This window comes from Brachyspira sp. SAP_772, from assembly GCF_009755885.1.
Classification (GTDB): domain Bacteria; phylum Spirochaetota; class Brachyspiria; order Brachyspirales; family Brachyspiraceae; genus Brachyspira.
On record NZ_VYIX01000002.1, the window covers coordinates 230,687 to 346,029 of the forward strand.

Annotated in this window: 104 protein-coding genes, 3 tRNA genes, 1 other RNA gene and 1 riboswitch (2 of these 109 running past the window's edge); of the genes, 63 read left to right on the forward strand and 45 right to left on the reverse strand. The window is 27.5% G+C overall.

The window, feature by feature from the left end; translation table 11 throughout:
* The 7 genes from GQX97_RS06235 to GQX97_RS06265 form a co-directional block, all read right to left on the reverse strand.
* Positions 1-605, reverse strand: partial view of a chemotaxis protein CheB gene (locus tag GQX97_RS06235; protein WP_157151096.1) — the 5' portion only. 529 nt of this gene lie to the left of the window's left edge; 605 of the gene's 1,134 nt are visible here — the first part of the coding sequence; it begins with the start codon at positions 603-605; its stop codon lies beyond the left edge, outside the window.
* A 12-nt stretch (positions 606-617) separates the two neighbouring features.
* Positions 618-2,654, reverse strand: coding sequence for an apolipoprotein N-acyltransferase (gene lnt / locus GQX97_RS06240; RefSeq protein WP_157151097.1), 2,037 nt, complete (start codon positions 2,652-2,654; stop codon positions 618-620).
* Between the two features lie 73 nt (positions 2,655-2,727).
* Positions 2,728-5,529 carry a methyl-accepting chemotaxis protein gene (locus tag GQX97_RS06245; protein ID WP_157151098.1) on the reverse strand — a complete coding sequence of 934 codons (2,802 nt, stop codon included), beginning with the start codon at positions 5,527-5,529 and terminating at the stop codon, positions 2,728-2,730.
* A 156-nt stretch (positions 5,530-5,685) separates the two neighbouring features.
* On the reverse strand, positions 5,686-7,599 hold the full coding sequence (gene flgK / locus GQX97_RS06250; RefSeq protein WP_157151099.1) for a flagellar hook-associated protein FlgK: 1,914 nt from the start codon (positions 7,597-7,599) through the stop codon (positions 5,686-5,688).
* A gap of 226 nt (positions 7,600-7,825) precedes the next feature.
* Positions 7,826-8,707, reverse strand: a complete 882-nt coding sequence (locus GQX97_RS06255; protein WP_157151100.1) for a cation diffusion facilitator family transporter — start codon at positions 8,705-8,707, stop codon at positions 7,826-7,828.
* 79 nt (positions 8,708-8,786) lie between these two features.
* Positions 8,787-9,431: a tRNA (guanosine(46)-N7)-methyltransferase TrmB gene (trmB, locus tag GQX97_RS06260; protein ID WP_157151101.1), complete on the reverse strand. Its 645-nt coding sequence runs from the start codon at positions 9,429-9,431 to the stop codon at positions 8,787-8,789.
* A 532-nt stretch (positions 9,432-9,963) separates the two neighbouring features.
* Complete coding sequence (locus GQX97_RS06265; protein WP_157151102.1) at positions 9,964-11,112, reverse strand: hypothetical protein; 1,149 nt, start codon at positions 11,110-11,112, stop codon at positions 9,964-9,966.
* A 114-nt stretch (positions 11,113-11,226) separates the two neighbouring features.
* Between GQX97_RS06265 and GQX97_RS06270 the strand changes: the two genes are divergently transcribed.
* The 3 genes from GQX97_RS06270 to GQX97_RS06280 all read left to right on the forward strand — a co-directional run bounded on the left by GQX97_RS06270 (position 11,227) and on the right by GQX97_RS06280 (position 13,265).
* A complete protein-coding gene (locus GQX97_RS06270; protein WP_157151103.1) occupies positions 11,227-12,195 on the forward strand; it encodes a viral A-type inclusion protein in 969 nt (322 codons plus the stop codon).
* A gap of 21 nt (positions 12,196-12,216) precedes the next feature.
* Positions 12,217-12,531 carry a cell division protein ZapA gene (locus GQX97_RS06275; protein WP_157151104.1) on the forward strand — a complete coding sequence of 105 codons (315 nt, stop codon included), beginning with the start codon at positions 12,217-12,219 and terminating at the stop codon, positions 12,529-12,531.
* A 107-nt stretch (positions 12,532-12,638) separates the two neighbouring features.
* Positions 12,639-13,265 carry a queuosine precursor transporter gene (locus GQX97_RS06280; protein ID WP_157151105.1) on the forward strand — a complete coding sequence of 209 codons (627 nt, stop codon included), beginning with the start codon at positions 12,639-12,641 and terminating at the stop codon, positions 13,263-13,265.
* 92 nt (positions 13,266-13,357) lie between these two features.
* Here GQX97_RS06280 and GQX97_RS06285 read toward each other — a convergent pair whose 3' ends face one another.
* Positions 13,358-14,218, reverse strand: a complete 861-nt coding sequence (locus GQX97_RS06285) for a flagellin (RefSeq protein ID WP_157151106.1) — start codon at positions 14,216-14,218, stop codon at positions 13,358-13,360.
* Between the two features lie 623 nt (positions 14,219-14,841).
* Between GQX97_RS06285 and GQX97_RS06290 the strand changes: the two genes are divergently transcribed.
* The 3 genes from GQX97_RS06290 to GQX97_RS06300 all read left to right on the forward strand — a co-directional run bounded on the left by GQX97_RS06290 (position 14,842) and on the right by GQX97_RS06300 (position 17,891).
* On the forward strand, positions 14,842-15,708 hold the full coding sequence (locus tag GQX97_RS06290; RefSeq protein WP_157151747.1) for a hypothetical protein: 867 nt from the start codon (positions 14,842-14,844) through the stop codon (positions 15,706-15,708).
* A 118-nt stretch (positions 15,709-15,826) separates the two neighbouring features.
* On the forward strand, positions 15,827-17,062 hold the full coding sequence (locus tag GQX97_RS06295; RefSeq protein WP_157151107.1) for a hypothetical protein: 1,236 nt from the start codon (positions 15,827-15,829) through the stop codon (positions 17,060-17,062).
* A 58-nt stretch (positions 17,063-17,120) separates the two neighbouring features.
* A complete protein-coding gene (locus GQX97_RS06300) occupies positions 17,121-17,891 on the forward strand; it encodes a hypothetical protein (protein ID WP_157151108.1) in 771 nt (256 codons plus the stop codon).
* On the opposite strand, the gene GQX97_RS06305 is transcribed toward GQX97_RS06300, so the two are convergent.
* The gene (locus tag GQX97_RS06305) at positions 17,888-18,799 is read right to left on the reverse strand and encodes a DUF4340 domain-containing protein (RefSeq protein WP_157151109.1); all 912 of its coding nucleotides are present in this window, start codon (positions 18,797-18,799) and stop codon (positions 17,888-17,890) included. The genes GQX97_RS06300 and GQX97_RS06305 overlap by 4 nt on opposite strands.
* 550 nt (positions 18,800-19,349) lie before the next feature.
* Between GQX97_RS06305 and fabD the strand changes: the two genes are divergently transcribed.
* Complete coding sequence (gene fabD, locus GQX97_RS06310; protein ID WP_157151110.1) at positions 19,350-20,258, forward strand: ACP S-malonyltransferase; 909 nt, start codon at positions 19,350-19,352, stop codon at positions 20,256-20,258.
* Positions 20,259-20,350: 92 nt separating this feature from the next.
* Here the strand turns inward: fabD and ahpC are convergent, their stop codons facing one another.
* Positions 20,351-20,914, reverse strand: a complete 564-nt coding sequence (gene ahpC, locus GQX97_RS06315) for an alkyl hydroperoxide reductase subunit C (protein WP_157151111.1) — start codon at positions 20,912-20,914, stop codon at positions 20,351-20,353.
* Between the two features lie 111 nt (positions 20,915-21,025).
* Positions 21,026-22,555: a bifunctional phosphoribosylaminoimidazolecarboxamide formyltransferase/IMP cyclohydrolase gene (purH, locus tag GQX97_RS06320; RefSeq protein ID WP_157151112.1), complete on the reverse strand. Its 1,530-nt coding sequence runs from the start codon at positions 22,553-22,555 to the stop codon at positions 21,026-21,028.
* A 148-nt stretch (positions 22,556-22,703) separates the two neighbouring features.
* Here purH and GQX97_RS06325 point away from each other — a divergent pair, with 148 nt between their 5' ends.
* Together GQX97_RS06325 and GQX97_RS06330 are read left to right on the forward strand one after the other, a co-directional pair.
* Positions 22,704-24,029, forward strand: a complete 1,326-nt coding sequence (locus GQX97_RS06325; RefSeq protein WP_157151113.1) for an ATP/GTP-binding protein — start codon at positions 22,704-22,706, stop codon at positions 24,027-24,029.
* A gap of 4 nt (positions 24,030-24,033) precedes the next feature.
* A complete protein-coding gene (locus GQX97_RS06330; RefSeq protein ID WP_157151114.1) occupies positions 24,034-24,624 on the forward strand; it encodes a hypothetical protein in 591 nt (196 codons plus the stop codon).
* 2 nt (positions 24,625-24,626) lie between these two features.
* On the opposite strand, the gene GQX97_RS06335 is transcribed toward GQX97_RS06330, so the two are convergent.
* A complete protein-coding gene (locus tag GQX97_RS06335) occupies positions 24,627-26,246 on the reverse strand; it encodes a YhjD/YihY/BrkB family envelope integrity protein (protein ID WP_157151115.1) in 1,620 nt (539 codons plus the stop codon).
* A 51-nt stretch (positions 26,247-26,297) separates the two neighbouring features.
* Between GQX97_RS06335 and GQX97_RS06340 the strand changes: the two genes are divergently transcribed.
* Positions 26,298-26,378 (forward strand) — tRNA-Leu (locus GQX97_RS06340).
* Between the two features lie 7 nt (positions 26,379-26,385).
* On the opposite strand, the gene GQX97_RS06345 is transcribed toward GQX97_RS06340, so the two are convergent.
* Both GQX97_RS06345 and GQX97_RS06350 read right to left on the reverse strand, forming a co-directional pair.
* On the reverse strand, positions 26,386-26,640 hold the full coding sequence (locus GQX97_RS06345) for a hypothetical protein (protein WP_157151116.1): 255 nt from the start codon (positions 26,638-26,640) through the stop codon (positions 26,386-26,388).
* Between the two features lie 56 nt (positions 26,641-26,696).
* Positions 26,697-27,422 carry a hypothetical protein gene (locus GQX97_RS06350; RefSeq protein WP_232473271.1) on the reverse strand — a complete coding sequence of 242 codons (726 nt, stop codon included), beginning with the start codon at positions 27,420-27,422 and terminating at the stop codon, positions 26,697-26,699.
* A 153-nt stretch (positions 27,423-27,575) separates the two neighbouring features.
* Here GQX97_RS06350 and GQX97_RS06355 point away from each other — a divergent pair, with 153 nt between their 5' ends.
* The 11 genes from GQX97_RS06355 (at position 27,576) to GQX97_RS06405 (ending at position 36,332) form a co-directional block, all read left to right on the forward strand.
* Positions 27,576-28,166 carry a TetR/AcrR family transcriptional regulator C-terminal domain-containing protein gene (locus tag GQX97_RS06355; RefSeq protein ID WP_157151117.1) on the forward strand — a complete coding sequence of 197 codons (591 nt, stop codon included), beginning with the start codon at positions 27,576-27,578 and terminating at the stop codon, positions 28,164-28,166.
* Positions 28,167-28,282: 116 nt separating this feature from the next.
* On the forward strand, positions 28,283-28,813 hold the full coding sequence (locus GQX97_RS06360) for a hypothetical protein (RefSeq protein WP_157151118.1): 531 nt from the start codon (positions 28,283-28,285) through the stop codon (positions 28,811-28,813).
* A gap of 12 nt (positions 28,814-28,825) precedes the next feature.
* Positions 28,826-29,347: a hypothetical protein gene (locus GQX97_RS06365; protein ID WP_157151119.1), complete on the forward strand. Its 522-nt coding sequence runs from the start codon at positions 28,826-28,828 to the stop codon at positions 29,345-29,347.
* An 86-nt stretch (positions 29,348-29,433) separates the two neighbouring features.
* The gene (locus tag GQX97_RS06370) at positions 29,434-30,627 is read left to right on the forward strand and encodes a PLP-dependent aminotransferase family protein (RefSeq protein ID WP_157151120.1); all 1,194 of its coding nucleotides are present in this window, start codon (positions 29,434-29,436) and stop codon (positions 30,625-30,627) included.
* Positions 30,628-31,595: 968 nt separating this feature from the next.
* Positions 31,596-32,189, forward strand: a complete 594-nt coding sequence (locus tag GQX97_RS06375) for a sugar O-acetyltransferase (protein ID WP_157151121.1) — start codon at positions 31,596-31,598, stop codon at positions 32,187-32,189.
* A gap of 498 nt (positions 32,190-32,687) precedes the next feature.
* Positions 32,688-33,116, forward strand: a complete 429-nt coding sequence (flgB, locus tag GQX97_RS06380) for a flagellar basal body rod protein FlgB (protein WP_157151122.1) — start codon at positions 32,688-32,690, stop codon at positions 33,114-33,116.
* Between the two features lie 30 nt (positions 33,117-33,146).
* A complete protein-coding gene (gene flgC, locus GQX97_RS06385) occupies positions 33,147-33,608 on the forward strand; it encodes a flagellar basal body rod protein FlgC (RefSeq protein WP_157151123.1) in 462 nt (153 codons plus the stop codon).
* Positions 33,609-33,640: 32 nt separating this feature from the next.
* Positions 33,641-34,000, forward strand: coding sequence for a flagellar hook-basal body complex protein FliE (gene fliE / locus GQX97_RS06390; protein WP_013244301.1), 360 nt, complete (start codon positions 33,641-33,643; stop codon positions 33,998-34,000).
* 20 nt (positions 34,001-34,020) lie between these two features.
* Complete coding sequence (locus GQX97_RS06395) at positions 34,021-34,791, forward strand: hypothetical protein (protein WP_157151124.1); 771 nt, start codon at positions 34,021-34,023, stop codon at positions 34,789-34,791.
* A gap of 15 nt (positions 34,792-34,806) precedes the next feature.
* Positions 34,807-35,343 (forward strand): ankyrin repeat domain-containing protein, encoded by a 537-nt coding sequence (locus GQX97_RS06400; protein ID WP_198391203.1) that lies wholly within the window; start codon positions 34,807-34,809, stop codon positions 35,341-35,343.
* A 95-nt stretch (positions 35,344-35,438) separates the two neighbouring features.
* A complete protein-coding gene (locus GQX97_RS06405) occupies positions 35,439-36,332 on the forward strand; it encodes a LysR family transcriptional regulator (protein WP_157151125.1) in 894 nt (297 codons plus the stop codon).
* A 521-nt stretch (positions 36,333-36,853) separates the two neighbouring features.
* Here the strand turns inward: GQX97_RS06405 and GQX97_RS06410 are convergent.
* Both GQX97_RS06410 and GQX97_RS06415 read right to left on the reverse strand, forming a co-directional pair.
* Positions 36,854-37,948, reverse strand: a complete 1,095-nt coding sequence (locus tag GQX97_RS06410) for an alpha/beta hydrolase (protein WP_157151126.1) — start codon at positions 37,946-37,948, stop codon at positions 36,854-36,856.
* A 33-nt stretch (positions 37,949-37,981) separates the two neighbouring features.
* Complete coding sequence (locus GQX97_RS06415) at positions 37,982-38,548, reverse strand: DapH/DapD/GlmU-related protein (protein ID WP_157151127.1); 567 nt, start codon at positions 38,546-38,548, stop codon at positions 37,982-37,984.
* Between the two features lie 453 nt (positions 38,549-39,001).
* Between GQX97_RS06415 and GQX97_RS06420 the strand changes: the two genes are divergently transcribed.
* The 8 genes from GQX97_RS06420 (at position 39,002) to GQX97_RS06455 (ending at position 48,739) form a co-directional block, all read left to right on the forward strand.
* Positions 39,002-39,802: a hypothetical protein gene (locus GQX97_RS06420; protein WP_157151128.1), complete on the forward strand. Its 801-nt coding sequence runs from the start codon at positions 39,002-39,004 to the stop codon at positions 39,800-39,802.
* A gap of 31 nt (positions 39,803-39,833) precedes the next feature.
* A complete protein-coding gene (locus GQX97_RS06425; RefSeq protein ID WP_157151129.1) occupies positions 39,834-40,421 on the forward strand; it encodes a hypothetical protein in 588 nt (195 codons plus the stop codon).
* A 21-nt stretch (positions 40,422-40,442) separates the two neighbouring features.
* Positions 40,443-42,254 (forward strand): tetratricopeptide repeat protein, encoded by a 1,812-nt coding sequence (locus tag GQX97_RS06430; protein ID WP_157151130.1) that lies wholly within the window; start codon positions 40,443-40,445, stop codon positions 42,252-42,254.
* A 122-nt stretch (positions 42,255-42,376) separates the two neighbouring features.
* Complete coding sequence (locus tag GQX97_RS06435; protein WP_198391204.1) at positions 42,377-43,465, forward strand: ankyrin repeat domain-containing protein; 1,089 nt, start codon at positions 42,377-42,379, stop codon at positions 43,463-43,465.
* Between the two features lie 188 nt (positions 43,466-43,653).
* On the forward strand, positions 43,654-45,009 hold the full coding sequence (locus GQX97_RS06440; protein ID WP_157151132.1) for a PhoH family protein: 1,356 nt from the start codon (positions 43,654-43,656) through the stop codon (positions 45,007-45,009).
* A gap of 346 nt (positions 45,010-45,355) precedes the next feature.
* Entirely contained in the window at positions 45,356-45,775 is a 420-nt protein-coding gene (locus GQX97_RS06445) for a nucleotidyltransferase substrate binding protein (RefSeq protein ID WP_157151133.1), read from the forward strand.
* Positions 45,775-46,065, forward strand: a complete 291-nt coding sequence (locus tag GQX97_RS06450) for a nucleotidyltransferase domain-containing protein (RefSeq protein ID WP_157151134.1) — start codon at positions 45,775-45,777, stop codon at positions 46,063-46,065. The genes GQX97_RS06445 and GQX97_RS06450 overlap by 1 nt, the downstream gene beginning before the upstream one ends.
* 85 nt (positions 46,066-46,150) lie before the next feature.
* Complete coding sequence (locus GQX97_RS06455) at positions 46,151-48,739, forward strand: tetratricopeptide repeat protein (protein ID WP_157151135.1); 2,589 nt, start codon at positions 46,151-46,153, stop codon at positions 48,737-48,739.
* Positions 48,740-49,076: 337 nt separating this feature from the next.
* Here the strand turns inward: GQX97_RS06455 and aroD are convergent, their stop codons facing one another.
* From aroD to GQX97_RS06470, 3 genes are read right to left on the reverse strand one after another with little or no spacing between them, the layout of a single operon-like run.
* Positions 49,077-49,808 (reverse strand): type I 3-dehydroquinate dehydratase, encoded by a 732-nt coding sequence (aroD, locus tag GQX97_RS06460; RefSeq protein ID WP_157151136.1) that lies wholly within the window; start codon positions 49,806-49,808, stop codon positions 49,077-49,079.
* Between the two features lie 20 nt (positions 49,809-49,828).
* Positions 49,829-50,680 carry a shikimate dehydrogenase gene (gene aroE / locus GQX97_RS06465; protein WP_157151137.1) on the reverse strand — a complete coding sequence of 284 codons (852 nt, stop codon included), beginning with the start codon at positions 50,678-50,680 and terminating at the stop codon, positions 49,829-49,831.
* A gap of 7 nt (positions 50,681-50,687) precedes the next feature.
* Positions 50,688-52,151: a nucleoside-diphosphate sugar epimerase/dehydratase gene (locus GQX97_RS06470; RefSeq protein ID WP_255447337.1), complete on the reverse strand. Its 1,464-nt coding sequence runs from the start codon at positions 52,149-52,151 to the stop codon at positions 50,688-50,690.
* 596 nt (positions 52,152-52,747) lie between these two features.
* Between GQX97_RS06470 and GQX97_RS06475 the strand changes: the two genes are divergently transcribed.
* Positions 52,748-53,359, forward strand: a complete 612-nt coding sequence (locus tag GQX97_RS06475; RefSeq protein WP_157151139.1) for an HAD family phosphatase — start codon at positions 52,748-52,750, stop codon at positions 53,357-53,359.
* Positions 53,346-55,115, forward strand: a complete 1,770-nt coding sequence (locus tag GQX97_RS06480) for an ATP-binding protein (protein ID WP_157151140.1) — start codon at positions 53,346-53,348, stop codon at positions 55,113-55,115. Before GQX97_RS06475 ends, GQX97_RS06480 begins: the two co-directional genes overlap by 14 nt.
* A gap of 4 nt (positions 55,116-55,119) precedes the next feature.
* Here the strand turns inward: GQX97_RS06480 and GQX97_RS06485 are convergent, their stop codons facing one another.
* Positions 55,120-55,476, reverse strand: a complete 357-nt coding sequence (locus tag GQX97_RS06485; protein ID WP_157151141.1) for a response regulator — start codon at positions 55,474-55,476, stop codon at positions 55,120-55,122.
* 27 nt (positions 55,477-55,503) lie between these two features.
* Positions 55,504-55,587 (reverse strand) — tRNA-Leu (locus GQX97_RS06490).
* A 223-nt stretch (positions 55,588-55,810) separates the two neighbouring features.
* On the opposite strand from GQX97_RS06490, the gene GQX97_RS06495 reads away from it, so the two are divergent.
* The 4 genes from GQX97_RS06495 to GQX97_RS06510 all read left to right on the forward strand — a co-directional run bounded on the left by GQX97_RS06495 (position 55,811) and on the right by GQX97_RS06510 (position 59,663).
* Positions 55,811-57,298 (forward strand): sodium-dependent transporter, encoded by a 1,488-nt coding sequence (locus GQX97_RS06495; protein ID WP_157151142.1) that lies wholly within the window; start codon positions 55,811-55,813, stop codon positions 57,296-57,298.
* A gap of 14 nt (positions 57,299-57,312) precedes the next feature.
* Positions 57,313-57,408 (forward strand): MetS family NSS transporter small subunit, encoded by a 96-nt coding sequence (locus GQX97_RS06500; RefSeq protein ID WP_145997119.1) that lies wholly within the window; start codon positions 57,313-57,315, stop codon positions 57,406-57,408.
* Positions 57,409-57,866: 458 nt separating this feature from the next.
* Positions 57,867-59,093, forward strand: coding sequence for an ATP-binding protein (locus GQX97_RS06505; RefSeq protein WP_157151143.1), 1,227 nt, complete (start codon positions 57,867-57,869; stop codon positions 59,091-59,093).
* Between the two features lie 12 nt (positions 59,094-59,105).
* Positions 59,106-59,663, forward strand: a complete 558-nt coding sequence (locus GQX97_RS06510; RefSeq protein WP_157151144.1) for a DNA-binding protein — start codon at positions 59,106-59,108, stop codon at positions 59,661-59,663.
* Between the two features lie 29 nt (positions 59,664-59,692).
* On the opposite strand, the gene GQX97_RS06515 is transcribed toward GQX97_RS06510, so the two are convergent.
* Complete coding sequence (locus GQX97_RS06515) at positions 59,693-60,067, reverse strand: ATP-binding protein (protein WP_157151145.1); 375 nt, start codon at positions 60,065-60,067, stop codon at positions 59,693-59,695.
* Between the two features lie 92 nt (positions 60,068-60,159).
* Positions 60,160-60,894, reverse strand: coding sequence for a serine/threonine protein phosphatase (locus GQX97_RS06520; protein WP_157151146.1), 735 nt, complete (start codon positions 60,892-60,894; stop codon positions 60,160-60,162).
* Between the two features lie 234 nt (positions 60,895-61,128).
* Between GQX97_RS06520 and GQX97_RS06525 the strand changes: the two genes are divergently transcribed.
* From GQX97_RS06525 to GQX97_RS06545, 5 genes are all read left to right on the forward strand, one after another.
* Positions 61,129-62,718: a glycoside hydrolase family 57 protein gene (locus GQX97_RS06525; protein WP_157151147.1), complete on the forward strand. Its 1,590-nt coding sequence runs from the start codon at positions 61,129-61,131 to the stop codon at positions 62,716-62,718.
* Between the two features lie 561 nt (positions 62,719-63,279).
* A tRNA-Leu gene (locus GQX97_RS06530) sits at positions 63,280-63,364 on the forward strand.
* Positions 63,365-63,402: 38 nt separating this feature from the next.
* A complete protein-coding gene (locus GQX97_RS06535; RefSeq protein ID WP_157151148.1) occupies positions 63,403-63,603 on the forward strand; it encodes a hypothetical protein in 201 nt (66 codons plus the stop codon).
* 184 nt (positions 63,604-63,787) lie between these two features.
* The gene (locus GQX97_RS06540; protein ID WP_232473272.1) at positions 63,788-64,657 is read left to right on the forward strand and encodes a VWA domain-containing protein; all 870 of its coding nucleotides are present in this window, start codon (positions 63,788-63,790) and stop codon (positions 64,655-64,657) included.
* Positions 64,657-65,079 carry a DUF2752 domain-containing protein gene (locus GQX97_RS06545; protein WP_157151150.1) on the forward strand — a complete coding sequence of 141 codons (423 nt, stop codon included), beginning with the start codon at positions 64,657-64,659 and terminating at the stop codon, positions 65,077-65,079. The genes GQX97_RS06540 and GQX97_RS06545 overlap by 1 nt, the downstream gene beginning before the upstream one ends.
* Positions 65,080-65,367: 288 nt before the next feature.
* Here the strand turns inward: GQX97_RS06545 and GQX97_RS06550 are convergent, their stop codons facing one another.
* Both GQX97_RS06550 and GQX97_RS06555 read right to left on the reverse strand, forming a co-directional pair.
* Positions 65,368-66,366: a DUF2157 domain-containing protein gene (locus tag GQX97_RS06550; RefSeq protein ID WP_157151151.1), complete on the reverse strand. Its 999-nt coding sequence runs from the start codon at positions 66,364-66,366 to the stop codon at positions 65,368-65,370.
* A gap of 90 nt (positions 66,367-66,456) precedes the next feature.
* Positions 66,457-66,891: an EamA family transporter gene (locus GQX97_RS06555; RefSeq protein WP_157151152.1), complete on the reverse strand. Its 435-nt coding sequence runs from the start codon at positions 66,889-66,891 to the stop codon at positions 66,457-66,459.
* Positions 66,892-67,000: 109 nt separating this feature from the next.
* Here GQX97_RS06555 and GQX97_RS06560 point away from each other — a divergent pair, with 109 nt between their 5' ends.
* Complete coding sequence (locus GQX97_RS06560) at positions 67,001-68,176, forward strand: dicarboxylate/amino acid:cation symporter (RefSeq protein ID WP_157151153.1); 1,176 nt, start codon at positions 67,001-67,003, stop codon at positions 68,174-68,176.
* A 612-nt stretch (positions 68,177-68,788) separates the two neighbouring features.
* Here the strand turns inward: GQX97_RS06560 and GQX97_RS06565 are convergent.
* From GQX97_RS06565 to GQX97_RS06580, 4 genes are all read right to left on the reverse strand, one after another.
* Positions 68,789-69,973, reverse strand: a complete 1,185-nt coding sequence (locus GQX97_RS06565; protein WP_157151154.1) for a cation:dicarboxylate symporter family transporter — start codon at positions 69,971-69,973, stop codon at positions 68,789-68,791.
* Positions 69,974-70,186: 213 nt separating this feature from the next.
* Entirely contained in the window at positions 70,187-72,298 is a 2,112-nt protein-coding gene (gene ftsH, locus GQX97_RS06570) for an ATP-dependent zinc metalloprotease FtsH (protein ID WP_157151155.1), read from the reverse strand.
* Between the two features lie 30 nt (positions 72,299-72,328).
* On the reverse strand, positions 72,329-73,012 hold the full coding sequence (locus tag GQX97_RS06575; protein ID WP_157151156.1) for an NlpC/P60 family protein: 684 nt from the start codon (positions 73,010-73,012) through the stop codon (positions 72,329-72,331).
* A 124-nt stretch (positions 73,013-73,136) separates the two neighbouring features.
* The gene (locus GQX97_RS06580; protein ID WP_157151157.1) at positions 73,137-73,694 is read right to left on the reverse strand and encodes a DUF4390 domain-containing protein; all 558 of its coding nucleotides are present in this window, start codon (positions 73,692-73,694) and stop codon (positions 73,137-73,139) included.
* Between the two features lie 101 nt (positions 73,695-73,795).
* On the opposite strand from GQX97_RS06580, the gene ssrA reads away from it, so the two are divergent.
* Positions 73,796-74,148: a transfer-messenger RNA gene (ssrA, locus tag GQX97_RS06585) on the forward strand.
* 17 nt (positions 74,149-74,165) lie between these two features.
* Here ssrA and GQX97_RS06590 read toward each other — a convergent pair.
* From GQX97_RS06590 to GQX97_RS06600, 3 genes are all read right to left on the reverse strand, one after another.
* The gene (locus GQX97_RS06590) at positions 74,166-74,657 is read right to left on the reverse strand and encodes a GNAT family N-acetyltransferase (RefSeq protein WP_157151158.1); all 492 of its coding nucleotides are present in this window, start codon (positions 74,655-74,657) and stop codon (positions 74,166-74,168) included.
* A gap of 459 nt (positions 74,658-75,116) precedes the next feature.
* Positions 75,117-76,418, reverse strand: a complete 1,302-nt coding sequence (locus GQX97_RS06595; RefSeq protein WP_157151750.1) for a replication-associated recombination protein A — start codon at positions 76,416-76,418, stop codon at positions 75,117-75,119.
* Positions 76,411-77,418: a hypothetical protein gene (locus GQX97_RS06600; protein WP_157151159.1), complete on the reverse strand. Its 1,008-nt coding sequence runs from the start codon at positions 77,416-77,418 to the stop codon at positions 76,411-76,413. The genes GQX97_RS06595 and GQX97_RS06600 overlap by 8 nt, the downstream gene beginning before the upstream one ends.
* 138 nt (positions 77,419-77,556) lie before the next feature.
* On the opposite strand from GQX97_RS06600, the gene trmD reads away from it, so the two are divergent.
* Both trmD and GQX97_RS06610 read left to right on the forward strand, forming a co-directional pair.
* On the forward strand, positions 77,557-78,297 hold the full coding sequence (gene trmD / locus GQX97_RS06605) for a tRNA (guanosine(37)-N1)-methyltransferase TrmD (protein ID WP_157151160.1): 741 nt from the start codon (positions 77,557-77,559) through the stop codon (positions 78,295-78,297).
* Positions 78,298-78,397: 100 nt separating this feature from the next.
* Entirely contained in the window at positions 78,398-79,135 is a 738-nt protein-coding gene (locus tag GQX97_RS06610) for a site-2 protease family protein (protein ID WP_157151161.1), read from the forward strand.
* A gap of 685 nt (positions 79,136-79,820) precedes the next feature.
* Here the strand turns inward: GQX97_RS06610 and GQX97_RS06615 are convergent.
* The 6 genes from GQX97_RS06615 to GQX97_RS06640 all read right to left on the reverse strand — a co-directional run bounded on the left by GQX97_RS06615 (position 79,821) and on the right by GQX97_RS06640 (position 83,552).
* Positions 79,821-80,729 (reverse strand): hypothetical protein, encoded by a 909-nt coding sequence (locus GQX97_RS06615; protein ID WP_157151162.1) that lies wholly within the window; start codon positions 80,727-80,729, stop codon positions 79,821-79,823.
* Positions 80,730-80,741: 12 nt separating this feature from the next.
* Positions 80,742-81,788, reverse strand: coding sequence for a peptidylprolyl isomerase (locus GQX97_RS06620; RefSeq protein ID WP_157151163.1), 1,047 nt, complete (start codon positions 81,786-81,788; stop codon positions 80,742-80,744).
* A gap of 19 nt (positions 81,789-81,807) precedes the next feature.
* On the reverse strand, positions 81,808-82,200 hold the full coding sequence (locus GQX97_RS06625) for a DUF948 domain-containing protein (RefSeq protein ID WP_157151164.1): 393 nt from the start codon (positions 82,198-82,200) through the stop codon (positions 81,808-81,810).
* A gap of 24 nt (positions 82,201-82,224) precedes the next feature.
* Positions 82,225-82,503, reverse strand: a complete 279-nt coding sequence (locus tag GQX97_RS06630; protein ID WP_157151165.1) for a YtxH domain-containing protein — start codon at positions 82,501-82,503, stop codon at positions 82,225-82,227.
* Between the two features lie 83 nt (positions 82,504-82,586).
* The gene (locus GQX97_RS06635; protein ID WP_157151166.1) at positions 82,587-83,018 is read right to left on the reverse strand and encodes a hypothetical protein; all 432 of its coding nucleotides are present in this window, start codon (positions 83,016-83,018) and stop codon (positions 82,587-82,589) included.
* A gap of 9 nt (positions 83,019-83,027) precedes the next feature.
* Positions 83,028-83,552, reverse strand: coding sequence for a hypothetical protein (locus GQX97_RS06640; RefSeq protein WP_157151167.1), 525 nt, complete (start codon positions 83,550-83,552; stop codon positions 83,028-83,030).
* A 144-nt stretch (positions 83,553-83,696) separates the two neighbouring features.
* On the opposite strand from GQX97_RS06640, the gene GQX97_RS06645 reads away from it, so the two are divergent.
* Positions 83,697-84,815, forward strand: a complete 1,119-nt coding sequence (locus GQX97_RS06645) for a DegT/DnrJ/EryC1/StrS aminotransferase family protein (protein ID WP_157151168.1) — start codon at positions 83,697-83,699, stop codon at positions 84,813-84,815.
* A gap of 18 nt (positions 84,816-84,833) precedes the next feature.
* A complete protein-coding gene (locus GQX97_RS06650; RefSeq protein ID WP_157151169.1) occupies positions 84,834-85,307 on the forward strand; it encodes a hypothetical protein in 474 nt (157 codons plus the stop codon).
* 123 nt (positions 85,308-85,430) lie between these two features.
* Here the strand turns inward: GQX97_RS06650 and ispE are convergent, their stop codons facing one another.
* Complete coding sequence (gene ispE / locus GQX97_RS06655; protein ID WP_157151170.1) at positions 85,431-86,288, reverse strand: 4-(cytidine 5'-diphospho)-2-C-methyl-D-erythritol kinase; 858 nt, start codon at positions 86,286-86,288, stop codon at positions 85,431-85,433.
* Positions 86,289-86,466: 178 nt separating this feature from the next.
* On the opposite strand from ispE, the gene GQX97_RS06660 reads away from it, so the two are divergent.
* Together GQX97_RS06660 and GQX97_RS06665 are read left to right on the forward strand one after the other, a co-directional pair.
* Positions 86,467-87,855, forward strand: coding sequence for a sodium-dependent transporter (locus GQX97_RS06660; protein ID WP_157151171.1), 1,389 nt, complete (start codon positions 86,467-86,469; stop codon positions 87,853-87,855).
* Positions 87,856-87,866: 11 nt separating this feature from the next.
* Positions 87,867-88,307, forward strand: a complete 441-nt coding sequence (locus GQX97_RS06665; protein ID WP_157151172.1) for a MarR family winged helix-turn-helix transcriptional regulator — start codon at positions 87,867-87,869, stop codon at positions 88,305-88,307.
* 506 nt (positions 88,308-88,813) lie between these two features.
* Here GQX97_RS06665 and GQX97_RS06670 read toward each other — a convergent pair.
* Positions 88,814-89,449, reverse strand: coding sequence for a hypothetical protein (locus tag GQX97_RS06670; RefSeq protein WP_157151173.1), 636 nt, complete (start codon positions 89,447-89,449; stop codon positions 88,814-88,816).
* A gap of 613 nt (positions 89,450-90,062) precedes the next feature.
* Here GQX97_RS06670 and GQX97_RS06675 point away from each other — a divergent pair.
* The 10 genes from GQX97_RS06675 to GQX97_RS06720 all read left to right on the forward strand — a co-directional run bounded on the left by GQX97_RS06675 (position 90,063) and on the right by GQX97_RS06720 (position 101,708).
* Positions 90,063-90,503 carry a YkgJ family cysteine cluster protein gene (locus tag GQX97_RS06675; RefSeq protein WP_013244352.1) on the forward strand — a complete coding sequence of 147 codons (441 nt, stop codon included), beginning with the start codon at positions 90,063-90,065 and terminating at the stop codon, positions 90,501-90,503.
* A 29-nt stretch (positions 90,504-90,532) separates the two neighbouring features.
* The gene (locus GQX97_RS06680; protein WP_157151174.1) at positions 90,533-91,993 is read left to right on the forward strand and encodes a radical SAM protein; all 1,461 of its coding nucleotides are present in this window, start codon (positions 90,533-90,535) and stop codon (positions 91,991-91,993) included.
* Positions 91,994-92,011: 18 nt separating this feature from the next.
* Entirely contained in the window at positions 92,012-92,506 is a 495-nt protein-coding gene (locus GQX97_RS06685) for an NUDIX domain-containing protein (protein ID WP_157151175.1), read from the forward strand.
* A gap of 91 nt (positions 92,507-92,597) precedes the next feature.
* A complete protein-coding gene (gene scpB, locus GQX97_RS06690) occupies positions 92,598-93,230 on the forward strand; it encodes an SMC-Scp complex subunit ScpB (protein WP_157151176.1) in 633 nt (210 codons plus the stop codon).
* Between the two features lie 951 nt (positions 93,231-94,181).
* Positions 94,182-95,687, forward strand: coding sequence for a xylulokinase (xylB, locus tag GQX97_RS06695; RefSeq protein ID WP_157151177.1), 1,506 nt, complete (start codon positions 94,182-94,184; stop codon positions 95,685-95,687).
* 125 nt (positions 95,688-95,812) lie between these two features.
* Positions 95,813-95,950: riboswitch (FMN riboswitch) on the forward strand.
* 135 nt (positions 95,951-96,085) lie between these two features.
* Positions 96,086-97,183, forward strand: a complete 1,098-nt coding sequence (ribD, locus tag GQX97_RS06700) for a bifunctional diaminohydroxyphosphoribosylaminopyrimidine deaminase/5-amino-6-(5-phosphoribosylamino)uracil reductase RibD (RefSeq protein WP_157151178.1) — start codon at positions 96,086-96,088, stop codon at positions 97,181-97,183.
* 150 nt (positions 97,184-97,333) lie between these two features.
* Complete coding sequence (locus GQX97_RS06705) at positions 97,334-97,972, forward strand: riboflavin synthase (RefSeq protein WP_157151179.1); 639 nt, start codon at positions 97,334-97,336, stop codon at positions 97,970-97,972.
* A gap of 280 nt (positions 97,973-98,252) precedes the next feature.
* Positions 98,253-99,452, forward strand: a complete 1,200-nt coding sequence (locus GQX97_RS06710) for a bifunctional 3,4-dihydroxy-2-butanone-4-phosphate synthase/GTP cyclohydrolase II (RefSeq protein WP_157151180.1) — start codon at positions 98,253-98,255, stop codon at positions 99,450-99,452.
* A gap of 320 nt (positions 99,453-99,772) precedes the next feature.
* The gene (gene ribE / locus GQX97_RS06715; RefSeq protein ID WP_157151181.1) at positions 99,773-100,243 is read left to right on the forward strand and encodes a 6,7-dimethyl-8-ribityllumazine synthase; all 471 of its coding nucleotides are present in this window, start codon (positions 99,773-99,775) and stop codon (positions 100,241-100,243) included.
* A 172-nt stretch (positions 100,244-100,415) separates the two neighbouring features.
* Positions 100,416-101,708 carry a dicarboxylate/amino acid:cation symporter gene (locus GQX97_RS06720; protein WP_157151182.1) on the forward strand — a complete coding sequence of 431 codons (1,293 nt, stop codon included), beginning with the start codon at positions 100,416-100,418 and terminating at the stop codon, positions 101,706-101,708.
* A gap of 97 nt (positions 101,709-101,805) precedes the next feature.
* Here the strand turns inward: GQX97_RS06720 and GQX97_RS06725 are convergent, their stop codons facing one another.
* Entirely contained in the window at positions 101,806-103,230 is a 1,425-nt protein-coding gene (locus GQX97_RS06725) for a 6-phospho-beta-glucosidase (RefSeq protein WP_157151183.1), read from the reverse strand.
* A 173-nt stretch (positions 103,231-103,403) separates the two neighbouring features.
* On the opposite strand from GQX97_RS06725, the gene celB reads away from it, so the two are divergent.
* Entirely contained in the window at positions 103,404-104,744 is a 1,341-nt protein-coding gene (celB, locus tag GQX97_RS06730; protein ID WP_157151184.1) for a PTS cellobiose transporter subunit IIC, read from the forward strand.
* 46 nt (positions 104,745-104,790) lie between these two features.
* Here the strand turns inward: celB and GQX97_RS06735 are convergent, their stop codons facing one another.
* Complete coding sequence (locus GQX97_RS06735) at positions 104,791-106,944, reverse strand: U32 family peptidase (protein WP_157151751.1); 2,154 nt, start codon at positions 106,942-106,944, stop codon at positions 104,791-104,793.
* Positions 106,945-107,308: 364 nt separating this feature from the next.
* Here GQX97_RS06735 and GQX97_RS06740 point away from each other — a divergent pair, with 364 nt between their 5' ends.
* Positions 107,309-108,319 (forward strand): Ldh family oxidoreductase, encoded by a 1,011-nt coding sequence (locus GQX97_RS06740; RefSeq protein ID WP_157151185.1) that lies wholly within the window; start codon positions 107,309-107,311, stop codon positions 108,317-108,319.
* Positions 108,320-108,351: 32 nt separating this feature from the next.
* On the opposite strand, the gene GQX97_RS06745 is transcribed toward GQX97_RS06740, so the two are convergent.
* Together GQX97_RS06745 and GQX97_RS06750 are read right to left on the reverse strand one after the other, a co-directional pair.
* Positions 108,352-108,516 (reverse strand): zinc ribbon domain-containing protein, encoded by a 165-nt coding sequence (locus GQX97_RS06745; RefSeq protein ID WP_157151186.1) that lies wholly within the window; start codon positions 108,514-108,516, stop codon positions 108,352-108,354.
* Between the two features lie 23 nt (positions 108,517-108,539).
* Complete coding sequence (locus GQX97_RS06750) at positions 108,540-110,597, reverse strand: DUF262 domain-containing protein (protein WP_157151187.1); 2,058 nt, start codon at positions 110,595-110,597, stop codon at positions 108,540-108,542.
* 156 nt (positions 110,598-110,753) lie between these two features.
* Here GQX97_RS06750 and GQX97_RS06755 point away from each other — a divergent pair, with 156 nt between their 5' ends.
* From GQX97_RS06755 to GQX97_RS06765, 3 genes are all read left to right on the forward strand, one after another.
* Positions 110,754-111,014 carry a hypothetical protein gene (locus GQX97_RS06755; protein WP_157151188.1) on the forward strand — a complete coding sequence of 87 codons (261 nt, stop codon included), beginning with the start codon at positions 110,754-110,756 and terminating at the stop codon, positions 111,012-111,014.
* Positions 111,015-111,326: 312 nt separating this feature from the next.
* Positions 111,327-112,172, forward strand: a complete 846-nt coding sequence (gene licT / locus GQX97_RS06760; protein ID WP_157151189.1) for a BglG family transcription antiterminator LicT — start codon at positions 111,327-111,329, stop codon at positions 112,170-112,172.
* A 104-nt stretch (positions 112,173-112,276) separates the two neighbouring features.
* Positions 112,277-114,211: a beta-glucoside-specific PTS transporter subunit IIABC gene (locus GQX97_RS06765; RefSeq protein ID WP_157151190.1), complete on the forward strand. Its 1,935-nt coding sequence runs from the start codon at positions 112,277-112,279 to the stop codon at positions 114,209-114,211.
* Positions 114,212-114,554: 343 nt separating this feature from the next.
* On the opposite strand, the gene GQX97_RS06770 is transcribed toward GQX97_RS06765, so the two are convergent.
* On the reverse strand, positions 114,555-115,343 hold the 3' portion of the coding sequence (locus tag GQX97_RS06770; protein ID WP_157151191.1) for a leucine-rich repeat domain-containing protein. Its footprint extends 366 nt past the window's final position; 789 of the gene's 1,155 nt are visible here — the last part of the coding sequence; its start codon lies beyond the right edge, outside the window; it ends in the stop codon at positions 114,555-114,557.

Here is a 115,343-nt window from a genome sequence, read left to right on the forward strand (position 1 = left end):
GGTATTAATATTCTTAAGGCTTTTGGACCTCCTGTAGATATTCCTATTGCTAAAAGTTTTGGATTTTTAAAATCAGAATAATTTATTTTATTTATTGTATCATTAAGCCTATTTATATGATATGGAAAAGTGTTTATTGTATTTTTGGGCATAACAATTTTTTTTAATAAATGTTCTTTTATAAGTTCATCTATTTTTATTTCATTTATTTCTTCTTGTTTGTTTTTTTTATTTGTTATGGTATTTAATATTTCTTTTTCTATATATTCTATATTTATATTTTTATTTATAATTTTAAATGCACCTAAGTTGATTAATCTATTATTGAAATCATCGTTTTTATCTGTAGTTGATAATACTATTATTTTAGTATTTATATTATCTTTTTTTAATAGCCTAAGAATCTCAGATGCACTCATAAGCGGTAAATTAAACTCAATGAATGCAAAATCTATTTTATTATTTATTATAGTTTTGTATGCATCTATGCCGTTATTTACAATATTTATTATTTTTACAGTAGGATTTTTTAGAAGTATTTTTTTTATATTATCAGAAATTTCTTTGGAATCTTCTGCTATTAATACATTGATAAATAATCCCATAATACACCAAAATTATTTATTATTTTTTTCATCTTCCTCTATAATTTCATTTAAAGTATTATATATTTCTGAAGTACTTTGATCGAATATGCTTTGAGTGTTTTCTTCTTTTTTATTTATATCGTAAATATGTTTTTCATTGTCTATTGTATATTTAATATCTTTTTTATTGTTTTTTAGTTTAGTTTTTTTAATTTGGTTGTATATTTTATCTTTTATTTTTTTATAAATATTTTTGATAACATTGCTTAACTTTATGATAAATAAAGCAATAATTCCAATAAAACATAATACAACAAACCATTCACCAAATCTAGTGTATATTGTAATATTATCATTTAAAGCAACATTAGCAATCATATAATCAGGTTTCCAAAAAGGAAGAGTAGATATCACCTTTCCGCTGCTTGATATATGACCAGTTACGCCAGAGTTTCCATTATGTACTATATCTCTTCTGTTTTCTATTGCTCTAAATACAGACATATAAAAGTGCTGAAGTAACGAATTATCGCTATAAGACCAAGCATCTTCTGTAATAACGGCTATAGTTTCTGCTCCATAATATGCAAACTGTCTTACAAAATCACCAAAAGCACTTTCATAACATATTATACCAGAGAATCTATAACCATTTGGATGTTCAAATACAGATATTTTATCACCTATCTCCCATCTGCTTGCACCTGCTTTATCAAACTGCTCATATATAAGAGCTATAATATTTTTAAATGGGAAAGTGTTTAAAAGAAACTTATTATTTTGAAAAGGATAAGCCTCTCCTCCGGGAACAAGTTTTATTTTTTTGTAATCATCAACAATATTTCCTTGCTCATTTATAAATGCTATTCCATTATAGTATTTATAAGGATTGTATGCATTTTTATTAGTATTTTCTTCTATAATTGTTGTACCAAGTAAATGATGAGTTTGCGTATCTCTTATTGTACTATATAAAAGATATGTATTATAAATTGCAGGATATGTAGAGTTAGAAGCCATACCATATCTGAACATCTCTTCATAACGTGATAAATAATAGTTGTATGAATCCATTGTTACAGATTCAGGGTATACTATTAGAGAAGGTTTTGACAATGCTGCGTCGGTTGCTAATTTGCATATTCTCTTTACAGATATAGTGCTGTTTTGAGTATATCCGTCTGGTTTCTCTTCACTTTGGAATTTTTCTGATTTTAATAAAAACCTTTCAGCAAGTCCCTGTATACCGGGAGAGTTTCTTTTATAAGGCTCTCCTGTGTATATGCTGTTCCAAGGAATATTAGGGTCAAAAGATTTTTGTATGAGAGCCATTTTTGTTTTAGGCATAGAAACTCTTTTTGCTTCTACATAATTTACTTTTATAAAACCGTATATTAAAACAATAAAAAATACTGCTGCAGTTGCTATGGCTGGTATAAAAATCTTTTTGTTAGATATTTTTTTATTATTTTTCACACTCTCAGATTTTTCTACGTACAATATTAAATAATGAGTAATAACAGCATTAGATAAATAAATCAAAAAACTTATGCCAAGCACACCTATAGTATCAGCTATTTGTATAAATGGAATAAAGTTCCACTGAGAATATCCTATAATACCCCAAGGAAAACCTAAATATCCAACATTTCTCATATATTCCATAACAGTAAAAACAGCAGGCACTATTAAAAATCTTATATTAGGAAAAGCTTTTGAAAGATAACCACTTACTATCATAGCAGGGAAATAAAAGAGCAGTGTAAGTAAAAATAATATTGTAAATAAAGCTAAAAAAGAAACAGCAGCCTCTGTCTCTTTAAGCATAAATGCTGCTACCCAAACAAGCAAATAACCAAAAAACACTATTACAAATAAAAAAGAAGATAATACATAATATCTAATTTTATCTGCTTTGTATATAATAATATTTAAAGGAAATAGAGCTATAAATGCCACAGGGAAAAAATTAAGAGGCGGAAAAGCCAAAGTTAAAAGCATGGCAGCCGAAATGCTCAATATAATTATTCCATAAGTATACGAATTGCTTTTATTAGTCACTTTCATAATTTCCTAATTTTTTTGTATATATTATATTGTATAATGCTAAAAATATCAAAATATTTATAAGATTTAATATTTACCATTTCAAAACAAACTCAGTATAAAGCTCTCCGTCTTTAATAGATTTAGTTATCTTTAAAGAAGATTTAACGTGTGTAATAGAGCCTAATAGCAAAGAAGACCAAGCCATTAAAGATAGTTCTAATATTTCAGGGTTTCCTGTGAAGTTTTTCATATGAACTACCAATAATCTTTTTCTACTTTTAATAACTTCAAGTTTAACAGGGTCATGTATCTCTTTAAATACTACCTCAGCTACATAACGTAAAATATAATATCTAGGCACAAATAATAATATTACATTGAAGTATTTCGGTACAAGTCTATGATAATGGTATTCAGCAATATCTCTTATACCAGCATTATCACCATCATAAAATAAATCACATACAAGTTTATGAGGGTTATGGAAACCAGCCATAAAAGGATACCATTCTTTTGCTGATATATCATTTTTAAATATTAATGAAGAAGAAGGCTCCATAGCAGTAATCCATCTTTGATAACCATCCTCTCCAAATTTCTCTCTTACAAAATCTTTTAATATTATTAAAGACACTCCTCTTACTCTTTGTGTTGTTGCTCCTGAAGAAGCTTTTGTATTTATAGTATATTTTGATATTTCATTATCCAAATCTGTTAATATTTTATTGTTATCATTTGCAAATTTGTTCATTGTATTGGCATAAATAGAAAGCTCATTAGAGTTAGAATATATTTTATCAATATCTTCGTATATAGCATTTGATGTAGTTCTAAGCTTAGTCATAGACTTAGAAGCACTAACAGATAAAGTATTTAAAGTGTTAATATTGTTTTTTATATCGCCCAATTTGCTTGCTACGTTAATGTATTGCTTTTTAATATTTTCACTTGAACTAGATATTGTAGTAATTGAATTAACAATTTCATTAATGGCTTTTAATTGTTCAACAGAAGAGTTGTGTACGCTTCCCATTATCTCTGTAACTTCTTGTACATCTCTAGCCAAAGTATCAAATTGTGCGGTAGATTCTGTTAAATCATTACTTGTTACTATAATTTTTTCTTCTATTGTTTGTAATACTTTATTTGCATTATCAGCCTGCTCATTTGAAACTTCTGATAATTTTCTTATCTCTTCAGCAACTACTGCAAAACCAGAACTATATTTACCAGCATGTGCTGCTTCAATGGCAGCATTCATAGCAAGTAAGTTTGTTTGATGTGCTATGTTTCTTATAGAACTTACGAAATTCGATATAAAACCTAAAGCATTTCTTAAATCGCTTGTTGCTGTTGATGTAGCTTGCATTTTCTCTTTACTTTTCATAGAAGCTATATGTAAGTCTTTTGCCTTATTAGAAGCATTAAATATAATATTATCTATGCCTTCTATTGTTTTAGACATTTGTTCTACAGATACTGATATTTGCTCTATACTATCTCCTTCTTTTATTATTTTTTCTTGAAGGTCTTTTGTATCTCTGTCTATTTCATCTATATTGTTGGAGTTAATACCTATGTATTCCAAAATATTTTTATTGCTGTTTTCTACTATCTCTAAATTGTTTAATTCTTCATTAATATTGGTTTTTATGTTTTCTATAGAGTCATTTATATTATTTATTATATCTGCATTTGAAGATATTTGATTGGTAAATCTGTCACTTTGTTTTTTTGATATAGATATAATTTTTTTTATGTTTGCTATAGTAGCTTGGAAATTCCCATTTAATATGCCCATCCATCTTGTAATCTCAGATACTTCATCTCCTCCAGAAAGCTCTGGTATTTCAACAGATAAATCTTTATTATCAATAGAGTCTCCTACTACATCAGATATTCTAGTTAATGATGAGAATATTAATTTTATGAAAAATCCTATTATAATAGCAGATATAACAAATACCATAATAATAGTATAAACTATAGATCTGTTCATATAACTTATCTGCGAATCATAATAAGAATTAGGTATAATCATAACAACATTTAAAGCATTAGATATACTTTTTATATAAACTCTATACTCTCTTCCAGATATATTTATATTTTCTGTTACAATTTCATCTTTAGCTAAATTTGAATTAAATAATTGATAATAAACAGGATAAATTATATCTAATTTACTTTTATTTAATCTACTATCTCTAGAATTAATAATAGTTAAATCATTTTTATCAATAACTAATAATTCAGATGAATTTATATCAAATATATTGTTTATTTCACTGCTGTTAGTATAATCAAAAAATAAGGCCACATTTGCAACACCAATAGTAGTATCATTTTCAACAATAGTTTTAGATATATTAAATAATGTTGTATTAAACATAGAAGATAAAAAAGTTTTATAATACGTGTCTGTAGGAGAGTATGTATTTAGATTGCTCCATATTCCATTTACATCATTAGTAATAATTGTAAAATTGCTTGTTTTTGTATCAATGTTGTATGATTTAGGAAGTTCATTAAATGCTAGAGTATAATTTGGTATAAACAAAATGCTTAATACTCTATTAATATATGGATTTGATTCGTTAACATTTTCAATTAAAAAGTTGGAGGCATTATCATTTAAGTATGTATCAGTTCTTTTATCTGCTGTATTGAATGTTAGGGCTGATCTGTAGGATAATTTATTGACTTCTTCTTGGGCTGCGTAGAACTTATTTTCAAAATTATTAGCTATTATTTTGAAATTATTATTCATATTATCATCTATTACTTTGTAGAAAGTTTCTATATTAAGGTTGCTGCTTAAGAAATTAGAACTAATAGCAACAAAAGCCATTACAGCAAATATCATTAAAGTGATACGAAGTCTTATACTCATTTTTTAAAATGCTCCTACTATATTACTATTAATGTCGGAATAACTAAATGTATTTTTTAGCATTATACAATATTTAATTATACAATACTTAAATTAAAAAAGCGATATCCATAAATATGAATACCGCTTTGTTTATTGTATTTTTAAAAAAATGTTTTATACACCCATTCTATTTATTACCACATCTAGAAGCTGATCCATCACACTTACAACCCTCGCAGAAGCATTATATCCATGCTGATACATTGCCATTTGTGCTACTTCTTCATCTAAGTTAACCCCAGAAACAGATTGTCTTAACTTTTCAAGATATTCCATAACAATAGTTTGTTTTTCGCTTTCGGAATTTGCTGTTTCTGTTCTTGAAGCTATTTGAGCAATACTTCCAGTGTAGAAATCATTAAATGTAGATTTACTGTCTACCATTATTTCTTTATTTTTCAAATTAGCTATAGCCAAAGCATTAGAGCCATCACCAATTCCGTTCCATTTATCATTGAAACCATTACCAGTAGTGTCTATACCTTTTGAAGCTGCTATATAATTAATATCATTTCTTATTATATCGTTTACACTAATTGCAGCTGCAGGGTGTTTTTCTGGTGTTACAGTAAAGTTTCTAAAATCTCCAGCCAATTGATTAACCTGATTTGTAGCCTGCCAATTATAAGCACCATTAGCTCCGGATTGATTTAATACACCAGATATACCAACCAAAAAATCTCCAGAATCTTCTATATGCTTAATAAAGTATGAAGGCTTAATATAATCATCAAAACCCTTAGCTTTTAATACAAGTCTGTTATTATCATCTAAATAAGCTGATACATTAGCATCACTTGAGTTTATTTTGTCTATTAATTCTCCAACTTTCATTTGTGCAGTATAATCTATAGCAACATCAGCACCCTCTCTTGTTTTGCTTCCAAACACCAATGTTCCAGAGCTTCCTATACTATCATTAACATTAACGCTGTTTACACCGCTTACCTTAAACATTATAGTAGAATCTTCTGTGCCGTCATTATTTAAATCATAGTTTCCTATTACAGAAGGAGTTTGTTTAGTCATAGTAAAGAAATCAATTCCTGTTTCCTGATTTAAACCAAAACCGCTTCTATGTATTTCGTTTACTCCGTCAGCTAAATTCATAGCTAAAGTATCTAAATCATTTATAGCATCAACAGTGTCTATATCTCTAAGCTCTAATAAAGCCTTTAATTCTCCGCCTTCCAAATTAAGCTGTACATGGTCATTTTCCCAATAAACATCAAACATACCCTCATTGAGAGCACTTCTCTCTAAAGTTAATTTGTTTACAACATTTCCCTGTATTAATGAGCGACTTCCTATATAAATCATAGTCTCATCAGGGTCAATAGATTTTATATCAACGTTAGCCAAAGAAGATAATTCATCTAATAATAAATCTCTTTTGTCTAATAAATCATTAGGGCTTTGTCCCAATGCTTCTTGTTTTACTATAGCAGTATTTAAACTTCTAATAGAGTTAGCTATGTCATTAATTCTATTAACTTTGCTTTCTACAAGAGAGTTTAAATTGTTTCTCATAGAATCCATTTGATTATACATCTGATTAAATGAGTTATTTATTCTGTCAGCCCTCTCTACCAAAGTCATTCTTGTTCCTCTTTCGGTAGGGTTGATACTCATCTCCTGCCAAGCATCCCAGAATGCATCCAAATCATTTCTCAAATTATATTCACCGGGCTCATTATATATTGCCTCTAATTGCTGTAAATAATTATTTTTTGTCTTCCAATAACCATCGCTTCCAAGTTCTACCATTATTTTTGAATCTATAAATTTATCTCTTAATCTTTCTATTGTAGCTATTTCAGCACCTTGACCTATTTGTCCTGCACGTTCTGCTCTATTTAAACTAGGCTCTTCTAAAGGTTTATCGAATGTACGCATTACTACTCTTTGTCTGCTGTATCCTTTAGTGGCTACATTATTTATATTATGTCCTGTTACTTCTAAAGCTGTTTTGAAGTTTTGAAGGGATCTTTTACCTAATTCTATGCCAAAAAATGAGCTTGTTGACATTATTATGCTCCTTAATAAATAGTTTACTGCTAATACTTTATTTATCGTAAGTTTTTAATTTTTAATTAGTTTTTTTTGTCGTTATTGTAACGCAAGGTAACATAATAATTATATATTATGTTAAATAGATGAGCTTAAAATGTGTTTCAAATATGGTATTTAGAAATTTATAAATGTTTGTTTTTAATAAAAAATAATAATGCTAAAAATAATTATATTAATGTATTTAATTCTTGTAGCATTCTATATGTATAGTTGATTCCATATTCATTTTATCTCTTATGTATTTTTCTAAAAGACTTACTTTGTTGTGGGCCTCTTCTACAGTCATATCTTTTGGAAAACGCATGTGAAAAGTTATTTCTGTATGGTCTCCGTATGTGTGTATATGAAAATGATGAAGATTTGAATTATCATTATTTATATTAAGTTCATTAGCAATACTGTTAATATCTTTGATAATATCTTCTGAAGGGTATTCTCCTATTAAAGGCTCTATGCTTGATTTTATAACATCGAAAGCAGCATAAAAAATTACAAGTGAAACTAGTATACTTAAAACACTGTCCATCCACCATAAATTCTTTCCTACTAATATACCAACCAATATAATTATAGAAGTAATACTGTCGCTTCTATGATGCCAAGCGTCTGCATACAATGACTTTGAACCAGATTTTCTATATCCCCAAAGTGAATACTGTGCTAGTAGCTCTTTTACTACAATAGAAATAATCATTGCAATAATAGCCATTATTGTAAAAGATGCAGTTTTTTTGTTTAGAATGTTTTTTATAGCTTCAGAAAAGAAACTATATCCTATAAATACAAGCATAATACCAACAATAAAACTAGTTATAAGCTCTATTCTTCCATGACCGAAGGGGTGTTCTTTGTCTGCTGGTTTTTTAGAGAATAGTCCTCCTATAATAACTATAATACTGCTTATGCAATCGCTTAATGAATGCCATGCATCTGCTATTATAGAAAGTGAACCTGTAAGCATTCCAACTATATACTTAAATGCAAATAATAATACATTTATAATTACAGATACTATACCTTCAATTATCATATATTTAGATTTTTTTTCATTGCTTATATTCATTGTTTTTTACCTTCATTCATTTTTTAAACTATTTTAAATATAGTGAATTTATTAAAAATATCAATAATAAAATTACATGTTAAGATTTTTTATGTGCGAAAAAATATATATTATGCCCAATAGCCCTCATTTTCTCTTCATAAAGTGTAACGCCGTATCCTTCCAAACTATGAACATAATCTTCTTCTAAAATATTTTTGAAACTATTATCCTCTTTATATATAGGGTTCATTATTTCAAGTGCATAATTGTCATCATCTGTAACAGAATAAAATATACCATCATCTTTTAAGAGTGGATGCATTTTACTTAAAAACTCTTTATTAAATATTCTTCTATGAGCATGTTTTTTCTTTGGCCAAGGGTCTGGGAAATTTAAGTATATTTTATCAAAATAGTATTTGTTTTTTATGTAATTATCTATTACATTATTAGCTTCACCAAATATAATAACGAGGTTTTTTATATCTCTTTTATAAGCTTTAGATATAGCTTTTTTAGCAGCCTTAAAAGAATATTCTATGCCTACAAAATATTTATCTTTATTATTCATGGCAAGTTCTACTATAAATTTTCCATTTCCGCTTCCTATCTCAAGTTCTAAGTTTTTATTATTGGATAGTCTTTTTTTTAGTTCTTCTACTATAATATTTTTATCTTCTGTATTAAAATCATCTATCATATAAAAATTAAGTATTTCTTGATTTAGGTTTAAACTTCTCAAACTAACAAACTCCTCATAATTTTCTTTGAATGATATATTAATTAATCTTTATGTCAATATATAAAGAGTTGAATAAATAATTATAACGCACGGTAAGCGAAGTTTATTATTTAATAAATTTTGCATGTTAATCAATTTAGCAATAAAATTTTGTTCAACGTGAGGTTAATATGCTGTAAATTTAAAAAACGCTAGGGTGGGTATTTATAGTTACAGTATAAATAAAAAAGAAAAGTAATACAAAATAGCAGATAATTTAAAAAGCCTAGAGGGTGGGGAATGTGAATAAAATTTAAAACTTTACTTACGTACCCCGCCCTTTATTTTTTATATAATATTTTGAAATTTTAATTTAAATTATTTTTATTGATTAATTAGAAATGTTAACACCCGCCCATGTTATTATTAGATTGTGAATCTATTTAACGCACGGTGAGCAAGTTTTGTTATTTAATAAATTTTGCATTGTTAATTAATTTAGAGATAAAATTTCATTTATCGTGCGGGGGAGAATTTTTTATTAATTTATAAATTAGAATAAAGCTTTCATTGCTATATAATATCTTCCGTCTGTAGAGCCTTGAAAACCAAAATAAACAGGGTCAAATTTTACATAAGCACTATATTCTAAACAAAATAAATCTTTATTGTTATTAAGTCTATTTCTTTCATCATCGTGTTTAACAGGTATATAAAACAAAGGACGTATAGCAATATTAAGCATTTTCCATTCAAGCCCTAATTCAAACCTTAAATAATGAGCATCATTGTCTCTCCAAGTATACTCCCCAAGCATATTAAGCCAAAGTTCATTATTCAAGAAAGGTACTCTTCCCATAGCATAAAGCTGTATTATATGATGAGTATAATTGTTTTCTAAACTGTAATTAATATTGTCAAAAGCTTCTGGAGAGAGGGAAGATTTTTTATTGTACTGATATAAAAATTGTAATTTAAAATAATCAGCATTGATTTTAAAAACTGCAGCCAAAGGAGAAGAGTTTTCAGTAAAACCTTGTGAATAAGAAAGCTCATAATAATGACCAATAATACCAGTTCTAAACCCCATAGCATTGTTTATTCTTGGTAAATACCAATGAGGAACATCTTCAAAACTTTCTGTAGAGCTATCAACCACAGAAGGCAAAAGCATAAAAGTAGATTCATTAATATCATTAACAGCCCTCATTCTAAATGATAATAAAAGCCTTGTTAATGTTACAGTTTCTATACCAGCATCATAAACCTCTATGTTTCCATTAGCTTTCACTTTTCCATTTTCACTAAATACATTTAATTTGCTTGAAAGTGTTACAAAAGGAGTTGCTGAAAATATCCAATCATAATGAAAACTTTTACCCACAGAAAGATACATGTTAGGCATAGAAAAATAACCGTTTTTTAAATTAGCTTGTATAACTGTGTTCATATGAATCTCTATAGTTGATAGTTCATATAATAATCTAGAAGAGAAAATTCTAGGGTCTGGATTATCTCTCTTATAGCTTTCATGTATATAGTCATAAGGTATATATGATGTAGTAGGTCTAATAGGCTCTAAACCTATATATGGCCAAACATTTATTATGCCTTTTAATAATTCCTGCTCTTTTTCAGAATATGGAGATTGTGCGTAGAGTGCTAAACAATTAAGAATGAGAATAAATATTAGTTTTTTCATTATATATGTTTTAGTAATTTTTATTTTATTTGTTCAATTCTATCATATAAATAAAAAATTGACAATTGCATTATATGTGATATAATTTTTACATTATGTTATGGGGGGCTGAAAGTGAAAGAATTTAGTGTATTGGAAAACAAAGTAAAAGAATTATTAGAAGAGTGGAAGATTCTTTCTGCAGAAAAAAGTGCTTTACATAAAAATATCAAAGAGCTTCTTTTAGAAAAAGAAAATCTTCAAAATAATATAAATGAATTACAAACACAATTGCAATCAATAAGAGAAGATAAAACTATATTAGAAACAGATAAAAGAAATATCAATGATAATTATAATTCTCTAAAAGAAGAAAGAGATAATATATTAAGAGAAAAAGAAAATCTATTAAAAGAATTAGAAGTTACAAAAATAGAAAGAGATAGCCTTAAAACAAATATAGAAAGGTTTGAAAAAGATTGTTTAACTCTTATGGAAGAAAATGATAATCTTAAAAAAGAACTTCAAACTATAAGCAATAATATAGATAATATCAAAAAAGAAAATGAAGAAGTTCAAAGCAGTGTATTTAGTTTAATCAGTAAAATAGATAAGGCTATGATAGATGATAATATATCTAGTAAATTAAATGCAGATAATAATATCACTGATTTGGATATTAAAAAAATTAAAGAAAGCATAGAACAGAGCTATACTTCAGAAAATAGCATAGAAGATAAAGAAGAGGAATTAGAAGAATTAAAATCAAATATTGTTGAAGAAAGTTTAACTAGTGAAGTAGAAGAGAATATTCAATCAGCTAATACTCAAAAAGAAGAGTCTAATAATTATAATAATGTTCATAGTGTTGCTAATGTGAAAGTTAATGAAGATGAGGATCCTTTTTCTAGTGCTTATGATGCAAGTTGGGATTCAGATATAGAAAATAATAATGATAAAACAGAAATTATTGAAGAGGAATATAAAGAAGTAAGTCATCAAGATAATAATTCTTCTTATGATTTTGATGTTAATGAAGAAGATCAATATATGTTTGGTGATGATGATGAGGAAGATTTCTTCTTTGATGATGATTCTAAATAATAACAATAATTAGGAAGTATTATGGGAAGCAATTTAGAAGTTAATATATTTGGAAGAAGTTTAAATATAAAATATAATGAAGAGAATGTTGAATATTTAAAAGAATTAGCCTCATTTGTTAATGAAAGTATGCAAGAGATATCAGAGATTTATGGGGATAAGCAGCCAAGAGATGTTATAGCTATACTTGCTTGCCTTAATATTGCTGATGCTTTTAAAAGAGAATCAAAAAACACTAAAGCTGGAGAGGATACTTTATCGGCTTTTAAAGAGAGCATAGCATCAAGGTCTAATGAACTTATTAGACTTATAAATGAAGTAACATTAAAAGAATAAATAAAAAAATTAATAAAAAATCATAATTATAATATATTTTATCTTTTCAAATTCTATGAAAAATATATAATGAAATCCATTTTATTATAATAAAAAAAGGAAAATTTATGGAAAAAAACTACGAATACAAACTTTCATTTATTAGTATAATCATTATAGGCTCTTATATAGCTTGTCAGATGATATCAAATATAGCAAGCGTAAAGATAGCAAATGTATTAAACTTAGCAGTAGACGGCGGTACTTTTCTCTATCCATTAGCTTTTACAATAAGAGATATGGCTCATAAAACAATAGGCAAAAAAAATACACAAAAGCTTATATTAGTATCAGCTATTATAAATATATTTAGCCCAATTTATTTTTATATAGTATCGAATATACCAGCAGACAGCAGCTGGCAATTTAATGAAGCTTTTCAATTAACGTTAAGCCCAGTGCTTAGAATAGCAATAGCATCAATAGTAGGCTCTACAATAGCAGAATTAGTTGATACTGAGATATATCATTTCTTTGTAACAAAAATAACTAAAAGATATCAATGGCTTAGAGTGTTAATTAGTAATGCTTTTAGTATACCAGTTGATAACTTGTTGTTTGTAGTGATAGCATTTTATGGGGCATTGCCTTTTGAAGCTTTAGTTGGAATATTCGTATTTAACTTCTTTGTAAAATATGCAGTAACTATTGTAAGCGTACCTATGATATATTTGGTAAAAGAAAATAAAGAGTAAATAAAAAATTATTTAAAAATTATATGGCAATAAAAAAGCTGCTCTCATTTTGAGAACAGCTTTTTCTTTTTTCAATCAATCAATAAAAATCATCATTGAACTAAGCGTAATACACCTTGAGTCATAGTGTTAGCCTGAGCAAGCATAGCTAAGTTAGTTTGACTAAGTATTTGATCTTTAGCAAATTTAACAGAAGCTTCAGCCATATCAGTATCTCTTATTCTGCTTTCAGAAGCCATAGTGTTTTCATAACCTATCATTAAACCTTGAGCAGTAAGTTCAAGTCTGTTTTGATAAGCACCAAGATTAGATCTTTGTTTAGAAACTTTCATTAAAGCTTCGTCTAATAAACCTATAGCAGTATTAGCACTATCAATAGAAGAAATAGAAAGGCTAGTACCATCATTAGCATTTTGTAAACCTAAAGCAGCAGCAGTCATAGTACCTATATAAACTCTTCTTCTTTCGTCCATATTAGCTCCCATGTGAAACCACATACTTGCAGCAGGGTTTCCGCCGGCATTAGGATCAGCAAATCTACCAGTAAGCATATTAAGAGTGTTGAATTGAGCTTGACTAGCAATACGATTAACTTCATCTACTAATTGAGAAACTTCAACTTGAATGAGCATTCTGTCATCATCGGTGTAAATACCATTAGCAGATTGTACAGCCAATTCACGAATTCTTTGTAATATGTCTTGACTTTCTTGAAGGTAGCCTTCAGTAGTTTGAATAAAAGAGATACCGTCTTGAGTATTTCTTTCAGCTTGACGTAAACCGCGAATTTGTGTACGCATTTTTTCTGATACTGCTAAACCAGAAGCATCATCTCCAGCTCTGTTAATTCTTAAACCAGAAGATAAAGAAGCCATATCTTTAGCAAGATCTACATTCCTGAATTTTAAAGTACGTTGTGCATTTACTGCACTGATATTATTATTGATGATCATTGTCATCCTCCCTGATATATTTATTCAAAAAGGCATCCGTGCCTAATTGTCAAAAAAATATTAAAGAGAATTTATGACTTTCCGAGATTTTAAACAAATTAAGGTTTTTTGGTAAGTCATAAACTCTCAAGGCATTTTTATCTGCAAATAAAAATACCTAAATATGGTTTATCAACTAATAATAAAAACGAAAGGTTCGAGACCGCCAAATCTTTGGACCTTCGTTTTTCTATATATTAATTCTCGGCACTATCGGCATAAACTTAAATTAGGTTTAGCATTTTTTTTATTTTTTTAAATTTTTTTATTATAAGTAAATAATTCACCGCACGCTGTGTAAAACAAAGTATATTAATAAGATTAGAATAGAAATTTTATTATGTTTTTTAATTTGTTTAACGTGCGGTTAGTAAGTTTTTAAAATTTAAAAAAGCTTGGGCGGGCAGCTTATAATTCTTAGTTATCTGATAATAAAATAGAGGCTATATTTTTATTTTAGGCAATCAACATAAAGGGCGGGGTGTGTAATAAAAAGTGCTAGCTTTTTTGCTATTATATTGTATAATATAGGAACAATATAAGAAGTTATTGTAAAAATAATTTACTAAAAAGGATATAAAATGATAAAAAAATTACAATATGTGCTGATTTGTATTAGCGTTTTTACTATAGTGGCTTGTAGTTCAAAGAATAATGACATAACAAATCCTATTAATAATGATAATAATTCAAAAACTCTTACTACATCTTATACAATTAACGGTATAGATGAAAAATATAGTGGAACTTGGAAATTTTTTAATGCTGATGACACAGGCAATGTAGCTGTTGATGTTAATGTAATAGAAGGAGGAGTAAGCGGTTTAGTTATATCAAATAGTAAAGCAAAGAATAATACAGTAAATTTTACAAAAAACAATATTTACAGCAAACCAAAAAAAGAGGATAATCAATATTATGATAGATATTTTGGTTATATAATAAGTGATGGTACTTGGGTTGGCGAGATACATTTCCCTATATATGATGATGAAACAGTAGGGTATGTTTATGTAACAAATAAAAAAACTTCAGATATAATAATTGGAATGATAGATAAAGCACCTGCTGACAAAGAAGGTATTGAAGTATCTTTTCAAGGTACATTCAATGCTGATAATAATAGAAGTGTAAATATAACAAAAGACTTTGTAGTATACTTAGAAAATGGAGTTGCAAAGGCAAAAATACCTTCATCTTTTCTTGAACTATCAAGAGATGATAAAAATAATTTAGGTTATGCAGTATTTTATGGACCTTTATATAGCGGAGTTTTTATTAATACATCTAATAATAAAATTAGTGATCCTGTAAATCAATTAATTTTTGTTTATATAGATTATAATAATAAATTAGAAATAACATTAAAAGAAGATGGGACTCCTATTTCTGCTAAATACAATAAGAAAACAACTACTATATCACCTGATAATTTGACATATACTAAGTAATAATCACTAATGCCATATACAACAAGAATGCTTTAAGTAAAAGTTTTTTATTTAAAGCATTCTTGTTTTTAAACGACAATAAAAAAGATAGAGTAAATTAAAAATTGGCGTAAGATAAATGAAAAAAATAATTATAATACTTTTTATTACCATTAATTCACTATTTGCTAATAATTTTAAGGTGATATCAAGACAAGGGGAGGCTTCTGTTATTGTAAACAAGGAGCATTCTGATATAGATATAAAAAAAAGTTTTCCTGAAGATTATTTTTCAATATCAACAAAAGAATCTTCATATATGGTAATAGATAATGGCGAGAAATCTATAATATTAATGCCAGAATCTAAATTAACATTTCAAGACAATCAATTTACACTTCATTTTGGATATATATATATAAAAAGCAAACATAATGATGAAGTAAAAATAACATTAACTAAAGATGATAAAGCATATAGTTTCAAAGGAAAATCATTTGCTATAATTTCTTATGATAATGATATGACAATATTAAGCCATAATAATGCGGTAAAAATAGAGCCAGTTCAATCTTTAGGTATATCATACTATTTAGAGCCTTTTAACAAAACTTTAATAAACTCATCTATGAATGGACCATATAATATCAATGAGAATGAAAGGACTTTATTAGAGAATGTATCAAGACAATTAGAAATAGAGATGAATGACCATTTAAATGAGGGTATAGAAAGATATAACTTTACTATATTAGAAGGCAGTAAAAATGAAACTACAATATATAGAATAGTGCATCCGAAAAAAGGACCTAATGTATTTTTAATAGTCCCTCATGGAAGTGAAAGAGTGGGTACTGATGTGGCAATAGAGAGACTTAATATGCCTATAAAAAAGGGAAGTTTAACCATAGTACCTATAGCAGTTCCTGAAGCTTATAGATTAAATACCCGTGCAATAGAGGGGCAAGACATTAATAATAGATTTTTTGATAAGAAAATTAACAGAACAGACACAGATAAATTAGCACAAAAATATATGGACATGCTTGATGAATATGATATAGATGTTGTACTTACGCTTCATGAAGGTAATGGTTTTAAAGAGTTTTTTGGAGACTCTATTATATATGACACAAGAAAGCTAGATGATAATGTAAAAAAAGTGCTTGATAATATTAACTCAAGAATAGAGCCTATGAAGTTTAAATTCAAGCAAATGTATTATCCAATGCCTACAACAATAACCTATTATGCTACAGAAAAAGGAATAGATGCATATGGTATAGAGCTTACTCGTAATTTGGATTATGATAAAAAAAGAATAATAATGCATACCATATTAAGTGAGTTTTTTAAAATATATGGCTTAGAATAAAAATTGTATTTAATTTGTTATAATATATAATGTAGTATCATTTTATTTAAGGATTATTATGCTGTCATTAAGAAAGGCATTAGAAAAAAGAGATTTTGAAGTAGTAGATTTATTTACTTTAGCATTTTCACTTTTTAGACATAATTTTATTAATTTTTTGTTGGTTGGTTTTTTATGTGCAATGCCAACAATAATCACAACTATATATTTTCCTCCAGTTATGTTTGACCCTACAAAAATAGAAACAGTTAAAGATCTTGTTGATTGGTTTCAAAATGAGGTTAATGAAGGTTTTTATATTAATTTATTTTTATCTTGGTTTTTGGATATTATTTCTGCAGTATCAATTGCATTATTAGTAGAAGGCTTAATTTATGATAAGATTAGAACAGCATCCTATGCAATAGTTAAAACTTTTCAAATGATAATTCCAATATTAGCAACTTCTATTATTACAATGATTATATATTTCTTTGGGCTTTCTTTCTTTATATTTCCGGGCATAATACTTATGATTTTATTTATGTTCACTACAAACATATGTGCTTTAAGACATACTTGGGGTATAGATGCTATTAGATATTCTTTTTCTTTGGTGAAGCCTAAGTTTTTTAAATCATTATCTATGCTTGCTTTTATAGTATTATTTCAAAATGTACTTGTAATTACTTTCCCATCTGCACCAATGGATACAAGAGAGGGAGTATTATATTATATTTTATCTATGATAATACTATACTTCTTTGACACTTATTTTAAAATATTAATATCATTATATTTCTTAAACAGAGATTTTGTTACTAGTGCAACATTAGATGATGATATTTAATTTTGTATTATATTATTTATTTTTGTTTCTAAGTCTTGAAAACTAGACTCTAATAAATAATATCTAGTATCATCATTTACTAATTCTATCTCATAATTATCTGTTTTAGCATATATATTATAATTTACAGTTGTACCATCTGATAAATATATCTCTACTTTATATAATAAATTAGCTCTTTGAATATTATCTTTTATAAGGCCATCTGCCCTAAGATTTACAATAAAATATAGAGAAGTATATATATCATCTTGATTAATATTTTGATTATTCCAAGTTTTAGTCCAATTAGTAGAATCAGTTTTTTCTAAGGTGTATGAATTGTTATTATATGATATAGTTATTTTATTTATATCATCAATTCTTACAGATGATATAGTTTTATTTATCAAGTCATCTTCAGTTTTATCAAATATATCTTTGGGGTTAATGGGAGTATTTCCAATCAAATAAACATTTTTATCATTATTAATTTGACCGTATACTAAGTTTCCAAAATTAGCCTTCATACCAAATTTTATATTTCTTACTTCTTTAGATGAAGTATCTTTTGCTTTTACAATAAGAGCTTCATTATCTGTGAGGCTGTATTTATCTAATATTTCAGTGTTTCCTCTAGATAATAATTCAACTGGCTGTATATTATTAAATGCATTAGTGATTGATTCTATTGCTTTAGTATCAGCATTATATTTATCATTTACTGTCCATTTATTATCATTAAATTTTATTGTAATAGTTTCATTACCATTTCTTGTAATAGTGATTTCACTTAATTGAGTGTTAATAGCTTTTAGTTGAGGCAGAGAATAGCCTTTATTTTTTAATGTAACTGTGAGTATTAAAATTACTGCTAGAACTACCACTATAGAAGAGAGTATTATATATTTCTTTTGAATGTTTGCCATCAAATGATTCTCCATTTTTAAATTTAAAATTTATTATACAAAAATAAACAAAATTGTAAAGCGTTTAGAAATAAAACATATATTTGAATATATAGTAAATATTTTAAGTTATCAATTTTTTGTTGTTCTTTTCCCGCGTACGAGCTGTACCACCTTGCCGCACGGTAATGCGATGCTTTAATTATAACTTCTTAGTTGTGCGGGGGAGTGCATTTTAATGTACAATTAAATTATAAAATTTATAATAAAAATGCAGTTCTTTTATACCAATACCGAAGGCACTTCCTACGGTCGTACCGAGTAGGTGCCTATCGGCAAAAAAACTTTGGCTTTACCATTCGGATACGCTTCGCAAAAGTGCAAATAAAAAAACAATACCAAACCATAGAATTATGATTTATATATACATTACAAATTTAAGATAAAATATAAATGTAATATAGTTATAAAAAGTTACTTGATAAAAGTGTAATTTATTGTTAATATTTTGAATATAGTTAATATAACTTATAAAATATATAAAGTTAAAAAACGAAGGAGAATAATACTTATGTCAATAGCTTTTTTATTTCCGGGACAAGGCTCTCAAACTGTTGGAATGGGTAAATCTTTATACGACAATGTAGCAGAGTCTAAGGCTATATTTGATAAAGCTGCTAATATATTAGATGATGTAGATATTAAGGCATTATGTTTTGAAGGAAGTGAAGAGGATTTAAAGAAAACAGAAAATACTCAGCCTGCTTTAGTTACTGTTGGTATGGCTGTTTATGAGGCTTTAAAAGCTAAAGGAATAAAGGGAAATTATTTTGCAGGACACAGTTTAGGAGAAATTACTGCACTTTCTGCTGCTGGATATATTTCTTTTGAAGATGCTGTAAAAATTGCTAGAACTAGAGGGCTACTTATGGCAAAAGCTGGTTCTGATGCTCCTTATGGTATGGCTGCTGTACTTGGTTTGGATTATGACACTGTTTCTAAGTGCATGCCTGAAAGCAAAGAAGTAGTTGCTGCTAATTATAACTTAAAAGACCAAATTGTTATATCTGGTTTACTTAGTTCTATAGAAGCTGTTACTCCTAAACTTCAAGAGGCTGGTGCTAAGAGGGTTATGCCTTTAAAAGTTTCTGGTGCTTTTCACTCGCCATTTATGAAACCTGCCGCAGATGAACTTAAAAAATTCTTGGATAATGTTCAATTTACTAATAGCGGTAATAAGGTTTTATCTAATGTTACGGCAGATGTGCATAACTTTGATGATATAAAAGAAAACCTTTACAAACAAATGTTCTCTACTGTAAGATGGTATGACAGTATGATTAATCTTCAAAGCAAATGCGTTAATAAAATATATGAATGCGGACCGGGTAAGGTTTTAGTTGGTATGTCTAAAAAGATAGCTCCAGAAATAGAAGCTGTTTGCGTATTTGATAACGACTCACTAAACTCAGTACAATAAACTTTTTAAAAATAATTTTTTAAGTTTTTATAAAAATAAAAAGGAGGCTTGAGAAAGCCTCCTTTTTTACTATATTTTAAAGGTTTAAATAATTAGATTTTTCCAACCAAATCAATTCCTGGTTTCAAAGTTTTAGCACCTGGTTTCCATTTAGCAGGACAAACTTCGCCGCCATGTTCAGCTACATATTGAGCAGCTTGTACTTTACGAACTAATTCATTAGCATCTCTACCTATGCCCATATCATGTACTTCGTAAGCTTTAATTTCGCCTTCAGGGTTTACAATAAAGCTTCCGCGTAAATCTTGTCCAACTTCTTCTACAAATACTTCAAAGAATCTTCCCAATATTCCTGTTGGGTCTCCAAGCATAGTGTATTTTAAGTTTTTGATAGTTGGTGAAGCGTCTGCCCAAGCTTTATGTACAAAATGTGTATCTGCAGATACTGAATAAACTTCACAGTTAATTTTTTTAAGTTCATCATAAACAGTACCTAAATCTTCTAATTCTGTAGGACATACAAAAGTAAAGTCTGCAGGATAAAAGAAGAATACACTCCATTTACCTAATACATCTTTTGTAGTAACTTCTTTAAACTCTCCATTTTGATAAGCGTCAACTTTGAAATCTATAAGTTTTTTATTTATTAAACTCATTATAAACTCCTTTTATTTATGTTTGTATGTTCTAACAATACATTAAATAATAAATTTTGTCAAGTAAAAAAATGTACAAATTAGTAAAAATTCCTAAAAAATACATATTTTTTAATGTTTGAAATGCCTTATGCCAGTGAACACCATAGCAATGCCATGTTCATTACAAGCATCTATTGACTCTTGGTCTCTCATTGAACCGCCGGGCTGAATTATAGCCTTAATATTATACTTAGCACAAGCGTCCACTACATCTCTAAATGGGAAGAAAGCATCAGATGCCATTACAACCCCGTCTCCTGCTCTCTCTAAAGCATCTTCACAAGCCCAAATTCTATTTGTCTGTCCGCTTCCTATACCCTTAGCCATAAAATCTTTTATAACCACTATAGCATTAGACTTAGCATATTTTACAACCTTCATTCCAAATATTAAGTTTTTCATCTCTTCTTCTGTAGGTTTTTTCTCTGTTACAACCTTATAATCTTCTATTAAAGTAGTGTCTTCATCTTGTACAAGTAATCCTCCGTCTACTTTAACAAGATTGATTTTATCATTAGTATTAGTTTTATATTTTATAACTCTTAAATTCTTTTTAGTTTTCAATACTTCCAAAGCTTCAGGTGTAAAGTCTTTAGCTATAACAATTTCTAAGAATATTTTTATAAGTTCTTTTGCAGTAGCTTCATCTACAGTGCTGTTAAAAGCCACTATTCCACCAAATATAGAAGTAGGGTCGCAATTATAAGTTCTATTATAAGCCTCTAATACGCTACCACCTAAAGCAGCACCGCAAGGAGTAGAGTGTTTTATAGCAGAGCATGCATACTCTTTTTTAGATTCATCAAACTCCAACACTATTTTTAAAGCTATATCCATATCTCTAATATTGTTAAATGAAAGCTCTTTTCCGTTTAACTGTTCATAATCTTTCATAGAGCCTTTATCTGTAGTTGATACATAATAGCTTGCTCCTTGATGAGGATTCTCTCCATATCTTAATTTTTCTTGTAAAGCATAAGACATATTCAAATAATTAAGTTTTTTATCTTCCTTATTTTCTAATGAATTAAACATAAACTCAGACACTGCAGCATCATAAGCAGAAGTTAAATTAAATACTTTAGAAGCTAAATATTTTTTTGTTTCAAAACTCACTTCACCATTTTCCATTTCACTTTTTACCAAATCATAATCTTTAACATCGCTTATAACCACAACATCTTTGAAAGACTTAGCAGCAGAACGAAGCATAGTAGGTCCGCCTATATCAATAAACTCTATCTTCTCTTCAAATTTCAAATTATCATCTTGTACTTTTTCAAAGAAAGGATAAAGATTAACTACCACCATATCTATAGGAGTTATTCCTCTTTCTTTAATAGTTTCCATATGAACAGGATTATCTCTTATAGCAAGTATTGCACCATGTATTTTTGGGTCTAAAGTTTTTACTCTTCCGTCAAGCATCTCTTTAGCCCCTGTAACTTCAGCAACCTCTATTACAGATATGTTATTTTCTTTTAAATATTTATAGGTTCCGCCTGTAGAAACAATTTCCACATTCTTTGAAGTTAGAAACTTAGCAAAATCTAATATTCCGTCTTTGTAAAATACAGATATTAACGCCCTTTTAATCATAAACAATCTCCATAAAAAATATAGTTTTTAATGAAGACATTATAATATAAAAGTCGCTATTGTAAAGAGTAATAATTATTTTTAGTTGATTTTTAGTAAATTTATGATAAAATGTAATAAAAATTAAAAAAATAAAGGTAAAATTAGAATGTTTACTTATGTAAGACTTAAAAATTATAAATCATTAGTTGATTTTGAAGTAGATTTAACATCATCAAAAAATAATCCTAAAAAAATGATTATAATTTATGGCGAAAATGGAGCTGGTAAAACCAATTTTATAAATGCATTTTTTACTTTATTTGAAACATTAAATACTAAAATATATAAAACAGCTATAGATAAATTTATGCTAGAAAATTCTGATGATAAAAAAAATAAAAAAGAATTGGAATTCTTTTTTAATAAAGTATTAAAAGATAATTTTAAAAATTTGGATACTATAATAGAAAAAAGTAAAACAATAGGTTCTAAAGATAATATGGTTTTAGAATTTGGTTTTAAATTAAATGGTAAAAATGGAGTATATTATATTGAAACTGATAATGAAAATATTGTAAAAGAAAAATTAGAATATGTTTTAGATAAAAATAAAACAAAGTACTTTGAATTATCAAATAAAGAAATATATATAAATAAATCTTTGTTTAAATCTGATAAATATTTTAATGAAATAAAAGATCTAATAGATAAATTTTGGGGTAAACATTCATTTTTATCTATTCTATTATTTGAACAGCATGATAAAACAAAAAAATATATATCAAAAAATATAAATAATAATATATTTGATGTTATTAAATATTTTTTATCAATGTCTATTTATATAAAAAATGAAAGTAATATAGAAAAAGGAAAAATAAGTGTAGATAAAAACATTATTTCTATTATGGATAATAGTTACATAAAAATAAAAGAAGAAGAAAAACTTAATCATACAGAAAAAATATTAAATAACTTTTTTACATCTATATATAGTGATATAAAAAAAGTATACTATAAAAAAGAAATAAAAGATGATAAGCTTCATTATAATTTATTTATAAAAAAACAAATATATGGAAAAATTATAGATATAGATTTTAAATTAGAGGCAACAGGCACACAAAAATTACTCAGATTATTTCCATTAATATTATCATCTATGAAAAAAAATAATATAGTAGCAATAGATGAATTAGACAGCGGTATACATGATATTTTAACAGCATCAATATTAAAATCATTATTTTGTGATATTAAAGGACAATTTATATTAACAACTCATAATACAACTATTTTAGAATCAGATATAAAAAAAGAATGTATATATATATTTAATATAGACAGCGAAGGAAAAAAAATACTAGTTCCTATAACAGAATATGATAAAGAACATCCAAATATAAACTTTAGAAAAAGATATTTGAAAGGAATATATTATGGTATTCCAATTGTTTCTGATATAGATTTTAAAGATATATTGGAGGAATAACTATATGTACTATAAAGGAAATTATCTTAAAGCTATAGTTATTGTTCATGGTAAATCTGAATTACAAATGTGTGATTTTATAAAAAAGAATTTAAGATTGAAAATTGATATTATATCTAAAAATAAAGGGAAAAATTCTATACAAATATCAAGTGTAATGAAAAGATTAGAGGGGAAAGATATTAATCCTTCAAGTAATTTTATAAATACATATAAGGATGATTTGGAAATTAAAGATAATAAAATAAATAATGATTTCAAAATATTTATAATAATGGATACAGATGACTGTAAAAATGATGAAGAAAAAAATAATTTCATATATAAAAATATGTTCAAAAATCATTGGGCTTATAATTATATAGTTCCAATATATAATAATGATAACTTAGAATGCGTATTAAATAAAGCTAAAATAAAAGTAGAAAAGAAAAAAGACTATATAAAAATATTTCCTACTGACAAAAAATATATAAAAAGTGATACCATTCAAATAGAAGAATTTTACCAAAAACTTTTAAAAGTTAAAAATATTTCAAATATGCATATCTTTATCAAATTTTGTTTAGATAATAAATTAATAATTCATAAATAATATTATTTTCTTTTATTTTCAACTAAAGCCAAAAGCGTTGTATTATAATCTTTAGCAGATATTGCTTTATTTTGATATATGATATTTTTGTATTTATCATTACGGTTAAAATGTTTAGCTCTGAAACCGCCTGTCATTTTTAGTTTATATAAAATATCTCCAACAGTTATATGTTCTGGAGGGCATGCTAATGTGTATGAAGTAGTTGTGCCTTCTACTATTTTTACTATGTAGTTAGCTTGTTCCAAAGAATCTGCTATGTCGTTTAATACAGAAGGTGCAACTTTTAAATCTCTTGCCAAATCATACATAGACATGCATTTTTTATTATTTACAAATCTATAAGCTATTGTATGCATAAACTCTAAAGCTATCATCTCTTTTTCTGCAAAAGATAATTTTATATTTGTTACATCCACTCCATAAGACCTGAAATATTGAAGCGAGTAAGTTAACTCTGCACCAAATAAAATGATTATCCATACAATATAAAGTAAGAGCAAAAGTACTGGTATTTGTGCAAAGGCACTTGCTGATGATAACTCTGCAGGCTCTATGCTCGTTAGAAGAGAGTTTTCACTTGTAATTGTTACTATGTCATCTAATTGAAAATTATATTTTCTCACCTGCTCATATATGTTAGGAGAGAAGTTTGTAAATAACAAATTATTACTAGATATCATTTCTCTTTCATATGTAGCAGCAGATATTCCTGTGCCTTCATCTTCTATTATTCTATAACTTATTCTATCTAATTTTATGTCTACTAATTCATTTTTATTATTTAGTAGGTTTACCTCTCTTACAATATATTCTGTTTTATATTTATCACTGTCAAATATCTGTTTATAATTTTTTACGTTAATATTTAATTTAAAATATACACTAAATAAAGTAATAATAGCAATAGCTACAAGCACAGAAGATATTAAAGCATTAGACCAATTAACTTTAGTTTGCGGTACCAATACATAAGAAAACAATATAAGCATGCTCATAGCAATAACAGGAGTTACCCAAGATATTAATATTCTTAAAATAGCAGGCAAATAATATAAAGCTATAGAAGAATAAGTTATTAAAGTAAAAGATATACCAATAGAAACAGGAATCAATATTAGAAGTGCAATATAGTTTACAGCAACTCTTGGTATAGAAGTTCTAATTTTTACACGCCAAATTTTAATAAGTGATTTTTGAATATTATGAAGTATTAAACTAGCACTCACTAAAGTAGATATTACACCTATAATACCAAAACTTGCTAAATCAGTATTATCAGCAATATTTAAAATCTGCCTTACCATAGGTTCATAGAAAGGTGCATTTTTTTCCATCCAATCGAATATTAAAATAAATATGTTTTGATAAATATTAAATATTCTAAGCACAAACAAACCAACTATTAATGCTGGTATAAAAGAAAGTGTAACAAGATAAGTAAGAGAAGCTGCTCTTATAGTACAGTCATCTTTAAAAAAGTCTGTTATTGCAAAGGTTATTACTCTATATAGGTTGATTAAAAATCTATAAAAACGGTTTACATTAGCAGTATCTATAGAATAAATTTCTTTTTGAAAAAAACTTTTGATTTTGTTTGTAAAAATTTTGAATTTCGTCATAAAACACTTCTTGCAAAAAATATTTTTTAATGTATAATTAATGATACAAAAGCGAGGGTGGCGGAACTGGCAGACGCACTAGACTTAGGATCTAGCGCCCTAGGCATGAGGGTTCGATTCCCTCCTCTCGCAAATATCCTTATTTTTCTTCTTTATCTTCTACTTCTATAGAAAATTTACACTTATTACATACCTTTTTATATCCATTATATGTCTTTATTATCCTCATAGAGTTCTTAGTATTACAAAAAGGACAATCCTCATGATTTCTAAATACTATAGAAGATATAAAATCAACTATCTTACCAATACCAGATACAAAAAATAGTATCCCAAACATAGAAATAAATATTATTAATATAATAATAATAAATACAATAAATATAATATTCACAATAATCCCTTTTACAAAATTATAACCTAAAACACTTTTTTTTGAAAGGATAATTTTTATTTTATAGCATCCTCTGGAAATATAGTATAAATTTCTGATAATTTCTGTAATACCTTTTGAACTTCTGTTGTACTATAAACAGCAAACACAGGTATATCTCCATTTATTAAATCAGAAATAGCTAAAAAAGAAGAAGTAAAAAATATTCTATAATCTCTTCTTGAAGAGCCCGGACCATTTCCTATATTATGATCATTTAATATATAAGCCTTATAACCAACATCTGTTTTATAATACCCAACTCTCACAGTTCTTGGTATATAATCACCATAGTTTGGAAAATAAGCTCTATATTCATTTAATAATTCTCTGTAATATTCACCATTTTGTGGTATTAAAGAGTCATATATATTTAAAGCATAATCTTCTTCTTTAAACAAAGTAGGAGGATTATAAGTTCCATTTGTGTAATTATTATAATCATTATAATCTATAGTATCAGATATTTTATTTGCTTCAAAAGTTTCTTTTTTTTGATTATCTTGATATATGTTTATAATAATTTTTTCTTCACTTACATCAAAAGTTATTGTAGCATTATATATTTTAGCTTCGTTTGATGTAGTATTAACTCCAAGCTCATAGCATAATATATTGCCATTATTTAAATATATCTTTCCATATTTGCTTGAATATGTTCCTTTATAGTTTGGACTATTTGGAGAAGAACAAGATATTATTAGACAAAATATTAATACATGTATTATTTTTTTTATAAACATTATTTATCCTAATAATTTTTATAATATAAAAAATTATATAAATAAAATATATTATAATTAAAATAAAATATATATATTTTTTAATTTAAAAGTTTACATTATTTAATTTATATATATAATATAGTAAAAATAATTTATATTTTGGATAAATCTATGAAAACTTCGAATAATAAATCTACTCTCAAGGTGAATAAGACAAAAAAAACATTAGAAGACGCTTTAGGTGCTCTACTTGAAGAAAAACCGTTTGAAGAAATTAGAGTAATAGATATATGTTCAAAAGCTAATATGCATAGAAGTACTTTTTATACTTATTTTAATGATAAATACGAACTTTTAAAATCAAAGTTAGATGAATATGAGGCAAAGTTTTTAGAAGATTTGCAGAGATATAAAATAGAAGATAAATTAAAAGATTTTCATATAGATATAATGATAAAGATATTACAGTTCTTTTACTTAAACAGAAAATACTTAAAAATAATCTTTCAAAATGATAGAGATAATAGCATCATAAAAATCTTACAAAAATATTTAGAAGATTATGTTATAGAAGGTGTAAAGGATATGAAGCTTGCGAAGCCTGATAAGCCTTATTTCTTTAATGTGATAGCTGCTTTTTATTCTGGAGCTTTTATTACTGTTATTAGCGAGTGGATTTTAAATGATTGCAATATTAAACCTGAGGAACTTGCTGAGTGCATATCTGATATTATCATGCAAAGAATATTTGTATATGAATAAATTCTATATTTTTTAAGAAATAAGCAAATAATTTACGATAATATTTACATAATATTTTTACTTTTACTAATTTTATTTATTTTTAATTAGTATGAGTATATTATGGAGTATGTATTATGAGAAAAGTATTATTTTGTTTATTGTTCTCTATTAGTTTTTTTGGTTTATTGAATGCCCAGAATATCACAAAAGATAGTGATTATTCTAAGAATTGGGCAAGTTTTATTAACAGAAAAACTATAGATATGCAAGGGGCTTTATACGAAGGAATACCGGGAGGTAATTTAGTATTAGTTTCTGGAAGGACTCCTTTTTTATTGATAAAAGAATATCATTTTTTGGGTGCTAGATCAGATACTCAAGTTTATTATACACATCAAGTTCCTTTAAGTTATTTCTATCAAAGTGCTCCTAGTCTTGGAGTGGTATTAGTTGAAGGATATGCTTTAAATGGTTCTAAATTAACTAGATATATTAATTATATAGATAGTTATAAAGCAAAATTAAAAAATTGGGAAGATAATAATATTGTATTAAGCAATGATATGAAGGTTGCAAAGCCAGATGCTAAGTGGACAGACTATCCTATACCTCAGCCTGAAGATGTTAACTGGGCTGAAGGTGCTTATGCGGGAGAATTGTATTAAGGTTTTAGCATAGTGCAATATGTATTTATTATAGCTGTAATAGTTGCTGTTACTACAGTTTTATTTTTTATTACTAACAATAGAGTTATATCTTATGATAGAGATTGGATTAAAACAATTAAAAAGAGAGTTGTAAATGGTGATAAAAAATATGTGTTTGAAGAGAATGGTGATATTGTTATAGATAATAAAAAAAAACTTACCATAATAAAAGCTAAAAATAATAAGATGGCTGTTTATAGCAATAGCGATTTTATTAATAAGTTCATGCTTGTATTTTCTGCTTACACTTCTGTAAAAGTTACATTTATGGAAGGGTATATTGTAGATAATAATAAGCTTTATTATACTTATGCTTATAAGGCTTCATATTATAAAAAACTTAATAATTGGATGAAGAATAACGGAGTTTTTGAATCTAAAGAAGTTTGGGTGGCGAATAAAAAAGTTAATTGGAAAACATTTCCTGCTCCGAGAGAAAATGATATAAATTGGGAGAAAAAAGTTTTAATAGGGGATATTGTTAAAATATAAAAAAAATAAAACTTTTTTATTATATTGCTATAGCATTATTGTTAATAGTATTGTATAATAGTAAAAAATTATTTATGGATTTGTATATGAAATTAAGATTATCTAAAAGAGCATTGCAAGAAGATTTTCAAGGCGATTTTGTTAAGATGATGTTAGAGGTTGCTGCGAAGGGTAATTTAATATCATTTGCAGGAGGACTTCCTAACCCTTCATCATTTCCAGTGGAAGCTGTGAAAGAGGCTTGTATTAAAGTATTATCAAACAATGGAACTGCTGCTTTACAGTATAACAGTGTTGATGGTTATTTGCCTTTAAGAGAGTTTATAGCCAACAGGTATAAGAAGAGCGGAGTTAATGTTGAGGCTAGTGATATTGTTATTACAAATGGTTCTCAGCAGGCATTAGATATTATATCTTCAGTATTAGTAGATGCGGGTGATAATATTATGCTTGAAGACCCTTCATATTTGGCAGCGTTGCAAACTTTCCACTTATATAACGCAAATATTCAAACAGTAAATCTTAGAGAAGATGGTGCTGATGTTGAAGAGGTTAAAAATGTAATAGAGAAATATAACCCTAAATTCTTCTATTCTATTTCTACTTTCCAAAATCCAACAGGTATAACATATACTAATGAAGTTAGAGAAAAAATAGCTAATGTAGTAAAGAATAGCGATACTTTTTTAATAGAAGATAACCCTTATGGAGAATTGAGATTTAAGGGTGAACATCAAAATTCTTTTGGTAAATTATTGGGTGAACAGGCTATACTTCTTGGCACTTTCTCTAAAACAGTTGCTCCGGGTTTAAGATTAGGCTGGATTGCTTCAACTGTAAAAGAGCTTGTTACAAAGATGAAAGAGTATAAACAGCTTGTTGACATGCATACTAATATATTTTCTCAGATGGTTGTTGCTGAATATTTAAAAGATAATGATTATGATGAGCATATAAAAACAATTATAGATTTATATGGCAAGCAATGTAATTGTATGCTTGAGTGTTTAGATAAATATATGCCTAAAGATGTACATTGGACACACCCTGAAGGCGGTATGTTTATATGGGCTACTTTACCTAAAGGTTTGGATGCAATAGAGTTGGGTAAGAGAGCAGCAGCGGCAGGAGTTGCAGTTACACCGGGAGAGCCTTTCTATGAGAGAAAGAGAGGAGAAGGTACTTTTAGATTAAACTATACTAACTCTTCTTTTGAGAATATAGACAAAGGTATATCAATACTTGGTAAAGTAATAGAAGATATGAAACAATCTCAATAATTTTCCTTATTATTATAATATATTTTAAGGGCGGCTGTGAAGCCGCCTGTTTTGCTTTGACACTCATAGTTTTTTATTTATATAAAAGAATCAAAAGAACTTTATTTATTTAGCCTAAAATACAAGTATTATTTTATATTAATACATATTCCAACATATAAAGTGCACTTTTCGCGAAGCGTACCCGGAGGGTAAAAACTTTTTGCGGCGGGAAAAAGTTGAATAAAAATCATATAACAAAATATAGTTATTTTAGAATATTTAAGTTTTTATTTGTGGGGACTAGTCCCCACGCCCCTACTTCTTTTGCCGATAGGCACCTACTCGGTATTGGTATAAAAGAAGCAAAAGAACTGCATTTAATAAAATATAGCTTTTATGCATAGACGAAGACATAGATATTATTTTATATATTCCAAAGCTATAAAGCTAAAACATTTGCACTTTTTGCAACTTTTTGCGGCGGGAAAAAGTTGAATAAAAAAAATCATATAACAAAATAAGTTATTTTAGAATACATTGATTTTAGTTGGTCAGAAAATATTTTTTAAGTTTTTTATTCTCGAGGGCTAGCCCCCGTACCCCCACTTCTTTTGGTGGCCCAAAGAAGCAAAAGGACTGCATTTTTTTAGCCTAAAATATATATATTATATTTTATTCATACATATTCAAAATATGCAAAGCTAAAACACTTGCGTTTTTTGCAACTTTTTGACGAAGTCCGCACCGCGAGAGCGACAAAAAAGTTGATAGAAACTATTTTAATAAATACTAAAAATTTTTAACTCCTTTATTTTAGTTATTTTCATGGCTTTGCCATTAACGAAGTCCGTACTGCGACTATAAGAAGTGCATATGTGTTAGAGTTATATAGAAAGTTGAAAAGCAGTTAAAAGTTATATATAATTTATTAATAAAATAGTTTTATAAAATATATACAAATATAATATTAAATAGGAATTAATAAAATGAATGAATTCGAAAAAATGATTAATGGACTTGAATATAAAAGTAGTGAAAAAGATTTGGAGGAGATGAGAAATAAGGCTAAAGATTTATGTTTGGATTATAATTTATTAAAGTCTAATCAATTAAAAGAAAAAGAAAATATTATTAAAAAATTATTTGGAAAAATAGGTGAAAATTTTGGAATTACTGCTCCGTTTTATTGTGATTATGGATTTAATATAGAGGCTGGGGATAATATTTATATTAATTATAACTGTGTAATATTAGATTGTGCTAAGGTTAAATTTGGCAATAATGTATTTATAGCTCCAAACTGCGGTTTTTATACAGCTGGGCACCCTGTAGATATAGAGAGAAGAAATAGTTATATAGAATATGCTTATCCTATATCAATAGGCAATGATGTATGGATTGGTGCTAATACAATAGTTTTAGGCGGAGTAAAAATAGGCAATGGTTGTGTTATTGGTGCTGGAAGCGTTGTTGTAAAAGATATACCTGATAATGTTATTGCTTTTGGAAATCCTTGCAAAGTTATTAGAGATATAACCGATGAAGATAAAAAGAAATGTTTAGATTGGAATAGAAAATAATTGTTTTACTATGTACTAAAAATTTTTAAATCTGTCAAAAATATTTTTATGTTTTTTTATTCTCGGGGGCTAGCCCCCGCACCCCAGTTCTTTTGCCGATAGGCACCTACTCGGTATTGGTATAAAAGAAGCAAAATAACTGCATTTTTATTATAAATGCTATAATTTAATTGTACATTAAAATGCACTCCCCCGCACGACTAAGAAGTTATAATTAAAGCATAGCATTATCGTGCAGAAAACTCATATGGCGAACACTTCAAAGAAAAAAATAATTGTGAATAAAAAAGCACTCCTCCGCACGCGTAGAAGGTTATGATTAAAACAGAGTATTGTCGTGCGGCAAGCCACCGACCGTAGGGAGTGCACAGCTAGGCTAGTAGTGGTACAGCTCGTACGCGGGAAAAAGAACAACAAAAAAAGTCCTAAAAAATTGCTAAAGCCTTTTTTTATTAAACCGACACTTAACATAAGTATTATTTTATTAGGATTATAATTATGAGCATGTTTGCAGATACAACTTATGCCAAAACTATGACTATCGCAAAAAAGCTATTAAATGTTTATGGGCTTAGAGCAGAAGTGATAGCAGACAATATAGCTAATGTTTCTACACCAAATTTCAAAAGAAGCGATGTTACTTTTGAATATCAATTAGCAAGAGCTTTGGATAGTGAGAAATATGACGGCATGGAAGCAAAAAGAACAGACCCAAGACATTTTCCTTTTAATATGCCTATGGATTATAAAGAAGTATCTCCTACTATTACAGTAGATTATGATACCAACTACAGAAACGATAAAAATAATGTTGATATAGATAAAGAAATGGCTGAGGAAGCTAAAAACACTTTACGCTATCAAATGTTTTCACAAATAGTAAATGCTCAATATAGAGACATTAGAAGAATGATAGGCAATGCTTAAAAATTGTTAATCATTTGAAGGAGTGAGTAAATGGGAATATTTTCAATAATTAATACATCTGGAAGCGGATTAACTGCTCAAAGAACAAGACTTGATGTAATAGCAGACAACATAGCTAATGTTAATACAACACGCACTACAGAGGGCGGAGCTTTTAGAAGAAGCAGAGTAGTATTTAAGCCAAGAGATGACGGCAACAAATATAGAACTCCTTTTTTACCTGATGCTTTACAGCCTAATGTTGGTACTGGGGTGAGAGTATTCAGCATAGAAAAAGATATGGAAACTGCAACAAGATTTGTTTATGACCCTTCACACCCTGATGCTATTAAATATGGAGAGAAGGCTGGATATGTAGAGATGCCTAATGTTAATCCTGTTACAGAGATGGTTGATATGATGGAAGCTTCTAGGGCTTATGAGGCTAACTCTACTATGATTCAATCGGCTAAAACTATGTTTGGAAGTGCTTTGAATATTATTAGATATTAATTATTAAATATATATTTGTTAAGGATATTTTTATGGATATTAACAGTGTAATGAGTGCTTATTCTAAAACAGGTAATGTTGGTGATAATTATGGATTTGTATTAAAGACTACAGACCCTCGTCATTATGGACCAGCTCAAATGTTGAGAAGAAGTTCTAACAATGATTTGATAAGCAATTTTGGTACTATGCTTAGCGATGCAATAGAATCTGTTAATCAGAAGCAAGTTGATAAGGATAATATTATAGTTCAAGCTGGAATTAGACCTGATCAGGTTGATGTTTCTGATGTAATGAACGCTATTGCTGAGGCTGAATTATCACTCAGTTTTACTAAGGCAGTAGTTGATAGAGCTGTAAGAGCTTATCAGGAAGTAACTTCATATAGATAATTTTTTTAATTAAACAAATAATGGAAAAAAAGTTCTCCTTCAAAAAAGAGTTATTAAGGGCAAGCGTTTATGGTTTAATCGCCATAGCGTTTGCCAACTTAATATTCTTATCTATTTATAACAACAATAAAATATATATCACTATAATTTTAATAGCATTAGAAATAATAACAATAATTTTTGCTTATTTAAATATATCAAACATCAACAAAAGATATTTAAACTTTATTAGATACAATTCAATATTAGAACATAATTTAAAAACAACAGTTACAAAAGAGCATATCATAGAAAGACTTAAATATTTTGGCTATAGTATGTATTCTATAAACTCTTCTAGGGTTTTTATTAATATAGATGTTGTAAAAAATAAAAAGTCTATAACAATATATGCCTATTATTTTTTGCTTTTGGATATAGATAAAGATACAGAAGCAGTGCTTACAACTGTAAAAAATGAATTAAATGAAATATTGGATTTATATATAGATGACAATCAAAAACTATTTAAAACAGAAAATGAAAAACAAAAAATATTAAAAGCAAAACTCTATAATCATGCTGTATTTATTTTCTTTGGAGATAATGTTTCTGAGAGAATAATTAATATATCTAAAGAAGGCTACACTAAAGAAAAACTTCTTAATTCTAATGCACAAATATTTTCAGTTTCTTATATACCTTCAGAAAATAAATTGTATTATGCAGAGAAAGTAGAAGATGTTGTAACAATTCAAAAGTTTCCAAAGCAGGATTTTGTTTATATAATAAAAGATATATTTTCTTTATAATATTTGGATAATATAATGAAAAATAAAAAGAGAGTTAAACGAAATAAAAAAACATATTATTATATAGGCACTATAATTTTAATAGCTGTGTTATGTTATTTACTATTTATGTTTTATAATTTAAAAAACTCTTCTTTCGATATAAACAAAAAAGATAATGGGGGTCTTACTATTTTGATGCATCTTTTATCTGATAATAATTCAAACAAAAACGAAATAAAAAAGATAATATTAGACAACAGAAAAAAAATTGATTATACATTAAAAGATAATAACGGCAGAAATATTTTGATGTATGCTGTGTTTTATGGGGATACTGACATTATAAAAGACATTGCAAACAAAATTGATAATATAAACGATATAGACAATGACGGAAGAACAGCTTTGCATTTAGCAGCACAATATGGAAAGTATGAAGCTGTAGTATCGCTTGTAGAGTTAGGGGCAGACATTAATATTAAAGACAATCTTTCATTAACCTCAATAGACATAGCAGAGTTTGAAGGTTTTGAAGATATATACAATTATTTACAAAGCAAAGCAAATTAGTTTTATTATTCTTAATTATTAAAAATTAAATATATAATTATTTACAAAAACTTATATAATCTATAATAAAAAATTATTTCTCAAGGTTTTAAATTATGGAAATTAGGGTATTAAAATATTTTTTAACAACTATAAGAGAAGGCAACATCACTAAAGCTGCAAAATATCTTAATCTCACTCAGCCTAATTTATCCAGACAGATAAACATGCTTGAAAGGGATATTGGTCATAAACTTTTTGAAAGAAAGCATAACAATATAATTCTCACCCCTGAGGGTATTTTATTAAAAAAGAGAGCTGAAGAAATAATAAACATGGTAGATAAAACAAGAGCTGAGTTTAATTTTACTGATAAAGTTATAGCGGGAGATATATTTATTGGTGCGGGGGAGACTTGGGCTATGAGTTTGGTTGCTTCAGTGATGAAAGATGTGCAGAAAGATTACCCTCATATAAAATATAATATTTACAGCGGCAATTTTCAAGACATTACAGAAAAGCTTGATAAGGGGCTACTCGATTTTGGTTTATTAATTGACCCTGCTGATTTATCTAAATATGATTATTTAAAAATGCCTGTAAAAGATACTTGGGGGCTAGCGATGAGAAAAGATTCGCCTCTTTCAAATAAAAAAAATATAACAAAGAAAGATTTATTAAATATTCCTTTAATAATTTCAAGGCAGGTAATGGAAACAGAAATGCAGGATAATGATTTTTCAAGGTGGTTTGCGGACACTTTTGACAATCTTAATATAACAGCAACCTATAACCTAATTTACAATGCATTAATTATGGTAACTGAAGGCATGGGGTATGCTTTATGTTTAGACAAGTTAATAGACAATATGGAGCATCAAAATATTTGTTTTATACCTTTAAAGCCAAAATTAGAATCTGGTATTAATATAGTTTGGAAGAAGAATCAGGAGTTTTCAAGGGCTTCTAAAATATTTTTGGACAGGCTTACAAATAAATTTAAGATTTGATTTATAACGCACGTTAATATAAATAAAAAACATAAATTTATTGCTATTTTTTATATAGTCATCAAATTAAAACTGTTAAAACGTGCGGTGTATATATAACAAATTAAAAAAATGCTTGGGTGGGTGTTTAAAATTCTAATTAAAACAAAAAATATAAAATAATTTCTAATGCAAAATAAAATTATAAAATCTCGAGGGTGGGGAGAGAGAAAAAAATTTTTAACTTTATTTACGCTTGCCCGCCCTTTATACCTTATTGTTTGAATAGTTAATTTTATTTTTTTAATTTTTTAGAGCTTAAACTGAAAATTAAAGCCCACCCAAGTTTTATTTAATTTTAAAATAATTCCACCACACGGTGAGTAGAATTATAAAAAATAAATTAATTAATAATTATAATTTTTATTATAAATAAGAGTCTGTTTACCGTGCGTTATTTGCTGATAATTACAAATAAAAATCCAAGCATTATAAAATAACACTTGGATTTAAAGAGAAAATTAGTTATAAAGGTATATTAATTATTTTAAATTTTCAGTAAAAAACTGTGATAATTTTTCAAAAGGAATTTTATCCATATTGTCATATAAATCAACATGGTCAGCATCTTCTACTATTACTAACTCTTTTGGCTCTAATGCTTCTTTATAAACATCTTCAGAGTAGTATCTTGAATGAGCTCTATCACCAGCTACTAAAAGTATAGGAGTAGGTGAAACATCTTTAATATTAGACATTAAAGGAAAGTTCCAGAATGATACAGGCATTGTAGCAGTCCAAGAAGTAACAAAGTTTATAGCACGAGGATGATAAGCTCTTTTAGCATAATAGTTGTAAAATGCAGCAAATACAGGGTCAGCATTTTCTGGGAGCTCTTCTGGTACAACCATTGCAGAAGCTTGTATATTATTATTGGCATCAAAAGTAGGTTCATGATTTCCTAAAGCATAAGTTTTGTTTTCTGCATCTTTCCAACGCTGTTCGCTTAAATATTCCCTTATTATTCTTCTTTGCTCAGGTGTGTAATAATCTTGATGACCTCTGCTCATATCTCTTGACATATCATACATTGAAAGAGTTGCAACAGCTTTTATTCTAGTGTCGGTTCCTGCAGCAGTAATAGCCATGCCAGAAAGTCCGCAAATACCTATTGCACCAATGCGGTTTCTATCTACATAATCAAGTAAACCCAAATAATCTACAGCAGCACTATAATCTTCAGTAAATATATCAGGTGAAGAAGTGTTTCTTACATCGCCTCCGCTCTCACCTGTAAAAGATGGATCAAATGCTAAAGCAACAAAACCATAAGTAGCCATCTCTTGAGCATATAATCCTGAAGCTTGTTCTTTAACAGCCCCAAATGGTCCAGATACAACTATAGCCGGATTTTTTTTATTTGTGTAATTTTCTGGTAAATATAAATTTCCTGCTATTTCTATTCCATAACGATTTTTGAATCTTACTTTTTTCATTTCTATGTTTGTGTAAATTTTAAAAACTCTTGTATCCATTTCATCTCCTCCTTTAGATTGATTATTTTGGTTGTTTTGTGATTGATTACAAGACATTAAAAAAGTTAGTATTAAAATTGTTGCTAATATTATTTTTTTCATTTAACGCTCCTTATCATTAATTTTTTATTTTTATTATAAATTTTTTATAATTTTAGCAGGCACTCCTCCAACTATTACATTAGAAGGCACATCTTTATTAACCAAAGCACCAGCAGCTATTATTGAGTTGTCCCCTATAGTTACACCGCCTAGTATATTTGCCCCCGAGCCTATCCAAACATTATTTCCTATCACCACTTTTGACGGATATGTTGTGCTTCTATGCTCTAAATCAAAACCATGATTTAAAGTTGATATAGTAACATTCATTCCAAGAAATACATTGTCTCCGATAGTTATTCCTCCTCTGTCTTGAAATGAGCATCCGCAGTTAAAAAATACATTCTTTCCAATTTTAATGTTTCTTCCAAAGTCACTGTAAAATGGCGGGAAGCATGTAAAACTTTCATCTATATTTTCACCCGTTAGCTTTTCAAATAATTTTCTCACTTCATCTGGAGTGTGATAACTATTATTAATTTCCATAGTTGTCTTTATTGCATTTTGTGCACATTCATGCAAAAATGGTGAAAGCTCTTTATCAACACTTGATACAGGGTTTCCATCTTTGCAGTATTTTATAAACTCTTCGATATTCATTTGTTATTCCTTATTTTTATTAACTAAGTTGTATTTTACAAAGAAAATAAATTATATCAAATATTTATGTGTTATAACTTTGTATGCCTAAAAGGTATAGTTTAGTTATTTGAATAATCTATCAACTAAATACAAAAATTATTATGAAAGATTGACAAATAGGTATGAAAAGTATATAATTATTAACATAATATTAGTAGTGTAAGGTTTGGTTATGTTGTTTAATCGCATCGCATCGCATCGCATCGCATCGCATCGCATCGCATCGCATCGCATCGCATCGCATCGCATCGCATCGCATCGCATCGCATCGCATCGCATCTAGCATTATATTAAACTTTATAATTTCTCAAATCATAACAAAAAAATTATTCCAGTCTTTGGAAATACTTAAATATATTAATGCCTTTTCTTTCGGCATTGCAATAAAAAATAAAATAGGAGATATAAAAAATGAGAAAAATATTATTTTTACTGACTATTTTAGTGTTTTTAATTGTTTCTTGTAATAAAAGAGATAGTATAGAAGAACACTTAGGAAGTATATATTATGATATAAATGATGAAACAAAAGAAACTAATTATTTATATTTAGATAAAAGTGGAACTATTATTTATGAAGATATTTTAAATATAACTGATTTTAATGTGTTATATTATAAATATGATTCAAATAATATATATGTTTTTGAAAATGGAGAATTAGCTTATTATGGAGGTGAGCCTACAGCATTCTTTTTGAATAAAGACGGATTAACAATTATAGAAAGTTTTTATGAAGTAAAACCAATAAAAACATATGAATTATTAGATAAAAATTTAGATGAAAATAGGGAATATTATTCAATTGCTAATGAGTATGATAAACAAAGGAATATATCATATAATAAAAGTAATTTTATTAATGGTAAAGAGCCTTATGAAAAAAGAGAATATGAAAGTTCAGAATATGAAAATACAAAAATAGAAACAAAATCACTATTACCAGATTTTAGAACTATGAATGATAAAGAAATACAAAATATTATATTTCAGATAGAACAAATGCAAAGCAAAAATACTTATGAGGTTACAGCTTATGGTTATTTTTTGATGGCTTTTGATGATGTTATACGAAAATACGGAGCTAACTCTCAAAGAGTAAAAAATTATATAAATAGGGTTAAGAATTATAATAGCTATACTGATTGGTATAATGATTTAATAAATTTTAATAGCGAATATGAAGACGGTCCTGAATCAGATATTTATTAAATAATAATAAAAATTTTTTAAGGAGAATACAATGAAAAAAATTTTTATATTGTTTTTAATGTTTAGCTTTTTACTTTATCCATTTACAAAATCAGAACAATCATATATAGATAAAAGTAAAATAACTAAAACTTCTTTACCAGATGATATGATTAATACTACAGGAGACACATCTTATATAATTACTTCTATAGCAATAGCATATTATGATTTTAATAAGAAAATGATAGATTATGAAGAACCAAATGAACTTGTTGATAACTATAAATTATATATAAAATATGCAAAAAAAAGTGATGTTAACGAATATGTTCCATATGCACAATTCACTGAAAAAGGTAATACATATAATTTAATTTTCATGGATCATCAAGCACCTATAAAAAATTCATATGAAAAAAATTTTTTATTAAATAATGTCAGAGATTTCGTAAGTGCGAATTCTGTTTCATATTATTCTGGTAAAAGTATGAACTGGAGATTATCATATCAAACTGATAATGAGATACTAGTATTATCTACCGTTGGATTGTATGCTGAATATGATAATATGGAATATAAAGGTAAAAAAGTTTCAGCTATTGAGTATGTATATGTTTTTAGAAAAATAATTGAATGATGATTCATTTAGGATTTATTTATGAAAAAAATTATAATTATATTGTTTATTTTTACAAGTATATTATTCTCTTATGAAAATTATGATAAGGTTGATAGATATTTAAAAGAATATTCCAAAGAACTATCTTTGATTACTGATAATATTTGGGGATATAACTATATTATTTATGGTCAGAAGAATGAAGTTATTCCTAGGTACAATATGGCATTTGTAAAACTTACAAATCAAAATGGTATAATAAGATTATATATGATAAAATTTTGTGCTAATGAAAAACATTTAGTTGATGAAACAGATGATTATGTATATGATACAAAAAATATAAATGAATTTTATTATCAAGTGTATATAGCTACTGATATAAAATATAATACAACTTTTGATATTGAATTTACAAGTATGTATAAAATAACAAAAGATAATAGGTATTTATCAAAAGCTGTTAGGAGGGGTAATGGTGCTTATATATTAAATAAATTACCTCTAATAAGTGATAGTCAAAAAAATGACTCTTTTTATATGGAACTTGGACATGCATATGTTAATGAAAAAGTACAATATCTTAAAACAGGCATGTTAACTTACTATTATGTAGATTATGAATTTGAAGATTTTGATTTGTTAAATGATATAATATATAATGGAGCTTTTATCTCTATGACAAGACCTTCTAAAGCATTTTTAAATAATAGGAAAAATCTTTTAATAAGAAATGGAGAAGCCATAAAAAAGGAAATAGAAGATTTTGAAAGAAAAGAGGCAGAAGAAGCCAAGAGAAAGGAAATGGAAAAAATTAATCAGGCAAAAGAAAAAGAAAATTTAGCTGAAAAATATTACAATGAAGGAAATTATTATGAAGCTATAAATTTGTTAAATGAAGCTATAAATTTAAATACTAAGTCTGAAAAAAGTTATTTTTTATTGGGAAAATCACATTTAGCTAGGAAAGAGTATGAAGCAGCTGCTGATAATTTTTATCAAGTATTATCATACAATAAAAATGATATAACAACTTGGTATTTATTGGGAAAAACATATTTTGAAGCAGAAGATTATACTAGGTGTTTAAATGCCTTATCTAAAGTAGAAGAATTAGATCCTAAAAATAAAGAAAATTTATTTATGATAGCAGCAGCCAATTATAATTATGGATATGTAGATGAGGCAATAGAATATTTTAAAAAATATATAGAACTTGATAATAAAAATGATACTGTTTGGTATTGGCTTGGAAAATCATATGAAAGTATAAAAAATAATGAAGAAGCTGAGAATGCTTATTTATCAGGATTAAAAGTAAATCCAAAAAATTCTGATATTTTATATGCTTTAGGGGAATTGAATAAAAATACAGGAAATGTTAAAGAGGCTAAAAAATATTATGAGGAAGCTTTAGAAGCAAATCCTAATAACAATTCTTCTAAGAATAAATTAGAGCTTATAAATAGAGCTGAAAATATACAAAAGTTAAATAGAAGTTTAAATACTGCTAAAATTTTTAGAACTACTGGAGGAGTATTAATGTTAGGAGGTGCTTTAACAGTTGTTAGTCCTTTTGTTATTCAGTATGTTAATACAAAGAGTATAAATAATATGAATTTTGACTTTTTAAACTCTTCTAAAACTGATAAAGATTCTAAACTTCAACGTACTTTATTTTATACAGGGATTGGGATATTTGGAGCAGGATTAATTACAACTATTATATCATCATTTACAATTAGTAATTTGGAAAGACAAATATCTTACGCTTTTGTTCCTATTATTAATAAAAATGAATATGGTATTATGGATTATGGGTATGCATTTAATTTTAGTTATAAATTTTAGCTTATAAAGCGAACGATAAAAATATATTATTATCAATTTTATTAAGGATATTATATAGATTATTTAGAAAAGCTTAAAAATGAATATTTAAAAGAGTTAAATAAAAAATAATGGAGTCATATATGAAAAAGATATTATTAATATTTATAATACTACTGTTTAATATAGCTCATATATATTCTAAAACTATAGAAGAAGATTTTTTATCCTATGTGTTAATAGGAGATGCTAAGAAAGTTTTATATTATATAAATAAGGAAAAGGTTGATATAAATTTAAAAAATGAATATGGATTAACTCCTTTAATATTGTCTATAATAGCTAATCAAAATGAAATAACAGAAATACTTATAAGAAAAGGTGCTAATTTCGATTTAAAAGATAATGAAGGTAAGACAGCTTTATTATGGGCTATTTCTAAAGATAATATAGAAGCACTAAAAATGCTTATGGATGCAGGAGTTAATTTTGATATTGCATATGAAATTAGAAATGAAGACAATTTTTTTAAAAATCTTACACCTTTATTATGGGCATCTATAAATAATAATATTGAAGCTTTAAAAATACTTATTAATGCGGGTGCTAATATAAACATTACATGTGAAATTAGAAATGAAGACGATTTTATTAAAAATTTTACGCCTCTAATCTGGGTTAGTGGCGAAGGTAATATCGAAGCTTTAAAAATACTTATTAATGCAGGTGCTGATCTTGATATCAAATTTGAATATAGAGAAGGTGGAAGGCATTTAAAAAATATGACAGCTTTAAATTTTGCTGCTATGATTCATAATACAGAAGTTTTAAGAATACTTATTAATGCAGGTGCTAATCTTGATATTAAATCTGAATATAGAGAAGATGAAATGTATTTAAAAAATGCTACAGCTTTAATATTGGCTCTTCCTAGATATGATTCTCCTTATTCTGATTACGAAAATATAAAAATGCTCATTGATGCTGGGGCTGATATTGATATGAAATTTGAAATGCAAACTAATGAGGGATATTTTAAAAATGCTACAGCTTTAATACTGGCTATCACTGACGATTATACTGCAATATATTTAAAAGTGCTTATTGATGCTGGTGCTGATATTAATGCTATTGTACAATTAGATAATATTGATTATAGTGCATTAGATTTAGCCAAAAAAATTGGAAATGAGGTTATTATAAATATGCTTGTTTCTGCAGGTGCCAAATAATTTTTATACATATTAAAAGACAGGAGTTTTAATAAAAAAGCTCTTGTCTTTTTATTTTTTTATATAAAAATTTTTCACTAAATACATTTTTCTAAAAATTTGATTTTTTATCTCTTTTGTATAATACTTATTATATAGCGTTTATTATATTCAAATATAATAAATTATCTTAAAAATAAGGATTTGCGATGATAGAAAATTTTATACCTAATAAAAAAGTATTCGTTTTTGATACAAATGTTATACTGCATGATTTTAAATCAATATTTTCTTTTGAAGAAACTAATATTGTTATACCTATTACGGTTTTGGAGGAAGTTGATAAGTTCAAAAAAGGAAGCGATACAATTAATTTTAATGCAAGAGAGTTTATAAGGGAGCTTGACGCTATAGTTGAAAAAAATGAAAAAACTGAAGGGGTAAAAGACATATTCAAAAAAGGTGCTTTGCTTGATAATAAAAGTAAAGTATTTGTTGATGTTAATAACGAAGAGAAAGAAGATTTTAAAAAGATATTTGCAGGAAACATCCCTGATCATAAGATACTTTCTTGTGCTTATAATTTGAAATCTGAAAATTATAGAGTAGTTCTCATTACAAAAGATATTAATATGAGGATGAAGGCAAGAAGTTTAGGTATAGATACTCAGGATTATAACACTGATAAAATAGATAAATTATCTTCATTATTTACAGGTATAGAAAGTATCTCTGGAGATAATGCACGCATTTATATAAAAGAGCTTCAAGAAAGTAAAGAGATAGGAGTTAAAGAAGAGCATTCAATTTATCCTAATACATATTTTTGTTATAGAGTAAATGAAGAAGATGATGCCGTAATAGGTAAATATAAAGATGATACTAATACAATAGTTTATGTTGATAGTGATATTAATGCTTATGGTATAAGTCCAAGAAACGAAGAGCAGGCTATGGCTTTGGATGTTTTGCTTGATAACAACATACCTTTAGTTACAATAATGGGTAAGGCAGGAACAGGTAAAACACTTTTAGCTCTTGCTGCTGCTTTAGAAAAAAGAAGGGAGTATAGGCAAATACTTTTAGCTCGTCCGATTGTTGCACTTTCTAATAAAGATTTAGGTTTTTTACCGGGCGATGTTAATAGTAAATTAGACCCTTATATGCAGCCTTTATTTGACAACCTCTCAGTAATACAGCATATTCATTCTGATGACAGCGATGAAAGTAAGAATATAAAGAAAATGCTTGAAAATGAAAAGATAGTAATTTCTCCGCTTGCGTATATTAGAGGAAGAAGCTTAAATAGAATATATTTTATAGTAGATGAAGCACAGAACTTAACTCCTCATGAAATAAAAACCATCATAACAAGGGCAGGCGAAGGCACAAAAATAGTATTTACAGGAGATATTCACCAGATAGATACTCCTTATTTGGATGAAAGAAACAATGGACTTACTTATTTAATAGACAGAACCAAAGGAGAAATTTTAAGCGGTACTGTAACACTTGAGAAAGGAGAGCGTTCAAAACTTGCCGAGCTTGCTGCGAACGTGTTATAAAATTATTAAATAATAGTAAAGCATAGAGAGTGAAGCCCACCCTTTATGCTTTTTATTTACTTTTTCGCTGTAATCCTATATATTTTTTAATTTAATGCTAAAAATATAAATTAGTGCTTTTGCAACTTTGACGAAGTCCGCACCGCGACCGAAGGAAGTGCCTGTGGGTGCGACTGAAAGGAGTGCCTGCGACCGAAGGGAGTCCTTCAGGGCGACTGTAGGAAGTACCTTTAGGTATGGGTGCGAGCCACTGGAAAAGTTGATAAAAAATAATATATTAAAAAATAAAACTTGATAAATATTATCTAAATTATATAATTCAATTAAAAATTGTTGGAAATATTTTATGGAAGAAAATATTCGTTGGAAACAGAGATTTAATCATTTTGAAAAAGCATTTAATTTATTAAAAAGTGTATTTGAAGAAAAAGATATAAACGAATTATCATTATTAGAAAAAGAAGGTGTTGTTCAGAGATTTGAATATACTTATGAATTAGCTTGTAAAACTTTAAAAGATTATTTGGAATATAATGGAAGTTTAAACAATATAGATATATCTCCAAGAAACATTTTTAAAGAAGCATACTCTGCAAAAATTATTAAAAATGAAAATGTATTTATAGATATGATGTTAAGCCGTAATTTGCTTTCACATACTTATGATTTTGTTAAGTTTACAGAGATTTTTAAAAGAATAGAAAATGATTATTTAAAAGTATTAAATGAATTATATAATTTCTTTTTGGAGAGGATAAACTCTTAATGCTTGATGAAAAAATTATAAAAGAAATTCAAAATATTTGCCTTAAATATCAAAATATAGAAAAGGTTATACTGTTTGGCTCGAGGGCAATAGACAAAGAAAAATATAATTCTGATATAGATTTAGCTATTGTTGGAAAATTTGATTTTTTATTTTGTGAGAGATTAAAAGAAGAGTTTGAAAATATACCAACACTTTTAAAATTTGATATTGTGGATTATAATAATATTACTAATGGTGAATTAATAAACGATATAAACAAATACGGCAAAGTTATTTATAGTAAATAATATAAAAATTAGTTATTATATTTTTGTATAAAGTTAATTTTTGTATTGTGTTGTTTTATATTAAATATTCAAGGAAGTAAAATATATGGATATTTTAAATTATATTGATAAAGGAGCTACTTTATCAAAGTTAGGCAGATATGAAGAGGCTATAGAATGTTATAATAAGTTATTAAAATTGGATGATAAAAATATTCATGCTTATAATAAGAAAGGAGTTGCTTTATCAAAGTTAGGCAGATATGAAGAGGCTATAGAATGTTATAATAAGTTATTAAAATTGGATGATAAAAATATTAATGCTTATAATAATAAAGGAAATGCTTTATCAGAGTTAGGCAAATATGAAGAAGCTATAGAATGCTACAATAAAGCATTAGAATTAGATGATAAAAATATTCTTGCTTATAATAATAAAGGAGCTACTTTATCAGAGTTAGGCAAATATGAAGAAGCTATAGAATGTTACAATAGAGTTATTAATATTGACAGTAAAAATAGTAAGGCTCACCATTACAAAGCAAGGTCTTTATTACAATTAAATAAGCATAGAGAAGCATTGGTTAATTTCAATAATGTTAATGATGACTATTTATCTTCATTTGATAAAGAAAAAACATTAATTTTTTATTCACAAAAATTAAGATGTTTAGCTTATTCTAATAATTATAAAGACACTATATATTGCTGTGATAAAATATTAGAATTAGATGATAGAAATATTGTTGCTTATAATAATAAAGGAAATGCTTTATTAGATTTAGGCAGATGCGAAGAGGCTATAAAATGTTTTGATAAAGTATTAGAATTAGATGATAAAGATATTGATGCTTATAATAATAAAGGAGTTGCTTTATCAGAGTTAGGCAGATATGAAGAAGCTATAAAATGTTTTGATAAAGTATTAGAATTAGATGATAAAAATATTTTTGCTTATAATTTTAAAGGAAATGCTTTATTAGAGTTAGGCAGATATGAAGAAGCTATAAAATGTTTTGATAAAGTATTAGAATTAGATGATAAAAGTATTTATGCTTATAATTTTAAAGGAAATGTTTTATCAAAGTTAGGCAGATATGAAGAGGCTATAGAATGTTATAATAAGTTATTAAAATTGGATGATAAAAATATTGCTATTTATAATAATAAAGGAGAGGCTTTATTAGAGTTAGGCAGATATGAAGAAGCTATAGAATGTTACAATAGAGTTATTAATATTGACAGTAAAAATAGTATGGCTCACCATTACAAAGCAATGTCTTTATTACAATTAAATAAGCATAGAGAAGCATTGGTTAATTTCAATAATGTTAATGATGACTATTTATCTTCATTTGATAAAGAAAAAACATTAATTTTTTATTCACAAAAATTAGAATGTTTAAATTATTCTAATAATTATAAAGACACTATATATTGCTGTGATAAAATATTAGAATTAGATGATAAAGATATTGATGCTTATAATAATAAAGGAAATGCTTTATCAGATTTAGGCAGATATGAAGAGGCTATAGAATGTTATAATAAGTCATTAAAATTAGATGATAAAAGTATTGATGCTTATAATGGTCAAGGAGAGGCTTTATCAGAGTTAGGCAGATATGAAGAGGCTATAGAATGTTATAATAAGTCATTAAAATTAGATGATAAAGATATTGTAGCTTATAATAATAAAGGAAATGCTTTATTAGATTTAGGCAGATATGAAGAGGCTATAGAATGTTATAATAAGTTATTAAAATTAGATGATAAAGATATTGATGCTTATAATAATAAAGGAAATGCTTTATCAGATTTAGGCAGATATGAAGAGGCTATAGAATGTTATAATAAGTCATTAAAATTAGATGATAAAAGTATTGATGCTTATAATGGTCAAGGAGTTGCTTTATCAGAGTTAGGCAGATATGAAGAAGCTATAGAATGTTTTGATAAAGTATTAGAATTAGATGATAAAAATATTATTGCTTATAATAATAAAGGAGAGGCTTTATCACATTTAGGCAGATATGAGGAAGCTATAGGATGTTTTAATAAAGCATTAAAATTAGATAATAAAGATATTGATTTATTAAAAAACAAATTGGAATGTTTGGAAAGATTAAATAATTATAAAAATATTATAAGCTGTATAGATGACATATTAAAAATACATGATTTATTTGAAAGTGATTATATAAAAGAATTGAAATTAAAAAAAGCTGATTATCTTTTCTCTTTGGAAGATTATAAAAGGGCGTTAAAATCCTATGAAGAATTAAAAACTGAAGAATTAAAAACTGATGATTATGAAATAAAAAAGAAAATAATTATTTGTTTTATAAAATTAAATAATTTTCAGAAGGCTCAAAAATATATTTCTAAATTAATAACAAATAATAAAAATGATGAGCTTTATTATTACAGAGGCATTTGTTTGTTTAATAATAATAAATATCAGGAATGTATAAAAGATTTTGATTCTGCTATAGATTATGAAGATTCAAAGTTTTATAAAGGATTGTCTTTGCATTATCTTGGAAGAGATTTTGAGGCTTCAATATTAATTACAGAATATAAGAATATAAATGAAGAAGACTATAGTAAAAAATATAATCAATTTAAAGAAGTGATAGATAAAATATTTGTTCAAGATGATAAATCCGATTTGGCAGAAAAAACAGATAATTAATTAAACAATTATTTTAAAACCCCGCCCTTTATATTTGTTGTTTTATATAGAAATATTAACGTTATTTATTTTTTAGTTTAAATCAGAAATTAAAGCCCCCGCCCAAGCGATTATTAAATTTAAAATCTCTTTAACGCATGGTTAATTAATTTTATAATATTATATAATTTAAATTTCAAATAAAACTATATTTTTAGATTAATTCTACGTGCGGTAGATACCCAACAAAATTAAAAAAATCTTGGGTGGGCAGCTAAAATAACTGTTAAAATTTTTAGAGAAAATAACATAAAAATACCAGAAAAATATAAAAAATATAGAGGGTGGGCATTTGGAGTTAAATTTTATAAATGCTGTCTATCATATATTTTAATTTTGTGGCTTCTATTTGTCCGGGTGCTGATGCTCTTTTGGCTGAAGCAAATGTAATTGCAGAATAAAATAGTCTTGTTATGACGCCTTCTTCTCCCATGGATATTGCTATGAGCGGTATATTGTTTATTTCATTATGAAGCTCTAATATTGTTAATACATCTTTTTGTTTTTTTGGAGTGTAGGCTACTTTTGCTATATCAGCTTTTAATTTTATCATTTTTTTTATTCTGTGAATTATTTCCATTTTGTTTGGAGTTTTACTAAAGTCATGATTAGAGATTATTGTTTTTATGTTTTCTTCTTTTGATAGTTTTATTAATTCTTTTATATCATTTTCTTTTAGAGTTAATAATTCTATGTCTATAATAGAAAAAAGTTTTTTATCTATTATAGTTTTATAAATATCAATCATACTGTCATATGTATTAGGTTTTATATTTAGATTTCCGCCTTCTTTAACGCTTCTTAAAGTAAATATTATAGGTTTAGTTGTGCATTTTTTTATCTCTTTAGAAATCTCTTCTATATTGTTGTCGCTGTCTTCATAAAAGTCTGCACGCCATTCTATTAAATCTATTGGAAGTTTATCTATTTCTTTTATATATTTTAAAACATCCTTTTTATGTTTTTCTATAACAGGAATACATATCTTAGGAACACCATCACCAATATTAACATTTTTTACTTTAATCATAATAACTCCGCTAATAGTTTTTAATTAAATATAATATTTTTTATATAATCTACAGGCATCTCTTTAGAAGTCCACATCTCAAAAGCTAATGCCCCCTGATATAAAAGCATACCCATTCCATTAATTATTTTGCAATTTTCTTTTTCTGCTATTTGTAACAATTTTGTTTTTGCTGGGCTATATATACAATCGGCAACAATTAAATCATCTCTAAAAAATGTTTTATCTTCTATAATTGAAGCATCATCTTTCATACCAACACTTGTAGCATTAATTAATAATTTACTTTTGTCTATTTGTTTTTTTAATTCTTTTTTATTATCCAAAGTATAAAGCTCTATTTTGCAATTAGTTTTATCTTGAACATTGTCTATTATTTTTTTTTGCTCAGCCCAATTATTATCTCTTTTAAAAACAGATATTTCTTTTACACCGTAAAGAGCAAACTCAGTAATAATAGATATAGAAGCACCTCCAATACCAAGTATTGTAACATTGCTATTCTTTATATTAATATTTTCTTCTTCAAGTGATTTTATAAAGCCCTTTCCATCTGTAGAATGTCCTGTTAAAACTCCATTATCATTAACTATAGTGTTTACGCTTTGAGAGAGTCTTGCAGATTCTGAAATATTATCCAAATACTGTATAACTTCTTTTTTGTTTGGCATAGATAAGTTAACGCCTCTCATATTAAGAGTTTTTATAGAGGCTACAGCTTCTTTTAAATTATTTTTATCTACCTCAAAAGCCAAATACACATAATCTAATGATAATTTTTCAAAAGATTTATTATGCATGATTGGAGATAAACTATGTCTGCAAGGTGAAGCAAAGAGTGCTGTTAATGTTGTTTTTGCTGTTATATTCATTTTTTAATTATCCTGTATATTCTTCTATATATTTTTTCATCAGCAGTTTTATTGTATCTTTATCGGCATCGAGTGAGGCTATGTCGAATGCATCAATCATTATTTTGCGTTCTTCTGGAGTTAAACATTGTACAGGGTCTTTTGCTATAAATAATTTTTTGTATTGTGAAGGTATTAATGTTTCATCATCCATTAGAATTTCTTCGTATAGTTTTTCACCTTCTCTTATGCCTGTAAATATAATTGGAATATCTTTCTCTGTAAGACCGTATATCTTAAGCATGTTTTTTGCCAAATCTAATATTTTTACAGGTTTACCCATGTCCAAAGTAAATATAACTCCGTCATTAAGTGTGCAAGCTTTTATCACAAGTCTTGCGGCCTCTCTTATAGACATGAAAAATCTAACCATCTCAGGATGAGTAACTGTTAGAGGTTTTCCTTCTCTAATCTGTCTTTCAAAAACAGGTATTACGCTGCCGCTGCTTCCTAATACATTGCCGAATCTTGTTATTTTAAATTTAGTGATGTTTTGTTCATGCGAGAGAGACATTATCATTCTTTCGCATATTCTTTTGCTTGCCCCCATAAGCGATGTTGGACGTACGGCTTTATCTGTTGATATAAATATAAAGTTCTTGATATTGTTTTTTATTGCTAATGTAGCTATGTTTTCTGTTGCGAGTATATTATTTTTAATAGCTTCTTCTGGATATTCTTCCATAAATGGCAAATGTTTATGTGCTGCTGCATGAAATATTATATCTGGATTTTCTTGTTTTAATATTTTATCTACTTTCACATAATCTCTAACATTAGATATAATATATTTAAACTTATGTTTGTTCTTTTCATTTTTTCTATCGTTCAAAGACATTATAAGGCTATGTATAGCACTTTCAGAATTGTCTAAAGCCATTACTTTTTTTACAGGGAGTGTAACTAATTGTCTTACAAGTTCACTTCCAATAGAGCCTCCGCCTCCTGTAACAAGTATTGTTTTATCTTTATAATAGTCTGATATCTCTTTTTCATCAAAGCCTATCTCTTCTCTTCCAAGCAAATCTGAAGGTTCTATATTTCTAATATCTTTAATAGAAGCATTTCCTTTTATAATCTCAAAAAATCCCGGAAGTATTTTATATCTTATTGATGTAGGATATATTATATCTAATATTTCAAGAAGTTCTTTTTGTTTTAATGTAGGTATTGCTATAATGATTTCTTCTATTTTTATATTATTATTTTTATATTTATTTATGATTTTTTCTATATCTTTAACTTTGCCTTCAACTTTTATAATATGATTATCAATATTAATTTCTTTTTTGTTTTCATCGTCATCTAAAAAGCAAAGTATATTATATTCATTACTATCATCAGAAGCTAATATTTCATAAGCGAGAGTTTCTCCTGCATTGCCAGCCCCGATAATAACAATATTTTTTTTATCCATTAAATATCCTAAAATTATTTTTTGATAATTAATTATAGTATAAATTTTTTATTATACAAGTTTTTTAATATATTTACCGCACGGTGAGTAATTTTTTATTTATTATTGAAGTTTTGTTTTAATTTAGCTTATATTTTATGTTGATTTACCGTGCGTTGTATAAGCAAACGAATTTAAAAAAATCTAGGGCGGGTGCTAATATTAGAGTTTAAAACAAAAAATGAATATGAATAAAGAATAACAGTAAATGCCAAAAAACTTGAGGGCGGGGATTGTGATTTAAATTTTAAAACTATTTACAAACCCCACCCTATAGGCTTATTGTTTAGCTTTAAAATATAGCAGTTTTTTTTCATTTAGCTTAAATTAGTAATAGCACTGCCCACCCAGAGTTTTTATTATAAATGTTATATCTTTTACCGCACGATAAGCGATTTTTTATTTATTATTTAAGTTGTATTTTAATTTGTCTTATACTTTATGTTGATTTATCGTGCGTAGAGTTTATGCGGTATTTTATTGTTCATAAAATATTCTAATTTAAAGCATCGTAAAACTTGACAAATAGAAGTATAAAAATATAATGATTGTATTATATTAAAGGACTTTAAATGATAAAAAATATTATATCCGATATAGGAAATGTTTTATTGAAATTTGATATGGCTTCTTATCTTTGTAAACATAGTGATAATGTAGATGTAGATGAGTTTTTAAGTAAAACGGTAGGAGATAAAAATTGGAGCTTAATGGATAAAGGCGATTTGTCATTTAATGATGCTAAAAATTATTTTTTATCATCTTGTCCTAAATATAAATTTGTATTAAAACAAATATTTGATTCCTATTTAGGTGATGTGTTATCTATACATCATAATATAGAAATATTAAAAGAGTATAAATTGAAAGGTTATAATATATATTATTTATCTAATATGCCAGTAGAGACTTTTAATGTTATAAGAAAAAAAACAGACTTTTTTGATGCAACTTGTTTAGGTGGTATAATTTCTGCAGATGTAAAGCTTATTAAACCAAGCAGAGCTATATATGAATTATTGCTTAAAAAATATAAATTAAATGTAAAAGAATGTTTATTTATAGATGATAATTTGGATAATGTTTTATCAGCTGAAAAAATAGGAATAAAGTCTATACATCTGAAAAATATAGATGATTTATCTTTGGAATTAAAAAATATAGAGTGTTATGAAAATAATTAAAGAGTTTTTTTTAAAAATAAAAAATCGTTATGGCGGTTTATATTTATCAATAGTTTCTATATTTATATTGTTAGATTTAATTGCTTCTATCTATATAAGCAGTTTTGTATATGAGCCTAATACTAGTAATTTGCTATATATGTTTTTAACTCTATTTTTACCATCATCAAGTATTATAGTTGGTATATTAACTATTATTAAATTTGTATTGGAAGCTCTCAAAAAGAAAGAAGGCTCTCACCTAAAGCTAGCTATAGTGTCAATAATGGCTTTTATGACAGTTTTTACAAGTTTAGTTATTAGTAAGATGTCATATTATATTATAGAGTCTAACCTAAACCTATTTACAGATAAAAGTATTAATGACTCTCTTTCATATATAATAGAAGTCTCTAATGATGATATAATTAATAAGCAAAATAGTATATTAAATAGTATATCAAATGTATCTATAAGTTATTTAAATAATATAGATTTATCTAGTGCCTCTAAAATAAGTAATACAATATATAGAGATAATATTTTTACTAATATCATTTTTGTTTCTAATTCATATTATGGCTATAGTACAATATTGTTTAATTCTCAAGATTATGTTCCTCTTGATATTAATTATAGGTTTTCTCTAGATAAAATTACATTTGCAAATAGTGAATATAATGGCTTATTTTATATTAATGCTATAGTGCCATTAAGGGATATAAATCATTATGCTATTATTTTTGACAGCATGCCTAGTAATTATATAAATGTTAGAAATAATGCTTTAAATGCTTTTAGAATATACAACTCTATTAACATGTTTACTGGAGAGTTCTCTATAGTTCTAAAACTTTTATATGTATTTATATTGGGTATATCTACTTTTATATCAATTATTTTTGGTATTATATTTTCTAGTTTTATAACAAGGCCTATAAGTTTGCTTCTTAATGCTACGAATTCTATTATTAATTCAGATTTTGATGTTGAAATGAAGTTTTCTGGTGTTCATGATCTTAGAAAATTAATATATAGATTTAATGTTATGGCTAGGGCTTTGAAATACCATAGAGATAAAGAAAAAATAAGAGTATCATTAGAAACTTGGAAAGAAGCTGCTATTAAGGTTGCACATGAAATAAAAAATCCGCTTATGCCTATTATGATGAATGCAGAACTAATAGAAAAGAGATTAAAAAATAATATGTCTGATGATGATTTAGATAAAATAAAAAAATATATTAATACTATTATTAAAAATTCAAATAGTATTTTGTCCTTAGTTAAATCCTTTTCAGAGTTTTCTTTTAATATTAAACTTTCAGATGAAAAAGAGTCTATTAATAGTGTTCTTATTGAGGTTTTTGATTCTTTTAAAAATATGCAAAATATTAAGTTTCAAACATCATTTTCTAAAATAGATTGTTTTATTAATATGGATAGAGATAAGCTAATTATTGCCTTTAGAAATTTAATCAAAAATGCTGTAGAGGCTATGGATAATAATACTAAAGAGTCATTAATATATTTATCTAGTTATCATGAAGTAATTGATAGTCAAGAGTTTTTCACTGTTAGTGTTACTGATACAGGTAATGGTATAGAAGAAAAAGATTTAAAAAGAATTTTTGAGCCATATTTTACTTCTAAAGATAAAGGTACAGGTATAGGTCTTGCTATAGTAGAAAAGATTATTAATGAACATAATGGCAGAATAGATGTAGATTCAATAATTGGAGAGGGTACTACATTTTTTGTGAGATTTGAAGTTTAGATTTTTATTTATTTAAATATTGTACGATCTTATTGATATTTGAATTATTATTAATATATTCTACATTTAATTTTTTTGCTTCTTCTTTTAGATTTTTATCTATATTTTCTGATATAAAGAATATTTTGAAATCTAATTCATTATTTACTTTTTTCAATTCAGTAATGAACTCTATAACATTAATCCATACTAAATTAGGATTAAATATTAAAGTTTCTATATTATATTTATAGATTTTACTCATAAGTTCATACAAGTTTTCTGCAGTTAATACTTTTATTGAAGAACTTTCGAGTAAAGCTTTGATTTTATTTAGGCTAATACCATCATCATCTACTAGTATAACAGTATTTTCTTTCATAAATAATCCAAAGAATTAAGTTACATGTACCGAGAGAGGGAATCGAACCCTCACTGAGTTGCCCCAATCAGATTTTGAGTCTGACGTGTCTACCAATTTCACCATCTCGGCTTAAAAAACACTTATATTATACTATATAATCATATAAAAATCAAGTATCTTTTTATATTAAGAAGTTAGTTTATTTCTATGTATATATTAATGTGATAAACAACACAATAATTTATTATTTATATGAGTGTAATATTTAAAAAAATTCTACAACAAGTATTGCTATTTATAGGAAAATTATATATTATAATTAATTTTATATTAAAAAATTAAGGAGTCGATTATGAGTCATCAACACAGAGGGCAGTGGGGTACTCGTGCAGGATTTATATTAGCTGCTATAGGTTCTGCGGTTGGTTTGGGTAATATATGGCGTTTCCCATATATGGTAGCATCTAATGGCGGCGGAGCTTTTATGATAGTATTCCTCATCGCTATGCTTACTGCTGGTATACCTATTATGATATTGGAGTTTTCTATTGGTCATAAAACACATAGGAGTGCACCCGGAGCTTTAAAATTCCTCAATTCTAAATGGGAATGGTTAGGCTGGCTTCAAGTATTTACTTGTTTTGCTATAGTTGTTTATTACTCTGTTATTATAGCTTGGTCATTATCTTATGGTTTATTTTCTCTTCAAGGCTTAAAATGGGGAACTGATACTGCTGCTTTTTTCACTGGTGAATATTTAAAATTAGAAAGCGGTTTTTCTCTTGGAAATTTTAATTTGGGAGTAGCTATTCCTTTAATTATAGTTTGGATAATAATATTAGTTTCTGTTATAGGCGGGGTTAAAGATGGTATAGAAAAAGCTAACAAGATTTTTATGCCTTTACTTGCTATACTTGTAGTAATTATACTTATCAGAGGTATCACTTTACCCGGTGCTTTAGCTGGACTTGATTATATGTTTAAGCCTGATTTCTCTAAATTGCTTAACCCTCAAGTATGGATTGCTGCTTATGGTCAAGTATTTTATAGTATGTCTGTAGCTTTTGGTATAATGATTACATATTCTAGTTATTTGCCTGATGATTCTGATATTGCTAATAATGCATTTATGACTGGTTTTGCTGATACTAGCTTTAGTTTATTTGCTGGTTTAACTGTATTTAGCATAATGGGTTATATGGCTTATTCTCAAGGTAAAGAAGTGGCTGAAGTTGCAGGAAACGGCGGTATAGGTTTGGCTTTTATGGTATTCCCTGAGGCTATTAATGCTTTACCCGGTTTAAACGGAATATTTGGTTTAGTATTCTTCTTGGTGCTTGCTTTTGCAGGACTTACTTCTGCTATATCACTTGCTGAGGTTGTTATATCTTCTTTTATAGATAAGTTCCATTTTAATAGAAAAAAAGTTTCTGTTGTTGTTATATTGATACAGGGTTTAATTTCTATGGTTTATGCTACAGGAAGCGGATTAAACATACTTGATATAGTGGATGCTTTCCTCAACAACTATAACATAGTAGTAAGCGGTCTTATAGAGATAGTATTAATAGCTTGGGTATATAAATTGGGCGATTTCAAAGAGCTTATTAATAAAGTGAGTGAGTTTAGAGTTGGATTATGGTGGGATTTCTGTTTGAAGTTTTTAACTCCTATATTCTTAGCTGTAATGTTGGCTTTAAAACTTATAAGCGATTTCCAAAAACCTTATGGAAACTATCCGCAAGCTGCTTTAGTAATATTAGGCTGGTCTATGCCGATTTTAGGTTTTGTAGTTGGTATAGTACTTGCTAAACTTAAAGACAGAACTTTAAATAGTTAATAGGAGGGATGAATATGAGTGTAGATTCTGCAATATTTATGGCACTTAGCCTTATAGTAATATGGGGCGGCTTTATCTTTTTTGTAAGCATAGGTGCTAGAAAGAAATAAAAACAAATAATTAAAAATAATAGGGGGAGACAAAATCCCCCTTTTTTATTTATTAATATTTTCATTACACTAACATTATATTTTTAATTAGTATTTAATTCATCTAAGTATTTAAAAGCATATGGAAAATCTGAATATTTTTTATGCTTTTTTTTGTGGTGGCTTTGCCCCCACACCCCTAGTTCTTTTATTGATATAAAAGAACCAAAAGAACTGCATTTTAAGCTAAAAATATGCATTATGAAATATTTGCACTTTTTGCAACTTTTTGCGGCGGGAAAAAGTTGAATAAAAAAGTTTGATAAAATTTTATATAGGGGGAACAAAATCCCCCTTTTTTATTAAATAAAATATTTATTATACAATTAACCTTATTGACATTTTATTTATATTGTTTAGAATTTATAAAATATTACGAATATGTTTATTATAGTATTCAATTTGTGGATAAAATTATAATGGCTAAAATAACTTTCAATAATAACGTAATAAATAACATAAAAATATCTAATTTCACAGTTTTTAAAAACGCTGAAATAAATTTTTCAAAAGGTTTAAATATTTTTATAGGCAGAAATGGAACAGGTAAAACTCATTTGCTAAAACTTATAAATTGTTTAGATAAAAAATTATATAACTCAAATGAGAAATTAGAACTTAAAAAAATTGCTAATCTAAAGGAGATAAGTAAAGAACAAATAAATAATATGAAAAAATCTGATGAAAAATTTTTTAATGATATAGATGAGAATTCTTATCCATTTGATATTGATATAAATAAAGTATTCAGCAGATTTGGTGATCTTGATAAAATAAAAAAAGCATTTTCAGAATATCGTTCTAGCTTAAAAAATAAGGATAAATTTAAAGAAATATTAGAAGATACATTCAATAAACCTAAAGAATGTAATATTATATTTAATGAAAATATTAATTTAGAATTGATGCATAAAGGTTTTAATATTACAGATGATTGGATTCCAACTTTTGATTTTCTTTTATCATATAAAAATAGTTATTCATTAAAAAATAAAAATTTTACTTTTATTCCTTGTAAAGATATACTTACCTCTTCAAACGGATTTACAGCTCTTTATGATAAAAGAGATATTCATTTCGAGTCAGTATATTATAATATAATAAAGAAAACAGAACTTCCAAAGTTAAGAGAATTAGATAAAGATTTATTTGAAATAGCTAAAAAAATAGAAGATGCCATAGGCGGAAAGACTATTTATAAAAATAATAATTTTTTTATAGACTATAAAAATATAGGTGAAGTTTCTTTTGATATGGTAGCTGAAGGTCATAAAAAATTAGCACTTATATACATTTTAATAATGAATGGTGAAATAGATAAAAATACTATACTGCTTTTAGATGAGCCTGAATCAAATTTAAACCCTAGTCTTACAGATTTACTAGTTAATATACTTTTGAGTTTATCTAAATTAGGTGTTCAAATATTTATAGCCACACATAATAGTTTTATACTTGATGATATAGAATTACAAAGAACTGATAAAGATTCTATTATGTATCATTCTTTTTATTTTGATGAAAATGATTTTAATAGCGGTGTGAAAATAGAAACTAAAGAAAGTTTGTCAGATTTGGAAAATAATCCTATAAATGAAAAAATAATAAAACAACATAATGAATATATTGACGATATGATTAAATAATCGGATATCTATATGAAAACTATTGAAAGAGATAATTTTAAAATACATTATAGAAATAATTTTGAAATTATAGATATTGAAGAAAAAGATGAAAATAATAAAGAAAAAAGAAATCAATATTCACATTGCATGAGTAATGTTGATTTTATGATAAAAGCAAATGATAAAATAATATTTATAGAATTAAAAAATTTCAAAATAAAAGATAAAAATCAATTAGAAGATAAAATAAAAAGTTTAAAAATAGAAGAACCTTTAAATAAAGATTCTATCATTTATGAATTAATACAAAAAGGAAGAGGTACATTTATTAAAGAATATAGCTCTGGATATATTAATAATAATATAGATATTTATTATTTTATAATATTCTATTTTCCATTTAAAATAAGAAATATGAAATTTAAATCAAATATAAATAAGTATTTGAATAAAAATTTACCAATAATAAAAAATGATTCTGTATATAAAAAATCTTTTATAAAAACTATTTTATTTATAACTATAGATGAATGGAATGAGATATCAAAAGAAATGGATATTGAAAATATAATATTTGAGCCTATCTAATATATTTAAGTAAAAAATATGACCATTTATTAACTTAGGTACTTGTTCATTACTATTTTTCGGCCGTAGTCTTCAAAGTGAAAACTGTCTGTGTAGAGTGATATTAAAAGTATGCCACGTCCGTTTTTTTTGTAAATGTCATCATCGTTGGTTTTTATTGATTTGTAATTAAAGCCCATGCCTTCATCTTTTATGCTGATTTCAAGCATGTTTTCTTTTATATTAAATGATATATTTACATTTTTATTAGAATCATTATTATTGCCGTGAACTATAGCATTTGTTAAAGCCTCTTCAAAAGCTATTTGCATGGCATCGGCGTCTTTTATGTCATGTGCACGCAAATACTGAATAAAGATTTCAGATATATATGGTATCAACGTTTTTTTACTTGGTATTTCCATAGTCAGCATATTATTGTATGTAGTATTTTTTATAACTTATAATAAAGTATAGTTAAATAATATGCATTGTCAAGATTTTTACATATAAATTATTAAATAGTGTAAAGATTTTTTAAGCCAAGTGCTGTTATATTTTCATTACTATTAATAGTTTTTAATTTGTTTATAGCCTCTTCTGTTGTTAAATTCATTATATTGTAAACGCCCTCTTCTAATGAGCTGTAATTAGATGCTATAGCCTCACACATAGAATTAGTAGCAATAAAATAGTTGTGAGTTTTGTTTCTTCTAGAGCCTTCTATTGTAATGTAGTGTCCGCCGCCTGCACAAGCACAGTTTTCAAGAGCATATCCATTAATATGGTCTCTTGTTATTTGAGTAGCCTTGTTTTTGTCTATGCAAAACACTTTAGCGTCTCCTGCATGAAACACAAATACACCAGCAAATTTATGATACAATACCCCAGCAATAGAGGCACCTGCCATAGATTTTTGAACATCGTCAGCAGATTCTCTAGCAGCATTAACCTCTAATTTAATGAAATTGTGCATTATCCAGTTTATTGCTTCCTGTTCGCCTACAAGTTCCACCAAGTCTAAAAAGTTTTCGTTGTAAACATCAGCAGCAAGTTTTGAAGCAAAAGTGTCCCCCAAACCATCGGCAACTAATGATATACAAGTGCCTTCTATTGAGTTTATAAAATGACTGTAATTGTTTTGTTCATTTATTATTAATGGTCTTCCTAGTATCGCTTCGCTATTAAAAAGTATAGTGTCAGTATTTGTTTTATTATTGTTAGATTTATTAGTAAAAGAGAAAATATCCATAATTGTTTTAAATTCCTTAGTTTTTTAATTTATATTGTATAGGTAAAAATATTTTTTTCAAGTTTATTAATATAATAGATTTTAAAGTTGTATTTTTTAAAAAAAATCATTATTTTATAAATAGTTATTTTGTATGAAAATTTGATGTTTTTAATATAATTATAGTCTTGATTTTAAGAATATAATTTTATATAATATTATTATAAAAAAAATAAAATATATAAGGAATGTTTTATGTCAAAAGGCTATTTAGCTTTAGTGCTTCATGCTCATCTCCCTTATGTTAGACACCCAGAGCATGAGAACTTTTTAGAGGAAGAATGGTTATACGAGGCCATCACAGAAACATATATACCTCTTCTTGATGCTTATGATAGAATGGTTAATGATGGAGTAAATTTCAAAATCACCATGAGCGTAACGCCTCCTCTTATGAATATGCTTGCAAATGAGCTTCTTCAAAATAGATACGTTAATTATATAGAAAAATTAATAAGATTAGCAGAGATGGAAGTTGAAAGAACTTCATTAGACCCTAATTTTCATCATACTGCTGAGTTTTATAGAGATAAGTTCAGAAAGATAAGAGATATATTTGTTTATAAGTATAATAAGAATATATTAAATGGTTTTAGATATTTTTTGGAGAGAGGAAATTTAGAGATAATTACTTGCGGAGCTACGCATGGCTTTTTCCCATTTATGCAGGAATATCCTAAGGCAATAGAAGCACAGTTAAAAATGGCTGTGAAAACACATGAAAAGCATTTAGGAAGAAAACCTACAGGCATATGGCTTGGAGAATGCGGATTCTTCCCGGGACTTGAGAAACATCTTGCAAACAATGGAATTAAATATTTCTTTGTTGATACTCATGGTATAATGTATGCTGATAGAGTGCCAAAATATGGTGTTTATGCTCCTTTATATTGTTCTAGAGAGAGCAGAGTTGCAGCTTTCGGACGTGATATTGAAAGCTCTAGAAGTGTTTGGAGTGCTGAGGTTGGTTATCCGGGCGACCCAAGATACAGAGAGTTTTACAGAGATATTGGATATGATTTGCCTTTTGAATATATAAAAGAGTTTATACAGAGTAATGGTCTTAGAAAAAACACAGGTATAAAATATTATAGAATTACTGGTAAAGATTGTGCTAAAGAGCCTTATAATCCAGAATGGGCTATGGAGGCTGCAGGCGAGCATTCAGGTAATTTTATGTTTAACAGAGAAAAGCAAATAGAGTATTTAGCTTCAGTGATGGACGACAGACCTCCTATAGTAGTATCTCCTTATGATGCTGAATTATTCGGACACTGGTGGTATGAAGGCCCTATGTTTATAGAGTTTTTAATGAGAAAGATTCATTATGATCAAAACACTATAGAAACAATCACACCAAAAGAATATTTGGAAAGACACCCAGTAAATCAAATATCTATGCCTTCAATGTCTAGTTGGGGAGCTAATGGTTATGGAGAAGTTTGGCTTAATGGTACTAACGGCTGGATTTACAGACATTTGCATAAAGCTGCAGAGCGTATGATAGAGCTTGCTCATGATTATTATAATGAAACAGGTCTTTATGAGAGAGCATTAAATCAGGCTGCACGTGAATTGTTGTTAGCACAAAGCAGCGACTGGGCTTTCATTATGCATACAGGCACTATGGTTGATTATGCTGTTAATACTACAAAACTATATATAAAGAGATTTACTGACCTTTATTATGCTATCAAAAACAGAGATTTAAACGAAGAGTGGCTCAGTAAATTAGAATGGCGTGATGATATATTCCCAGAGATGGACTTTAGAATATACAGTTAAAAAATTAGTTAGATAAATAATGAAAGGGAGTGTTAAAATACATTCCCTTTTTTATCATATTCAATTATGCATTATATAAAAGTTAATAATAATATTGATAAATATTCCTAATATATTAGTTATAATACTTGCACTTTTCGCGAAGCGTACCCGTAAGGTAAAAACTTTTTGCGGCGGGAAAAAGTTGATAAAAAATAATTGTTTCAATGTATTCTAAGAATTTTTAATTTTTTTTATTATTATTTTCAGGGCTTTGCCCCCTGTGAAGCGTGCCCGTATGGTAACACCCCACTTCTTTTGTTGACACAAAGAAGCAAAAAGACTGCATTTTTATGATAAATTTGATAATTTAATTGTGTATTAAAAAGCACCCCACCGCACGCCTGAAAAGCTATAATTAAAACATAGCGTTGTCGTGCGGCAAGCCCTCGACCGTAGGGAGTGCACAGCTAGGCGAGTAATGGTACAGCTCGTACACAAAAAAGTTGATAATAAAGTTATAAAAACACAAAAAATAAATTTGCATTTTTTTTTATGTTATGCTATAATGCTTAGCAACTAGCTCGGATGATGGAATTGGTAGACATAGCAGATTTAAAATCTGCTGGTCCTTGCGACCGTGCCGGTTCGATTCCGGCTCCGAGCAAAATACCAAATAACTCGAGAAACTCATTAATAATTTTTATGGTAAATAATCAAGATAAACTTTCTAAAAAAAACATCATTATATTACTGATAGGGCTTGTAATTTTCGCTTTTAGCTTCCTTCTAATAGCATTAGTTGGCAAAAATCCTGAAGGTATATTAGGTTTCCTCGCTCCTTTTACTATGCTTATCGGTATCATTACAATAGTAACAGGCTTTCTATATAAAGCTAATTCATAAAAAATCATATAGATTTATTATACATTCTAATATATAATAATTTTAAATATCAAAATGGAAGTAGTTAATGTTGTTTGTTAATCCGCAATTTTTATTATTATTATTGATTGTACCCATTATCACTTTTATATATATAAAAACTAGAAAAAATCATCTCTATTCGGTAAAGCACCCGCGTGTAAGTATGGCACATACTTTGAAGTCAAAATATTATGCCAAAGATATACCGTTTATACTTTTAATGATAGGTTTAACTTTTTCAATAATAGGTTTAGCCCGTCCTGCTACGGTAGACAGCACTGCTAATATTAACGGAGAGGGTATATATATATCTATGGTGGTTGATATATCTCCTTCTATGATGGCTGAGGATATGCTTCCTACAAGGCTTGAGGCTTCAAAAAAAACTATGGCTGATTTTATAAAAAAAAGAAATTTTGATAAAATTAGTTTAGTTGCTTTTGCTTTAAGGGCTTCTGTGCTTTCACCTTCTACTTTTGATTATACTTCATTAGAAAAAGAAATTGGAAATATAAAAATTGATGAAGAGGGTTCTACTTCTATTGGGCTTGGTATTGCTACGGCGGTTGATATGCTTAGGAGTGTGAAAGATGATGCTGAAAAAATTATAATACTTCTTACAGACGGAGAAAACAATTCTGGTGAGATAGACCCTATACTTGCTTCAGAGATAGCGTCTAACTTTAATATTAAAATTTATACAATAGGTATTGGTGATGCCGCTGGAAGTCATGCTTGGGTAACATATACAGACCCTAATTATGGTAAAAGAAGAATTAGAGCAGATTTTACACTCAATGAAAAAGCATTAATTGAAATAGCAAGCATAACAGGCGGAAAATATTTTAATGCCAAAACAAGCTCTGCATTAGATAATGTTTATAATACAATAGATAGATTAGAAAAAAAGCCAATTACAGATGATAACCTTATTCAATACAAAGAGTTATATAAGCCGTTTATTATAATAGCTTTAATATGTATTGCATTAAGCATTATATTATCTTCTACAAGATTTTTGATTATACCATAATGGATAAGTTTTTAAAATTTTGTATATTATTAGTTTTAATATTCTGTGTTAATTTTAATAAAGAGTTACCAGTAGAAAATTTATGCTTATTTAGAGCAACTACCGGTTTCCCTTGTCCAAGCTGCGGCATGACAAGAGCTTATATACATGCACTTAATTTAGATTTTAAAAACGCATTTAAATATCATCCGCTTTTTCTTCTGCCTTTATTTTTATTTGTTATAATAGCTTTTAGAAAAAAAGTAAAAATATTTAATAGTATATACAACAACAATTTTTTAATAATTTGTTTAATAATTATTTTTTTAGGTGTGTATGTTTTTAGATTTATAAATAGTTTTCCGTATGAAGAGCCTTTTACATATAATTATGATAGTAATGTTTACACTATATTAGAAATTTTGAATTTAGTTAAGAAATAATTTTTAAGCTTATTAAAATTTAGTTTTTATGTTTTGTTAATCTCGGGGGCTAGCCCCCATACACCCACTTCTTTTACGACCGTAGGAAGTGCCTTCGGTATTGATATAAAAGAAGCAAGAGAACTGTATATGTATCGAAAATATAGCATTACCTTTTTAATATATATTCTAACATATAGAGCTAAAATATTTGCACTTTTTGGTTCTTTTTGCTGCGGGAAAAAGAACAATAAAAAATAGCAAAATATAGCCGTTTATAGATATATTAAAAATACTTAATATAAGCTACTAACTGTTTTGTATTATTCGCTCTATTACTATTCCTATTAAAATCGTAATAACCCCAAGTATTATAAAAAATATCCAACTGTTCATAGATAAATAAAAATATTCAAAATATCTTATATACATATTAGCTAATATAAAAAATATAGAATATTTTATTATAGACATCTTTTTTATTTTTATGCCTAAACTAAGCATTATAATATTTGTTATTAAAAATATAATGCTGTATGTTATAGTTTCTGCTTTGTTGTCTTTAAATAATATTACTGTGTCATAAGTGCCGAATATGCTCATAATTGCTAATACAATATTTAAATATAATATTCCAATACTGTAAAATATTTTTGAAAATAGATAATATTTTTTTCCAAGCATTTTTACATTAGTATCTGTAATGCCTAATAAAAATACTGCAGCACTCATTAAAATAACTCTTATATAATTATTAATATTAAAGATATAAGAATCAATATAAGGAAAATCAAACCCTTCAAAACCATACCATGTAATTGCTGATATTAATGCTATTGAAAGCACTATGTAATTTTTTTTAATATATGCTATGATAAAAAATATTATTATAGTGATTAAAAATATTATAGTATAATTATTTTTGTTTTCAAAGATTATATAATAAATTGTAAATATGTCGCATGCTAAAAATATAGAGGATAATGCCACTATTACAGCAGAAGTTTTTGGAAGATTTATTTCTTTTTTTATTATTACTTCATTAATTACAAATCCTGATATAAAAAGAAGTGTAAATAAAAAAGCTATAAAATAAATTGAGAATATATAAAAACTAATAAAAGCTATAAAACCAATCATAACTAATACTATTCCAGTTATCATTATTGATTTTATTATAGGCTGCCAGTCTAAATATATATTGTTATTATATTTTGAAGATAATGTTTTTAATTGTTCTTCAGATATGAGACTATCTTTATACCATTTTTTTATTTCTTTTAATATAAATCTTTTTTTGCTACTCATAGTTAATATTAAAGATTATTTTTATATTAATACTTTAACATATTTATAATTTTTTTAAATTAGCAGTTGTTTAATATTTTAATTATTAATTTAAGCTAAAGTTATAATCAATGTACCAGCTACTATTAATATTATTCCTATTATAATTTTTAACGTTATTACTTCTTTCAAAAATAAACTTGCTAATATAATTGTAAAAACTATAGAAAGCTTATCTATTACAACAACTTTATTTACATTTCCAATTTGAAGTGCTTTGAAATAAAACAGCCAAGATAGTCCTGTTGCTATAGCAGAAAGTATTATAAATATTAAAGTTTTATTATTTAAGTTTTTTAGGGTTTCTATTGTATTTACAGAGTTTATTTTATTTGTATAAAACACAACTATCCAAGAGATGAATAATATTATAATGGTTCTTATTGCAGTAGCTAAATTAGAATTAATATCTTTAAGTCCAATTTTTATTAGTATTGCTGTGAGAGAAGAGAATATTGATGATAATATGGCATAAAAAATAGACATAAAAATATCCTTAATAAAATATATCGTATAAATTTTTAATAAATCTAATATATACATATTAAAAAAAATTACTATACTTATATATATAAATCATTTTAGGAGAATATTTATGGAAGAAGCTATCAAAAAAGGTAAAAAAGACTATTTGTTGATAAAGCTTTTTATAGGAATAGTAGTAGGAATTCTAATAGGTACATATTCCAATGAAGGTTTAATTAATGTAATACAGTCTATAAAGTATGTATTAAATCAAGTAATATCATTTATGGTTCCTCTAATAGTATTAGGATTTATTGCTCCAGCTATAACAAGAATGGGTAGTAAGGCTAATAAGATGCTAGGTGTTATGCTTGCTTTGGCTTATTTTTCTTCTGTGGGTGCTGCTTTATTTTCTACTATTTTAGGATATGCAATAATACCTAATTTAAATATAGCATCTAATGTTGCAGGCGGAAAAGAGTTGCCAGAGATAATATTTAAGTTAGATATTAATCCAGTATTTCCAGTAATTACCGCATTATTTTTAGCAATATGCGGAGGAGTGGCTGTTGTAAAAACTAAATCACAGTATTTTGAAAATTTATTGGACGAACTTAATAATATAATACTATTTTTGGTAAATACAGTAGTAGTACCTATACTTCCATTTTATATTGGAAGTACATTTGCTACTTTAGCTTATGAAGGCACTGTTATAAAAAGTATACCAATATTCTTAATAATCATACTCATAGCAATAGTTGGGCATTTTATATGGCTTACATTATTATATAGTATAGCTGGTATTGTATCAAAGAAAAATCCTATAAGGGTATTTAAGCATTATGGACCTGCTTATCTTACTGCTGTTGGTACTATGTCATCTGCTGCTACTTTACCTGTGGCATTAAAATGTGCAAGTAAGTCTGATGCATTAGATAAAGACATTGTTGACTTTGCTATACCAATGGGTTCAACTATACACTTATGCGGTTCTGTATTAACTGAAACTTTCTTTGTTATGACTATATCTAAAATATTGTATGGAAGCTTGCCTCCTGTTGGAACTATGATTTTATTTATAATATTACTTGGTATATTTGCTGTAGGTGCTCCCGGTGTTCCCGGAGGTACTGTTGTTGCTTCTTTGGGTATTATTATATCTGTGCTTGGTTTTAATGATGATGGTACTGCTTTAATACTTGCTATATTTGCTTTACAGGATAGTTTTGGTACTGCTTGTAATGTTACTGGTGATGGAGCTTTAGCTTTAATACTTCAAGGTATATTTAGAAAGAATAGTTAAATTATAAATTTATAATATAAGAAAAGGGGCTTAAAATAAATATTTGAGCCTCTTTTTATATTTTAAAATTTATTAAAAATCCCCGCCCTCTAGGCTCATATGTTTTATTTATAATATCTAATTTTATTAATCTCATTGTATACTAAAAAAAGCACACCCACCCAAGTGTTTTTTTAATTTAAAAATATATTTAACCGCACGGTAAACAAAATTAAAAATATAATAAAATTAACAATACAATTTTTTTAATATACAAGTGATTGTCAACCGTGTGGTTAAGTAGTTAAAATTATATATATTAAAATTTTTTTATAAAGCCCACCCTCTAGATTTATATGCTTTATTTGTAATATTTAGTTTTATTAATCTTTTTGCTTATTTAAAAAAGCATACCCGCCCAAGTTGTTTTTAAATTTATAATTAGCACACCGCACGGTAAGCAAAATTAAAAATATAATAAAATTAGCAATATAATTTTTATAATATACGAGTGATTGTTCAGCGTGCGTTAATATAGACTGAAATATATATTATAAATAGATTATATAAACAAAAAGGGCAGCTTCATTAGAAACTACCCTTCGTATTAATTAATTTAATTACTAATAATTTTTAAGCAGTTGCCTCTTTTTTGATTTTTGTCTTGTAGAACCAATCAACAAATACAGCAATAGCATTGTCACCAGAAACATTAGCAGCTGTACCGAAAGAGTCTTGAGTTAAGTATAGAGCAATCATCAAACCTTGTAACTCTTCTCCAGTAATACCAATCATATAGAAGAAAGGTAAAGCACTCATAACAGCACCGCCAGGAGCACCAGGAGCAGCAACCATAGCAACACCTAACATAAGTATGAAAGGAAGTATTGAGCCGTAAGTAGGGTTTTGTCCAAGTATGAGTATTACAGCAGTAGAACAGCAAGTTAAAGTAATCATAGAACCAGCCAAGTGTATAGTAGCACAAAGCGGTATAACAAAATTTCTAATTTGCTCGCTAACACCATTTCTCTCAGCAGCTATTAAGCTAACAGGTATAGTAGCAGCACTACTTTGAGTACCTACAGCAGTGAAATATGGCGGAATTTGGTTTTTAATGAGCATTATAGGTGATTTCTTTCCTATAATTCCAGATATTATAAACAAAGCAGTAATATAAAGTATATGTAAAGTAATAACAACAGCAAATACTTTACCAAATATTACAAGTATATGTTGTATACTACCAGCATAAGCTAAATTAGCAAAAGTACCTAAAATGTGTATAGGTAATAAAGGTATTATTATGTTTTTAAGAACAGCCTGTATAACTTCTTCAGAGTCTCTTACTATAGAAAATAATTCTTCTCCTTGTTTTTTGGGTCTTAACATCGTAATACCAATACCAAGTATAAATGCAAATACTACAGCAGATGTAACATCAAATAAAGGTTTAAGAGGTATAGAAAAATAACTGTCTAAACCAGATTCTATCTTTACACTACTTAAAGCAGCAGAACCCAAAAGGGTAGGGAAAAGATTTGAAGCTACTAAAAAAGCAATGCTTCCTGCTAATAATGTAGAACCATAAGATATAGCTACAGTAATTCCAATAAGTTTAGAAGCACCCTCTGTAAGGCTGGCAATACCGTATCCTATAAAAGCAACTATCATGAGTGGTATAATAAAGTTTAAAAATAAACTAAATATAGAACTGAAAGTTACAAATATTCTTACTACAGGACCAGGAAGGTACATGCCTACTAAAATACCTAGAATTATACCAATTATAATTCTAGGCAGCAAACCAATTTTTTTCATTTTAAAACTCCATAAGTAAGTGTTATGAGTACAGTATATAAAATTTTTTTTATTCAATCAATTATTTATTTTACTAAAAATTTTATTTTCGGTTTATATATCTCTATATTATTATATATATAATACATTTTCAACATATTATGAATAGTAATAAAAAACTACGATATAAAAATTATACCGTAGTTTTATGTTTTATTTAGTTATTAAAATAATTTATTCTTCATCAGTTTTCTTTTTTCTGTTAGTAGAAGATATTTTTTTACTAATAGAAGAAGTTTTTTTAGTAACCTTCTCTTCAACTCTAGAATCTTTTTTAAGAGGTTTTATAGGAGTAGAAAATACTTCATCTTTAACGCTCTTTACTTCTCCATCTTGATAAGCTGAAGGGTCTTCAAGTTCATCAGTACCTCTTTTAGGGTCTTTACCTGCATAAACTAATTTATCTTTAACTTTATCAAGCTTAACTTCACATATTCTTTCAATATCTTCTATATCAAGAGATTCTTTTTCAAATAACTCTCTAGACAATGCTTCAAACTTATCAGCATTTTCAGCTATTAATTTTTTAGTTCTTTCATAAGCCTTAATAACAAACTTATGTACTTCCTCGTCAATTTTTTGGGCAGTTTCTTCACTATAGTCTTTGTGACGAGCAATTTCTTTACCCAAGAATATAGGCTGTTCTTTTTGCCCGAAAGCAATAGGACCAAGCTTACTCATACCCCACTCACAAACCATTCTTCTAGCAAGTTCAGTGACTCTTTCTATATCATTAGAAGCACCAGTAGTAACAGAATCTTCGCCAAACTTAAACTCTTCAGCAACACGTCCTCCAAGAAGCAAAGACATCTCATCAATAGCCTTTTTTCTCTGAAGAGTATATCTACCATCTGAAGGAAGCGTCCAAGTAGCACCTAAACTTCTTCCGCGAGGAACTATTGTTACTTTATGTAAAGCATCAGTATTTTGAAGTAGCACTGCCATTAAAGTGTGTCCTGCCTCGTGGTAAGCAGTATTAAGCTTTTCTTTTTCACTTATAAGAATGCTTCTTCTCTCAGGCCCCATCATAACCTTATCACGAGCCTCTTCAAAATCTTTAAGCTCTACTCTCTCTTTATCATTTCTAGCAGCAATTAAAGCAGCCTCATTAACCATATTAGCAATATCAGCACCAGAAAAACCGGGAGTAGCTCTTGCAAGATGATACAAATCTATAGAAGGATCATGCTGTATTTTAGCAACATGCACTTTAAATATTCCCTCTCTTCCTTTAACATCAGGCAAATCAACAACAACCTGTCTGTCAAATCTACCCGGACGAAGTAATGCAGGGTCAAGTACATCAGGTCTGTTTGTAGCAGCAAAAATTATAATTCTAGTATCAGTATTAAAACCATCCATTTCAACTAGCATTTGGTTTAGAGTTTGCTCTCTTTCATCATGACCGCCGCCGTATCCAGCTCCTCTAGTTCTACCCACAGCATCAAGCTCATCTATAAATATAATACAAGGAGCAGATCTCTTACCTTGTTCAAATAAATCTCTTACCCTTGAAGCACCCACACCTACAAACATCTCAACAAACTCAGAACCAGACATACTAAAGAAAGGTACATTGGCTTCACCAGCAACAGCTTTAGCAAGTAAAGTTTTACCAGTACCCGGAGGGCCTACCAATAATACTCCTTTTGGTATCTTAGCACCAAGCCTAGTAAATTTGCTGGCATCTTTTAAGAATTGAACAACCTCTTGAAGCTCTTCTTTTGCCTCTTTACATCCCTCAACATCTTTAAATGTTACTTTTACATCTTCTTTTGTTAATAGCCTTGCTCTGCTCTTTCCAAAGTTCATAGCTCTGTTATTTGAACCTTGAACCTGTCTAAACATGAAGAACCAAAGTAAAAATCCTATAGCAAGTATAGGAAGTAAATTTACAAGTATTATGCTAAAATAACTAGGTTTTTCAGCTTCACCGCGAACCTTTACATTGTTTTCTATAAGAAAATCTGCAAAACCGCTTGCTGTAAAAGGTATATAAGAATAAAAATCTATCTCTGTAATTTTACCATTAACTGTCTCTACAGCTTTACCATTTTTTATATACTGGTCAACTATAGTAACTTCTTTAACAACACCATCTTTTACTTTTTGTACAACAGTAGAGTAGTCCCATTCCTGAGCTTTAACTTGAGGTGTTTTCTGAAAATACATTATTGCCATTACTACCACCATTGTGAGAAGCAATATTATAATAATTTGATTTCCGCCCCCGCTTTGAGGAATGTTGTTTCTTCTATTTGTATTCTTTTTTTTATTATTAGCCATATATTCTCCAAAAAAATCTCTTTTATATATTTATTCTAAAGGTATATCTAAAATAGTACCATAACTATTAAAACATTTTGATGCAAGTGAATCTACGCCTCCTCCTCTTCTAAGATAGCTATTAATAACTTTACCGTCTTTTCTAGCTAAATCAGGATATTTTAAATTTATATAGCCTTCAACAAGCCCTCTGCTCGTAGAGGCATGTACATAAGTTACAGTTCCTTCTTCTCTATCTACATCAACAACTATTCCAGCATGCGTTAGCTTTTTTGTATCTGATGTTGTTCTGTCAAACATCACTATATCGCCAATGTTTGGCATACCATCATTATATATTTTTTTATATTTTGAAAGTGTTGAATATATTGTTTTAACACCGCTAGAGTCCATTATCGCTTGCTTTTCAAATACTGCTATATTAGAACTCCAATACACAGCTGTTACAAAACCAGAACAATCAAAATTAAATTTTTTCTTCTCTTTTGTAGTGGGATGTGTTAATTCAACTCTTTCATTATATTTATATTGTTTTTGCAAATAATAGTTAGCCCACTTTTTTATATCTTCTCTAACTTTATCCTTTTGTTTATCATCAATTTCTACACCATTTTCATCTAAATATGATTGATAATTCTTATCATAACCATAATTTTGTGCAAATGAATAGCTTGAAAACATTAAAGCAATTAATATACTAATAAAAAAATGCATAATTCCTCTAATTAAAAAATAATTTTATAAAATATTTACAAAAAGTCAAGGTACTTTATAAAGATACTTTATTTAATACAAAATCGGATTTTTACCTATAAATAATATAAGAAAATATAAATAATTATGACAATTCATTTAAAGAAAAATTATTAGATTTTAACCATTTTATTCTATATTGCAGTGGAGTTATCATATTAAAAAATGCGTTTAAATATGGATAGGCATTTTCAAATTGTATTGACAGCCTTGTTTTGAAATAATATTTATTATTTAAATCAAGATTATTTGTATCAATAATATATACTCTATTTATTTGACTTGTATTTCTAATTAATTCATAAAAGTTTGTATTTCTTGTTTCAGCCATAGTTAGAGAATTATATATAACATATTCTTTGGTAAAAAAATCATAATACATTCTTCTATAGAAGTGAGCATCTTTTATGCTGTCATCTAATATAAGATTTTCTTTAAATAGATTAACTCTAAAATTGAATATAGTTATAATACCATTGTCTAGATATTTTTTTATATTATTATAAAAAACTATATCATTTCTCAAATAAACATTAGCATATAATGTATTATTATAAATATTTGCCCTTGAAAAATAAAGTCTTAATTCATAAGGGTATAATTGAAAGCTTATTATAATAAATAGTGTTAATACATATTTCATAACTATTTAATTATACTTAAATTAATATAAAAGTAAAGCATATAAAAAGAGTTGACTATATAAAAAAAAATATTATAATAATGCATATATGTTCTTTGAAAGGGGATGCTCCGGCTTCGACTGCGATGGTTGAGTCATATTTTGCATAGCCGTGCTTGGTATATGCACGTAAATATCATACTAAAAATATAAGTGCAGACGAATACGCACTTGCAGCTTAATTGAAGCTGTCACTGGTTTAGTGATTTGTCTATGGGTTGCTTTATCGGTGTCGAAACACATAGAACTTGTATTGGGTGCCGTTTGAGCCTAATATTACGTATACTCAAACTAGCTTTATAGTTTTTCTGCTTGTCTTTTACCTGTAGAGTGAAACTTCAAAGATAAGATATGCTATGTAGACGGATATGGGGCGCTTCGTAGGACGCGGGTTCGAGTCCCGCCATCTCCAATTCTTATAAAAAATTAACTTTATTCGCTCTTCTGAAAAGCTAGCCTCTCTGCTCCGTTTCTTCTTAATTTTATTATGCCGCACTTTGTAAAACCTTCTTTCTCTAAAAGCCTTTGCATTGGTATGTTGTCTTTATGTGTATCTACTCTCATGTTTTTGCATATATCAAAACAGTATTTCATGCAAAAAGAGCCTACTCCTTTTTGGTTTTTTAAAGTTGCTATTCTGTGTATAACTCCGTATTTATTATTATTAAGCCATTTGCCTTCGTATATTTCATTATAATCTTCTTCAATGCCCACAAAAAAACAAAATGTTGCTATTATATTATTATCATCATCTAAACATACATAACTTTCATTTTTTTGAATGTCTTGTTCTATATTTTCTCTTGCTGGGTAACCGTCTGCCCATTGATTTGGATTATTATTTGCTTTCATATATTCTCTGGCATAATCGAATATTTCTAAGAGTTTATCTATATCATTAGCAGTTGTTTTTCTTATGGTCATATTGTATTCCTTATTATTAGCTTAAAATATTATACATTAAAAAATTATAGTTTGTCAATTTTTTATCTTGTTCTTTTTCCCGCAGCAAAAAGAACCAAAAAGTGCGAGTGTTTTAGCTTTATATGTTTGGAATATATAAATATAAAATAATAGCTATGTTTTTGTATACATAAAAAGCTATACTTTATTAAATGCAGTTCTTTTGGTTCTTTTATACCAATAAAAGAACTGGGGTGCGGGGCAAAGCCCTGCAAATAACCAAAATGAAAAAAGTAAAAATTTCTAGAATGTGTCAATTATCTTCTATCAACTTTTTCCTGCCGCAAAAAGTTTTCGCCCTTCGGGCACGCTTCGCGAAAGTGCAAATGTTTTAGCTTTATACGTTTGGAATATCTATAAAATAATAGATGAAACATTTTTAATATCAGATTGAAAGAAGAACAACTTTACTAAATATCACTAATCATATATATGCTTAATTATCCATTCATATCTTTTCTTAAGCTCTCTCTCCTCGCCAATCTCTACCGCTTCATAATAATTCTTTCTAATGCCTTTTTCTAAATAATCCTGCTTTATTATATGATAAGGATAATCATGAGGATATTTATAATCTTCATTGCTTTTTCTGTCAAATGATGCTGAGTTGTTATCTTTCAAGTAATTCGGTATAGAATAAAGCTCCCCGTTTCTTACGTCTTTTAATGCTTTATTAATAGCATTGTATGCAGAATTAGATTTCGGGCAAAGTGCCAAATATATAGTAACCTCTGCAAGCGGTATTCTTCCTTCTGGCATACCTATAAACTCCACTATATTAAGCAGTGATGATGCTATATTAAGTGCATTAGGGTCTGCTAGCCCTATATCTTCAGCAGCTAATATGCAAAGGCGTCTTGCTATATATCTAGGGTCTTCTCCTGACTCAAGCATTCTTGCTAAATAATAAATTGCTGCATTTGGGTCGCTTCCTCTCACACTCTTTATAAAAGCACTAATTGTATTGTAATGTTCATCTTCATCAAAGTTTAATGCCTGCTTGGTTGTAACGTCTTTTACTATCTCTTCTGTGATTGTGAGTTTTTCTTTTGTTTCATCTATTTGAGTGGCTAAGTATGATGTTTCAAGATATGTCAAAGCTTTTCTCACATCCCCATGCGAAAACTTTACTATTAAATCTATTGCCTTCTCTTCAACATCAATATCTTCTTCACCAAGTCCTCTTTTATCTTTTATAGCATTAACAACCGCCTCTCTAATGTCTTCATCTTCGAGATTCTTAAACTCAAAAAGCATTATGCGTGAAAGAAGTGCATTAGTTAAATAAAAATAAGGGTTTTGTGTTGTGCTTCCAATAAGAATAATTGTTCCATTTTCTACAGCAGGAAGTAAAGCATCTTGCTGAGATTTATTAAACCTATGTATCTCATCAATAAAAAGTATTGTCTTTTTTTCGTTAGATAGATTTTTTTCTGCCTTTTTAATAGCATCTCTAATTTCAGACACATTAGAAAGTACAGCATTTAATTTTATATATTCTCTTTTAGTCTTTTTAGCAATTATAGAAGCAACTGTTGATTTTCCAACTCCCGGAGGTCCAAAAAAAACCATAGAAGTGATTTTATCTTTATCAATCATTTTTCGTAGAGTTTTATTTTCTGAGAGTATATGCTTTTGTCCATAAACTTCCTCTATAGAAGTAGGACGCATACGCTCTGCCATTGGAAGAAAAGAGTTGTCTTCTTCTGTAAAATCAAACATTGAGCTTTTCAATGTATTCCTCTACAACAGGTATGTAATTAATAATGTCTTTTAATTTATCTTTTATTTCGTATTCTAATATGTCTGCTATAGATATATAGTCTTCATTAGAGAATGCTTCTAAAACATTATTCATCATATTATTAAAATCTTCTATAGAATCATAAAGACTTATTTTGTTTATTTTTATATTGTTATAATCTATAGAGCATATATCTGCCACTTTTGAAAGTATTGTAAAAGAGAAACTCACCACTCTTGAAAATTTTTCTGCATACAAAAATGCTTCTTTATCATTGCCTGTTTGAAGCTTGCTAACAATTTTATCTAATAACTCTATTATAAAATCATAAAACTTAGGAAGCGTGCCTATTTTATATAATGCATTATCAGAATTAATATTGCTTGAAAACATTATTATAGTATTGATTTTAGCATCTTCCATAATAAGTTCCATAGCTGGCATTAATTTATCATTAATAAATGGTTTAATATCATCATTAAAATAATCTCTTATTTTTTCTATATCTTCTTTTTTTTCAGTTAATGATGTTAGTCTTTCTAATTTTACTTCTAGCATCTTGAGTAAATGCATAGAATTATGGCTTTCTAAGCTCATATTGCAAAGAAATATCACTCTAGGTATAGAATCCAATACCCAAGCAAATCCGTCTTTTAAATCTTCTATATCTTTTTCACTTAAAATAGCAGAATCTGTAACAGAAATATTTTTAATATAATCCATTATAGAATTAAGACTAGATAAATAATATTCGCTATTGCTAAGGGCTTCTATATATATGTTGTCAATATTTTCTATAAGTATCTTTTCATATTCTTCGTCTATATACGGGTGAAGCTCATTATTATCTATTATAATTTTGTTAATAAGAAAATTATTAGAGTTGCACCACTCTTCTACGCCCTTTAATACATCATAAGCATTTTGTTCATTTTCTAAGGTAAATGATAATTCTTTGTCATTGATAAATATTTTCATTTTTCTACCATTTTTATAAAAAAGATTATAGTATTACATTACTAATTTTCGGCTTTAAAAAATAATTATCTATATATTTTTATAAAAAAACCACTTATAATATACCAAAAAAATAATATATGTGTTGGATTTTATTTGATGAAAATTGATATACTTACACTATTTCCTGATTTTTATGAAAGCCCTTTAAATAGCGGAGTGATATCTATGGCAAAAGAAAGTAATGCTTTAGATATTAATATTGTTAATATGCGTGAGTTTGGAGAGGGCAATTATAAAAAATGTGATGATTATACCTATGGCGGAGGGCCGGGTATGATTATGACTTACACTATTTTTAAAAAATATTTTGAGAGTAACAATAAAGGACACACTATAATATTTTCTCCATCTGGAAAAACATTAACACAGCAAAAAATAAAAGAACTATCACAAAAAGAACATCTCACATTAATACTTGGACACTATGAAGGCATTGATTATAGAGTTGAAAAAAAATATGCTGATGAAGCTATAAGCATAGGTGATTATGTTTTAAGCGGAGGGGAGATACCTGCACTTTTACTTGTAGATGCAATATGCAGATATAAGGGTGTGCTTAATAATAGCGAATCTGTGGTAAATGATACTTTTGAAGAGAATGCTAACGGGCTTTTAGAATACGAACAATATACAAGACCTTATGAAATAGATAACATGAAAGTTCCTGATGTTTTAATTTCTGGTAATCATAAGCTTATAGAAGAATATAGAAGAGAGAGAAGCATTATAAAAACTTTTATTAATAGAGCAGATATGTTTAAAAATATTGATTTATCAAAAAAAGACATAAAGACTATATTTAATTATTTAATAGAGAAAACAAATAAAATATTATAATTTTTCTTTTTGACATTTACATTGTTTTTAATATATTATTATTAAGAAAATTTACTAAAAAAGAATTTAAATAAAATAATAGAGAGAGAATATAATAAAAATGGTAAGTGAAATATTTGCTAATAGATTATCAATAGGAATAATATCCTATGTTGTTTTTATAATATCGGCTAGTATGCATGAATATTCTCATGCTAGGGTTGCTTATTTTTTTGGGGACAATACTGCCAAAAGTTTAGGAAGATTAACATTAAACCCTTTTGCTCATATAGATATACTTGGAAGTGTAGTATTGCCTTTGCTTGCTGCTATTACGGGTATACCTGTTATAGGATGGATGAAGGCTGTTCCTGTAAACTCAAGGAATTTTTCTAATTTTGAGAGAGACCAAGCTTTAGTATCTTTTGCGGGGCCTTTTGCTAATTTAATGCTTGCTAGTGCTTCTTTTATTATAATAAAGATTTTAGCTTTTCCTGTAGACGGCACTTTTGTAATATATAAATTAATAATGGCATTACAATCAAATTCAAACATTATCACTAATATATTTTCAAATGCATTGCCAATAATTATTACAATGCTTATAATGTTTTACATGATTAATATAATGCTAATGTTTTTTAATTTGCTTCCTTTTCCACCATTAGACGGCGGTTGGATATTTAGATTTTTCTTATCAGATAGAGGAAAAAATACTTATGACAGAATATACCCTTATGGTTTTTTAATATTATATGCTTTGCTTTTCTTTGGCATATTAAGAACTATACTTTCATTTATACAAACTATAGCAACATATATATTGGGTAATTCTATTAATGCATTATTTTCTATATAAGATTAATATAGTTATTTAAAAATTTATTTTCATTAATGCTTTGATGTAATTTAAACAACTATATTTTGTTATATATTTTTTATTCAACTTTTTCCCGCGTACGAGCTGTACCACCTTGCCGCATTACTCGTCGTAAGGGCTTTCCGCACGGTAATGCTATGCTTTAATTATAACTTCTTAGTCGTGCGGGGGAGTGCCTTTTAATATACAATTAAATTATAAAATTTATATTGTTCTTTTTCCCGCAGCTACGAGGTGAGGACTCCGTCAAAGAACCAAAAAGTGCAAGTGTTATAGCTTTGTCATTTGGAATATGTATTAGTATAAAATAATAGATGTATCTTTGTGTAAAAAATGCAGTTCTTTTGGTTCTTTTATACCAATGCCCACAGGCACTTCCTTCGGTCGTACCGAGTAGGTGCCTATCGGCAAGAGAACTTGGGGTGCGGGGGCTAGCCCCAGAGAATAAAAAACATAAAAATATTTTTTGACAGACTTAAACATTTTTACTATATAGTAAAACAATTATTTTCTATCAACTTTTTCCCGTAGCAAAAAGTACAAATGTTATAGCTTTGTATGTTTGTAGTATTTATATAGTATAATCTTAACAAGTGAACTTCCTTCAGTCGCAAAACAAGTGGGTGTACGGGGTAGTCACCGAGAACAACAAAAAACATAGGAACTAGTAGTCGTATTGTTTTCTTTTATCTGCTGGTCTTCCTAAATACCACCAATCGCCCGGGCCATAAAACATATATTCTATAGAAAAATCAACCGTTGATGTGTTTGGTACATTTCCAGAACCAAGTATAACTTTTCGGTATGTAATAGTCATATATAAAAAATCTGATATCGTAGCTTTAAACTTTACAAAAGGCTCTAAATAACTATAATCTCTTTTTTTAGGCTGATATGGAAAAATATAACTAACCCCTGTATATAATGTCATAAAAGGTGATGTTATAATTTCTACTCCTCCAATTACTTCACCTAATTCTAATATATCTCTTTGTAGATTATCCCTTGTATCAAATACATAAGCAAATAATATATTAACTGGTATCACTTTAGGCACTATTCCAAGTAAAAAAGCTCCATTAAAATTAAAAGCATCTCTATTTTCACCAAGAATACTTTTAGAGAAATTATAGCTCATACCAACTTTGGCTCCTAATGATAAATACCAATCTAAAAATGTTACTTTAGCTGTGGCATTTATAGCATCAAAACTAAAAGAATCTGTCATGTTAGTAAGCCCTGTTAAATCTTGTCTTGTATCTTGCCTTTGGTATAAAAAGCTTGCAGATACTCCTAATTCTACAAAATTAATAGGCCTCACCATAAAATATGGCATAAATGTGAATGATAAATTTCTTTTACTTATATTTTGGTCTAATGGATCATTTATATATAATTTATAATTCTGAAACCAAGAGTTATATTCATAATATATGCCCCCTATCCCAACAGAAAACATTTTATCTTTTTCTATTAGAGGAGATATATCAAAATAAAAATCATTTCTTGCAGCATGAGATAATTGGCTAATAGCAGCTAATATTATTAATATAAAAAATATTCTGATTTTCATTCTTTAAGTATATCATAAAGATAAGTCTTTTTCTATACTGTAACCATATCTTAACTGAGTAATTAATACTTGATATATTTGCTGAGTTTTAGCTTCTATTACTAAAGTCTCTAATGCTTTTTGAGCTTCTTGATATGGAAGAGAATCTATTTTATATATAGCTCCATATTGTTTATAAGCCTGATTAATTTCTTCTTCAGTAGGCTTAGGTATTTTAGCCCTTATTGTTTTATCTATATAGTTAGCAGTAACAGCATTTCTTGTTATTAGATTATCTAAAGATTTAGCTTCTGGTGTATTATAAAAACCTGTTTTTTTAGCATCATAAAGCATAACTTCCATAGCTACAAAAGCATTAAACATACTGTCTCTTGCTTGTGCTTTTAATGCAGGAGGTATATTGTCGCCTGCTTGTTTTAAGTTTTCATTAAACATGTCATTAAATCTAGATAATGGTATAGTTGTTTCTTCTATTGTAATACAAGGGTCTTTAGTAGAAGAATATTCAAATTTTGTATAATTAGTTTTTGCATTTCTTATTATTCTATCATATTCATTACGCATACGCTCTTGAATTATAGCATATTCTATTTGAAGAGATAATTGGTCAAAAGTAGCATTTGGCGGTAAGCGGTTTTTATTAGTATTATAAAAACTTCTTTTTTCAGCTTCTGTTACAATGCTAAAGTCTTTAGGTACTTTTTTTTGCATATATAATTGTACTATTTGATTATCTCTTTCTTTTTCTATTCTAGCTTTTAAATCATCATCTTTGTCATAACCTTCTTCTACGGCTTTAATATATAAAACTTCTTGTTCTATTATTTGATTGGCTACTTGCCATAATTGAAGCTCATTTGTAATAATCATATTAACAGCTTCTTCATTGCCGCCTCTTAATGTAACTAAATTAGTTATATCATTAAGAAACTCATCTTTAGTTATAAGTTTTTTTATATTTCCTTGAGAATCTTTTATTCTTATGGCAAAATCATCATTAGAATATAGAGAACATACAAAGATAAATAGTATAGAGGTTATTAACAAAATTTTTTTCATACAACTAATTTCCTGCAAATTAAAAATTTATTTCATCATCATCAGTTTTTTTATTGCCTTTAAATAAACCAATAATAGAGTTTATTATATTCATAATGCTAAAATTGGCAGTTAAATCTTTTAAAGAGCTTGTAATACCATAAAAACTACTAGTAACATTATCTAAAGCATCATGCACATCCGATAAACTTTTTTTTGTTCTATCAGCCTCAGATTCTACAAATAATGCTATATTATTAACTTTTTCACTAATAGATTCTATATTATCTAATATCTTATCAAATCTGCTATTAAACCTAAAATGCGTAGCAAGCAATACAAAAAATATTGCCAAAGATAATATTAATATTGCTATAGCTATAAAAGCCAAAGATATAGCAATTACATTTAATTGAAAAGTAATATCATTCATATTTATTTAAGCAACTATCAAAAATTAAGCTTCTTCAGATTTCTTTTTTCTTTTATCTAAAAAATCTGCAGTTTTTTCTTTACCTTTTTCGTATAATTCAGAAGTTTTTTCTCTGCCTTTCTCATATAACTCAGAAGTTTTAATAACTCCTCTGTGATATAAATCATCTACTTTATATTTAATATTATCCATAGTCTCTTTAATATCTTCTCTAGTCTCTTCACCAGCTTTTGGAGCAAATAATAAACCTAATGCAACACCTGCACTTACTCCGAGTATAAAAGAAAATATTCCTTTAGTCATAAAAATATCCTCCTGATTTTATTATATTAATTATCTTACAAATATTAAATGTAATTACTCTTTTTGTCAACATACTAATAAATTTAATTTATTATATTTTCAAGCTCTTCTACTATCTTATCTATCTCTTCGTTGTATGATTTGAACATTCCTGTTTTGGTTAATTTGCTTAAAGTGCTAAACTCTAGATCTTTTGTTTCATTTTTTTCTTTATCAAATATTTTAGGGTTAGAGAAATCCACTATAAACTTATCGTATTGCAAATTAAAAGTAATATCAAAACATAGAAACTTATTTTTATCATCTATATTCGACACATAAAAAAAATATATATAACCATTATCTAATATTTTATAATTTTCTTCGTTTATTGAAGTTGCTTTTACCCAATTAATAATTTCTTTTCTCAAATCATCACCTGTTAAATTTGATGATAAAAATATTTTTTGCTCTGAAAATAAATTATTTACAAATAAAAACAATAATATAAATAAATATTTTAATTTGCTTCTCATATATATAAATTATATTTCTTTCAAAGTAGATAATATACTTTTTATTTTATTATAATAATTTTTACCACTCATAGAAGCTATCATAAACTGATGATAATAATTATTAGTCTCAAGCACATATATAGAATAATGCACATCAACATCTTTATAATTAGAATAAAACTCTGTAATATAAACATTTTTTTTAGCAATAACATTTTTTTTAGTGCCTAATATTATATTATTTTCTCTAATTCCATTTACAGTATTTTTATTATATTCTTCTAAAGTTATATTATTAACTTCGCTTTTATTTTTTGAAAACATTATAAGACAGAGAGAGTCTTTATTGTTAATTAATTCAAGGTTTGAGTTTTCATTAAGTTCATTTTTTTCTTTTGAGATATGCCATTTATTAGAGAACTTCATCTCAAATTTTTTATCATAGCTTTTAATATAAAAGTATGATTTTTGTATTTGTTTAAAAATTAAATAAGAAGCACTAGCACCTACAATTGCTGAGCCTAGAACTATTATTGGAATATTTTTATTCATAATATATTCCTTTATGAAATTAAGATATAATTATTTTATTACGGTATAATATTTTCAATAAAAAATCAAGAATATTTTTTATTGACAATAGTAATTAATTTTTATAAAATATATTCAAAATTTTTTATTTATGGAGTTATTGAAATGAAATATATGAATCTTTACAGAGGTTATGAGAAGAGAAAAGAGAGTATAGATAAAAAAATAGCTTCTATTATAGAGAGAAGTCAATTTGTATTTGGTGAAGAGTTAGATAATTTAGAGCATGAATTAGCAAATTACACTGGTGCTAAATATGCTGTTGGTGTTTCATCTGGGCACGTTGGATTAGTGCTTTCTCTTTTGGCATTGGGATTTAATGCTGGGGAGGATCATTCTAAAAAAGAAGTAATAGTTCCTGCAATGACATTTTTCTCTACTGCTGAGGCTCCTTCTTTTTTGGGCATGAAGGTTGTTGTTTGCGATATTGATGAGTATTTTAATATGGACGTAAACAAACTCGAAAGTCTTATTAACAAAAACACTGTTGCCATCATTCCTGTAAACTTATTTGGACAATGTGCTAATTATGATGTTATATTAGACATAGCTAAAAAGCATAATTTATTTGTGATAGAAGATGCTTGTCAGTCTTTTGGTGCTAGCTATAAAAATATAAAATCTTGTTCTGGTAAATTGGGTGATATTGCTGTTACTTCATTTTTCCCTGCTAAGCCTTTAGGTTGTTTTGGTGACGGCGGAATGGTGTTTACTAATGATGAGAAGTTATACAAAAACTTAAAACAGCTTCGTCATCATGGTGATGAGGGCGGAATGATACACGTTAAGCTTGGTACTACTGGAAGATTAGACAATTTACAGGCGGGTATTTTATTAGAGAAGTTTAAGGGCTTTGATGATGATATGAAGTATAGAAGAAATGCCGCTAAATATTATAATGACAATTTAAAAGATATAGTAAAAGTACCTCAAATAGCAGAATATACTGAAAGTGTTCATGCTCAATATGTTATACAAGTTGAAGAGAATAGAGATGAAGTGAGAACTAAATTAAGTGAACTTGGTATACCTACAGCACTTTATTATCCTCACCCTATACATTTAGCACCTGTTCTTGTTAAAAAGTTAGGTTATAAAGAAGGAGATATGCCTGTGTCTGAATATGCTTCTAAGCACAATATAGCTCTTCCTATAGATAATGATATTCTTAAAGAAGAACAAGATATGGTAATAGAAGCTTTAAAAAAAGTTCTAAAAAAATAATTTTTTAAGGTTTTTATTTTGGATATTAAAGAAATAGAAATTGATGAAGAGCTTGTTGGCGTTGTAACAGAGCTTAACAAGCTCGGATTCATTACTAATAAAAGCTGTGCTGGACATAGTTATCAAAAAATAGGGCTTAATTATAACCCTTATATATCATTTTTTTATGGTATCTTAGAGAGAAGAAAAAAAGAAGATTGGGATAATTTGTATCATTGTTTAATATTAGATGAGATACTTAAAAATATTAATAATGATAATATTATATTAACTATGCGTTTTAACACCATAGATAAAAAAATTTCGTATAGGGATAATAATTTCACTAATTTAGAATATGATTTATGTTTTATGAACTTCTATAAACTTAATACAGCTAATATTACAGATACTGAAAAAGGAAGTAAATTATTTATTCGTAAGTGGAAAGAGATTATAAAATATTATAAGGCTAATAGAAAAGAATTGGATGAGAAGTTTATAAAGAGTTAATAATATATTTTATCACAAAATTTTGAGCATATTATATTTTGAATTATTTGAGCATATTATATTTTGAATTATAAGTATTTAATAATATTGCTTTATCTTTATTATACATTTACTGAAATATTTTTAAATTAATGCTAATTTAAATACATCTAAATGAGGAAATTCCTCTTTCAATATACTATAATCATCATCTATTTTTTTATCATCGTTATCATATAAAGTAAATAAAGAAGAACCAGAACCGCTCATAACTATTTTTTTATTTATTTTGTTTTCCATTTGCTCTTTATATTCTTTTATTTTTGGCTCAAGAGTAAATACATTATTTTCAAATACATTGTATAGATTATCATAAACATCATTAAAATTTAATTCTTTATTGTCAAATATAGATTTGAAAGATAAAAAGTCTGCCTTATTAAAATCTTCTGTTTTAAAATTTGAATAAGCTACTTTTGTAGATACATGTATATTAGGGTATATGATAATTATTTTATAAGGAAGTATATAATTATAATGAAAAATATTCTCTCCTATTCCATTAACCCAACTCATTCCCCTTTTAATAAAAAATGGAATATCTGCTCCAAACTTAGAAAAAGATTTTATTAGCTGTTCATTTTCTTTTATTCCAAGTTCTTTTAATATAAACTTAATAAATAATCCAGCATTAGAAGAGCCGCCTCCAAGACCAGCACCGTTTGGAATGTTTTTTTCTATATTTATTTTATAACTCTTTTTTAAGTTCATATTGTCTTTAAAAAAGAAAAATATTCTTGAAAGTATATTGTCTTCATTATTGTCATTTAATTTATATTTTCCAGAGGTTGTAACTTTGAAAGAGTTTGATTCTTTTATTTCTATAATATCATAAAGATCAACGGTGTGAAATAAAGATTCTATTAAATGATATCCGTCTTCTCTTTTTGAAGTTATATCCAAAAATAAATTTACTTTGCAAGGAGATTTTAATTCAGTCATAATTACACCCAATTATAGAAAATATTTGCTGTATTATAAATTAATAATTAAAAAATTTGAATTATATTATTGATATTTTTATTATTTAATGATTGTATAATAATTTATTCTTGACAATTTTTATATTTATTATTATCATAAGTAGAAACATAAAAAAATAGTGTATAGGTGATTATTTATGAATGAGAAGAGAGAAAAGCTTTCAAGCAGATTAGGATTTTTATTAGTATCAGCAGGCTGTGCTATAGGTTTGGGTAATGTGTGGAGATTTCCATATATTACAGGTCAATATGGTGGGGCTGCTTTTGTTGTTTTGTATTTAATATCATTAGTTATACTAGGGCTTCCAATACTTATAATGGAGTTTACAGTTGGACGTGCAGGCGGAAGGGATTTAGCTGGTTCTTACAGAAACTTGGAGAAAAAAGGTCATAAGTGGCATATCATTGGTTATATACAGATTTTTGGATGTGTTTTACTTTTAATGTTTTATACTACTATAGCTGGTTGGTGTTTATATTTCTGTTATTCTATGGCTATGGGTTATATGGAAGGATTAACTCCTGAGCAGGTTCAGGCATTTTTTGGTAATATGCTTGCTTCTCCTAAAACATTAATATTTTGGATGTTTGTTGCTGTTATAATTGCTAGTATAGTTTGTTTTAAGGGGCTTGAAAATGGTGTTGAAAAGATAAGTAAGATTATGATGACTTTACTTTTCTTTGTACTTCTTATTCTTATAGTGAGAGCTGTTACTTTGCCTAATGCTAAAGAGGGTCTTAAATTCTACTTGCTTCCAAATTTTGCAAATATGTTTGGTGATGGGATTGCTGGCTTTTCTAAAGTGGCTTATGCTGCTATAGGTCAGGCTTTCTTTACTTTGAGCTTAGGTATTGGTGCTATGACTATTTTTGGAAGCTATATAGATAAAAATTATTCATTGACTGGCGAATCTATAATGGTTGTTATATTAGATACTTTAATAGCATTATTATCTGGTCTTGTAATATTCCCTACAACTTTCTCTTTTGGCGTAAATCCTGGTCAAGGTGCTGGCTTAGTATTTCTTACTTTGCCTAATATATTTAATTCTATGGTTTTGGGAAGATTATGGGGAGCATTATTCTTCTTGTTCTTATCTATTGCGGCATTAACTACTATTATTGCTGTATTTGAAAATATTATAGCTTTCACTATGTCTGAAACTAAATGGAATCGTAAAAAAACTACAATAATTGTTTCTATATCTATATTTATATTAAGCTTACCCGGTGCTTTAGGTTCTAATGTATTATCATTCATTAAACCTTTGGGCGAAGGAACTAGCATAATAGATGGTTTAGACTTTTTAGTTTCTAACAACTTCCTTCCTTTGGGCGGTATAATTATATTAATATTCTGTACTAGAGAGCTTGGTTGGGGTTGGAATAATTTCCTTAAAGAGGCTGATACTGGAAAGGGTTTAAAATTCCCTAAATGGTCTAGATTCTATGTTAGTTATATACTTCCTCTCATAGTGCTTACAATTTTTGTTGTTGACTATATTAATAAGTTTTTTCTAAAATAATAGGCTATTAAATGAAAGAAGAAGAGTTAAAGAAGCATATAGACATTATATATAACCATTGGTATGAAGCTAATAGGTTTTATCATATATGGGCAAAACAGTATGGCATAACAGATTTAACTTTGTTTACATTAGGGCTAATTTATTATAGTAAAGAATGTCCGCAGAATATGGTTACAGAGAAATTGTGCATACCAAAGCAAACGTGTTGTTCTCTTCTTAATGGGCTTGAGAAAAAGGGATACATTACAAGAAAGGTTAATATTAAAGATAAAAGAAACAAAATTATTAGTCTCACTAAGAAGGGTATTAAGTTTGCTGAGCCTATATTAGAAAAACTTGAAAAGCTTGATACAGATATGCTTGCTTCTTTAAGAGATGAAGATATAGTAAAGTATACAGATTGTCTGAAAGAGCTAATTAAGTTTATGGAGAATTATTTTAAAGATTGAGTTTTAATATAATCAAATGCTATAGTTTTACATGTTTGTAATATGTATAAGCTATAAGATAATATCTTTATTTTAAGCATAAAAAATGCAGTTCTTTTGGTTCTTTTATATCAATACCGAGTAGGTGCCTATCGGCAAAATAACTGGGGTTCTACCCTAAGGGCACGCTTCGCAGGGGGCTAGTCCCCACAAAATAAAAAACTTAAAAAATATTTTTGGATATTAAATAATAATTTTATATCAACTTTTTCCCGCGTACGAGCTGTACCACCTTGCCGCACGGTAATGCTATGCTTTAATTATAACTTCTTAGTCGTGCGGAGGAGTGCATTTTAATGTACAATTAAATTATAAAATTTATAATAAAAATGCAGTTCTTCGCGAAGCGTATACGAAAGGATAAAGTTATTTTATTTTAATACAACAATCATTATAAATATATAAGGCTTATGATAAATATATTCATTCATCATAAGCCCTATATTTTATACTAATTATTATAAACCTTAACGCTTTCCAAAATGAAAACCTATAGAAAGCATAGCCCCTATTGAATGATGCTGATTTATATTATAGCCTCCAAATAAGTTGTTTATATCGCTTTTATCGAATATCATATATTCGTAAAAAATATTAATACCGTATACAAGAGCCAACGTTTCATTAATATTATATATTCTATTTTCTAAAAATAAATTAACGTATGGAGATATCGGAACTTTATTTGGTTTTATATTTAAATCATCTATTATAGGTATAAATTTAACACCTGAAGATAAACCGAAAACTAAATCTATTTTTGAATTTAAAACAGGAGTAAATATAAATTTTAATGCCAAACCAGTTGTTATTCCGCCTGCCTCTAATTGATTTATTTTATAATTATCATTTTTTAAAGATATCATTCGAGCATCTATTCCCGTATCAAATAATAAGCTTATGCTTCTGAAAGAAGATTTGTTTATAGGAAAGTTATAACCTAATTGTAAATTTAAATCTATTCTTGGCTCAAAAACTTCGCCTGTTAAATCAGTAAAACTGTCGGCAACTCCAATTTTTCCCATCATATCTAATTCAAAAGCAGGAAAAAGCATGCTTGAGAAAATAAATATAAAAGAAATTATAAATATTTTTAATTTCATTTTTATTCTCCTAGAATATTTTTTACGCAATATATTATATATTTTTCATATCAAAATATCAATAAACTATGTAGTGTTTGTAAAGTCGCCGCAAACAAAACTTAAAAAATAAATTTTGATATACTCAAAAATTTTTAGTATATACTAGAATAATAATTTTCTATCAACTTTTCCCGTGTACGAGCTGTACCACCTTGACGCACGGTAGTGCTATACTTTAATTATAACTTCTTAGTCGTGCGGGTGAGTGCATTTTAATGTACAATTAAATTATAAAATTTATAATAAAAATGCAGTTCTTTTGGTTCTTTTATACCAATAAAAGAACTGTGGTGCGGGGCAAAGCCCTGCAAATAATAAAACAAATAAAGTTAAAAATTTTTTAGTATATTCTGAAATAATTATATCTTTTATATTATTTTTTTATTCAACTTTTTCCCGCAGCAAAAAGTTTTTACCCTACGGGTACGCTTTGCGAAAAGTGCAAATATTATAGTTTAATATTTATATATAATAGTGCAATGCACAAATTCTCATAAAAATATAAAATTGACAAAACCTAATCACTTTAGTATAATTGAACGAGTATTTTTTTATAGGGCGATATATCAAAATGAAAGTAATACCTTCTGATAAAATTTTTAAAGATAGAAAAGAAAAAGTTACAGATAAATTATGTGCTGATTGTAATTCTCTATGCTGTCATGATTTGGTGATGGAAATATCTAAACCTAAAAATGAAGAAGAATTAAAAACTTTGAAATGGTATCTTTATTTTAAGCATTCATTTATTTTTATATATCAGGATACTTGGTATCATATGATAAGAAGTGAGTGCAGGTATTTAGATAAAAAAACTTATTTGTGCAAAAATTATGAGAACAGGCATGATATATGTACTAAGCACAGTCCGCCAAAATGTGAGAGATATGAAGAGTGGTATGATGTGATATTTGATGATCAGTATGAGTTAGAAAAATATGTTTATGAGAAAAAAATTATTAAAAAGAAATCTTCTAAATCTCCAAAAAAAATAGCTAAAAAAGTAAAATAAAAAAATGTATAAGCAAGAATATATAAGCAATGAAAAAAGAAAAAATTGATAGAGTATGCATAACATATCCGCCTTTTGAATATAATAAAGGTTTTCCATTAATGTCTTTGAATAGGCAATTTCAATGGGTAAAAAATTTTTCTGCTAATTATCCGATGTTATCTGCCTATGCTGCTACTTTGTTAAAGAATAATGGCTATGATGTTTTTTTTATAGACACTATTGCAAGAAAGATGGACATCATAGATTGGCTTATACAAATCGACAAAATAAATCCGCAATTAATTTTTTTTGAAGCTGCTACTGCTACCATAAATTATACTTGGGATACTATTGACGCTATTAAAGATAAATATAAAAATGCTTATATAGTTTTAGCTGGGGACCATGTTACAGCATTGCCTGAAGAGAGTTTTGATAAGTCTGAAGTAGATTTTGTAATCACAGGCGGTGATTATGATGTGCTTCTTTTAAGTATTGTAAATTATATTAATAATGGTGAGAAATTAAAAGAAGGTATATATTATAGAACATCTCAAGGAAATATTAGAAATACTGGCAAATGTAAACTTGATTATCCTTTAGACCGCCTTCCATTTATAGATAGAAATCTAACTAATTGGAAATTATATTCCAAAGAAAATGAATACTATAAAAAAACTCCAGCTACGTTTATTATGTCTGGCAGAGGTTCTGTTTTTGGAAATCATAATTGTTCAACTTCTAATATATTATTTAATAATGTTAGGTTAAGAAACCCTATTAATGTTGTTGATGAAATTGAATATTTATATAAAAGATATAATATAAAAGAGTTTGTTGATGTTACAGTGTCTTTTCCTATGGGTGAGTGGCTTTCATTATTTTGTCAAACTATGATAGAGAGAAAATTAAATAAAAAAGTTTATATTGATTGTCATATGTATTTTACTGATTTGGATTATCATTATTATAAGATGATGAAAAGAGCTGGGTTTAAAACATTAATTGTAACTTTTCCTTCTGCAAATACTAAAACATTAGAAAAACTTTCTCCTTCACATGTAAATATAGATTCTGTTATTAATTCTATTAAGATGGCGAGAAAGGCAGGGCTTTTTATAGATATGATGGTTAAGATTGGATATCCTTGGGAGAGTGAAGAAGATATTATAGCTACTTTTGATACAATAAAATATTTTATGACTAATGGTTACATTAATACAATGAATACTTCAATATTTGTTCCATATCCCGGCACTAATGTATTTAATTATTGTCAGGAGAATAATTATATTAATACAGATAATTGGTTTGAATATGATATGCGCACTAGTGTGATGAAGTTAGAAGTTGATGATATTTTTAAGTATGTAGAATATTTTTATAATTTATCTTTTAATCCTATGTATGTTTTCCATAAAATTTTAAGCATTAGAGATATATATGATATCAGGCATCATATAAACTCTTTTAGAAATATCATATCATCGTACATCAATAGGGAGTAATAAATTTTAAAAAATATTATGGCTGAGATTTGGGACGTATACGATATAAACAAAAATAAAAAAAACAAGCTTCATAAAAGAGGTGTGCCTTTAGATAAAGATGATTATCATATAGTTATACATGCTTGGGTAGTTAATAGTAATGATGAGGTGATATTAACTAAGAGGCATAGTAGTAAAAAGATATGTCCTAATATGTGGGAATGCACTGAGGGGTCTATAATTGCGGGTGAGAGCAGTGTTGAGGGAGCTGTTAGGGAGTTAAAAGAAGAGATTGGGCTCTCTTTTAAAATTGATGATGCTATATTTTTTACTTCTTTTGTTCTTGATTTTTCTAACACTATAATTGATTCTTATGTATTTAAGAGAGATGTTAATATAAATGATTTGGTATTACAAGAAAATGAGGTTAGTGAGGCAAAAATTGTCAATGAGAGAGTTTATAGAAAGATGTGCAAAAGAGGAGAGATAGTTGAATCTTTGAGATATTTTTATGATTTATACAAAAAATAGCATAAAAAATTCTACTAAATTTTTTTAGATTGAAAAAAAGAATTTATATGTTATAATAGGGAAAACTAAAAATGAAAAAGGATTTTCTTAAATGAGTTTAGAAGAATTATCTAATCAAGATGCTGTTGAAACTAATAATAACGAAGTAAAAACAGAAAGCAGTTTTACAATAGATGAAAATGTATTAGAGAATCAGGAAGAGCTTGAGAGGGTATTGGAAGCTGTTATATATGTAGAGGGTACAGTTTCTATATCTCGGTTAAGAAATCTTTTTAAGTGTGAAAATACTGACATAAGAAATTATATAGAAAATATTAACAATAGATATAAAAGTGTAGGAAGTGCTATAGAGATATTAGAGATTGGTGATAGTGTGATGATGACTATAATACCTTCTACTTTTGGCACTTTATCTGCAATATATGATAGAAAACGTAAGAAGAAAATATCAAAAGCTATGCTTCAAACACTTTCTATTATAGCCTATAAACAGCCTCTTACAAAAGCAGAGATTGATGATATAAGACAAAGCGACAGTTCTTATCATCTTAGAATGCTTATGGAAGATGGTTTTATAGCTTGGAAAGGAAGAAAAGACTATCTCGATAAAAGACAAACATACGGAACAACAGATAAATTCTTAATGCACTTTGGTATAAACAGTTTAGATGATTTACCAAAATTAAGAGAATTAAAAGATTTAGAGTTTAACAGAAACGACTAAAGATAACCGTATTTTTTGTATGCGTTTTGCAAAGAAATGTAATTTTAATCTGAAATAAGAATATTATTTAATACATATTCCAAATGACAAAGTTATAGTATTTGTACTTTTTGGTTCTTTTTACGAAGTCCGCACCGCGAGCTACGGGAAAAAGAACAACAAAAAAATTATAAAAAATAATTATTTCAATATATACTAAAAATTTATTTTTTAAGTTTTTGTTTTGTGGTGGCGTTGCCCCCTACGAAGCGTGCCCGTAGGGTAGCACCCCACTTCTTTTGCCGATAGGCACCTACTTGGTGTTGGTATAAAAGAACCAAAATAATTTGCATTTTTTGCGACTTTTTTCGGCGGGAAAAAGTTGAATAAAAAAACTTATTATATATCTGAAAACTTTTAAGTTTATCAATTTTTATTTTTATATTTCGGGGACTAGCCCCCCTGCGAAGCGTACCCGTAGGGTAGAACCCCCACTTCTTTTGTTGCCACAAAGAAGCAAAAAGGCTGCATTTTTTTAGCTTAATATGTTGGTATTATTTTATAGTTTATACATATTCAAAAAATACAAAGCTGTAGCACTTGCACTTTTGGTTCTTTTTGTGGCGGGAAAAAGAATAATATAAATTTTATAATTTAATTGTACATTAAAAGGCATTCCTCCGCACGACTAAGAAGTTATAATTAAAGCATAGCATTACCGTGCGGAAAACTCGTATGGCGAATACTTCAAAGAAAAAAATAATTGTGAATAAAAAAGCACTCCTCCGCACGCGTAGAAGGTTATGATTAAAACAGAGTACTGTCGTGCAGCAAGCCGCCGACCGTAGTGAGTGCACAGCTAGGCGAGTAGTGGTACAGCTCGTACGCGGGAAAAAGAACAACAAAAAACTGATAAAAAATTATTATTTTATGATATACTAAAATATATATAATATTTTGTAGGATAAAATTATGGATTGTTTTATTGGAATAGATTTAGGAACATCATCTGTAAAAACTTTGATAATATCTCAAAATGCAGAAATACTTTCTATATCTCAAAAAGATTATAATTTTGACACTCCATATTTAAATTGGGCAGAACAAGATGTTGATGTGTGGTGGAATGCTACAGTTATTACAATAAAAGATGCACTAAGTCAATTAAAATCAAAATATAATAATGCTGTAATTAAAGCTATAAGTTTTTCAGGACAAATGCATGGGCTTGTAGCTTTAGATAGTAATGGGGATGCTATTAGAAAATCAATAATATGGTGCGATAGTAGAACATCAAATGAAGTAAATTATATAAATGAAAAAATAGGCAAGGATAATATAATAAAAATCACTCATAGTCCATTAGCAACAGGCTTTCAAATAGCATCACTTTTGTGGATAAAAAATAATGAAAAAAACAATTATGATAAAATATATAAAGTGATACTGCCTAAGGATTATATAAGATATAAGCTTACGGGTATTATTGCTACAGATATAACAGATGCAGCTTCTACCTGTGCTTTTGATTCAAATGAAAATAAATGGTCTTATGAGATAATAAAAAAGCTTGATATAAGAAGCGACATATTTCCGGATGTATATTATCCTCGTGAGATAGCGGGTAAAGTTAGTAAAAAAGCATCAGAAGAGACTGGTTTGAATGAAAGCATTAATGTAATGTATGGTGGGGCAGACCAAGCGATGCAGGCTATAGGAAATGGAATTATAGAAACAAAAACTGCATCAATAACTATAGGCACAGGTGGTCAAATTTTTATGCCTATAGATAAAGCAGTATATAACAAGAACTCTCATACATTTAATTTTGTGATGCCAAACACTTGGTATTATTTAGGGGCGGCATTATCATCTGGGTTAGCATTAAAATGGGCTAGAAACAATTTTTGTAGTAATGAAGAATCATTTTTTAATATAGATTTGAATGCTCAGAAAATAGCAGCAGGGTGTGAAGGTTTAATATTTCTTCCATATTTATCTGGCGAGAGAACTCCTCATATGAATAGTGATGCATCTGCTATGTTTTTGGGATTAACATTAAAGCATACTAAATATCATATTTTAAAATCTATAATGGAAGGTGTTGTATATTCGTTAAAGGATTGCTTTTCAATATTAACAGATGATATGCATTTTGAGTGTGATAAGTTAATAGCATCTGGTGGAGGCTCTCACAGTAAATTATGGCTTCAGATACAGGCTGATATATTAGACAAAGAAATATATGTTTCTAAAACAAAAGAGCAGGCTGCTTTAGGTGCTGCTATAACTGCTATGGTTGGAAGCGGTGTATATAGTGGTTATAGAGAAGCTATAAAAGAATTAATAAAGCATGATGATAAACCAATAATACCCATAAAAGAAAATGTAAAAATATATTCAGAGTATTATCAAATATTTAAAGAGGCTTATAAAGTAAATAAGCATTTAATGTCGTCAATTAGAAGTATAGGATAATGAATTATTGTATTTAAAATTTTGGTTATAACATAAAAATATTAAAAAATACGAACTCATTATAAAAGCTATAACAATTTTTGTATACTTGACAATAAAAAAAATTTGTGTATACTAACTAATATATAAATCTTCGGGGCTAGGTGAAATTCCATACCGGCGGTAAAGTCCGCGAGCCTTTTTGATGTTTCCTGCATTCAAAAATAGCAGATTTGGTGCAATTCCAAAACCGACAGTTAAAGTCTGGATGGTAGAAGATGTTTTTTAATGTAAACTACATATCAAAAAATTATGCTCTAAGTGTGTAAACATTTAGAGTTTTTTTGTTTATAGTTCATAGTATCCTATCAAAAAAATACCAAAGATTCATATAAATATTTTTTAAGAGTATTAACATTATGCATGAAAAATATATGAGAATGGCTATAGAAGAGGCTAAAAAAGGAGAGGGTTTTACTAGTCCTAATCCTTTAGTTGGTGCTGTTATAGTGAAAGAGAATAAAGTTATAGGCATTGGATATCATAAAAAATATGGTGAGAATCATGCTGAGATTAATGCTTTTTTGGATGCAAAGGAAAGAGGTGAAGATGTTGAGGGAGCTTCAATATATGTAACCTTAGAGCCTTGTTCTCATTATGGAAAAACTCCTCCTTGTGCTGATGCTATTATAAAAAACAAATTAAAAAAAGTTATTATAGGCTGTGTGGATTCCAATCCTAAAGTGGCAGGTGGCGGCATAAAAAAATTACAAGATGCTGGAATTGAGGTTGTAGTAAATGTGCTTGAAGAAGAGTGCAGAAAATTAAATGAAGTTTTTTTCTACTATATAACTAATAAAAGACCTTTTGTTGTAATGAAATATGCTATGACTATGGACGGTAAAATTGCTACAGTGAGCGGTAAATCAAAGTGGATAACTAGCGAAAAAACAAGAGAGCATTCTCATAGGTTTAGGAATAAATATTCTGCTATAATGGTTGGAATAAACACTGTAATAGAAGATAACCCTATGCTTAATTGTAGGCTTCCAAACACTAGAAACCCTATAAGAATAATTTTGGATAGTTCATTAAAAATAAGTTTAGAGTCTAATATTTGTAAAACAGCAAAAGATATAAAAACTTTTATAGCTACTGTGAGTGATGATTATAAAAAAATAAAAGAGCTTGAAGGGTTAGGTGTAGAGATAATAAAAACAGAAAGTGATGGTGGAAGAGTAAGTTTAAAAGATTTGATGAAAATACTCGGAGAAGAAAAAGACATTGACAGTGTGTATGTTGAGGGTGGGGCAAGTTTACATGCTAGTTTATTAAAAGAAAAGTTAGTAAATAAAGCTTTAGTTTATATAGCACCAAAAATATTTGGCGGTTTTGAGGCAAAAAGCCCTATAGGAGGCGAAGGAATAGAAGAGCCTGATGATGCTATTAGGCTTATTGGAAGTAGTATAACAAAGATAGAAGATGATTTATTTTTGGAGTATTATTTAAAGTATTAATTTATATAATACTTGATTACTGGGGACTAGTCCCCAGACCCCTACTTCTTTTGGTGACCCAAAGAAGCAAAAGGACTGCATTTGTATTATTTTGCATTCAATGTCATCAAAGAAATTATAATTTATAAATTTTTATAGGATTACTTAATAATGTTTACTGGTATAGTTGAAGAAATAGGAACTGTTAAATCGGTACAAAGCAAAGTTATTACAATAGAAGCAAGTAAAATATTTGATGATTTGCATTTGGGTGATAGCGTTGCTGTTAATGGTACTTGTTTAACTGTATCTAGTTTTGATAATAAAATATTTAATGCTGATGTTACTCAAGAAACTTTGAATCGTACTAATTTGGGAAGTTTAAAAAATGGAAGTAAAGTTAATCTTGAGAGGGCTATGACTTTAAGAGGAAGATTTGGAGGTCATATAGTAAGCGGACATATTGACGGAGTGGGAAGCATTAAGTCTATGAAGAAAGATGATAATGCTATTATACTTACTATTGAAGTGCCTAAACATTTAATGAAGTATATTGTAGAAAAAGGTTCGGTTGCTGTTGACGGTATAAGTTTAACGGTGGCTAGTTTAACTGATAATACTTTTTCTATAGCCGTTATTCCGCATACATTAAAAGAGACTGTGTTATATTATAAAAAAGAAGGGGACAAGGTTAATATTGAAAATGATGTTATAGGCAAATATGTTGAAAGGCTTTTAACATTTAAAGAAGATAATGACAGTAAAAAATCTAACATTACAATGGAGTTCTTATTTAAGAATGGGTTTTAAAATATTGTTTTTTGAGATTTATACTGGAATGTCTGCGTTTTTCAAAAGGCATAATTATAGTAGTTTGTATAAGTATAATATGTATTAAATATAGAATACTATAGAATTGTATTGAAAATGCAGTTCTTTTGCTTCTTTTATACCAATACCGAGTAGGTGCCTATCGGCAAAAGAAGTGGGGTGCTACCCTACGGGCACGCTTCGCAGGGGGCAAAGCCCTGCAAATATTAAAATTAAAAATTTTTACTATATGATAAAAAAATAAAAGGAGAGTTAAAAAATGGAAAATGTTTACAGCACTATTGATGAGGCTTTAGAAGATTTAAGAAACGGAAAAATAATCGTTGTTTCTGATGATGAAGATAGAGAAAATGAGGGCGATTTAATCTGTGCGGCAGAGTTTGCTACTACAGAAAATATTAACTTTATGGCTACTTATGCTAAAGGCTTAATATGCATGCCTATGAGCAGAGAGATTACAAACAAATTAAACTTAAATCAAATGGTTACAAAAAATACTGATAATCATGAAACAGCTTTCACAGTATCTATTGACCATGTTGACACTACTACAGGAATATCTGCAGTTGAGAGGTCTATCACTGCTTTAAAAGTGGTTGATGAAAATGCTAAAGCAGAAGATTTTAGACGTCCCGGTCATATGTTTCCATTACTTGCAAAAGAGGGCGGAGTGTTAGTGAGAATGGGGCATACTGAAGCTACTGTTGATTTAATGAGATTAGCAGGCTTAAAAGAATGCGGTTTATGCTGCGAGATTATGAAAGATAATGGCGATATGATGAGAAGAGATGATTTAATTGAGTTTTCTAAAAAACATAATCTTAAAATGATAACAGTATCTGCTTTAATAGACTATAGAAAGAAAAATGAAGATTTGATGGAGCTTTATGCCAAGGCTAAAATGCCAACAAAATACGGCGAGTTTGAAATATTAACATTCGTAAACAAAATAACAAAACAGCATCATGTTGTGCTTACTATGGGAGATATTAGCGACGGTGAAGATGTTTTATGCAGGGTGCATTCAGAATGTTTAACAGGCGATGCATTAGGCTCTAGAAGATGTGATTGCGGAGAGCAGTATAATTATGCTATGCGTGCTATTGCTGAAGAAGGCAGGGGCATAATGGTTTATATGCGTCAAGAGGGCAGAGGAATAGGACTTGTTAATAAACTAAAGGCTTATGAACTTCAAGATAGAGGTCTTGATACAGTTGATGCTAATAGGGCTTTGGGTTTTAGAGATGATATGCGTGAATATTATGAGGCTTATCAGATGTTAAAAAAATTGGGCATTAAAAGCGTAAGGATAATGACTAATAACCCAGAGAAAATAAAACATTTAGAGAATTATGGACTTGAAATAGAAGAGAGGATACCTATACAGATAGAAGCAACAGAGTACGATTTATTTTATCTTCAAACAAAAAAGGAGCGTATGGGGCACATTCTTGATTAATTTTAGATAGAAAGCTTGTGAGTAATTGGCATTTGCAAAAATGTCAGTAACTCATTATCAAACAAGTTTTTTATATATTTAGGAGGTTTATTAATTATTAGGAGGTTTATGAAACGAGATAAAATTATAAGAATATATAAAAGCTCATAATTTTTTATGTAAAAACAATACAATATGTTTTTGATTAAAGATTTTAATGAAATACAAAAATAGAAAATTGCAGTCCTTTTGGTTCTTTGGGTCACCAAAAGAACTGGGGTTTGGGGTGAAACCCCAATAAAATATTAATGACCTAATAATAAATAAAAGGATAGAATAAAATGAAAACTTTTGAAGGAAAACTCGTTAGTGAGAAAAAAATTAAAATCGGTATAGTGTGTGCTAGATTCAATGAATTTATTGTTTCTAAACTTTTGGGCGGTGCATTGGACGCTTTATCTCGTCATGATATTAAAGACGATGATATTACTGTTGCTTGGGTGCCCGGTGCTTTTGAAATACCTCTAATAGCTTCAAAAATGGCTAAATCAAAAAAATATGATGCTGTTATATGTTTGGGTGCTGTTATAAGAGGTTCTACTACTCATTATGATTATGTTTGTGCTGAAGTGTCTAAGGGTATTGCTAATGTTTCTCTTAATTCTGATATACCTGTAATGTTTGGGGTTCTTACTACTGAAAACATAGAGCAGGCTATTGAAAGAGCAGGCACTAAATCAGGCAACAAAGGCTTTGATTCTGCTATGGGTGCTATTGAGATGGTTAATTTAATAAGAGAAATAGAAAAGTAAAATATTATAGATATAATATACATTTTGTTATTAGTTGTAACAATAATACAGTGTTTATTTTTTTGTAAATAATTTTTTTGTTAAAAATAAATATTATTTTATTATTTAATATTGATTTTTTAAAACATTTTTACATACTATTATTTTACAAACTATTTTTAGGATTATAACTATGTCTATAGTAAAAGATTTAAAAAGTAAATTACTTATTGTAATACTAATTAGCTTAATAATTGGTGCTGTACTTGGAATGCTTGCTTCGGCATATGCATCTGCTGAAACATTAACTGCTTTGATTTCAATATCAGACCCTATAGGTAATATTTTTATAAGGCTATTAAAAATGATAGTAATGCCTGTAATTATTTTTACTTTAATAAGCGGGGTTTCGAGTATTTCACCAAAGCATCTTGGTATAGTTGGAGTTATTATACTTCTTTTCTATATGATAACTTCTGTAATATCTTCTGTTTTTGGTCTTGCTGTAGGTAATTTAATAAAACCGGGTTTGGATTTGGATTTGAATATGGCTATGGCTACCACAAAAGAGTTTGTAAAGCCTAATTTTATAGATACGCTTCTTTCAACAATACCAACAAACCCATTTTCATCTTTTGCTAAAGGCGATGGAGATGTACTTCCTACAATATTTTTCTCTATATTTTTCGGCATATCTTTGGCATTTTGCAGGGATAATGAAAAAACAAAAGATACTGCAGAAATAGTTTATAAGTTTTTTGACGGATGTACTCATATTATAATAAGAATAGTGGGCTGGATTATGTTTTATGCTCCTATAGGGGTGTTGGCATTAATATTTACAGTATTTGCAAAAAATGGTCCTGAGTCTTTTAAATCATTATTAAAAGTTACATATACTATATATATTGCTTTTGCTATTCAGCTTATAATTGTTTACAGCATAATAAATATTATCTTTGGAATTAACCCTAAGAAGTTTTTAGTTAAAATTTTTGAACCGCTATTTACTGCATTTGTTACACGTTCTTCTGGAGGCACATTGCCTATATCTATGAAAGCGGCTGATGAAAAGATGGGTATTAATCAGGGTATTTATAGTTTCACTTTACCGTTAGGTGCTACAATTAACATGAATGGTACTGCCATATATTTAGGTATATGTGCTATATTTATATCAAATGCTACTGGTAACGCATTAGATTTTAATTCTCAGTTAACTGTTGTAATAGTATCTGTACTTGCTGCTGTTGGCACTGCTGGGGTTCCGGGAGCTGGTTCTATTATGCTTCTTATGGTGCTTAATTCTATTGGGCTTGATATTAACTCTAATGTAAATGTTGCAGCTGCTTATGGTATGATACTTGGAATAGATGCTATACTTGATATGGGAAGAACTGCTCTTAATATATCTGGAGATTTATGCGGTACTGCAGTGGTTGCTAAGATTACTAAACAGATGGATATGAGTAAGTGGCAAGATTAAATATTTATTAGAGTTTGTAAAATAAAATTAAATAAAATAAAGGCTTTTAGTTGAGAAAACACTAAAAGCCTTAACAATAAAATAAAAAATACCTCTATTATAAATTTTCCCCATTACTATCTATAACTTGTTTGTACCAATAGAATGATTTTTTCTTGCTTCTTTTTAAAGTACCATTACCAAAATCATCTCTGTCTACATATATGAATCCATATCTCTTAGACATTTCACCAGTACCAGCAGAAACCAAATCTATAGGTCCCCAAGTAGTGTATCCTATCAAATCAACCCCATCAATTTCAACAGCATCTTTCATGTTTTTTATATGCTCTCTCAAATACTCTATTCTATAATCATCTTCCACATAACCATTTTCATCTGCCTTATCATAAGCACCAAGTCCATTTTCTACTATAAACATAGGCTTTTGATATCTATCATAAATATCATTTAAAGTTATTCTTATACCAAGCGGATCAACAGTCCAACCCCAATCAGTTTGTTTTAATTCTGGGTTTTTTATATCTCCTACCAAATTATCTTTACCTGTAGTAATTTCACCTGCATCTGCTTTAGCACATCTTGTTGAATAATAAGAGAAAGAAATAAAATCAACAGTATATTTAGCTAACAAGTCTAAATCTTCTTTTTCCATTTTTATATTTAATTTTTCTCTTTCAAACTTTTTTAAAGCATAATTAGGATATTTTCCTCTAGATTGCACATCAACAAAGAAATACATCTCATCATTTTTTTGTTGAGCAGCTAATACATCTTCAGGTTTTGAAGAGTAAGGATAATAAACTCCAGCAGCTAACATACATCCAACTTTATTGTTAGGGTCTACTTCATGAGCTATTTTAGTAGCTATTGCACTAGCAACCAATTCATGATGGCTTGCCTGATATTTCATCTCCTCTTCGTTTTCACCCTCTTCGAAATAAAGCCCAGCTCCCATAAAAGGTGCATGCAAAATCATATTTATTTCATTGAAAGTAAGCCAATATTCAACTAAACCTTTGTATCTGTTAAATATAGCATTACAAAGATTCTCATAGAATTTTATCATTATTCTATTTTTCCAACCGCCATATTTTGTAATTAAATGCATAGGGCAGTCAAAATGTGTGATAGTTACTAAAGGTTTTATATTGTATTTTAAACACTCTTTAAATACATCTTCATAAAATTTCAAACCTTCTTCATTAGGTTTCTCTTCATCACCTTTAGGAAATATTCTACTCCAAGCAATAGACATTCTATAAACTTTAAAACCCATCTCAGCAAAAAGCTTTATATCTTCTTTATAGTGAGTATACATTTCTATAGCGTCTTTTGAAGGATAAAAATGTTCATTATCAAAATCAAACATTTTCATTTTTCCTTTAATAACAGCAACTCTATCTTTACCATGCGGAGCAACATCTACATTAGCTAAGCCTCTTCCGCCTTTGTTAAATCCACCTTCACATTGATTTGCTGCGGTAGCTCCGCCCCATAAAAAACCTTCTTTAAATGGCATAAATTACTCCTTGATATATTCAAAGTAATATAAAAATAATATGAAAAATATAAAAACTCAAACAAGATTTTTTCCACATTAATCTGGTAATTAATTAATATAACTTTAATTGAAATTATGAAATTTGATAATTATACTATAAACAAATGAAAAGAAAATTGAAGGAGATAACAATGAAAGAAAAATTCAATGCTTTCATGGAAAGCAAATTTCTTCCAATAATGTCAAAAGTTGCCATGAACAGATATTTAAATGCCGTTAAAGATGGTTTTGTATTTGCAACACCATTTATTATTATAGGTTCTTTTGTATTATTATTATTTAACTTACCTTTAAATGATCCAACAAATTTTTTGTATTTTCCTCCTTATGAAAATTTTGTGAAAGCATTTGCAGGAAATTATATACAAATATTTAATGTTAGTATGGGAATATTGTCATTATTTGTTGCTTTTGGTATTGGACATTCTTTAGCTGGATATTATGGACAAGATCAAACTACAAATGGTTTATTGTCTATGTATGCTTTTTTGTTATTATCTGCAAAATCTTTAGCTGTAACTGTAGTAGGAGCTGCTGCTGAGTTATTGCATGTAGCTGAGGAAGTTAATGTTGGAGTTTTAGATGCAAGATACTTAGATGCTAAGGGACTTTTTGTTGCTATTATTGCTGCTTTATTATCTGTAGAGATAGCAAGATTTTTAGTTACTAAAAACATTATGATTAAACTTCCTGATTCAGTTCCTCCTGCTATATCTAAATCTTTTGAAATATTAGTTCCTGTAATTGTAATTTCTTTTGTATTCCAAACTATAAACATGCTTATACAAAATAATATGAAAATTATGGTTCCAGATTTAATTATGAAAATTTTACAGCCATTGTTAAATATGTCTGATGGCTTAGTATCTATAATAATTATATTACTATTAGTACATATTTTGTGGTTTTGCGGTATACATGGTGCTAATGTAGTTAATGTTGTTTTACAGCCTATTGCTCTTACTAATTTGGCTCTTAATCAGACAGCTCTTGCAGCAGGCGAACAGATACCTAAAATTTTATCTGGTGAGTTTATGAATTGTTTCGTATATTTTGGAGGTTCTGGTGCTACTTTGGGTTTATGTATTGCTATGATTATGACTAAAAATGCTCATATGAAATATATTGGAAAACTTTCTATAGTACCCGGTTTCTTTAATATTAATGAGCCTATAATGTTTGGGGCTCCTATAGTAATGAATCCTATATTTGTTATACCTTTCATTTTAACTCCTGTAATTAATGCTACTATAAGCTATACGTTTATGAAGCTTAATATAATAGGTAGGGTTGTGGCATTAGTGCCTTGGACTACCCCTTCTATATTAGGTTCTTTTATCTCTACTAATTTAAACTTTGTTGCACCTATATTAGTTATTGCTTTAATAATTTTAGATTATTTTATATATAAACCTTTCCTTAATATGTATTTAAAAGAATTAGAAAAAGAAGAAAGCGCTGCTGCAAACTAATAAATATATATTTACTATTTAAGAGGTGAGATATTAATCTTGCCTCTTATTTTATATAAATTTCACCTGTTTTATTTTTTATATTCTCTAATATAAAGCTTGTTTTGTTATATATCTTCACACAATCAAATATTACAACATTTCCTTTGTGGTCAATAATATCTTCTTCTTTGCATTTAGAACAGCCCACAGACATACTCTTTGGACAGAATGAAAAGTTCATCGCTGGAATTAAACCTTCTTTTATAGATAATGTATGTTTTAAATTTTTGCCTGCTTCAATGGCCGATATAACAACGTCAACTCCTAATTTGTATAAAAAGTCTACAGTGTAATTATTAATTGCATTAAGCCCAATGCCAGCCCATAATATAGCTTTTCCTTTAAGTGCTTCAATGTGTCCCAAATTATTGCATATCACAATCATACCGCTTGTTTTCTCTACTATGCTTTTTATCACTTCAATATCTTTATCAAATGTTACATGAGGGAGAATTATTCCGTCTATTTTTTTAGCTTCAAAAAGTTTAATTATATTTTCATCATAAACACTTGGAAATAATATTTTTTTATCATAATGAATATCAGAATATAAATTAATTTTCTCTTCACTTCCTGCAATTAATACTTTTATATTGGTGTTTGGATAATTAATATTTGTGTATATATTTTTATTATAATTAATTTTTTTTGACTGCATTAAAACATTTTCTAATTTTTCAATTAAGCTTCTTCTTGCTTCATTTAAAATTTTTACAGGTATAAAAGGATTTTTAAAATTCTCTTCAATATTAATATTCTCAAATTCAAATACAGTGCCTCCAGTTTTTGAAAGAGAATTAAAAATATCTTCTTTTGTTGTTGATTTTGTTTTAGCTTCTTGAATTATATAATTGCTAATATATTCTATATTGTTTAGTCTATCATCATATTTGCTTGTAACTATCAATTTTATTTTTTCATTATTAAAACCAACAATACAATTTAAATCAAGCAAATGCTTAAAATTATCGCTTTCAATTATTTTCTCTGCCTCGTCCATTTGAAGTTTATCAGTAGTTCTATAAACTTCATCGCCTACATTTACATTTTTTATAACAGCTGAAAAACTTAAATTTCCTTTCTCTCTTTTTACCCTCACATTATCTTTATATAAATCAGAAATTTGCATTCCTACCTGTCCGCTCTCTCCAAATGAAATCCCATCATAAACATTTAATTCTTTCTCTGCTTTTATATATATTTTGTTTTTCTTGTATGCTGTAACTTCTCCTATATATTCTCCATCATGACTTGGCTTATAATTTTCAAAAATATCTTTTGAGTTATAATAATATCCTTGAGAAAATCCGCCTCTATTAAAAATCTTCATTAAACTTTCTCTATATTTTTGGGTAGGTATATCCTTATTTTCTAAAGCCAAATCAATTGCATGTCTATATATTGAAGTTGTGATTGCTGCATATTCGCTTCTTTTTGCTCTGCCTTCAATTTTAAAAGAAGTTATTCCGCTTTCAAGCAAGTTTGGTATTATATCAATAGTCATCAAGTCCTTAGTGCTTAGAGGATAATCGGTTTTTCCGCCAGTGTATTCCATTCTGCAAGGCTGGGCACATGCTCCTCGGTTTGCACTCCTTCCCCCATGCAAATAAGAATAGGCACATTGACCAGAAAAACTTACGCATAAAGCTCCATGCACAAAAGTTTCAAGTTCTATGTCTATGTTATCTCTAATATATTTTATATTCTCTAAACTCATCTCGCGTGCTAAAACAACTCTGTCAATTCCTACGTTTTTTAAAAGTTTTACACTATCTAAATTATTACAAGACATCTGAGTGCTTGCATGCATGGCAATATTTAAATTATTTCTAACAATATCAATAATTCCTAAGTCCTGCACTATAATGGCATCAGCTCCCAAATTATAAACGCTTTTTATGAGAGGAAGCACTTTATCAATCTCATCATTATAAACCAAAGTATTAACTGTAATATAAACATTCACATTTCTTAATTTTGCGAATTTTATATTATTTTCTAAAGCCTTTTCATCAAAGTTTTCTGCAGCACCAACTCTCGCATTAAAACTTTTAGTGCCAAAATACACAGCATCAGCTCCCGCATTAACAGCAGCCTTTAAACCTCTTTCATCTCCAACCGGTGCGAGCAATTCTATTTTTTTGTTTTGACTTTTTATATTCAAGTTATTTCCTAATTTAGTAAATTTTTATTATTTTGGGGACTAGTCCCCAAACCCCTACTTCTTTTGCGACCGAAGGAAGTGCCTGCGGCGTGACCCAAAGAAGCAAAAGGACTATATTTAAAATAATTTAAGTTAATGATATTAAAACATTTACATATACTAAAATACAAAAATTGTATATATTGTTAAACTATAGCATATAAGTAAATGAATTCAAGTGTTAAATAGATTTTTAATAATTATATTTTATAGTTGCAGTTCTTTTTGTTCTTTTTAAATTTAATATTTCAATTATTGACATTGTATCTATAATTATGTAAACTTTATTATGTTTATTAAATAAAAAGGTATTTGTATAATGATTAAAGTGAAAGTAAATGATTTAATGCAAAAAGTATATGATAAATTCAAAGCGGTAGGTGTATCAAATGAACAGGCGGCTATAGTAACAGATTTATTAATTTACGCTGATATGAGCGGCATACATTCTCATGGAGTTATTAGGGTAGAGCATTATATAAAAAGAATAAAAGCTGGAGGAATAAATTTAAATTCAAAATTTAATATAGAAGAAAAAAGACCTTCTTTTGCATTAATGGATGCTGACGGCGGATTTGGACATGTTGCAACGCAGTATGCTATGGAATGGGCTTTAGAGACAGTTGAAAAACAGGGTATTGCTTTAATAGGAATAAAAAATAATAGTCATTCAGGTGCTTTAGGCTATTATAACAAAATGGCTATAAATAATAAAAAAGTTTCTTTAATAATGGTTAATACTGATCCTTGTGTTATACCTTTTGGCGGAAAGAGACCATTTTTCGGAACTAATCCTATAAGTTATGGTTTTCCTGCCAAAAAAGATTTTATACTTGGAGATATGGCAACAAGTGAGGTATCATTAGGACGCATATTTACAGCACGTAAAAATAATGAAACAGTACCTATGAATTGGGGAGTTGATAAGAATGGCAATCCTAGTTCCAATCCTCATGAAATAAAATATGTTGTTCCTTTCGGCGGAGTTAAGGGATATTTAATAATGACTATGGTTGAAGCTTTTACTGGGCTTTTAATAGGGCAGGCATACTGCAATAATTTAGTAAAAATGTACGGCGATATGGATAAAAAAAGAAACCTTTCTACATTTATGCTTGTTGTTGATCCTGCTGTTTATAATGATTTAGATACTTATTTAAATACTGTGCAGTCATTTATTGATGATATAAGAAAAGAACCTGCTTTAAAAGAAGGCAAAACTATATCAATACCTGGAGAGAGAGAAGAGTCTTGTTTTTTTGATTATTTAAAAAATGGAATACCTTTATCTGAGCATGTTTATAAATATATTTTTGATAAAACTACTTAAAGTATAGCAAAAGATAAGTAAATAATATAATTTTATTTTCTTATCATATAATCAATTGATTTTGTATTTCTGCTTCCGCACTTAGGGCATTTATGCTTAGAAAGTATTATATCCACAATATTTATTTTGTGAGATTTTTCAAATATTTTACCGCAATCATTACATTTATAAAGGAAAGGCCCAACAAAAGGCAACATAAAAAACTCCTTAATTATAATTATTAATCTTTATACTTAATATAAAGTTCATCTTCCATATCAAATTTTTCTATTAAATATTTAATTAAATAAAATTTTCTTTCGCTGCTGTAATTATTTTCTGCAAAATATATATCATTTATATCTATTGGATATTCAGATCTAAGCTCATTTTTATTTTTTGTAATCTGTATTAAATTTTGCATCTCTTCAGTAAAAAATAAATTAGAGTTTTGATTATAATAATATTTTAATATATGACTAAATAGTTTTGATACATCAGTTATATTTATTTTTTCGCCATTAAATATTATATAGTCTAATTTTTTACCTGTAGGGTCATCTGCTTCAAATATATTAACTTCTTCAGTAATTATATTATTATTTTTTTCTATTTTTACATTTGGATATATCCATACTATAATGAATCTGTCTTTTAATTTATCAAAGCGTGTTTCTAAATTTTTAATATTCCATTCATCTATAGTTTTTAAATATTCATTAAGCCAAAGATGACTGTATTTATATCCCTGTTCTTTATTATCCACATTCATATTTTTTTTATCTAAAAAAGTTTTATTTGAAAGTTCTTTGTTGTTTGCTGATATTGTTAAATTAGCTATTGTATGAAGTCTACTTTGCATTTTTTCGTATTCTTTGTCTTTTAAATTATCTTTCCATTCTTTCACAGGATTTTGTGGGAATATATGTTCTATTTCAAAATCAGTTTTTGAAAAATCAATAACCGTTTTTCCAAGTCCCATTTCTAATTTATTAAATAAATATAATTTTCTTTTTGTATTAATACCATTATATATATCTTTTTCTTTCAATTTATTAATAACTTCATCATTATCTGGAAATCTCTGAACATTTTTTAATCTGCATAAATATTCTTCTAATGAATCATAATAATTATTTTTATCTATTTTACTATATAATGACATAAATATTTTATTCATAGCATTACTAAATACATCACATATAAATCTTCTAAATACAAAAGATTCTATTAAATCAATAATTTTTAAAAAAGTTTTATTATCTATAACTTTATCATTATAGTCTTTATAAATTTTTAAAAAGAATGGATATGAAACATTTACCTCTAATGTCTTTATATTTTCAAGTTTTATAAATATATCTTTATCTATTTCATTTTTTGGGTTTAATAGTTTATTATAATAATTTGAGTACTCTTTCAAAGTATTTAAATAGTTCTCTATTTGATTTAAATCACTTATAGAATATTTTTCTTTGAACTCTTCATATATCCTATTTTTATTTGGTATTTTATTATATTCTGCAGTCATAAAATCTCGAATAAAGTCTGATACCATATCTTTATTAAGACTTTCATCTCTTGCATTTTTTTCTATATGTTCCCAATAAGTTTCATAAATATATTTTTGCTCTTTTGAATTTAATTTCATCAAAATATAGTTTCTTATTAAATCCCCTTGAGATAATGTTAAACCTGTAGAGTTTAAACTCTCAAATATACGCTGAGGATCATCTTCTTTTCTATCTAAAGACATATCAACGAATATTAATTTCTCTAATCCATCTAAAATTGTTTCATAATTAATATCTGTTATTTCTTTTTCAAAAAAATTATAATTATCTATTATATTAGATTTTTCCTTGAACTCATTATTTGAAAAAATAGATTTTAATGCTTTATCATTATTTTCTGTTGGCTTTAATTTTATTTTTTCTTCGTCTGTATTAGCATATTTGTTTATAAGATAATGTTCATACATTCTATCTCTTAATCTAGTATCATTTAATTCTTCTGCTAATTTATATAATCTTAAATAAATTAATATAATTGTAGTTAATCTTTGCTGACCATCTACTATAATTAATTCTTGTATTCCTGTTTTAGGTGCATGATCATCAACATATACTATGCTTCCTATAAAATGTTCTCTATTTAATTTACCCGCATCTTTTATATCATTTAGTAATACTTTACATTCTTTTATAGTCCAATCATAGTTTCTTTGATATACTGGTATAACAAATTGAATATCATTTTTTTTAATTAAATCATTTAATTTAGCTTCACTAGCTTTCATTATTTACTCCTAAAACTCTATACGCTAATAATACACTATTTTTGTAAAAACTCTATAATTTTTATACGATTTAGGCATTAACTATATTTTAAAATTTTCTACCCTTTATTGATAAAAATAAAAATATTGTTTATAATATTTATATAGGATTTGTATATGTCAGGATTAATATTTTTATTAGTGATAATGGTTGTATTTGCTTTTACTAGATATTTTATATTACCCAAAATATTTAGCAAAGATTCAAAAAAATTTAAAAAATATGCTGAAGAAGCATATAATGATTTAGATACATTTTACAATTCAGGTAATGAACACTCTAAAGAATTAATAAAAAATTCAATTATTGGGATGGCTAAAGAAGGAAATGATATAGCAATAAAATTCTGTGAAGATAAAGGCTGGGATATTAAATAGGGTTAAAAAATTAATTACATTTCCCGCCCTCTATTTTTATTGTTTTTATCTGCAATTCTTGATTTGGTATTATTTATTGTTTAAAAAGAAATGTTAACGCCCGCACAAGTTTTATTTATAACTTAATATAAAAAATTGTTGACAATTAATGTTATATAGTTTATGATGATAATATCATATTGGATAGTAATTGTTTTTTACATTAAACCTTTTAAAGACAAGCTAAACCTATTTATATAAAAATGAAATTCGGAAGAATTATATATTTTGTTTTTATATAAATAGGTTTTTTTATTTTTAGGAGAATTTATTATGAAAGTAGGAAAGATACTTAATAATAATGTAGTTGTTGTTTTTGAAAATGGTAAGACAGAAAAAATTGTTATGGGAAGGGGTATAGCTTTTGGTAAAAAAATTGGCGATGAAATAGACGAAGAGAAAATTGATAAAACATTCCTATTAGAAAATTCAGATAATAACAGCAAACTTCAGCAGCTATTAAAAGATATACCAGCAGAGTATCTAAACACTACAGAAAAAATTATTGAATATGCTAAAACTAAAGCAGAGAGAAGTTTAAACGATTTTTTATATATCACTTTAATGGACCATATATACATGGCAATAGTAAGAACTAAGGAAGGTATCAATATAAAAAATATGATGCTTTGGGATATAAAGAAATTCTATAAAGATGAATATAGTATAGGTTTAAAAGCTATAGATATAATAGAAAATGATTTTAATATAAGACTTTCAGATGATGAAGCTGGTTTTATAGCACTTCATATAGTTAATGCTCAAACTAATGATGAGTGCGGATGCATAAAAGAAATGGGAGAGATTACAAAACTTATACAAAAAATAGTTATGATAGTGGAGAGGCATTTTAATATAAAGTTTAATGATGAATCGCTATATTATAATAGATTTATAACTCATCTAAAATTTTTTGCATTAAGGATATTTCAGAAAAATATTTATAATGGCAATGAAGATGAAGATTTGCTTGCTGTGGTAAAAACTAAATATAAAGAAGCTTATGAATGCACTTTAAAAATAGCGGAATATATTTTACTTTCTTATTCTTATGATATAAGTGATGAGGAAAAATTATATTTAACTATACATATAGAAAAGGCAAAAAGGCAGGAATAAAAAAATATTTATATATGATTTTTAATATATTTGGATGGTGACATTAAGTTGGCCAAACCTTCATTATTATAAATAAAAAATTTATTATATTGGAGGATACGCTGATGGGAAAATACGAATCATTAGCAAAAGAAATTATTAAAAATGTAGGAGGAAAAGAAAATATTAATTCTCTTACGCATTGCATTACGAGATTAAGATTCAAATTAAAAGATGAGAGTAAGGCAAATGATGATGTGTTAAAAAACATGAATGGTATTGTTACAGTGATGAAAAGCGGAGGTCAGTATCAAGTTGTTATAGGTAATCATGTGGCAGAAGTTTATGCTGATGTATGCAATATTGCTGGGTTAGAAAGTAAAAGCTCTAATAATGAAGAAGAAAGCAGTAAAGGAAATTGGTTTAACAGAGCTATAGATATAGTGTCTGGAATATTTCAGCCTATATTAGGAGTTATGTCTGCATGCGGAATGCTTAAGGGATTTAATGCTTTATTTCTTGCCTTAGGTTTATATAAAGACAGTTCAGGAGTTTCAATACTTCTTAATGGAATAGGCGATGCATTATTTATGTTTTTGCCTTTGTTTTTGGGTTTTACTTCAGCTAAGAAATTTAATTTAAAACCTATGTTGGGTTTAGCAATAGGTGCTGCTATGTGCTATCCTGCTTTACAATTAAGCACATTATCAAAAAATGCTGAGCCTTTATATACATTGTTTGCTAATACAATATTTGCTTCTGATGTTTATATAAATATCTTAGGAATACCTATAATATCAATGGATTATACATCGACAGTAATACCTGTAATATTTATAGTTTATTTTGCTTCTAAGTGTGAGAAGCTTTTTAATAAGATAATACCAGACTTAGTAAAATTCTTTATAGTACCTATGCTTGTGTTGTTGATATCATTACCTATAGGTTTTTTAATTATAGGACCTATAACAATGTTTGGCTCTATGATTATATCTCAAGTTGTATTTGCAATTAGAAATATAAGCCCTTTAGTTGCAGGTGCTATAGTGGGAGGTACTTGGCAGATACTTGTAATATTTGGCATGCATTGGGGATTTATACCTGTGTACATTAACAACATGGTAACATTAGGTTATGATAATATAATGATGCCTTTCTTTGGATGTACTTTTGCAACTGCTGGAGTTTTACTTGCTATATTTGCAAAGACAAATAATATGAAGATTAAAGAGATGGCTTTGCCTAACTTTATATCAAGTATATTTGGAGTTACAGAACCTGCTATTTATGGTATTACACTTCCTATGAAAAAGCCTTTTATAATAAGCTGTATTGTTGGAGCTTTAATAGGAGGTTTTTACGGACATTTTAATTTTAGAAAATTCTTTGCTGGCGGAATGGGTATATTTGAATTTCCAGCTATGATTAATCCTGACGGCACAAGCGGAAATATAATAGTAGCAATATTAGGAGCTGTTTTAGCTGTAGTATTAGGGTTTGTAATAACTTTCTTTACCTATAGAGATAAAAATATAGAAAATACAGAATTTGCAGAAAACAATGAAAATATAAATAATAAAAATAATAAAACAGATTTGCTTAGTAAAGAAACTATATTCAGCCCATTAAAAGGTAAATTATTAAAATTAAAAGATTCAAAAGATGGAGCTTTTTCATCTGAAAGTTTAGGTAAAGGAGCTTTGATAATACCAGAAGAAGGTAAGGCAGTATCCCCTATAAATGGTACTATTAGCACAGTTATCCCAACACTCCATGCTATAGGTTTAACATCTGATAGCGGTATAGAAATATTAATTCATATAGGTATTAATACTGTAGAATTAAATGGAAAATATTTTAAAAGCAATTTAAAAGAAGGTGATAGAGTTTCTATTGGAGATACTTTATTAGAATTTGATATTGACTCTATTATAAAAGAAGGTTACTCAATAGAAAGTCCTATTATCATAGTAAATACTAATGAATATTTAGACGTATTAGAAACAGAAAGTGATATTAATATAAATTATAAAGATTCAATATTGACTGTAATACATTAATTTTATCAAATAAAATAATTGATTATAATTAATATATAAAAAATATTAATATATAAAAATGGTCTTGGTATTTATTTATCAAGGCCATTATATTTTTTACTTACTTATAATTTCCCGCCCTTCTATATTTATTGCTTTTATCCGAACTTCTTAGCTTTATATTTTTTATTGTCTAATAAAAAATATTAATGCCCGCCCAAGTTTTGTTTAATCTTAAAAATTATTGACCGCACGCAGAGTGCATTGAAAATATATGCTTATTTGAAATTGCAATTTAAACTATATGCAAAAATGCATTCACCGTGCGTTAATAAATTTTATTTATTAAATAACATCATAAAAATTATATCTCGTTTATAACAACATCTTTAGAAATACTATGTTTACCTTTTAGAGCTTCGTATGCATCTTTTGAGCCTTTAGGTACATTTATAGTTTTTAAAGGAGTACTTTCAAAAATTCTACTTCCATTCATTGAAGGAGGTGTTTCTGATAAAAATGTTATGCTTGTTAATAATGGGCATGTATAAAAAGCTAAATCTTTAATGGTTTTAACACTAGCAGGTATTGTAATAGTTGCTAATTTACTACACCAACCAAAAGCAGAGTCTCCTATAGTTGTTAATTTTGGATTTTCTCCTTCAAACACAAAATTTTCAGCACCAGTACATGCATAAAAAGCTGAATCCTCTATAGAAGTAATAGACTCTTGTATAGTTATAGTTTTTAATGCAGAACAGCTAGCAAAAGCAGATTTAGGTATAACATTGAAATTTTTAGGTAATTTGAAAGTTTGCAATTGCTTACATGAGTCAAATATAGCTTCACCTATACTTGTTACAGAGTCAGGTATATCAATATTTTCTATAATAGAAATTTTAAAAGCTCTATCATTTATAATTTTTAGTCCATCAGGTAAATCAATATTTTTTACTTTAGTATTATAAAAAACACTAATTCCTATTTCTTGTAATTTTTTAGGCATATTTACTTCTGCTAAAACATAACAATTAAAAAATACTTTTTGTCCTATAATAGTTATATAATCAGGAAGAATAACTTTAGTTATATTCCTATTAGCAGAAGAATCACCCCCTAATATATAATCAGGAAGTTTGTTATTTTGAAATTG

Excerpts from the sequence above, each read along its gene's own strand:
- lnt (WP_157151097.1), bottom strand. The coding sequence starts at position 2,654 with ATGAAAGTGACTAATAAAAGCAATTCGTATACTTATGGAATAATTATA.
- GQX97_RS06245 (WP_157151098.1), bottom strand. The coding sequence starts at position 5,529 with ATGAGTATAAGACTTCGTATCACTTTAATGATATTTGCTGTAATGGCT.
- flgK (WP_157151099.1), bottom strand. The coding sequence starts at position 7,599 with ATGTCAACAAGCTCATTTTTTGGCATAGAATTAGGTAAAAGATCCCTT.
- GQX97_RS06255 (WP_157151100.1), bottom strand. The coding sequence starts at position 8,707 with ATGAATATAAGCAATGAAAAAAAATCTAAATATATGATAATTGAAGGT.
- GQX97_RS06265 (WP_157151102.1), bottom strand. The coding sequence starts at position 11,112 with ATGAAAAAACTAATATTTATTCTCATTCTTAATTGTTTAGCACTCTAC.
- GQX97_RS06275 (WP_157151104.1), top strand. The coding sequence starts at position 12,217 with ATGGGAAGCAATTTAGAAGTTAATATATTTGGAAGAAGTTTAAATATA.
- GQX97_RS06280 (WP_157151105.1), top strand. The coding sequence starts at position 12,639 with ATGGAAAAAAACTACGAATACAAACTTTCATTTATTAGTATAATCATT.
- GQX97_RS06285 (WP_157151106.1), bottom strand. The coding sequence starts at position 14,218 with ATGATCATCAATAATAATATCAGTGCAGTAAATGCACAACGTACTTTA.
- GQX97_RS06295 (WP_157151107.1), top strand. The coding sequence starts at position 15,827 with ATGAAAAAAATAATTATAATACTTTTTATTACCATTAATTCACTATTT.
- GQX97_RS06300 (WP_157151108.1), top strand. The coding sequence starts at position 17,121 with ATGCTGTCATTAAGAAAGGCATTAGAAAAAAGAGATTTTGAAGTAGTA.
- GQX97_RS06305 (WP_157151109.1), bottom strand. The coding sequence starts at position 18,799 with ATGGCAAACATTCAAAAGAAATATATAATACTCTCTTCTATAGTGGTA.
- fabD (WP_157151110.1), top strand. The coding sequence starts at position 19,350 with ATGTCAATAGCTTTTTTATTTCCGGGACAAGGCTCTCAAACTGTTGGA.
- ahpC (WP_157151111.1), bottom strand. The coding sequence starts at position 20,914 with ATGAGTTTAATAAATAAAAAACTTATAGATTTCAAAGTTGACGCTTAT.
- purH (WP_157151112.1), bottom strand. The coding sequence starts at position 22,555 with ATGATTAAAAGGGCGTTAATATCTGTATTTTACAAAGACGGAATATTA.
- GQX97_RS06325 (WP_157151113.1), top strand. The coding sequence starts at position 22,704 with ATGTTTACTTATGTAAGACTTAAAAATTATAAATCATTAGTTGATTTT.
- GQX97_RS06330 (WP_157151114.1), top strand. The coding sequence starts at position 24,034 with ATGTACTATAAAGGAAATTATCTTAAAGCTATAGTTATTGTTCATGGT.
- GQX97_RS06335 (WP_157151115.1), bottom strand. The coding sequence starts at position 26,246 with ATGACGAAATTCAAAATTTTTACAAACAAAATCAAAAGTTTTTTTCAA.
- GQX97_RS06350 (WP_232473271.1), bottom strand. The coding sequence starts at position 27,422 with ATGTTTATAAAAAAAATAATACATGTATTAATATTTTGTCTAATAATA.
- GQX97_RS06355 (WP_157151117.1), top strand. The coding sequence starts at position 27,576 with ATGAAAACTTCGAATAATAAATCTACTCTCAAGGTGAATAAGACAAAA.
- GQX97_RS06360 (WP_157151118.1), top strand. The coding sequence starts at position 28,283 with ATGAGAAAAGTATTATTTTGTTTATTGTTCTCTATTAGTTTTTTTGGT.
- GQX97_RS06370 (WP_157151120.1), top strand. The coding sequence starts at position 29,434 with ATGAAATTAAGATTATCTAAAAGAGCATTGCAAGAAGATTTTCAAGGC.
- GQX97_RS06375 (WP_157151121.1), top strand. The coding sequence starts at position 31,596 with ATGAATGAATTCGAAAAAATGATTAATGGACTTGAATATAAAAGTAGT.
- flgB (WP_157151122.1), top strand. The coding sequence starts at position 32,688 with ATGAGCATGTTTGCAGATACAACTTATGCCAAAACTATGACTATCGCA.
- flgC (WP_157151123.1), top strand. The coding sequence starts at position 33,147 with ATGGGAATATTTTCAATAATTAATACATCTGGAAGCGGATTAACTGCT.
- fliE (WP_013244301.1), top strand. The coding sequence starts at position 33,641 with ATGGATATTAACAGTGTAATGAGTGCTTATTCTAAAACAGGTAATGTT.
- GQX97_RS06395 (WP_157151124.1), top strand. The coding sequence starts at position 34,021 with ATGGAAAAAAAGTTCTCCTTCAAAAAAGAGTTATTAAGGGCAAGCGTT.
- GQX97_RS06400 (WP_198391203.1), top strand. The coding sequence starts at position 34,807 with ATGAAAAATAAAAAGAGAGTTAAACGAAATAAAAAAACATATTATTAT.
- GQX97_RS06405 (WP_157151125.1), top strand. The coding sequence starts at position 35,439 with ATGGAAATTAGGGTATTAAAATATTTTTTAACAACTATAAGAGAAGGC.
- GQX97_RS06410 (WP_157151126.1), bottom strand. The coding sequence starts at position 37,948 with ATGAAAAAAATAATATTAGCAACAATTTTAATACTAACTTTTTTAATG.
- GQX97_RS06415 (WP_157151127.1), bottom strand. The coding sequence starts at position 38,548 with ATGAATATCGAAGAGTTTATAAAATACTGCAAAGATGGAAACCCTGTA.
- GQX97_RS06420 (WP_157151128.1), top strand. The coding sequence starts at position 39,002 with ATGAGAAAAATATTATTTTTACTGACTATTTTAGTGTTTTTAATTGTT.
- GQX97_RS06425 (WP_157151129.1), top strand. The coding sequence starts at position 39,834 with ATGAAAAAAATTTTTATATTGTTTTTAATGTTTAGCTTTTTACTTTAT.
- GQX97_RS06430 (WP_157151130.1), top strand. The coding sequence starts at position 40,443 with ATGAAAAAAATTATAATTATATTGTTTATTTTTACAAGTATATTATTC.
- GQX97_RS06435 (WP_198391204.1), top strand. The coding sequence starts at position 42,377 with ATGAAAAAGATATTATTAATATTTATAATACTACTGTTTAATATAGCT.
- GQX97_RS06440 (WP_157151132.1), top strand. The coding sequence starts at position 43,654 with ATGATAGAAAATTTTATACCTAATAAAAAAGTATTCGTTTTTGATACA.
- GQX97_RS06445 (WP_157151133.1), top strand. The coding sequence starts at position 45,356 with ATGGAAGAAAATATTCGTTGGAAACAGAGATTTAATCATTTTGAAAAA.
- GQX97_RS06450 (WP_157151134.1), top strand. The coding sequence starts at position 45,775 with ATGCTTGATGAAAAAATTATAAAAGAAATTCAAAATATTTGCCTTAAA.
- GQX97_RS06455 (WP_157151135.1), top strand. The coding sequence starts at position 46,151 with ATGGATATTTTAAATTATATTGATAAAGGAGCTACTTTATCAAAGTTA.
- aroD (WP_157151136.1), bottom strand. The coding sequence starts at position 49,808 with ATGATTAAAGTAAAAAATGTTAATATTGGTGATGGTGTTCCTAAGATA.
- aroE (WP_157151137.1), bottom strand. The coding sequence starts at position 50,680 with ATGAATATAACAGCAAAAACAACATTAACAGCACTCTTTGCTTCACCT.
- GQX97_RS06475 (WP_157151139.1), top strand. The coding sequence starts at position 52,748 with ATGATAAAAAATATTATATCCGATATAGGAAATGTTTTATTGAAATTT.
- GQX97_RS06480 (WP_157151140.1), top strand. The coding sequence starts at position 53,346 with ATGAAAATAATTAAAGAGTTTTTTTTAAAAATAAAAAATCGTTATGGC.
- GQX97_RS06485 (WP_157151141.1), bottom strand. The coding sequence starts at position 55,476 with ATGAAAGAAAATACTGTTATACTAGTAGATGATGATGGTATTAGCCTA.
- GQX97_RS06495 (WP_157151142.1), top strand. The coding sequence starts at position 55,811 with ATGAGTCATCAACACAGAGGGCAGTGGGGTACTCGTGCAGGATTTATA.
- GQX97_RS06500 (WP_145997119.1), top strand. The coding sequence starts at position 57,313 with ATGAGTGTAGATTCTGCAATATTTATGGCACTTAGCCTTATAGTAATA.
- GQX97_RS06505 (WP_157151143.1), top strand. The coding sequence starts at position 57,867 with ATGGCTAAAATAACTTTCAATAATAACGTAATAAATAACATAAAAATA.
- GQX97_RS06510 (WP_157151144.1), top strand. The coding sequence starts at position 59,106 with ATGAAAACTATTGAAAGAGATAATTTTAAAATACATTATAGAAATAAT.
- GQX97_RS06515 (WP_157151145.1), bottom strand. The coding sequence starts at position 60,067 with ATGGAAATACCAAGTAAAAAAACGTTGATACCATATATATCTGAAATC.
- GQX97_RS06520 (WP_157151146.1), bottom strand. The coding sequence starts at position 60,894 with ATGGATATTTTCTCTTTTACTAATAAATCTAACAATAATAAAACAAAT.
- GQX97_RS06525 (WP_157151147.1), top strand. The coding sequence starts at position 61,129 with ATGTCAAAAGGCTATTTAGCTTTAGTGCTTCATGCTCATCTCCCTTAT.
- GQX97_RS06535 (WP_157151148.1), top strand. The coding sequence starts at position 63,403 with ATGGTAAATAATCAAGATAAACTTTCTAAAAAAAACATCATTATATTA.
- GQX97_RS06540 (WP_232473272.1), top strand. The coding sequence starts at position 63,788 with ATGGCACATACTTTGAAGTCAAAATATTATGCCAAAGATATACCGTTT.
- GQX97_RS06545 (WP_157151150.1), top strand. The coding sequence starts at position 64,657 with ATGGATAAGTTTTTAAAATTTTGTATATTATTAGTTTTAATATTCTGT.
- GQX97_RS06550 (WP_157151151.1), bottom strand. The coding sequence starts at position 66,366 with ATGAGTAGCAAAAAAAGATTTATATTAAAAGAAATAAAAAAATGGTAT.
- GQX97_RS06555 (WP_157151152.1), bottom strand. The coding sequence starts at position 66,891 with ATGTCTATTTTTTATGCCATATTATCATCAATATTCTCTTCTCTCACA.
- GQX97_RS06560 (WP_157151153.1), top strand. The coding sequence starts at position 67,001 with ATGGAAGAAGCTATCAAAAAAGGTAAAAAAGACTATTTGTTGATAAAG.
- GQX97_RS06565 (WP_157151154.1), bottom strand. The coding sequence starts at position 69,973 with ATGAAAAAAATTGGTTTGCTGCCTAGAATTATAATTGGTATAATTCTA.
- ftsH (WP_157151155.1), bottom strand. The coding sequence starts at position 72,298 with ATGGCTAATAATAAAAAAAAGAATACAAATAGAAGAAACAACATTCCT.
- GQX97_RS06575 (WP_157151156.1), bottom strand. The coding sequence starts at position 73,012 with ATGCATTTTTTTATTAGTATATTAATTGCTTTAATGTTTTCAAGCTAT.
- GQX97_RS06580 (WP_157151157.1), bottom strand. The coding sequence starts at position 73,694 with ATGAAATATGTATTAACACTATTTATTATAATAAGCTTTCAATTATAC.
- GQX97_RS06590 (WP_157151158.1), bottom strand. The coding sequence starts at position 74,657 with ATGACCATAAGAAAAACAACTGCTAATGATATAGATAAACTCTTAGAA.
- GQX97_RS06595 (WP_157151750.1), bottom strand. The coding sequence starts at position 76,418 with ATGTTTGATTTTACAGAAGAAGACAACTCTTTTCTTCCAATGGCAGAG.
- GQX97_RS06600 (WP_157151159.1), bottom strand. The coding sequence starts at position 77,418 with ATGAAAATATTTATCAATGACAAAGAATTATCATTTACCTTAGAAAAT.
- trmD (WP_157151160.1), top strand. The coding sequence starts at position 77,557 with ATGAAAATTGATATACTTACACTATTTCCTGATTTTTATGAAAGCCCT.
- GQX97_RS06610 (WP_157151161.1), top strand. The coding sequence starts at position 78,398 with ATGGTAAGTGAAATATTTGCTAATAGATTATCAATAGGAATAATATCC.
- GQX97_RS06615 (WP_157151162.1), bottom strand. The coding sequence starts at position 80,729 with ATGAAAATCAGAATATTTTTTATATTAATAATATTAGCTGCTATTAGC.
- GQX97_RS06620 (WP_157151163.1), bottom strand. The coding sequence starts at position 81,788 with ATGAAAAAAATTTTGTTAATAACCTCTATACTATTTATCTTTGTATGT.
- GQX97_RS06625 (WP_157151164.1), bottom strand. The coding sequence starts at position 82,200 with ATGAATGATATTACTTTTCAATTAAATGTAATTGCTATATCTTTGGCT.
- GQX97_RS06630 (WP_157151165.1), bottom strand. The coding sequence starts at position 82,503 with ATGACTAAAGGAATATTTTCTTTTATACTCGGAGTAAGTGCAGGTGTT.
- GQX97_RS06635 (WP_157151166.1), bottom strand. The coding sequence starts at position 83,018 with ATGAGAAGCAAATTAAAATATTTATTTATATTATTGTTTTTATTTGTA.
- GQX97_RS06640 (WP_157151167.1), bottom strand. The coding sequence starts at position 83,552 with ATGAATAAAAATATTCCAATAATAGTTCTAGGCTCAGCAATTGTAGGT.
- GQX97_RS06645 (WP_157151168.1), top strand. The coding sequence starts at position 83,697 with ATGAAATATATGAATCTTTACAGAGGTTATGAGAAGAGAAAAGAGAGT.
- ispE (WP_157151170.1), bottom strand. The coding sequence starts at position 86,288 with ATGACTGAATTAAAATCTCCTTGCAAAGTAAATTTATTTTTGGATATA.
- GQX97_RS06660 (WP_157151171.1), top strand. The coding sequence starts at position 86,467 with ATGAATGAGAAGAGAGAAAAGCTTTCAAGCAGATTAGGATTTTTATTA.
- GQX97_RS06665 (WP_157151172.1), top strand. The coding sequence starts at position 87,867 with ATGAAAGAAGAAGAGTTAAAGAAGCATATAGACATTATATATAACCAT.
- GQX97_RS06670 (WP_157151173.1), bottom strand. The coding sequence starts at position 89,449 with ATGAAATTAAAAATATTTATAATTTCTTTTATATTTATTTTCTCAAGC.
- GQX97_RS06675 (WP_013244352.1), top strand. The coding sequence starts at position 90,063 with ATGAAAGTAATACCTTCTGATAAAATTTTTAAAGATAGAAAAGAAAAA.
- GQX97_RS06680 (WP_157151174.1), top strand. The coding sequence starts at position 90,533 with ATGAAAAAAGAAAAAATTGATAGAGTATGCATAACATATCCGCCTTTT.
- GQX97_RS06685 (WP_157151175.1), top strand. The coding sequence starts at position 92,012 with ATGGCTGAGATTTGGGACGTATACGATATAAACAAAAATAAAAAAAAC.
- scpB (WP_157151176.1), top strand. The coding sequence starts at position 92,598 with ATGAGTTTAGAAGAATTATCTAATCAAGATGCTGTTGAAACTAATAAT.
- xylB (WP_157151177.1), top strand. The coding sequence starts at position 94,182 with ATGGATTGTTTTATTGGAATAGATTTAGGAACATCATCTGTAAAAACT.
- ribD (WP_157151178.1), top strand. The coding sequence starts at position 96,086 with ATGCATGAAAAATATATGAGAATGGCTATAGAAGAGGCTAAAAAAGGA.
- GQX97_RS06705 (WP_157151179.1), top strand. The coding sequence starts at position 97,334 with ATGTTTACTGGTATAGTTGAAGAAATAGGAACTGTTAAATCGGTACAA.
- GQX97_RS06710 (WP_157151180.1), top strand. The coding sequence starts at position 98,253 with ATGGAAAATGTTTACAGCACTATTGATGAGGCTTTAGAAGATTTAAGA.
- ribE (WP_157151181.1), top strand. The coding sequence starts at position 99,773 with ATGAAAACTTTTGAAGGAAAACTCGTTAGTGAGAAAAAAATTAAAATC.
- GQX97_RS06720 (WP_157151182.1), top strand. The coding sequence starts at position 100,416 with ATGTCTATAGTAAAAGATTTAAAAAGTAAATTACTTATTGTAATACTA.
- GQX97_RS06725 (WP_157151183.1), bottom strand. The coding sequence starts at position 103,230 with ATGCCATTTAAAGAAGGTTTTTTATGGGGCGGAGCTACCGCAGCAAAT.
- celB (WP_157151184.1), top strand. The coding sequence starts at position 103,404 with ATGAAAGAAAAATTCAATGCTTTCATGGAAAGCAAATTTCTTCCAATA.
- GQX97_RS06740 (WP_157151185.1), top strand. The coding sequence starts at position 107,309 with ATGATTAAAGTGAAAGTAAATGATTTAATGCAAAAAGTATATGATAAA.
- GQX97_RS06745 (WP_157151186.1), bottom strand. The coding sequence starts at position 108,516 with ATGTTGCCTTTTGTTGGGCCTTTCCTTTATAAATGTAATGATTGCGGT.
- GQX97_RS06750 (WP_157151187.1), bottom strand. The coding sequence starts at position 110,597 with ATGAAAGCTAGTGAAGCTAAATTAAATGATTTAATTAAAAAAAATGAT.
- GQX97_RS06755 (WP_157151188.1), top strand. The coding sequence starts at position 110,754 with ATGTCAGGATTAATATTTTTATTAGTGATAATGGTTGTATTTGCTTTT.
- licT (WP_157151189.1), top strand. The coding sequence starts at position 111,327 with ATGAAAGTAGGAAAGATACTTAATAATAATGTAGTTGTTGTTTTTGAA.
- GQX97_RS06765 (WP_157151190.1), top strand. The coding sequence starts at position 112,277 with ATGGGAAAATACGAATCATTAGCAAAAGAAATTATTAAAAATGTAGGA.